The organism is Antricoccus suffuscus, assembly GCF_003003235.1.
Taxonomy (GTDB): domain Bacteria; phylum Actinomycetota; class Actinomycetes; order Mycobacteriales; family Antricoccaceae; genus Antricoccus; species Antricoccus suffuscus.
Genome location: NZ_PVUE01000002.1, coordinates 115344 through 230686, shown reverse-complemented (window position 1 = coordinate 230686; position 115343 = coordinate 115344). Strand labels below are relative to the sequence as shown.

The following is a 115343-nucleotide window of genomic DNA, read 5'->3' as shown; positions in this document are numbered from 1 at the left end:
GCTTCTCGCCAGTGGAGGCAAACATGATCGGCTGCCCGGTCACGTGCCGCACCGACAGTGCCGCACCACCGCGTGCGTCGCCGTCCAGCTTGGACAGTACGACGCCGGTGAAACCGACCCCGTCCCGGAATGCCTGGGCCGTGTTGATGGCGTCCTGGCCGATCATCGCGTCGATAACGAACAGGATCTCGTTGGGCTGCACGGCGTCGCGGATGCCGATCGCCTGCTGCATCATCTCTTGGTCGATGCCGGTGCGCCCGGCCGTGTCGACCACGACGACGTCATGCATCGCATGCTTAGCGTTTTCGATCGAGTTGAGCGCGACCGAGACCGGATCTCCGACGCCGTTACCGGGTTCGGGTGCATAGACCTCGACGCCGGCCTGCTCGCCGACCACCTGCAGCTGGGTGACCGCGTTGGGGCGCTGCAAGTCACAAGCGACGAGCATCGGCGAGTGTCCCTGAGCCTTGAGCCACTTACCGAGCTTGCCGGCAAGTGTCGTCTTACCCGCACCTTGCAGACCGGCGAGGAGGATCACGGTCGGCGGCGTCTTGGCGAATTGCAGCCGCCGGGTCTCACCGCCGAGGATATTGACCAGTTCCTCGTTGACTATCTTGATGACCTGCTGGGCCGGATTAAGCGCCTTGGAGACCTCGGCGCCCTTCGAACGTTCCTTGACCGATGCGATGAACGCCTTCACGACAGGCAGCGCCACATCGGCCTCGAGCAGCGCGATCCGGATCTCCCGCGCGGTCGCGTCGATGTCGGCGTCGGTCAGGCGGCCCTTGCTACGAAGACCGGAGAATACGTTCTCTAGCCGATCGGACAGCGTGTCAAACACGAGGCGAACTCCTTGGGGGTGTTGCGGTCAAACCTCGACGTACCCGTGCGCGGGCGTCGTACGGCACTGAACATACAGAGTAATGCGTCGACCCGACGACCGTACGGCGCTCACCGCCTGACCCTTGTCACGCCGAATTCACCTTGCGGCGATCTCAGTCGATCAGAAATCGGCACGACCCTTGCGCGATGCTCGACAAACGACGAGTGTGGGCAGCATGGGTCCGAAGGGTCCACCGCTCGATGCGGCTCCCGAAGTGACCGACCCCGCGCAACTGCGCAACGTTGTCCTGGTCGGGCCCAGCGGCGCGGGCAAGTCCGAACTGTTCGAACGCCTCATCGCGGCGACCACAGAGGGTTACCGCCGCAAAACCGTGGGCGAAAGCCGGTCGGTACAGCTCAACGTGGCCTCGGTGTCAAATGGGCAGACCGTCCTCAATGTGATTGATACGCCCGGGTACGCCGACTTCGCAGGAGAGTTGCGCGCCGGCTTACGCGCCGCCGACGCGGCACTGTTCGTTATTTCTGCCGCGGACGGCGTCGACGGACAAGCCGTCGCCCTATGGAAGGAATGCGCTGCGGTGAATATGCCGCGCGGCATCCTGATCACCAAGCTGGATGCCGCGCGCACCAGTTTCGCGGAGACTCTCGCGGTCTGTCAGGACGCATTCGGCGCCGGCGTCGTCGCCCTCTATCAGCCGTTACGCAACGAGGAAGGCGCCATAATCGGCAATTTCGAGCTCTTGTCTCGGCGGGTGCACGACTATCGCGATCGCGATCGCGAGCCGATCGTGCGTGCGGCAACCGACGCCGAATGCGAGATTATGGCCGGTCGGCGTACGGCACTGATCGAGACCGTCATCCAGGAGTCCGAGGATGACACGTTGCTTGAGCGCTATCTCGCGGGCAGCGAACCGGACGCTGCCGTGCTCATCGCCGATCTGCTGATCGCGATCGCGCATGGCACGTGCTTTCCGGTGGTGCCGTCGGCCAGCGAGCGCGTCGGCACACACGAAGTGCTCTTTCTGATGGAGTCGGGTTTCCCGCCACCGACTCTTCATGGCCCACCCAATGTGATCGGGCTCTACGGCTCGGCAGTCCCCCAGTTGCGCTGCGACCCTGATGGGCCACTGATCGCCGAGGTCATCCGCACGACGAGCGACCCGTTCGTCGGCAGGGTCAGCCTGATACGCGTCTTCAGCGGTACGCTGCGCCCCGATGTCCGGGTCCACGTCTCGGGCCACCTCGAACGCTTCACCGATCATCAGATCAACGGTCACCCCGATCACGACGACGATGAGCGCACGGGTGTTCTGTCCTCGCCGCTGGCCGAAACGCTGCGGACGAAGTCCGAAGCCATCTCCGGGGACATCTGTTTCGTTGCGAAGCTGCTTGGCGCTCAGACCGCAGACACCCTGAGCGACCCGGACGCACCGGCCCTCATCGAGCCATGGCAGCTGCCCGAGGCTCTTCTGCCGGTAGCGATCAGGGCGGTCAGTAAGTCAGACGACGACAAGCTTGGCAGCGCCCTACAGCGGCTGGCCACCGAAGATCCCACAATGCGTTTAGAGCGAAACACCGAGACCCACCAGCTGGTGGTGTGGACGTTGGGACAGGCGCACGTCGACCTCCTACTCGGCCGGTTGGAAGAGCGGTACGCCGTCCGAGTCGAACCCGAACCGGTGCGTGTGGCGCTGCGCGAGACGTTCGCGACCGCGACCAGCGGCACGGGCCGGCACGTCAAGCAAAGTGGTGGACACGGCCAGTTCGGCGTCTGCACGATCACTGTGGAACCTCTTCCGCGGGGCGCCGGCTTTGAGTTTGTCGACAAGATCGTCGGCGGCGCCGTACCGCGCAATCTCATACCCAGCGTCGAGAAGGGGGTGCGGGTGCAAATGCAGAAGGGGTGCCTGGCTGGCTATCCACTGGTTGACGTGCGAGTCACGCTGACCGACGGCAAGTCACATTCGGTCGACTCGAGCGACATGGCGTTTCAGCTCGCCGGCGCGCTCGCCCTCCGAGAAGCCGCCGCTCAGCCTGACGCGATCAGCCTTCTTGAGCCGGTCGACTCCGTCACGATCCGAATCGACGATGAATACGTCGGCGCCGTGATGACGGATCTGCAAACGCGCCGCGGGCGGGTACTCAGCACTGAACCCGAACCTCCCGGACACACCATCGTGCAGGCCGAGGTGCCGCAGACCGAGCTACTGCGCTATGTCATAGACCTGCGTTCGATCACACGCGGCACAGGCACCTTCACGCGTAATCCTCTCGGTTACGAGCCTTTGCCCAGTGACCTCGCTCAGCAGCAGATGTCGCGCGGATAGTTCGCATCGCGAACCACCCGCACGTATCTGACACGCAACCCGGGTTCGGCCGATAGGCTGCTCAAGACATGCAATCACCTCCTGACCCCCGCCTCAAGCGGCCGCCACTTGTCAATGTCGGCTGCGCTCTGGGAGTCATCGGGCTCGGTGCCCTCGCAATCGGGATGCTCGTCCGGTTGATCAGCGGGCACCCAAGTACGGCAACCAAGATCCTCGCCGGCGGCGGAGTGGTCCTCGCCTTACTCGCGTTATTCGGTATCGCGACCTACACCACCTTCAGATCCGCCGCCCAGTCGCGACGCATCAGCGGACGCTGGCCGATCGGTGACGCGCCCGCGGCAATAGCCGCGGTGCGGGACATCGAGTCAGTGTCAAACCCCGCGCGCGGCAAGCATCCAGAATTTCCGCGGGGCCTTGTCGTCAATGCCGTCATCGCGTTGCCGACCGGGCCACCGGGCGGCCAACTCCAACTAACGTCCGCCGGGTATGCGGTGACCAAGAGCAACCTGTGGACCAGGAACAGCCGGCTCAAAGCGCCTTCCTGGGGATACGTATGGATCAACCTCCCGCAGGCGCTGCCGACTCTGGTGCTGTCCGCTAACCTTCCTGGCGCCTCACCGGTCTCATCGGACGTCGACATCGAGAGCGGAGATTTCAACCGTCGGTTCCGGGTTACGGACTCGATGCCAGGCGCGCCTTCGACCGGTATCGATCACGCGCAATTCGCGCGCTACGCCACGGCGATCCTGCATCCTCGGGCCGTCGAAGCGGTGATGGCTACGCCAAACACCTGGATGATCGCAATCCATGGTCACCGTATCGGCGCGCAAGTATCCCCGCTCTTCGCCGGTGAGGACATCGAACGCCTCGCCTACTCACTCGGCGCGGTCGCGTCGCTCATTCCGCGCTTCGTATGGGACAGCAATGGCCGGCGGTCGCCGTACCCACCGCACCGCTGAGCGGGCTTTACTTCGCGGCCTTCGCGGCCGCGATCGCCGCGGTCAACTCGTCAAGAGTGCCCTGCTGCATCTGCTTGCCGTTGACCAGCACGGTCGGCGTGGAGTTGTAGCCATTCTTAGCAAACGCCTTCGTTGAGTTATCGATCCACGATGCTTGCTCAGACTTGTTGACGCACGTCGTGAGGGATGCCTCGTCCAAGCCGGCGGCGACGCCTATCTGAATCAGCTTCTTGTCGGTCAGCCCGGCGCTGTTCTCCTCCGGCTGGTAGGCGAACAACGCGTTTTGGAACGCCGTGAACTTGCCCTGCTGGGCGCCGCACACAACGGCGTTCCCGGCCCGACTCGAGTAGTTGGTCGACGACATCCGATTCAGGATCGCGGTCGGATGCACGTGGAGGATCACGTCTCCAGCCATGACATCCTTCTGAAGAGTGTCCTCGGCCTGCGCCTCGTATTGCTTGCACGCGGGGCACTGCATGTCGATCCACATGTCTACCGTGACCGGCGCAGCCTCATTGCCGATCACAATCGCGTCCGGGGTGACGGTGCTCTTGGGGAAGTCCGCCGGAATCGCCGCGGCGATCTTCTTCACACCGGCCTTCAGTTCGGCGACGGATTTCGCGTCGTTGGCAGCCGCGGTCTTGGCTTTATCGTTGCTCGCACGGTTGATAGCGATAATTCCGCCGATTATCACCGCTACCGCGATGACCGAAGCGACGATGATGAAGGTCGTCTGCTGGCTGCGGCGACCACCGGGCGCCGACTTACGAGCGTTGGAGACGACCCTCGTACTCGTCGGCTTCTTCGTGGTTTTCGCCATCCTTGCTTTCTCCTTCATCCTGGGTGATTTCGTTGAGGTCGTCGGAGTCGGTGCTTCTCCGGGCTAGCCAGCCGTCGATGGATAAGAATGTGCGCGGCCAGATCACCAGCCAGATCGTGGCGAGCAGCATCAGGCTGTCGCGGGCGATCTCCAACGGGTACGACGGGGCCTTGGTCATGATCAAAGTGCCGCCGAAACAGCCACACTGGGCGACGATTCCACGCGCCCAGAGCGAGCCGATCCCGATGATGAAGGCGACCAGCATCAGGGACAGCACAATGGCAGTGACACGGATGCCAATACCAAGCAGCAGGAGCACCGCAAGGGCGACCTCGAGGATCGGCAGCACGATTCCGACCACGGAGGCGACGTCGTTGGGTAGCAGTTCGTATGACTTGACGGACAGTTCGGCAATGGCCAGGTTCTCGAGCTTGGACACGCCGGCGATGAGGAACACCACGCCCATCACCACGCGCAGCAGAGTGCTGATACCCGGCTGGACGCGGCGCGACCAGACCTTTGTGTTCCTCACGTATCTATGGTCGCCCTTCAACCTGTGTAAGTTCCATGAGATCCGGTGCAGACCTCTGCGATGTGACGCGTTACCTTGTGTGTTCACCGTTATTGCAAAATAATGGCAACAAGCCGGAAGCCGCGGCCCCACCTTATGCGACAACGGCACCTTCGACCATGTAGCCCGGGCCGACCCGCCGTTACCGCTCACAGATCAACGTCCACAACCAACGCGAGGTACGCACCATGCATGTCCCCGACGGATTCATCAATGCGCCTGTATCCGTGGCGACCGGTGTCATCGCCGTCGCCGCCATCGCGGTCAGTGTCCGCGGTGCGCGACGCGAGCTCAACGAGCGTACGGCGCCGCTGGCCGGGGTCGTCGCGGCGTTCATCTTCGCGGCCCAGATGATCAACTTCCCGGTCGCGAACGGGACCAGCGGTCACTTGCTTGGCGGCGCCCTGGCCGCCGTGCTCGTCGGGCCGTATACGGGCGTGCTCTGTGTCTCCATCGTCCTACTGATGCAGGGCCTCGTGTACGCCGACGGCGGGCTGACCGCGTTGGGCACCAACATCACCGACATGGCCATCGTGACTGTCGTAGTCGGGTTCGCCGTCACCAAGTTGGTGTTGCGATTCTTACCGAAGAAGCCGCAATCGGTCGTACCTGCGGCGTTCGTCGGTGCGCTGATCTCGGTTCCGGCGGCCGCCGCCGTCTTCACCCTCATCTTCGCGATCGGCGGCGAGGTTGACATGTCTATCGGCGCCGTGTTTACCGCCATGGTTGGCGTGCACGTGCTGATCGGGATCGGTGAAGCCATCATTACCGCGCTGACCGTCGCCGCGATCGTGGCGGTGCGGCCGGACCTTGTGTACGCCGCCCGCGGGTTGAGTGCGCCGCTAGAAGTACGTCCTGCGGGTGATGCCAAATCCGCGGGGTTCAATTCCGCCGCCCGGACAGCAGCGAGCACGGAGGAGAAGAAATGATGGCGACGAAGAAGTCAGTACGCGGCGTACTCATCGGACTGTTCTTGGCGGCCATAGTCGTGGCCGGCGGCCTGAGCTACTACGCTTCCTCAAGTCCCGACGGTCTCGAGAAGGTGGCCGCCGACAAGGGCCTCAATGCCAAAGAACGCGCGCACAGCGTCGAGGACTCCCCACTAGCCGGCTACTCGGTCAAGGGCGTCGGCAGTGACCGCGCATCGGTCGGCATCGCTGGAGTCATCGGCGTCATCGCGGTCGGCGGCATAGGAGCCGGACTTTTCGTCCTCATCGGTCGTCGCCGGGCAGCGCCGGAGCGTCAAGCCACCGACATCGGCGCCTGAGCCGCCGTGGCCTCCGGACACGCGCACGCGGGATTCCTCGAACACCACTCTCGCCTGCACCAACTGGCCGCGCATCGCAAGATCGTGGCCACCGTTCTATTCGTGTTTGCGGTCGTATGCACGCCGCGGGCGATCTGGTGGCCGTACCCGATCTACGTCCTCATCCTCGCCCTAGTCGGGGTGCTCGGGTCGATTCCGTTCTGGTTCGTCGTACGACGGATGGTCATCGAAGTACCGTTCGTCATTTTTGCGTTCTTGTTGCCCGTCTTCGCCGGCGGCCCACGCGTCGACGTCCTCGGGATGTCGTTGTCCGAATCCGGCCTGGTCGCCGGCGCCGCCATTTTGCTCAAGGGCAGCATCGGCGTAATCGCGGCAATCGAGCTCGCTGCGACGACCCGACCCACGGAGCTGGTGACCGGGCTGCAGCGGCTGCGACTGCCGTCGATCATCGTCGAAATCATGTCGTTCATGCTGCGCTACGCCTCGGTGATCACCGACGACGTACGGCGAATGCGGATCGCCCGCGAGGCGCGATGCTTCGCCCCGCGCCACCTCGGTCATGCGCGCGCCGTGGCTGCCTCGGCCGGAACTCTGTTTGTGCGGACCTATGAGCGCGGCGAACGGGTGCACCTGGCGATGCTGGCGCGCGGGTACGCCGGCTCCTTGCCGACGTTCGCGGGCGACGAGCCTGCACATACTCGCCGCCGTCAATGGGCCGCGGCCCTTGCAATGCCGGCGGCGGCAATCGTTACCGTTGCGGTGTGCTGGATGACCACATGACCGACGGCGACGCGATCGCGTCCCTTCACGTGCGCGACCTCGCCTACCGATACCCGGACGGCAACCAGGCGCTGTTCGGCGTCAATCTGCGCGTCGAGCGCGGCGAACGGGTCGCGCTACTCGGGCCTAACGGCGCCGGCAAGACCACGCTGGTCATGCACCTCAACGGGATCCTGCGCGCCGGGCACGGGAGCGTCGAGATCACCGGTATGGCGGTCGCCGACGACAACCTCATGGAGATACGTCGTCGGGTAGGGATTGTGTTTCAGGATCCCGACGACCAGCTGTTCATGCCGACCGTGCGTCAGGACGTCGCATTCGGTCCGGCCAACCTCGGACTGCGTGGCGCCGTACTCGACGCACGCGTCGACGAGGCGCTCGACCTGGTAGGTATGCGCGAGTACGCCGAACGGCCGCCGCACCACCTGTCGTTCGGGCAACGGCGCCGAGTCGCGGTAGCGACGGTGCTGGCCATGCGGCCCGACATCCTCGTGCTCGACGAGCCGTCCAGCAACCTCGACCCCGCCGGCCGGCGCGAACTCGCCGAAATCGTCCGCTCGCTCGAGGTCACCATCCTCATGGTCACGCATGACCTGCCCTACGCGCTGGAACTGTGCCCCCGGGCGACGGTACTGTCCGGTGGCGTCATCGTCGCCGACGCGCCGACCCGCGAGTTGCTGGCCGACACAGAACTACTCGCCGCGCACCGGCTTGAACTACCGTTCGGCTTCGACCCCAGCCGTCTCTGACGCGCGATCCGTCACGAAAACGGACCATCCGTCACTCCGGTGCGTGCGATTTCGGTTTCGAGGCTAAACACGGGCAGCGGCACTCAAGGGTGACCTCCGCGTCCCCGACGTGCCACTCTTTGCAAATTCAGTGCATTGATCGTACATATGTGCCGATCGACAGCAAGGCTTCGTCCGCGGCGCTGCCGAACCATACATTTGTACGGAGGTGAGGACGAAGACAGACGAAGTCGCGAGTCGTGCGTTGGAACGCACGGCTCGCGGGCGCCGTACCTCTCCTTAACCGTTCGCGAGGAGACCCTCGACGAACTCGCGTGGATCGAACGGGGCGAGGTCGTCCTTGCCCTCGCCGAGTCCGACCAGTTTGACCGGTACGCCGAGCTCACGCTGCACGGAGATCACGATGCCGCCCTTGGCAGACCCGTCGAGCTTGGTCAGTACGACGCCGGTGATGTCAACGACCTCGGTGAACACCTTCGCCTGTACGACGCCGTTCTGCCCGGTCGTCGCGTCCAGCACAAGCAGCGTCTCTTCGATCGGCTTGTGTTTGGCGATCACACGGCCGACCTTGCCCAGCTCGTCCATGAGTCCGATCTTCGTGTGGAGCCGGCCGGCTGTGTCGATCAGCACGGTGTCGACGTTGCGGCTGATGCCTTCTTTGACCGCGTCGAACGCTACCGAGGCGGGGTCGGCTTGCTCCGGGCCGCGGATTACGTCGACTCCGACCCGCTCTCCCCAGGTCTGCAACTGGTCGGCGGCGGCGGCTCGGAAGGTGTCCGCCGCGCCCATCAGGACCGTGTTGCCATCGCCGACAAGTACTCGAGCGAGCTTGCCGCACGTCGTCGTCTTACCGGTGCCGTTGACGCCGACGACCATCACGATCGCGGGCTTCCCGTCGGTCGACTTGCTGCGGACGGTGCGATCCATCTCGGGGCTCAGCGCCTCGACGAGCTCGTCGGCGAGCAGATTGCGTAGCTGGTCCGGGGACGCCGTACCTAAGACCTTGGACTTCGTGCGCAGCTGTTCAACGATGTGCGTGGTCGCGGCGACGCCGACGTCCGCCTGCAGCAGGTTGTCCTCGAGATCTTCCCAGTCGTCCTCGTCGAGCTGTTCCTTGCTGATGACTGCGAGCAGTCCGCGTCCGAACGCGGAGTTGGACCGCGCGAGTCGGTCGCGCAGGCGGCCCATGCGCTTCTTCGTCGACGGCGGCTGTTCGAGCTCGACCAGCTCGGCGGGACTGTCCGGTACGACGATGTCCTCGACCGGTTCCGCCGATGTCGGGATTGCCGAAGAAGGTGGTGCGGTTGTGTCGGTGTCGGTGGGAGCGCTCGTCGTACCGTCGACCGTCGTATCACCAGAGGGCTTCTCGCCGGTCGGCGCATTCGCGGCGTCGTCCGCGGGCGGCGTCTCGACCGAAGGTTTCGGGAGCGTCGCAGTCGCCGTTGCCGATCTAGCGTTTGGTTCCGCCTCGTCGCTGCGTCCCTTAACCTTTGCCGGGCCGTCTTCGAGCCGGGCGATTTTCTTGCCCTTGTTGATTATGAACGTCGTCGCGGCCAGCACGAGCACCACGACGACAACGATCGAGATTATGAGCCATTCCATTGCTCAATTGTCCCAGACCCGTAGACCGACCTCCGCGGGGCCGCGGGGCCTTCGGCTTCAACTCCGCGGGCCGTAGCGGGACTTAACAATCCTGTTAAGATCGTCGACTGTCTGCCGGGCGCCTCGTAGGGTCTGACCAGCGGGGACACAGGTTGGCGGGTAGGTGGCCTGAGGAGCCGCCGCGGTCGCCAACTTCGGTGATCGTGGATTCGGCGTCCCCTGGTAGGAGAGTTCATGGCATCGAAGATCGCCTCCAGTTGTGCGCACCGGGCCCGCCGCGCGGCGGCTTTCGCCGCCACGGCCGCGTTGGCGGTCGGCTCGATCGCCGCGTTCGGGGCACCGGCTGCAGTGGCGGCGCCGGGCGAGTACTACGCCTCACCGGCCGGGTCCGGGGACTGCACCGACGTCAGCAGCCCGTGCTCGCTGGACACCGCACTCGCGATGACGGACGCGTCCGCGATCTATCTGGTCGCGGACGGCGGCACCGCCGCGACGTTCGCTACCTCGACCGGCTGGAACATCGACACGGATCTGACAATCCAACCCGCCGACGGTGTAACGGCCACCTTCGACGGGCAACATAGCGCTACCCACATCTTCTCGGTCGCCGCCGACACGTCGTTGACCATCAGCGGTGTAACCATCGAGAACACCAGCGTCACAGACACCAGCGGCGGCGGCATCTACAGCCTGAATGGAACCGTTGTCGTCGCCGATTCGACGTTCGCGAACAATACCGCGACGGACAGCGGATCCAACGTTGCCCTAGGTGGCGGCATCTCGAGTGTCGGACCACGCGCAAACCTCACCGTGCGTTCGTCGACATTCGTCGGAAACATCCGCACCAGCGACTCTGGCTTCAGCGGCGGCATTGTCATGGGCAATGGAAACGCGACTGTCGTGTCTTCCACCTTCGTCGGCAACACACTAGGCATTTCGGGCGTCAACAGCCCGCCGCTGACCGGGAATCTGTTCGCCGCCAACGAATACAGCTGTACAGGCTTCTTGACCGACAGCGGGTACAACGTCGCCGACGACGACACCTGCGGGTTCACCCCTGGCGGAACAAGCCAGACGGTGAGCCTGGAGAGCCTGAAATTGCCGGATCTATCGAGCAACTACGGGTTGGCCGACAATGGCGGTCTCACCCAGACCGTGCTCCCGGGAGCGGGTAGCAGCGCAAGCGGGGTGATTCCGGCCGGCACCGCAATGTCCGGCGTGATTATCAATGGTCAGGGCGTATACCTGTGCGGCGACCCCACGCACCCGGTGGTCGACCAGCGCGGTGTTCCGCGCCCGATCGTGACCGACCAGGCCTGCACCGCGGGTGCGGTCGAGATCGAGCCCGCGCCAGTCTCGACGCCCACCACCATCACGGTGACGCCGACGAATAACCCGTCCACTTTCGGCGGCACTACCTTCACCGTCGAAGTGACTACCACGACGGACAACCAGCCCGTGCCTACCGGCGAGGTCACCCTGGATGCCCTCGGGAATGGCTGTGTTCCGCCGTACACCCCGCTGCCGCAGAACGGCGACGGCACCGTGACCAAGACCTATTTGCTCGGTGCCGGCGACCATCAGATCGTCGCGTGCTATCGGGATTCCGGCGGCGCCTACGCGCCATCGGAGTCCGTGCAATTCACGCAGCACGTCAACAGGGCTCCGACGAGCACCACGCTCATGTCGTCGGCCAACCCGTCGAACACCGGCGCATCTGTCACCTACACCGTCGGCGTTGAGGGGTACGTCGCCGGCGACATGTGGAACGCCACCGTCGACTTCGTGGACGTTACCGACGCGCAGAACCCGGTCGTGGTCTGTTCGGGAGTGACGTTCGACCGTCCTGACGACCCGGGCCTGGAACCGAAGGCGACCTGCACCGACCAACCGACCGCGGGCGGGCACACCGTCGAGGCCACCTACAACGGCACCACTAACTACGCACCGAGTAGCGCGACTCTGACCCAAACCGTCGACAGTCCCGTCCCCCCGGCGCCTGTGATCACTGCACCCGCTGACGGATCGACCACCGACGACACAACTCCAGCCATCACCGGCACGGGCGTGGTCGGCAACACTGTCACGGTGGCGGTCGACGGCCATGCGATCGGCACGACTCAGATCGTCGCCGCTGCCCAGAAAAACCCGGGGGTAGGCCTTACGGCTGCGCTGACTGCCGGCGACGCCGGAACTTGGTCGTTGACGGCGCCGCAGCTGTCGGACGGAACGCACACCGTCGTCGCCTTCCAAACCGATCCTGCGGGCAATGACTCGGCTGATGCCACGACGACGTTCCTCGTCCTCTCGGCCAGTGGCCAACCGACTGCGCCCTCGGACAGTTCTGCGCCGTCGGGCACTTCATCGTCGGCCAGCGCTGTCCCGCCTACAGGCGAGACGACACCGACAGACGGTGGGAGTGGTTCGGACGCCGTACTGGCTTCGACCGGCACCACGGGGTTGTCGGGTCTGCTCGCAATAGCACTGGGGGCGATTCTCGCCGGAGTCGCACTGCAGTGGCGCCTACGTCGTCGACCAGGCCGTCACGCATAGGCATCAACAGCGGGCGGGCACACCGGACGGTGCCTCGGTCATAGTGGCTGCAGCGCCCCGGCCCGGCCGAAGACCTCGGCAAGACCCTCAATCGAACGTAGGTAGTCATCTTTAGTGCGCTGCCGCGGCTCGGCCAAGATGTGCGTGATGCCGAGCTCGCGCAGCTTGTCAATCCAGCCGAGCATCTCGTCGTGGTCGTCTTCCAGCCCGTCCCAGGGCACTCTCACTGATAAGACGTAATCGCTTTCGGGCCGCTCCTCGCGGACCTTCGACACCTGCGCCACAAGATCGCCGAACTCGGCTCCACGTGGCGCGGCGAGGATCCCGTGCCATCCGTCGCCAAGCCGGGTCGCACGACGCAATGCCGGTCCGCTGTGTCCGCCGATCCAGATCGGGATACGTCTACCGGGTTGCGGTTTCGCGCGCATCTGGTCGAACGTCACGCCATGGACCGGGTAGTCCCCCGTAATCGGGTCCTCGGTCCACATCGCGCGCATGATGTCGATAGCCTCGTCGGTGCGCGGACCGCGTTCGTCCATCGGTACGCCGAGAGTCGCGAACTCGGGCACAACGTAACCGCCCGCACCGCCGACGATAAGCCGGCCATTACTGAGAATGTCCAGCGATGACAGCATCTTGGCCATGATCACCGGGCGGCGCATCGGCAAAACGAGCACGGTCGTACCGAGTTCGATGACACTCGTAGCGGCCGCAGCCCACGTGAGCGACACAATCGGTTCATAGATATACGCCGATGGCGGGTACACCGAGCCTTTTTGTACGACGACGTGATCACTGACCCACGCCGCGGCAAATCCCAGCTGCTCGGCAAGGACGGCGGCCTCCCGCAGGCTGTCGGCGTTCGCGGCGGATCCGGCTTGCGGCAGATGGACCCGGCCGTCAGCGCCGTACCGGCGGATGCAAGATGTCTGCTTATCGTCACTTTTCCTCGTAGACCGTCTGGATTTTTTCGACGCCGTGCCATTCACCCGGGTCGTGGCACACGTGCACGCTGGCACCGGTGTCGCGCAGGCCGGCCAGCCGTTTGACACTCTCCACGGCGACGTCCCGATCCCAGGTGATGGCGGGCGGTTCGCCGGTGTCAAGCTGGCCGGCGTTGTAAACCGCGTCGCCGGACAGGATGTGCTGAGCGCCAGAGGGAAACGTGATCTTCAGACACTGATGGCCCGGTGTATGGCCGGGTGTCGACACCAGCGTGAGTACGCCGTTACCCAGCAGGTCACACTCCGACTCGTAGTCGAAGAACTCCGGCAGCGCGCTGTCGTCATAGAAGTCGTTGCGCACGAAACCGCTGGAGTTGTCGTCCATCACGGTGATCGCGTGGTCCCACTCACGCTGGCGCACAAGGACTCTGCTGTCCGGGAAGTAGCGGTTCATCCCGGCATGGTCGTTGTGCAGGTGCGAGTTGAGCACAAGCGTCACGTCCTTCGGGGCGATGCCCGCGGCCTCGAGACGGCTCACCACATCGGCGTCATCCGGCAGCACCGGCACGAGGTGCCGCCGCGCGATCCCACCCCAGTAACCGACAGCGTCCTCGCGCACGTGTGGATGCATGCCGGTGTCGAAAAGGACGGTCTCGCCAGCGGTCTGAATAACGAACGCCATGACCGGGTTGGGCGCCGTACCTTCCATCTCCGGCATCTTGCTCGTCACGTGCCCCGCGGGGACGGCCAGTAGTTTCACGCGTTGACTCCATCCGTAGTGGTCGTCGTACTCGATCCGGCGTCGCGACGCTTCGCGACCTGTCCCAGCAACTCGATGATCTGCTCGGTCGTCATCCCCGTCGGGTAGACGCACGGGACGGTGACACCCTGCTCGTAGTAGCTCGAGAGCGTGTCAACAACCGCCGCGGCGTCGTACCGCATGCACGTGCCGGCGACGACTGCTTCTACGTCGGCGAGACCTTGGCTCGCGAAATGCTTGCGATAGTTGGGCAAGTTGTCGTTGTACGACGCGGCATCGGCCCGCACGCTCTCCGGCGATCCAACGCGGATGAACAACGCCGACATCACGCCACTCTTGCCGGCTGCAGTGGCGGCCGCCGCGATCTGCGCGGCCGTCGTACCGGCTGTCTGTGGCGTCAGCCAGTTGAGGATGACGCCGTCGGACTCGGAGGCAGCCAGGTCGATCATCTTCGGCCCGAGCGCGCCAACAACGACCGGGAACCCTCCCCCGAAGCCGATGTCACCTGCGGAAGCCGCCTTGACCTCGCGCACGTACGTCGTGAGCTGGCCCAGCGGTGAAGCCGGATAGGGCAAACCGAGCGCCTCAATGGTCGGGCGATGCGATACGCCTACACCCATAATGAACCGGCCGTCAGACTCTTCGTTGATCGTGGCCGCGAGCAGGCTGGCAATCCGACTTGGCCGCACCGTTGACGCCGCGATCCCGGGCCCGACATGCATCCTTGTCGTCGCGCGCAATGCCGCGGCGGACGTAATGAACGGGTCGCGGCCAGTCACATTGGACGCGGACAGCAGACCAGTTTCGGGTAGGTAAAGGTGCGTGATGCCAGCGTCTTCAGCCGCCGCGGCGATAGTCGTCACGTCGGACGCAGATACCGCCTTGAGCACAAGTCCAAGAGGGGTCGTCATAGCACCCTTTCGTAGGCGTTGAGTTGCACAGTCATGGACAACGAGTCGTCATCGACGCGGCGGCCGATGTCGAGTATCCCTTGCTGGACGCTAGCGTCGACGGGACGGCTGAGCAAGCATCGACGTACGACCGGCCATGTCTGCAATCTTGTCTCCGCGCCGCGGAACGGCGTAACGTCGGCGACATTCCCTACCTGGAGGCACAATGCGGCAGTTCCTGACACGAGACGACGGCACGCGACTTGCTTACGAGATCCACAATCCGGACGCCACCGGCACGCCGATGATCATTACGCACGGCTTCTCCGCGACGGCGGCGATGTGGGAACCCAACATCGAAGCGCTGTCGAAAGACCGACCGCTGCTGACCTACGACCAGCGCGGTCACGGGCAGAGCGGGGATCCTGGCAAGACCGAGGGTTACAGCGAGGCGATCAACGTCGCGGACATCGACGCGCTGATCGACCTGCTCGACGCACCCAAAGTCATCGTCGGCGGCATGTCGCTTGGCGGTTATCTCACGCTCGCCTACCACTTGGCGCATCCCCAACGAATCGCCGCACTTCTGTTGCAGGACACGGGCCCGGGCTACAAGAGCGATTCAGCGCGCACGGGGTGGAACGAGTACGCCGAGAAGGTCGCGGTCCAAAAAGGAAGTGCGGACCAGGGCCAGGCAAAGTCGGCCGAAGTCGCCGGCGCCGTGCACGACAATCCGCAAGCGCTGATGCACGTGGCCCGCGGCGTACTTGCGCAGCAGGACGCGCGGGTAATCAACTCATTGCCCACGATCGACGTACCGACCCTCATCGTGGTCGGCGCCAACGACACGAACTACCTCGCGGCGACCGACTACATGACCAGCAAGATCCCGGGCGCGCGCAAGGTCGTCATTCCGGACGCCGGACACGCTGCAAACATGGACCAGCCGGAGTTGTTCAACGCTGCCGTCGCCGAATTCCTCAACGGTCTCTAGGACTGTCTTACAGTGCGGCAAGCAGCTCGCTCGTAGAGGTCACCGTCGCGAAGCCGCCGCCATGCAGATTGGTGGCCGTCGTACGCATGAGTTCGTCGGCCGAGGTCGTCGTGCCGTCGGGACCTTTGAGGTCGAACGTCCGCGTCGCGTCGATCGGTACGACGACCTGATAGCCGAGGTTGCCACCCATACGTGCGGTCGTCTCGACACACATGTTGGTCTGGATACCGCACACGACGAACTGCGAGATCCCTTGCGCCCCAAGCCATTCTTGGAGGTCCGGCGTACCGTAGAACACCGAGTTGACCGACTTACCGATCTTGAGCGCCGGGTCCAACGCGGCCACGAAGTCTTTGAGCATGTTGCCCTCGGTGCCCGGAGCCAGCGGCGAACCTTCTTTGGGCGAATCGTGTCGTACAACGACGATCGGCCGATCGGACTTTTCCCAAGCCTCAGCCAGTTTCTCGACGTTGGCCTCACACTGCGGGTTGGTGCTTGGGCCCCAGGCCGACGAATCAAACCCGTGCTGTACATCGATGATGAGGAGAGCCGCGTTTGGCTCGATGTTTTCCATACTGATATTCAACGCCACCCTGAGTCCATCGGCGCACTGAGCCTGTCGAACGGCGCCGCCCGGCTACTTCGATGGCGGAAGGTTCGGATCGACCAGTTCGGGTTTCGCCGTCAACACCGCTATCGGATACGCCACCGCCGGTGAGGTGATATCCGCGAGCGTCCCGCCGACTGCCTGAGTGCCGTCAAACCCGGTCCACGTCACCGAATACACCACATGCACAGTCATCGGCCAGGTCCCGCCGTAGGTTTGTGCGGCGAATGCGACCGAACACGTCGGGGACGGCTGGCTCATTGGGACACCCTCACCGATTGGCGTACCCGGACCGCTGCACGTCTTCGTCGGAGTCGTTCCGTCGTTCGGCTCGATCACCAGCGACACCGGAGTGATCGTTGCCTCGACCCACACCGGTCCAGCATCGATCCGCGGCGTGACCGCGCTCCAGGACGCTACGTCGACCCAGAACCAGGTGTACGCGTTCTTCATCGTTGCGCGGCGCCCGTCGGGTGTGACGAGGTAAGGGTTGATGTTCAGGGCAGGAGTCGTGACGGCGGTAGTGCTACGCAGGTCGACCGCCAACTGCTGCGGATCGGCCAACACCGGCGCTGCGGGAGCACCCGGCACACCCGGCGTCCCGTTCCTGACCCAGGTGTAAGTCGGCGCCGCGCCCGGACAGTAGGAGCCGACCCAGTAGCCCGACTCGTATGTCTCGCCGGCGGGCGGAGGTCGGCCTTGGTCGTATGTCTTCGTCCCCGTATCTGGAGCCTGCCCGGTATACGGATTTGAAGGCGTGGCGGCGTACGACGCGTAGCTGCAAGGGTCCGGCGCCGACGACGTCCCCGCCGTAGCTGCCGGCACCGTCGACTCATTTCCGCCCGGGATGCCTTGGTTAGGGGTCGGTGCGGTCGGTTCTAACAGTACGCATTCGTCACTCGACCCTTGGATTGTCGCCTGATTTGTGGACGTTTCGGCATTCGCACTCGCGGAGCAGGCGTGTGCTTGTCGGGGAGCGACGAGGCACACTGATACAACAGCAATGAGTAAGAAAACGCCCCGAATAATCTGCGTCAACACTCGTCGGCCTTAGCGGTGAGCTGGGTTATTCGCCATTTCCCATCCTCGTTGAGGTCGAAGAAGGACTTGAACCGCGCGATTGCTGCACCCTCGGATACAACCGTTCCGTCAACAGCCGAGATCAAGGTCTCGCTAGTCATGTTCCGGCACTCGACCATCGTGGCCGACTTATCGGTAACCGCCGGTTCGAGGACTCCATACGTGATCGTTCCGCCCGCACGTTGACCCTTCTCGGCGATTGCGGCCATCCCTTTGTACGCAACCTCGACGACGGCTGGGTAGGCGTACTTGGTCAACTCATCGAAGACCACCTGTTTTGGCGCGCCGACGAGTTGGACGAAATTGTTGAAGTAAGCCTTGTACTGGCTGACGATCGCCTTCTGGTCTGTGGTGAGCTTCGGCGTCGACGAAGTCGAAGCGCTGCCGGAGTTAGACACTGAGGGTAGTTCGGTGGGTTTCGTGCCATCGGACGTCGTACAGCCGGACACGACGATCAACACACACGTCGCTATCGCGACCCCGAGCCGCTGTCTCCGTCCGTGCACGCGTCCACCTCACCGGATAACCCGTTACCTGACGCTCGACATTACCTAACACTCAGCACATGCCCAAGAAATTGTCCACAGGCATTCGCAGGTCAGCGGCACCGGAATGCCGCCGACGGCATTATCCGCGGGACGGATTTGGTCGCGACTACGCGACCAAATCCGCCCCTGGGAGCCACGCGTGGTCGCGCGCCGCGATGGTCATAAGGACGTGGCATCCTGTGTGACATGACTGCATACGTCGCGTTGATGCGCGGAATCAACGTCGGTACGGCGAAACAAATCAAGATGCCAGCACTTAAGGACGTGTTCACGGAGCTTGGCCTCGACGATCCGCAAACCCTGTTGCGTAGCGGCAACGTCGTCTTCCGTAGCAGCCAGACGCTTGATGCCGCGTACGCCGATCACATCGAGGCCGCCGTACTCGAGGCCACCGGTGTGCAGTCGTCGGTTGTGTTGTTTGACGAGTCTGAGTTCACGCGGATTGCGAGCGAGGACCCGCTGCAACAGATCGCGACCGATCCGGCTCGGCATGTCATTGGGTTCAGCTCAGTGCCGATCGAGAATCCCGACTCGATCTCGATGCCGTCCGCGAAGGACATCGCGCCCGAACTGATCGTCGTTGGTCGGCAGGCTATCTACCAGTGGTGCCCGGACGGAATTTCAAAGTCGAAAGTGAAGCCGGGATTCTGGAAGCAGTTCGACGGGGTCATCACGACGCGCAATCGGCGTACCGTCGACAAGCTCCTCGCGATGATCGGATGAGACGCCCGCGTACGACGGCCATGGTGTACGCCGCCGTGAGCGCACTCGACGCGCTACTCGCGTCAGCGGAATCCCCTGGTGTCAAGCGAATCCGACGGATCACAAAACCAGCCCTTATGCCGCTGCTCGCCTTGGATGCTCATAGTCACAGCCAACCGCTACGTGAGGTCGATGTCGCACTGGCCGCGAGCTGGGTCGGCGACGTCGGGTTGCTCAATTCATCGGACGCGGGTTTTCTCGTCGGAGTCGGCGGATTCGCCGCCGCGCACGCGAGCTATCTGAAGGCGTTGACCGCACCAGTCCCTGATTCAGGCACTAAGCGCGCCACCATCAATACCGCTGCAGGAGCGTTCTCCACCGCAGCCATTTCCGCAGGAACCCTTCTGTGGAAGCGATTGTCACAGACCGATCCCCTGCTGCGGGTGCCGGTGGCGGCGTACGCCGGTCTCGTCAGCACCATGGGGTTCGCCGCGGTCCGCCGTGGGCTTCTCACTGGTGGTGGGCCGGGGCGGTGCCTCATTGCCGGCGGAATATTGTTCACCGTGTCCGACGGGCTCGTTGCCCTGACAAAGTTCGGCCCGCGCCGGTACGCCGGTCTCGACACCCTCGTAATGGCGACGTATACCAGCGCACAGGCACTTCTCGTGGCAGGACTGCGCGACGCAACGTCCGACCGATGACTGCGCGGTACGAGGTGACGGATCGTGGGGCATTTTGTGACGGATCGTGGGGCATTTTGTGACGGATCGCGCTAGCTGGCGGCGGAGACCTCGCGTAGGCGTTGCGAGATCACCTGGGTGATGCCGTCGCCGCGCATAGTGACGCCATAGAGCGCGTCGGCGATCTCCATCGTGCGCTTTTGGTGGGTGATGATGATCAGCTGGCTGGTATCCCGCAGCTGCTCGAACAGGCTGATGAGCCGGCCCAAGTTGACATCATCGAGCGCCGCCTCGACCTCGTCCATCACGTAAAACGGGCTGGGCCGAGCACGGAAGATCGCGACCAGCAATGCAACCGCCGTCAGTGAACGTTCACCACCGGACAGCAGCGACAACCGTTTGATCTTCTTGCCCGGCGGCCGCGCCTCGACCTCGATCCCGGTCGTCAGCATGTTGTCCGGGTCGGTCAGCACGAGGCGCCCGTCGCCGCCCGGGAATAGTGTCTTAAACACGATCTCGAACTCGCGGGCTACGTCTTCGTACGCCGAGGAGAACACCTCGAGGATGCGGGCATCGACGTCGGCGACAACGGTGAGCAGATCACGGCGGGTGTTCTTGAGGTCTTCGAGCTGGTCGGTCAGGAACTGGTGCCGTTCCTCAAGCGCCGCGAACTCTTCGAGCGCCAGCGGATTGACCTTGCCGAGCTGGGCGAGGTCGCGTTCGGCCTTGGCGGCCCGTTTTTCCAGTACGCCGCGGTCGAACGGCTCTGGTTCGGGGATCGGCTTCTCCTTGGTCTCCGCCTCGGCGACCATCCCGGCCGTCGGCGGCACGAGTAGCTGCGGGCCGTACTCTTCGACCAGATGCTCGACCGTGACGCCGTACTCCTCGGTCGACTTCTCCTCAAGCTGGGTGATCCGCAGTCGCTGCTCAGCGCGCGCGACTTCGTCCCGGTGTACGGCGTCGGTCAGCCGGTCGAGGTCGGCGCCCAATTCGCGCAGCTTCGCCCGTACTGCCTTCAGCTCGCCCTCGCGCTCCACGCGGCTGGCGGCAATCGCGTCGCGCTCAGATTCAGCGCGCTTGACCGATACGGCCAGCCGGGTGAGGACATGCTCGGCAGCAGCCCGTACGTCGGCCGCTATCTGCGCTCCGCGGGCGCGGGCGGCGCGCTGCTTCTCCAAACGGGCGCGGGCGGCGCGTTCGTTGCTAGCGTTGCGCCGCAGGGATTCGACGCGACCGGTGAGGGCACGAACCCGCTCCTCTGCGGTGCGTACGCCGAGGCGTACGTCGACCTCTTGCTGGCGCAGTGTGCCGACGACGACGGCCAGCCGGTCACGTTCTTCGGTCGACGGCTCTTCGTCCGCCGGTGCTTCCTCGGCTAGGCGCAGCCGTTCTTCAAGCTCGGCCAGACCGCTGAGGTCACGGTCGCGGGCCTCCTCTGCCGCGGCCTGCGACTTGGTCAGCCGGTCCGCCTCCGAGGTGGCGTTGCGCGCAGCAGAGCCGAGCTGGCCGAGTTCTTCGGCAACGGCCGACATTCGGGCGTCGGACTCGTTGAGCGCCGCGATCGCTTCCTCGACGTCGGCCCCGAGACGCTGCTGTTCCTGTTGCGCAGACTCGAGGGCGCCCGTGAGTCGCTCGGCTTCCATAGCAGCCGCCGCCCGCTTCGACTCGGCTTCGTCGACGGCGGCGTGGATCTCGATCATGCTGGGCGCCGTACCCGAGCCGCCACGCGCGCAGTCACCGCCGATGACGTCTCCGTCTTTGGTGACGGCCCGAACTTCCGGGTGCGCCGAAGCCAGGTCCTGAGCGGCCTGGATGTCCTCAACGACCGCGATCCCAGCGAGCACGTGCGCCAGTACGCCGGCGATGTTGGCCGGCGCGTCAACGACGTCCGCGGCCCACTTCGCACCCGACGGCAGGCTGAGGGCTGCGTACCGGTCGGCCTCACCGCTGAACGACGAGACGAGCATCGAGGCCTGACCGGCATCCTTGTCCTTGAGCAGTTCGATCGCGCGGCCAGCGTCCTTCGGGCTGGCCACGACGGTGGCATCGGCGAGCGCACCGAGCGCCGCGGCGAGCGCGGCCTCATACCCCGCGTGCACGTTGAGCATGGTCGCCAGCGCACCAAGTACGCCGGGAAGCTCGTCCTTCGCGGCCAGGATCGTGGCGCTGCCGTCTTTACGTTTAAGCCCCACGGCCAGCGCGTCGCGGCGTACCGTCCACGACTTGACGTCTTGCTCGGCCTCGCGCAGTGCATTCTTGACCTCGCGGGTCTTCGCGACGGCACCTTCATGCGCGGCCACGGCGGCCTCATGGCGTTCGTCAAGGCCGTGCTCACCGTCGTCGAGCTCACCGACCGAGGACTGCAGTTGTTCGAACTTCGCGGTCGAGTCCTGCGCCCGCGCCGTCGCCTCGGTCAGCGCAGACTCCAGCCGAGCGAGCTCGTCGACGGCGGCGGCCGCTCGGGCCCGCAGCGCGTTAACCTGACCGGTGAGCCGGGCGAGGCCTTCTCTGCGGTCGGCGATCGCGCGTACGGCGGCGACGAGTTGCTCCTCGGCGGTCTTGAGCTCGGCTTCGCTGGCGCGCTTCGAGTCACCGATCTCCTGCAGCTTCGCCTGGTCGGCTTCGAGCTCTCCGCGCAACTTTTCCAGCTCTGCGGCGAAGATTGCAGCCTGGCGGTCCAGCTCGTCTGGGTCGCGCGCCGTCTGGGGATCCTCAAGGGGTTCGCTGAGGTTGCGGTGTCGTTCGGTAGCCAGCTGTGCCGTGCCCCGCAACCGTTCACCCAACGCCGACAGCCCATAAAACGCCTCTTGCGCCGCGGCAAGCGCCGGCGCATCAGTGGCGAGCGCGTCGTCGAGCTCCGCCTCGCGGCTGGTCAGGGTCGCGAGGCCGGCCTCGACCTCGGTACGCCGCTGTCGCATCGCGGTCTCGTCGGCGACCTCTTTGTCGAGGGTCGAGCGCATGGTCACGATGTCGTCGGCCAATAGCCGCAGCCGCGAGTCACGCACGTCGGCCTGGATGGCGGCGGCTCGGCGCGCTACGTCGGCCTGCCGACCCAACGGTTTGAGTTGTCGACGCAGCTCGTCAGTCAGGTCGGTCACTCGAGTCAAGTTAGCCATCATCGCGTCGAGCTTGCGGATGGCTTTTTCCTTGCGTTTGCGGTGCTTCAGTACGCCGGCGGCCTCTTCGATGAAGCCACGACGATCTTCGGGCCGCGCCTGCAGGACACCGTCGAGCTGGCCCTGTCCCACGATCACGTGCATCTCGCGGCCAATGCCCGAGTCCGAAAGCAATTCCTGGATGTCCAGCAGCCGGCAGGAGTCGCCGTTGATCTCGTACTCGCTCTCGCCGGAGCGGAACATCCGGCGCGTGACCGAGACTTCGGCGTAGTCGATCGGCAGCGCGTTATCGCTGTTGTCGATGGTGAGAGTCACCTCGGCGCGTCCGAGCGGCGCACGCCCCGCCGTACCGGCGAAAATGACATCTTCCATCTTGCCGCCGCGCAGCGCCTTTGCGCCTTGCTCGCCGAGCACCCACGAGATCGCGTCGACGACGTTGGACTTGCCCGAGCCATTGGGGCCGACCACGCAAGTCACGCCGGGCTCGAAACGCAAAGTCGTCGCTGACGCGAAGGACTTGAAGCCCTTCACCGTGAGGCTCTTCAGATGCACGTACGAACTCCATTACTGCGGCAATACGGTGCGTCTACGACGCGGGCGCTTACTGGCTTCGGAACTACTCGACGATACCTTGGCGCGCGGTCGAAACCAGGGACCCACGGGCTTGCGGGCGCACTCCCCGATGACACGTGCACTGTCGCCACGACCGCGAATGTCACTCGCTTCTCATCAGTCCCACAAGCCTCACGGGGCACGGCCCCGCGAACGAAAGCACCCGCGCAAGCGGACTTGCACGGGTGGTTTCGACGAGAGCTGCCGCCCAAGCGGACGTCGTCAGGAGCTCGATCGCGTCGTAACGCGCTGAGACTCTGATGCTTTCGGGGCCGCGAGGTGGGTGGCTACTTCGGCGGCGACTTCGGGACCGTACGCGCCGCCCAGGCGTTGGCAGAATTCGGCGGAGGTGAAGTCGTATTCCTGGGTGCCGACGGTTTCGACCACGTACGCCGCCAGGGTGCAGCCGACCTGAGCGGCGCTCTCCAACTGCAGTCCCCAGCTGAGCGCCGCGAGGAAGCCGGCGCGGAAGGCATCACCGACGCCGGTCGGGTCGGCACGGGTCAGTTCCGGCGTGGCACCGACCTCGACCGATGTCTTGTCTGCGATGCTCACCCGGACGCCGTCCTTGCCGAGGGTGGTGACCTGCATCCCGACCCGCTTGAGGATCTCTTCAGCGCTCCAACCGGTCTTCTTCTCGATGATGTGTGACTCGTACTCGTTGGAGATCAGGATGGCCGCACCGTCGATCAGATCGCGGATCAGTTCCCCGTCGCCGAAGGCCAGCTGCTGCGAACAGTCAGCGATGAACGGGAACCCGCGTTCCCGACACTCGTGGGTGTGCCGGCGCATCGCCTCGGGGTCATCTGCGCCGATCAAGACGTACGACGGCGCTCCGACGCGGCTGACGATCGGGCCCAACTCGATCTGCCGGGCCTCCGACATGGCCCCGGCATAGAAGGTCGCGAACTGCGCCATATCGGCGTCGGTCGTCCCGATGAATCGGGCGGTGTGTAGTGACTCGGAGACGTGCACCGACTGGCAGTCGACATTGTGCCGTTCCAGCCAGGAGCGGTATTCGTCGAAGTCCTCGCCGACAGCGCCGACGAGCACCGGCCGCAGTCCGAGGCGTCCGAGTCCGAAGCACACGTTGGCGGCAACCCCGCCGCGCCGGATCTCCAGGTCGTCGACCAGGAACGAGACCGATAGCTTGTCGAGTTGATCGACCACCAGCGAATCGGCGAACTTGCCACTGAATGTCAACAAATGGTCGGTCGCGATCGAGCCAGCGATCAATAAGGTTCCAGAAGTCATGTCAGGGCACGTTACTCACCAACGGCCAACCGTCCCACACCTGCCCCCTTCAGCGATCCCGTCCCACGCGATGCAGTTGGCGGCGGGAGGGCGAGGTCGGATTGCTGGCCAGTAGGCGATGCCGACGGGGTTCGTGGCGTGAGCCGGACTAGAAGCGGCCGTTTCGGGGTCGCGGCTGGCATTTCGGGCAGGAGTACGACGAGCGGTTCATAAACGACTCGCGACGGATCGGCGTACCGCATCGTGCGCACGGCACGTCACGTTGACCGTAGGCGTGCAGCGAGCGGTCGAAGTAGCCGCTCGCCCCGTTGACGTTGACGTACAGCGCATCGAACGACGTGCCACCTTGGCCGAGCGCCTGCGCCATCACCTCGCGGGCGGCATCCAGTGCCCGGATGATCTGCGGTTTGGTGAGCTTCTCGGTCGGTCGCGCGCCGTGCAGCTGGGCCGCCCAGAGCGCCTCGTCAGCGTAGATGTTGCCGATTCCGGACACGACGCTCTGGTCCAGCAGCGCGCGTTTGAGCCCGGTGCGCCGTTTCTTGATCCGGGCGGCGACCGCGGCCACGTCGTACTCCGCGTCGAACGGGTCCCGCGCGATGTGCGCGATGACGCTGGGCAGCGCCGCTCCCCCGGCATCGAACATCAGGTGCCCAAACGTGCGCTGGTCAACGAAGCTCAGATCCGGGCCGTCGTCGGCGAAGCGAAACCGGACGCGCTCGTGCGTCGATGGAGCGAGCCCGGACGGTACGACGAGCATCTGACCGCTCATCCCGAGGTGGACCAGCAGCGCGTCCTCGTGGTCGAGTACCAGCCAGAGATACTTACCGCGGCGGGCGGTGCCGGTGATCGTCGCCCCCGTAAGGCGCTGTTCGAGGTCTGCGGGTCCGGCGATGTGCCGGCGTACCGCTCGCGGGTGTTGTACGGCGACATTCGCGACGATGCGGCCGACGACGTGATCGTGCAGGCCGCGCCTGACGACCTCAACCTCGGGAAGCTCAGGCACCGGCGTACCGGCTAATCGGTGCTCGCCCCGCCGGAATCGATCGTCTCGACCGTGAGTCGAGCGGCAATCTGCTCGGCCTCCTTCTTCGTCCGGCCGCTGCCGGACCCATACGCCGCCTCGCCGAGGACGACGGTTGCAGAGAAGACTCGCGCGTGGTCGGGGCCGGTGTGCTGTAGCCGGTAGGTCGGCACGCCGAGTCCCCGGGTCGCGGTGAGCTCCTGCAAATGGGTCTTCCAGTCGAGCCCGGCACCGCTAGATGCCGCCGCCTCGATAAGTGGGTCGAACAGCTTGCGTACGACGGTCTTCGCGGCGTCGGGGCCGGTGCCCAGATGCACCGCCCCGAGTATCGCCTCCAGCGCATCGGCGAGGATCGAGTCCTTGTCGGCGCCGCCGGTCACGGTCTCACCGCGGCCGAGCTTGATGTATTCGCCCAACCCGTTGGGCCCAAGAGTGCGCGCCACGCTCGCCAGCGCTCGCATGTTGACGACGGACGCGCGCAGCTTGGCGAGCCGCCCCTCGGGCAGGTCCGGGAAGTTGCGATACAGCGCCTCGGTCACGTGCAGCGACAGCACCGAGTCGCCCAGGAACTCGAGTCGCTCGTTGGTCGGCAGCCCACCGTTTTCGTACGCGTACGAGCGGTGCATCAGCGCCAGCTCGAGGAAGTCTTGCGGAATTTCGGCGCCGATCGATACACAAAGATGAGCGAATCGTTCTTCTTGTGATTCGCTCATCGTTGTCGGCGCCCCGTCATAACCGGTGTGCCGGAAGGTCAGACCTCGAGGACCTGACGTCCGTCGTACTGGCCACATGCGCCGCACGCGGTGTGCGGGCGGACGGGCGCGCCGCACGCACGGTTAGTGCAGGTGGTCAGCGCGGTGGGCGTCGTCTTCCACTGCGAACGACGTGCCCGGGTGTTCGAGCGCGACTTCTTCCGCTTGGGGACGGCCATTAGATTCTCCTCAGTTATGCCGCACAGTGCGTGCGGTATCTCGGTGCTGCGTTTCTGGTAAAGCTTCGGTGATGCTCAATCGACGCTCATCAAAGACCGACGAATGATCTTACTTGCTGCTCGATCACGAACAGCAACCTGATCGAGTTATTCCGCTCTCACGAGTCGTCGTGATCGTCGCCGCCGGGTTCGGCGCCACTGAACTTCTCGCGCAACGCGGCCCAGCGCGGGTCGATCAGCTCGTGCGCGTGATCCTCCGGCAGATCCTCGAGCCGTTCGCCGCATCCGGCGCATAATCCTTGACAGTCTGGTTTGCACAGCGGTGTCAGCGGCAGTTCGGTGACGATCTCATTGCGGATCACTGCCTCGAGGTCGGCCCGGTCATCGACCAGTCGGTTGACCTCGTCCTCTTCGGTGGTCTCGTCGGTCTTGGTGCCCGGGTAGGCAAAAAGCTCGGTGAGATTCACCTGCACATCTTCAGTTGTCGCGGTCAGACAACGACCGCATTCGGCCACCGCCGTGCCGCGCACGGTGCCGGTGACCAGCACTCCCTCAGCGACCGACTCGACCCGCAGATCGAGCTCGAGCGTCGAGTCCTGCGGGATCTTGATCAACTCAAGGCCGAGGTCCGCCGGCGCCGGAACCTGCGTGACGACATCTCGCCCGGCACCCGGCTGCCGGCCCAGGTCTCTGATATCGATGACCAGCGGTCCGGACGGCGGGTACTTGTGACTGTGCCTCGCGGGGGCACCTGCGGCACGTCCGGGCGCGGACGAGCCGTGGTGTTCTCTGCGATTAGTAGTCATATCACCGATGCGTTGGGCAAAATTATCCTCGCGAACGGCCTGCTCAGCGAGTGGCCCAGTTGCCCGGGCCGACCGTTAAGACTACCTGCTCGAGAGGCCGTACCGCTAGTATCCGCGTACTCGAGGCGACGTCGCGTGGCTCACCATTCGCCGACCGCGCCGCTCAGCCGTTCTGGTCGAATACCGCTTCGTAACCGGTGTCGCTACCGCGGCGCTCGCGGAGCGCTTCGCGGCCATGATCGACGGTCTTGCCAAGCTTTTGCAGTGTGGTGGCAAGCGAGGTCAGGCTGTCGTCGACGTACTTGTCGGCGTCGGCGCGCAGCGCGCGCGCCCGGTCGTTGGCGGTGGCCTCAATCTGCTCTGCGCTGCGCAGCGCAGAGGCGTGCACCTCGTGTTCGCTGACGAGCCTCTCGTGCTCAGCGTGACTGTTCGCGATCGCGCGATCGGCGTCGGCGTTAGCCTTCTCCGTCAACGCGGTGGCCTCGGCGTGCGCCGCGTTGACGACTCGGTCAGCCTCGTTGTTGGCGGTGGCGACCGAATGATCGGCATGCTGCCTGGCCTCGTTGACGACGCGGTCGGCCTCCGACGTACTCACCTCGTGAACGCGCTCGGCCTCTTGACGCGCCGACTCGATGATGTCGTCGCGCTGCTCAAGAATCTCGCGCGCGTCCTCGACGGCGGTCGGGAACGCGTCCCGCAGGTCGTCGAGCAAGTCAAGCAGTGCCGGCCTGTTCAAGATCGCCGACGAGGACATGGGCACGCCTTTGGCGGCCTCCACCGCCTCAATGATTTCGTCGAGGATCTCAAATACGCGGTTCATCCTAAGGTTCCTTCGTGTACGTCGGGCCAGTTATCGGCCCTGCCGCGCGACCGCGCTATGGTGCGGACTGCTCGGCAAGGCGAGTCATCAGTGCGGCGTACGCCGGCGCGGGGAGCATGTCCTTCACGTCTCCGCCGTACTTCGCAACTTCCTTTATCAGACTCGAGGATAGGTAACTATGCTGCGGATTTGCCGCTAGAAACAGCGTTTCGACGCCGGCAATTTTGTGATTCATCTGCGCCATCTGAATTTCGTAGTCGAAATCGGTGGCGACGCGCAGCCCCTTACAGATGGCCTTGATGTCGTTGGCGCGGCAGTAGTCGACCAGCAGGCTGGAGATGGAGTCAACTCGGACGTTGGGCAGATGCGCGGTCGACTCCTGGATGAGCTTCATCCGCTCCTCAAGGCTGAACATCGTCTTCTTCGACGGGTTGACCGTGACCAACGCGTAGACCTCGTCGAAGACCTCGCTAGCGCGCGTGAAGATGTCGAGATGCCCGTTTGTCAGCGGATCGAACGAGCCCGGACACGCGACCCGTCGCGTGATGTTGGTGACGGTGATGGGGTTCTGTTGGGTGCTCACAATGCGAGACCGTACCAAAGGTGCGCGGCGCCGTACCGCCGGTCGCGCAGCGGCTCAACCCCACCCGGCCATTCCCACCGGTCGCGGTGCGCGCGCTCGACGACAACCAGGGCGTCCGGGCGACACAGTCCTTCGTCGAGCAGGGTCCGCAGCAGATCCGCCAGCTCGGGGGTCCGCACGTCGTACGGCGGGTCAATGAAGACGGTCTGCGCGTCGACGGCACCCGCCTGACACGCTCGGTCGGCCGGTTGCTGGAGGACGGTGCAGCGGTCCTGCGCGCGCAGCGTCGCGACGTTGGCGCGGATGACCGCGGCCGCCTGCGGATGGCGTTCGACGAAGTACGCCGTCGGCGCACCGCGCGAGATCGCCTCCAGCCCGATGGCGCCGCTGCCGGCGTACAGGTCGATAAACGGCCCGTCGGTCAACTCGTGCGTCGCCTCGATGGAGGCGAACAGCGCCTCGCGAGTCCGGTCGGAGGTGGGCCGGGTGGTGGCGCCGGTGGGAGCCTTGAGCAGCCGGCCGCCGTACTCGCCGGCGACGATTCTCGTCACCGCTAACCCATCTCGAGGTATTCCGAGCGGGCCTCGGCTTCGAGCGCCTCAAGCTCGCTGCGGAGTACGACGTGCCGCGCCAGAGTCGGGTCGGCGTGTAACACCCTGTCGCAGTAGTCGCGCGCCTTCTCGATCACGTCCTCATCGTCGACGAGCGACAACAGTTTGAGGTGGTTGCGGGTGCCGGACTGGGCGACACCGAGCACATCACCCTCGCGGCGCTGTTTGAGATCGAGCCGCGCCAGCTCAAATCCGTCGTTGCTCTTCTCCAGCGCCTTCAACCGCTCGACCGACGGCGAGTGCGGCGAGACCTGCGTGATGAGCAGGCATAGACCCGCATCCTTGCCGCGGCCGACCCGACCGCGTAACTGGTGCAGGGTCGAGAGGCCGAAGCGCTCCGCGTCCATGATCACCATCACCGTCGCATTAGGTACGTCGACGCCGACCTCGATGACGGTCGTCGCGACAAGTACATCGATCTCGCCGTCCGCGAATCGCCTCATGACGCGGTCCTTGACGTCCGGGGCCAACTTGCCGTGCAGTACCTCTACCCGCAGCCCTTCCAGTTCTCCCTCACTGAGCAACTTGGCCAGTTCGAGTGCAGCTATGGGCCGGCGCTTCTTGTCGTCAGCGGCGGGATCTTCTTCGAGCGCGTCCTTGTCGTCCACGTCATCGGCGTCGTCCAGGCCGATCCGCGGACATACGACGTAGGCCTGGTGCCCGTTCGCGACCTCCTCACGCACGCGCTCCCACGCCCGCTGCACCCACGCCGGACGCGCTCCGGCCGGGACGAGGGTCGTGGCGATCGGCGAACGGCCCGGCGGCATATCGCGCATGGTCGACACACCGAGCTCGCCGAACATCGTGATCGCAACGGTGCGCGGAATCGGGGTCGCGGTCATCACCAGGGTGTGCGGTATCGAACCGTCAGATCCCTTACGTCGCAAGGCATCGCGCTGTTCGACGCCAAATCTATGTTGCTCATCGATCACCACCATCCCAAGATCCGCGAACTGCACTTTGGGTTCGAGAAGGGCATGGGTGCCGACGACGATGTCAGCCTCGCCGGAGGCGATCTGTGCCATGGCCTCCTTACGGCGCGCCGTGCTAAGGCCCGCAGTGAGCGTCACGATCTTGACCGCGTCGGGCACGCTGTCGAGCTCGCCGGCCGACCCAAGGGGACCTAGAGACTCCCGGATCGAGCGAGCGTGTTGGAAGGCGAGGACCTCGGTGGGCGCGAGCAGCGCGGCTTGCCCGCCACGGTCGATGACTTGCAGCATTGCGCGCAGCGCAACCAGTGTCTTACCGGAACCAACATCCCCCTGCAGTAGTCGGTGCATCGGATGCGACTGCGACAGGTCGTCCGCGATCTCCTCACCGACTTCGATCTGCCCCGCGGTGCGCTCGAACGGCAACTCCTTGTCGAATGCGGCACCGGCGCCGTTGGCGCTTCTCGGCCGCGGGATCGCCGGCGCGCTCGCAGCCTCGATCCGCCGCTTTGCCAGCAGCAGCTGGATCGACAGGGCCTCTTGAAACTTCAGCCGCTCGTCGGCGGCCAGCCACTGCTTCTCGGTGATCGGCAGGTGTTTGTGGCGCAGCGCCGTATCCAGATCGACGTAGCCGAGTTCCTTGAGCTCGGCGTTGGCGATTGGGTCCTCGATCGGGGCGAGGCCGTCGACCACCAACTCGACCGACTGGCGGATTGCCCCACTGGTGAACTTGGGTTTCGCCGGGTAGATAGGCATCATGCGGTCTTGCCAGCGCTGCGGATCAGTGACCGACACGCCTTCGGTGTTGGCGAGCCCTACCGATGAAAAGATCTCGATCTCGGGCGAGCTCAGCTGCAGCTTGCCGTTAAAGGACGTCACGACCCCGGCGAACAACCCCGTCGTACCCGGCTCGAGCTGCTTGACCCGCCACGGCTGGTTCCAGAAGATGGCATCGATGGTCCCCGTGGGAACATCCAGCGAGATGATGGCGCGGCCCTTCGGACCCTTGCCGCCGCGCGCCTGTGCGCCCCGAGGGCCGATCCATTGCACCGCGACGACCTCGGTGTAGAAGGTGACGTGCTCACCGACCTCGAGCCCGCCCGAATCGCGCGGGTCGCCACGTTTGTAGTAGCGGCGCGGATAGTGGTGCAGCAGGTCGTTGACGGTCACGAACCCGAATTTCGCCTCGAATGCCTTGGCAGGCTTTAGCCCTAGAACGTCCAGGAGTGAGGTGTCCAGCGTGATCACGAGCTACTCCACCCCCAGTAGAAGTAAGTGGTCCGGATGTCCCCCTGCCAAGATGCTGACCTCGACCTCCGGATGCCGAGTCGCGATGTCGCGGCTGAGGTCATCGGCGAGTTCGTCCGGCGCCGACGGGCTCACGGCGACCGTCACGAGCTCTCCCCCGGTCGCGAGGAAGCGGTCGAGCAGGTCAAGGGCGACCTCCAGCACCGATGAGCCGATCTTCACCACGTCGTTTTCGATCGAGCCGATGACATCCCCGGGGTGACAGTGTCCGGCCATGGTGAGCGCTTCGCGCGCGGCGACCGCGATATCGGCGAAGCGAGTCGCCGCCGCCGCCTCGGCCATCGCGATCACATCTTCGTTGAATCGGCGCTCGGCATCGTGTACGGCGACCGCTGCCAGCCCCTGCATCACCGACTTGGTCGGCACAACGGCGACGTCGTGCCCAAAGGTGCGCGCCTCGCTCGCGGCCGCGTCGGCCACCGCGGTGCAGTCGCCGTCATTGGGAAGTACGACGACGTGGGCGGCATGGGTATCTTCGATCGCCGCGAGCACCTCGGCGGTCGATGGGCGGCGCGCGGGGCCGCTGTCGACGACCGTGACACCTTCTCCGAGGAACGCCGAACGAAGCGCGTCTCCGGGGGCGATGGCCACGACCGCGACACCACGCAGCGGAGTCAGTCCGCCGTCGCGGTGATCCTCGAACCTGGTGACCTCGATCTGATGCGGCCGGCCGGCTTGGATGCCAGCCTCGATCGCGGCTCCCACGTCGTTGACGTGCACGTGGATCCGCCAGGTCAGCGTGTTTGCGTCGGCCTCAGTCGCGCTGCCTTCGGCGATCACCACGCTGTCACCCAAAGACCGCAGTGATTCTTCGAGCGTGGCGACTGCGGTCCGCCCGGCATCGAGCAGATAGATGACTTCATAGGCGAACCCGTCGGAACCGTGGCGGCCGGCGTAAGGCTCGTCGAAGTCGCTCGGCGTGGTTGGAGCCTTGCGCGCCCATGCGGGGCCGCCAGAAGGCTGGCCACCAGTGACCGCCGCGAGCGCGTCGAAGATGATCGACAGTCCGCGACCGCCTGCATCGACGACCTTGGCTCTCGTGAGCGCCGGTAGCTGAAACTGGGTCTGAGTCACCGCTGCCGAAGCCGCCGCCGCAGCGGCCGTAGCGACGTCCGCGATCCCCGCCATGTCCAAAGTTGCGCGTGCCGCTGCGTCACGGGCGCCTTCGGCGGCACGGTCGGCGACCGTCAGGATGGTGCCTTCGACCGGGTCGGACACGGCCTTGCGGGCAAGTTGGGCACCCCGCGAGAGAGACTCGGCGAGCAATGAGGTCGGTCGCGTGCGAATCGCGTCTTCGTCGAGTTCACCGAGGACCTCCGACATTCCGCGCACGAACTGGCTCAGAATCACTCCCGAGTTGCCGCGCGCGCCGAGGAGTGCGCCGCGAGCGATCACGGCCGCCGCCGAACCGACGTCAGTAGGCCGTTCACGACGTAGGGCCTCGGTCATCGCGCGCAGCGTGAGCAGCATATTGGTGCCGGTATCGCCGTCGGGAACCGGAAAGACGTTGAGCAGGTCGATCTCGTCGCGGTGCGCGCCGAGCGCGTCGACAGCCGCCGAACACCAGCGTCGTACCGTCGCGGCATCCATCCGCAGGTCGGGATCCTGAGGTGCCGAGGTCGCGTCGTCAGACAATGCAACCTCCCTCACCATTCGATACCGCTGCCGATCGTTTACCTTATGTGTTGAGTACGACGTACCGAATGTGGCGCACCCGACCCGGACCCGACTTTACGTACGGAGTCGGCACCGGTTACTCTAGATAGGTTGCCCATTTGGACAGGTTCCATGCACGTTCAGATTCACCGAACGTCGCGCGCTCGTCCAAACCGAGCAGCCGACTAATTTTTCATTACACGATATTCCAGGAGTTTCCCGTGGCTAGCGTTTGCGACGTCTGTGGTAAGAAGCCGAGTTTCGGCAAGTCGGTCTCGCACTCTCATCGCCGGACCAGCCGTCGCTGGAATCCGAATGTGCAGCGGGTACACGCCGTTGTCGCCGGTGGCACCCACAAGACGCTCAACGCATGCACGACCTGCATCAAGAGCGGCAAGGTCGTCAAGGGCTAACAGCCCGCACGGCACTACCGGCTACACGCAACAAAAGCCGCCCCATTGGGGCGGCTTTTCGCGTTCCGATCAATCCCCTGGTCACGGCTTTCTCTTTCGTAGTCCCGCACGAAAAGGCGTGATGAGGAGGAGAAACGTGTAACAAGGACGCGGACGGTCTGCCTAGTCGGCGGGACGGATCCCGCGGGCTTTGGCCGCGTGCACGATCATGTCGGTGACGTCTTCGGTCGGAAACGCCGTCGCGTCAATGACGAGTTGGTAGTTGCGGGCATCGTTGAGATCGCACTTGTAGAACGAGTGCGCATAGGCCTTGCGCGCACGGTCGGTGGACTCCACCTGCTTGTGCGCCTCTTCGAGATCGAGATCCTTGAGCTTGGCCAACAACGCCACCCGCTTGTCGAGCGGACCATCCAACCGCACGTGAAGCGCATCCGGCTGGTCGCGGAGCACGAGGACCGCACAGCGTCCGAGGATCACGCCGCCGGGCCCATCGGCGACCTGATGAAGCACCTGCTCGGTCTTCTCTTTGAATAGGCGCTCGTCGGCGACCTTGTTGTAGACCAGGTGCTCGCCGCCGGTCAGGTCCGGAACCATCGCGATCGAACTGATCAGCCGCCACATACCGGTCGCGGCCTTGCCGTCCTGTTCCTCGGCGTCCGACAGCGGTACGCCGAGCGCACGCGCAACGGCTTGCGGTATTGCGCGGTCCACAAACGGTAGATGCAGGGCCCGCGCAACCGCTGGACCGACCTGCGCACTGGATGTGCCGTACGACGCCGAGATAGTGACGATGCCCATGGCACGATCATGGCATCTCAACGCCGAAAACGTCGACACAAACGACGACCCGCTAAATCTCGATACCGATCCGTGTCCCACGACCGCGATCGGTCACGATTGGCCCGTGATCCGTCACTCGCGCACCTTGATGGTACAAGTGTGCTGGTTGACAGCACGATCTCGCCGACGGCGCTGCGGAACCATACATTTGTACGCGGCGGCGAGTTACGAAGCGGCGGACCGACGCTAGAAGTGGTTCCAGCCGGCCATGGTCGGCGCCTCACCGTCGATCGTGACCGGCGGGGCGTCGTCTCGATCCGCGGCGCGAAGCGTCGTACCGACGACCTGCCAGCCGTCTGGTACCGAACCGCTCGAAGGGAACGTCGCGACCAGTGCGTGGTCGTCGCCTCCACCGAGCACCCAGCCGAGCGGGTCTTGGCCGAGCGCCGAACCGATCTCGACCATCCGCGACGGGACGTCGAACGCGGCGCGCTGCAGATCGATCTGCACACCACTCGCCGCGGCGATATGCCCGAGGTCTTGAATCAGTCCGTCGCTGACGTCGCACATCGAGGTCGCACCGGCGAGCGCTGCCGACTTCCCCTCGGCGTACGGCGGTTCGGGGCGTCGATAGGCGTCGATGAAGGCCTTGCCGGCTCTGAACCCACGCGACAGTATGGCGAGTCCGGCCGCCGCGTATCCGGTCCGGCCGCACAGCGCGACCACGTCCCCGACGCCCGCGCCGCCACGCAGCACCGGTGCGCGTTCCTCCAGGTCGCCGAAGGCGGTCACGGAGATGAATATCGCGTCGCTACGCGAAATGTCGCCACCGATCACGGAAGCGCCAACCAGCGCGCACTCGTCCCGCAGTCCGTCCGAAAATGCCTCTACCCAGGCGATCTCGAGCTCTGCCGGGCAGGCAAGTCCGACGACGATTCCGGTCGGTACGGCGCCCATCGCGACGATGTCGGCAAGGTTGGCCGCGGCGGCGCGGCGGCCGGTGTCCTCGCCACTTCCCCAGTCCCGCCGGAAATGTCGTCCCTCGACCAGTACGTCGGTCGTCACGACGACCCTGCCGTCCGGCGCAGACATCACAGCGCAGTCATCACCTGGCCCGACCAACACACGGTCGTTGGGTGCAGCGGTACGGCGTACTACGCGGTCGATGAGCCCGAACTCGCCGATGTCGCGTACCGTCCGCGCCGTACTCGGGTCGTCTGGTCGTCGTTCTTCCCTAGCGATTGCTCGCCCCTTTCGATAAGTACGGCGCCACACCGCGTGCGCTCCATCATGCCGGGTGCGGCCGACGCCGCCGCGACAGGCGGCCCGAATCTGCGGTACTTTTGGGTGCCGGGCCGTACATGTAGGAGGGCAACCCAATGGTAGAGGCATACATTCTCATCCAGACCGAGGTCGGTCGAGCCGCTGATGTCGCCGCTGAGGTCCGCGACATGCCGGGAGTCAAGGTTGCCGACGACGTGACCGGGCCGTACGACGTCATCGTGCGGGCTGAGGCACGCAATGTCGACGAGCTGGGCAAGCTGGTCGTTGCGCGGGTACAGGGCATCGACGGCATCACTCGCACACTCACTTGTCCTGTCGTCAATCTCTAAGTCAACTCACAGTCAACCCGCCGACCGTCCAACCAGTCAGTCAACCTCTAACGGAGGCTCGAGCTTCTCACCGTGTCCGTATCACCTGCCCGGCTTGCCACGTACATCGCGATTCCCACCGCCCTCGTTGCCGCCGGTATCACCGCCACAATCATTGCCAACAACCTCAGCGGCGTTGGGGACGCCAGTAAGAACAACTCCAGCACACTGAGCGACGTCACGGTGCCTGAAGTCGATGGCACCCAGGACATCTGCGCGAACCTCGTAGACGGCCTGCCAACGGAGATCGACGGCCGCACGCAGCGCTCGGTGAAGGGCCACCCGGGCTCGATGGCGTGGGGCCAGCCACCGGTCGTGCTGATCTGCGGTGTCGCCAAGCCGGCGGGCTACAAGGCCACCGCACAGTTGACCGTCGTCAACGACGTCACGTGGTTCGTCAAGACCCAGACCGACACGTCGGCGTACGGCGTACCCGGCGACAACACGCTGTGGACCGCGATGGATCGAGAGGTCTACATCTCGGTCGCGGTTCCCAACGAGGTCGCGGGAAGCACCGCGATCGCGCCGATCTCGACGGTCGTCAAGCAGCGCTTGAAGTCGATCGAGAAGTAGCCTGCGCTCGGTCTCAGGCCAGCGATTCAGGTTTCGTCGCGCGCCCCATCAGCGCCCCCACCTCATCGCGTGCCCGGCGTCCTTCGTGGCAGATCGCGACGACCGCAGCGGTGATGGGCATTTCCACGCCGTTCTTCGTGGCGAGGTCGAGGATCGAACGGCACGACTTGACTCCTTCGGCGACTTGTTTGGTACGCCGCAACGCCTGTTCGAGGCTCTCACCGATCCCGAGTCGCTCGCCGAACGTCCGGTTGCGCGACAGCGGTGAGGTGCATGTCGCGGCAAGGTCACCGAGGCCCGCAAGACCGGAGAAGGTCCCGCGCTGCGCGCCAAGCGCGACTCCCAGCCGCGAAGTCTCGGCCAACCCGCGGGTCATCAACGTTGCCTTCGTGTTGTCGCCGAACCCCATGCCTTCGGCGATCCCGCACGCGAGCGCGATGACGTTCTTGACGGCACCGCCGAGCTCGCAGCCGACGACGTCGGTGTGCGTATAGGGCCGGAAGTAAGCCGTCTGGCTGGCCTGCTGCAGTTCGACCGCGCGGTCGTGGTCGGCGCAGGCGATCACCGTCGCGGCCGGCTGTTCCCCCGCGATCTCGCGGGCCAGGTTGGGACCGGTGACGACCGCGATGCGTTCGTCACCGACGCCGCCGACTTCCGCGATCACCTGTGACATGCGCATCGTCGTACCAAGCTCGATCCCTTTCATCAAGCTGACGAGAGTCGCGTCCGGGCCAATAAAGTCACGCCAATCGGCGAGATTCTCCCGCAGCGTCTGCGACGGTATCGCCAGTACGACGATCCGCGCGCCGTCGAGAGCCTGCCGATAGTCCGCTGTTGCCTTCAACGTGATCGGCAGCGTGACACCCGGCAAGTAGTCCGGGTTCTCCTGATAGCGGTTCACCGACGTCGCAACCTCGGGACGCCGCGCCCACAGCAGCACCTCGGAGCCCGCGTCGGCTAGGACCTTTGCGTACGCCGTACCCCAGGATCCTGAACCGAGAACGGCGACCTTCGTCATGAGGCATCACTCTTGCCGTCAGCGAACAGGTCCGGCGGTGGCGTCTCGCCGCGGAGTTCGCCAACCCCGGCAGCAATGTCGTTCATCATGCGGTCGGTCATCCGTCGGTACGACTCGGAATTCGGCAAGGCACGTTCGGCGGTCAGGTCCAACTCACCGTGCGCCACGATGGTCACCTTCTTGCGCGGGAAAATGGATTTCTTACGCGTGTGGTAGTTCCAGGTGTCCTGCGCGCCCCACTGCGACAGCGTGATCACCGGCGCATCAGGTGCGGCACGGGCGATCCGTGCGACACCAGTCTTGGAGCGCATCGGCCAGAAGCTGTCGTTGCGGGTGACGGTGCCCTCGGGATAGACGACCACAACGCCGCCTTCTTGGAGTATCGAGACCGCGTCGTCGATGGATTTCAGCGCGTTTGCCGATCCGCGGGCGACCTCGATCTGCTTGCAGTGGCGCATCGCGGCGCCGACGACGGGAGCCTTGAACACACCGTCTTTGATCATGAAGCGCGGCAGACGACCGGCCGACCAGACGTAACTGGCAACGGCGAGTGGATCGACAACCGAAACATGGTTAAGGACCAGGAGCGCGGGGCCGGTCGCCGGGATCAACTCGCGGTTGCGGAATTTCTCTTTGAACAGCAACCGCGACGCGTTGCGGACGAGCGGCGCCACGAACCTCAGCGTCAGCGAGAGCTCCCGGCCGCCGGGACGCTTCCGTTTGGGCTTCTTATCTGCCGAGGTGCTCACCGGTTGATCTCCTGTCGCGTTGTTGCGTAATTCGCTACCACCGGCGTCGTTCGATGACGCCGCACGGGCCTAATTTGCATGCTCAATGGTCTGCTCACCTTAGCGACTTGCAATGATGTCTTTAATGCATGACACAGAGCGAGATTCCACAGCCTCAGCACGGTACGCCGGAAACGCTCCGGGCGACCCGGCCGATGCCGCGCGGCTCTGGTCGCTCGTCATACCGGTCAAGGCGACTCAGCGGGCCAAGACGCGGGTCGTCACCGAGCCCGAAGGGCTCATCGACAACGCGGCCCTCGCCGCGGCCTTCGCCTACGACACCGTCGAAGCGGCACTCTCCAGCGAACAGGTCCAGGCGGTGTACGTCGTCACCGAGGACCTCCAGATCGCGGCTGGCGTGCGGGAGCTCGGCGCCATCGTCGTAGTCGAGCAGTCGAAGCTGCCCATTGAGTCACCAGGGTTCGCGCGCCTCAACGATGCCATCCACAGCGGTGAACTCGCCGCCCGCGACGCCGGCGCTAAGTACGTCGCCGCGCTCACCGCAGACCTCCCGACTCTGACGCCCGCTGAACTGTCCGCCGTACTGGTCGACGCGGCGCGTTTTGCGCGGTCGTACGTCGCGGACTCCAGCAGAATCGGGACCTCGCTGTTGGCAGCCGGACCAGAAACCGCACTCGACCCCCAGTTCGGCTACGACTCCGCCGCCGCGCACGCCGCCACGGGCGCCGTGTCGATCGACGTATCGGCACCTACCGTGCGCACCGACGTCGACACCCTGGATGAGCTCAGCGAAGCGGCAGACCTGGGCCTTGGACCGCGTACAGCGGCACTATTCGCCGAGTACGAGCAACGCGCGGCCAACGAGTCCACCCGGTGAACTCCCGGCAAACTTACGACGTACGCCGCCCTATCGGTTGAACCTGGCTTTACCCAATCGCGCAACATAGGCGACGATGTATGTCATGAGCTCATCTACCGCAGAATCGGCCGGGACTGACGCGCTATCGCTGCCCAACGACAGGTATCTCAACCGCGAGATCTCCTGGGTCGACTTCAACGCGCGGGTGCTAGCGGCAGGCGAAGACCCAACCACTCCGCTGCTCGAGCGAGTGAAGTTCCTGGCCATCTTTGCCAGCAACCTGGACGAGTTCTACATGGTGCGCGTAGCCGGCCTGAAGCGCCGTCAGAGCACGGGATTGTCGGTGCGGTCCCCCGATGGCTTATCAGCTCGGGAGCAACTGGAGAAGATCTCTGAGAAGACGCAAGCGCTTGTCGCGCGTCATTCCAAGTGCTTCAACGAAGAGATCATGCCGGCGCTCAACGCGAATGGCATCGAGATCCTCAAGTGGGCCGAGCTCACCGGCGAGGAGCAGGCCCGGCTCGGTGAGTTCTTCCACTCGCAGATCTTCCCGGTGCTCACGCCGTTGGCGGTCGATCCGGCGCACCCGTTCCCTTACATATCGGGCCTCTCCCTCAACCTCGCGGTCGTCGTTCGCGACCCTGGGCAAGACGTCGAGCGGTTCGCTCGCGTGAAGGTGCCCAACAACGTCGACCGCTTCATCAAGCTCGGCAAGGACCGGTTCGTGCCGTTGGAAGAGCTGATCGCGGCCAACATCGGGCAGTTGTTCCCCGGCATGGAGGTCATCGACCACCACCCGTTCCGCGTGACACGCAACGCCGACCTCGACGTCGAGGAAGATCGCGACGAGGACCTGCTTCAGGCACTGGAGCGCGAACTCGCGCGCCGGCGGTTCGGGCCAGCCGTCCGGATCGAGGTCACCGACAACATGGACCCTCACGTGCTCGACCTGCTGTCCCGTGAGCTGGACGTCGATGAAGACGACATCATCGTCGTACCGGGCCTGTTGGACCTGTCATCGCTCTTCGCGATCGTCGACGTGGACCGACCGGACCTGAAGGACGAGCCATTTGTCCCGGCCACCCATCCGCGGTTAACCGAGGGCAAGTCGATCTTCTCGACGCTGCGTGAGGGCGACGTACTCGTGCATCACCCGTACGACTCGTTTGCAACCAGCACACAGCGGTTCATCGAACAGGCCGCCGCGGACCCGAAGGTCCTCGCCATCAAGCAAACCCTCTACCGCACCTCAGGCGACTCCCCGATCGTGCATGCGCTGGTGGAAGCGGCCGAGGCAGGCAAACAAGTCGTCGTTCTGGTGGAGATCCAGGCTCGATTCGACGAGGAAGCCAACATCAGCTGGGCCCGCGCACTCGAGCGCGCCGGCTGCCATGTCGTCTACGGCCTGGTCGGACTCAAGACCCACTGCAAGACGGCCCTCGTCGTGCGCCAAGAAGGTGGCCAGATTCGCCGCTACTGCCATATCGGCACCGGCAACTACAACCCCAAGACCGCGCGCATGTATGAGGATCTGGGCCTGCTCACCGCCGACCCTGAGATCGGCGCGGACCTGACGGACTTGTTCAACGTGCTTACCGGCTACTCACGGCAGACCGAATACCGCAAGCTCCTGGTCGCGCCGCACGGCGTACGCAAAGGACTCATTGAGCGGCTGGACCGCGAGGCCGAGAATGCCCGCGCCGGCAAACCGGCCCGAGTCGTCATCAAGACCAACCACATCGTCGACGAGGACAGCATCGATGCTCTGTATCGCGCCTCCATGGCCGGCGTACAGGTAGATCTGATCGTGCGCACGAACTGCGCGGTTCGGCCCGGCGTGGAAGGGATGTCTGACAACGTCCGGGTACGTTCGATCATCGGACGATTCCTCGAGCACTCTCGGGTTTCGTACTTCCACAACGACGGTGATCCCGAAATCTTCATCGGTAGTGCGGATCTGATGCACCGCAACCTTGACCGCCGCGTTGAGGTGCTCACCAGGGTGACCGATACGATCGCGCGCGGCCGGATCAAGGCCATGATCGACCGGATCCTTGACGTCGACATCATCGCCTGGGACCTGCAACCGGACGGCACCTGGATCAGCAGCACCGAGGGCTCGACCGTTCCGATGTCCGACTATCAAAGTGAACTCATCGCGGGTATCGCGGCTAGCACCAAACCAGCCAATTGAGTAGGACGATGAGCGAACCGGATCCTGTGGCGATCGGCGACGACGCGGCCAAGCTGACCGCTGCCGGCGGCGTGCTGTGGCGAGACACGAACGGCACGGTCGAGGTTTTGCTCGTTCACCGCCCGTCGTACGACGACTGGTCGCTGCCTAAGGGTAAACCGGACGCCTCCGAAAATCCCATCCAGACGGCGGTCCGGGAGGTCACGGAGGAGACCGGGTTACCGTTCACGCTCGGCGTATTCCTCTCCACGGTGCACTACCGTGTCGGGTCGCACGCGAAATCGGTGAGCTACTGGGCCATGCGACTCACGGACGGCTGCGCTGACGCGCCGGCCTCGGTGGATGTCGAGGAGATCGACGACTTCACGTGGGTGCCGCTTGCCAAGGCATCTGGGGTTCTCACCTATCCAACCGACCGCGCCGTGTTGGATCGCTTCGCGCAGATCGGTACAACGCCGATTGCCCTGTTACTAGTGCGCCACGGCCGCGCCGGCGAGCGCAACAAGTGGACCGGTGACGACTACGACCGGCCACTGGACAAGAAGGGGCGCCGGCAGGCGACGGCGATCGCGCAGACACTGCCGGCGTTCGCGCCGATCAGCGTCTACACCGCCGATCCCGTGCGTTGCCGTCAAACCGTCCAGCCCCTCGCGGAAGCGCTGCAGATCAAGGTCAAGGACGCGCCAAATCTCGGCGACATCGAGTTCGCCGAAGACGACGAGCGCGGATTTGGCGAGGTGCACAAGCTCCTGACCGCGCCGGGTCCGGTCGTTCTGAGCACTCAGGGCGGCGTCGTTGACGCACTGACCTCGGCTTTTCGCGTCGACCACAATCCCGCTCAGGTCGGCAGCAAGAAGGGGGGCGTCTGGGCGTTCGGTGGTGTGGGCGACCAAATCGTCACTGCGGACTACTACCGCACGCTCCAACCTGGGGATGAGTAGGCGCGATCGTTCGCCCGCACAGACCTTCGGCCGCACAGCACTTCGCCGGGACAGCGCATCGCCGCCAAAACAGAAAGTGGGGCGCGGCACGACCTTCGTCGTACTGCGCCCCACTTCTTACCTGAGCGATGCGTGCTTGCGCGAGCTAGCGCTTGGCAGGTGCCTTCCGAGCGGTCGTCTTCTTTGCGGCCTTCTTGGCTGGCGCCTTTGCAGCGGCCTTCTTGGCAGGGGCCTTGGCAGCGGCCTTCTTGGCAGGTGCCTTCGTCGCCTTGGCAGCCGTGGTCTTCTTTGCAGCCGTGGACTTCGCCGCGGCTGCGGCGGTCTTCGTTGCGGCCTTCTTGGCTGGCTTCGGCGCGGCGCCGAGCTTCACCTTGCCCGCAACGACGTTCTTGAATTGCGTGCCCGGACGGAACGCCGGCACGTTGGTCTTCTTGAGCTTGATGCTCTCGCCGGTCGCAGGGTTACGAGCGGTGCGAGCGGCGCGAGCGCGCTTCTCGAACACGCCGAAGCCGGCAATCGATACCTTTTCACCCTTGACGACCGAGCGCAGGACGAGGTCGACAATTTCGTCGACTGCCTTGGCGGCGGTCTTCTTGTCTCCTTCGAGGCGCGCGGCGAGGGCCTCAACCAATTCGGACTTGTTCACAGTTGTCCCTCCCAGGACTGACAGTTACGTCGTTTGTGCCGATCATCTTGGATGATTCGACGCCTCACGGTCGTCTCTAATGAGATGACATACGCGTAACGGTAAGGAAAAATAGCGCTCGGTTCAATCACCTTGCGCTATTTTTCCTTCTGTGTCAGGCGATTCGCGTCACCCTAAATCGCCCTATTTTCAGACCGTAACGGGCTTCCAAACCGGCCGCTTGGCCTCGAAATCGGCGATGTCACCCTCGTTGCGCAGGGTGAGCCCGATATCGTCCAGACCCTCCATCAGACGCCAGCGACTGTAGTCATCGATGTCAAAGGAGACCGTCTTTGCGGCGGAATCCCCTGCTATAGAGGCATTCTGGGGGACATAGCGAATTTCGCGCTTGTCGAGATCGACAGTCACCTCGGCCGTCGGCGACTGCTCGCCGAGGGCCATGAGCGCCTCAACATCCGCTTCCGGAAGCACGACGGTGAGCAGGCCGTCCTTGAGCGAGTTGCCGCGGAAGATGTCCGCGAAACGCGAAGAAATAACTACCGAAAATCCGCCATCCCGAAGTGCCCATACGGCGTGTTCGCGAGACGATCCGGTCCCGAAGTCCGGTCCGGCAACCAAAATCGAGGCGCCGGCGTACTCCGGCTTGTTGAGCACGAAGTCCGGTTCGTTCGCCTTCCAAGCCGAGAACAGGCCGTCCTCGAAGCCGGTCTTGGTGACTCGCTTGAGATAGACGGCGGGAATGATCTGATCGGTATCGACATTGCTGCGGCGCAACGGCGCGATCGTTCCGGTGTGGGTCAAAAACTTCTGCATGAGTCCGTGCCTTACTTGTCTAGATCGCTGGGAGAGGACAGCGTGCCGCGGATCGCGGTCGCGGCGGCCACGAGCGGTGACACCAGATGGGTGCGGCCGCCTTTGCCTTGCCTGCCTTCGAAGTTGCGGTTGGACGTCGACGCCGACCGCTCACCGGGCGCCAGCTGGTCGGGGTTCATTCCCAAGCACATCGAGCAACCCGCCGAACGCCACTCAGCCCCGGCCTCGGTGAAGACCTTGTCCAGGCCTTCACTCTCGGCCTGCAGCTTGACTTTCATCGAGCCAGGAACAATCAACATCCGGACGCTGCCGGCGACCTTGTGGCCCTTGACCACGGCCGCGGCCGCGCGCAAGTCCTCGATCCGGCCATTGGTGCACGAGCCAACGAACACGGTGTCGACCGAGATCTGGCGGAGCGGCGTACCGGCCTGCAAGTCCATGTACTTCAACGCATTAGCGGCCGACGTACGTGCGCTCGGGTCGTCGTACGACTCCGGGTCCGGCACCGACGATGACAGCGGGGCGCCCTGACCCGGGTTCGTGCCCCACGTAACGAATGGTGTCAGCGCGCCGGTCTCGAGGATCACCTTGGCGTCGTACGTCGCATCGTCATCCGTGCGCAGCGTCTTCCAGTACTCCACTGCGGCATCCCAGTCGGCCCCCTTGGGCGCGCGTTCGCGGCCCTTGAGGAACTCGAACGTCGTCTCGTCCGGTGCGATCATGCCCGCGCGTGCACCGGCCTCGATCGACATGTTGCAGATGGTCATGCGCGACTCCATCGACAGCGCCTCAATCGCGGTGCCGCGATATTCGATGACGTAACCCTGCCCACCGCCGGTGCCGATCTGGGCGATGACGGCGAGAATGACGTCCTTCGCCGTGACATCCTCGCCGAGCGACCCGTTGACGGTGACGGACATCGTCTTGAAAGGACGCAGCGGAAGAGTCTGGGTAGCCAGCACCTGCTCGACCTCGCTGGTGCCGATGCCGAACGCCAGCGCGCCGAATGCGCCGTGCGTGGAGGTGTGGCTGTCGCCGCACACGACCGTCGTACCCGGCTGAGTCAGTCCGAGCTGGGGACCGATGACGTGCACGATGCCCTGGTTCTCATCGCCCATGGGATAGATCGGTACGCCGAACTCCTTGCAGTTGGCGCGAAGTGTGTCGACCTGAAGCCTGGACACAGGATCCGCGATCGGCTTGTCGACATCGGTGGTGGGTACGTTGTGGTCTTCGGTGGCGACCGTCAGATCGGTCCGGCGTACCGGACGACCGGCGGCGCGGAGCCCGTCGAAGGCCTGCGGGCTCGTGACTTCGTGCACGAGATGAAGATCGATATACAGAAGGTCTGGTTCACCTTCTACGCGACGCACCAAGTGGTCGTCCCATATCTTCTCTGCCAGGGTCTTACCCATTTGTCGAGCCTCCAACTAGCTGCGCTCTAAATCCCATTGCAAGGGGAGCCGAATCTGGTTACGTTAGTGCCGAATCCCAAAGTATGAGAGTCCTGTCCGGCCAATAGGAATCGTACGCGCGAGCAACTCGCTCTCCCAACGCGTCCCACAATACGAGACGGTAGTATCACCATATGGAAAAGACGACGACCGGCATCGGCGTACTGGACAAAGCCGTCAGCATCATCGAGGCGTGTGCGGCGCAGCCCCGGTCGCTGGCCGAGCTCGTCGACGAGCTCAGGCTCCCTCGCGCCACTGCCCATCGTCTTGCCTCCGCCTTGGAAACACACCGCATCCTTCGCCGGGATCAGCAGAGTCGGTGGGTCATCGGCCCATCCGTCGCCGAATTGGCGGCCTTTGCGCGCGACCCACTCGTCGACGTATCAACCGTCGTACTACGCAAACTGCGCGACGCAACCGGCGAGAGCGCACAGGTATTCGTCCGAGAAGAAGAGGTACGCGTCTGTATCGCGGCGGCAGAGCGCGCAAGCGGCTTGCGCGATACCGTGCCGATCGGCGCCCGGCTCGCCATGAACGCGGGCTCGGCGGCGCACGTACTGATCGCCTGGAGCGACGAGAGCGACGTGCGGAAAATCATGCAGGACTCGGCGTTCACCGCGCGCACGGTCGCCGGCGTACGCCGTCGCGGGTGGTCAGCCTCGATCGCCGAACGCGAGCCTGGGGTCGCTTCCGTCTCCGCCCCGGTGCGCAATCGTCGCGGCGAAGTCGTTGCGGCTATTTCCGTCTCGGGTCCGGCCGAACGCATCGGTCGCTCCCCCGGCACTCGACTGTCCCAGCCACTATTGCGCGCCGCCGCCGAACTTGAGACCCACCTCTAACGCAGACCACTGAGCAACACCAATTTTACTTTGGCTAGCCTAAGCAAATGAATTTGACTGATTTGCGTCGTTTGGTGGCGCCTTTAATAGCACTCGTCCTTCTCGTGGGCGGCTGCGCGTCCGACACAGACCGCAGCGAAGACGTCGGTGACAGGGCGGTAGCGACCGGCGGGCCGCAGTTCAGCACCGCTGATGAAGAAACCGCAAAGCTCGGCACCACGGCCAAAGCAGGCGAGTTTCCGCGGACAATCACTCATGCCCTCGGCGAGACGACCATCAAGACCAAGCCGAAGCGCGTCGTCGTACTGGACAGCGGAGAGCTAGATCATGTCCTCGCGCTCGGCATCAAACCGGTCGGGCTGGCCAGCGCCGACGCCACCGGCGGCCTTCCGTCGTACCTCGAAGACAAGATCGCCGGGGTCGACGTGATCGGCACCCACACCGAGATCAACCTCGAGGCACTCGCCGCGCTCAAGCCCGACTTGATCTTGGGCAGCAAACTTCGGGTAGCAAAGCTTTACGACCAACTCTCCGCCATCGCACCCACCGTATTCAGCATCCGGCCAGGCTTTCCCTGGAAGGAGAACTTCCTGCTCGCCGCGGACGCGTTGGGCAAGGAGGAGAAGGCTGTCGACGTACTCAACGAGTATCAAGCCAAGGCCGATGAAGTGGGAAATTCCATCAAGGGCGATCCGACCGTTTCCATCGTTCGCTTCATGAGTGGAAAGACCAGGCTCTACGCCAACCTGTCGTTCATCGGCGTCATCTTGAACGACATCGGTCTCAAACGCCCCGCGGTTGAAGATGTCGACGACCTGGCCGTCGAGGTCAGCGCAGAGAACATCAAAGAGGTCACCGGAGACTGGGTCTTCTATTCCAACTATGGCGCCGAGGAAGAGCAGAAGACGGTGCTCGGCGGTCAGCTGTGGTCAGAGATCCCGGCGGTCGCCAACGGTCAGTCAAAGGCCGTGAACGACGACACCTGGTTCCTCGGCCTCGGTCCCGTCGGCGCGATGAGCGTCCTTGACGACCTTGAAAAGATCTTCACTTAGACACCCTGCCGAAACGGAAAAGCCGCAGGTGACCCTGCGGCTTCTTCGTGGTACCCCCGATCGGGTTCGAACCGACGTTACCGCCGTGAGAGGGCGGCGTCCTAGACCACTAGACGACGGGGGCAATGCACGTGCTCAGCCATGACCGGCATTGCCGACCAAGACTGTGTTGCTCCAAGAAGCGGTGCTTCCTTCAGCGCTGGGGTACCAGGACTCGAACCTAGACTGACGGATCCAGAAACCGTAGGGCTGCCAATTACCCCATACCCCATTGGCAGGCGAAGCGCTAAAACTGACTAATCAGTGTTGGCGCGGCGCCGACGGAATATGTTACCCGAAGCCTCGGCCTGGTTTCCACCCGGTCGGGCTGTGAGCCACATCCCGCTGCGAAATGCCTACAAAGTGGCCCGTAACCGGGCGATTCTCGCCAAGGATGACTCCTTGCCGAGGATCTCCATCGACTCGAAAAGCGGCGGCGAGACCCGCCGGCCCGACAGCGCCACCCGCAGCGGGCCGAATGCAAACTTCGGCTTGATGCCGAGCCCGTCGACCAGCGCCACGCGCAGAGCCTCCTGAATAGCCGCTGCGGTCCAGTCCGTGACTTCCGGCAGCACACGGAGTGCCTCATCCAATACGGCCCCGCTGTCGTCCCGCAGCGTCTTTCTAGCGTCATCGGCTACCGTGATCGCCTCATCGGCGGTGTAAAAGAAGCCGAGCTGTTCCGGCGCCGCGCCGAGCGTGACCAACCGTTCCTGCACCAACGGCACGGCCTGCTTGAGCACGTCGACCTGTCGGTCCGTCGGTTCGGCCGGCAGTATGCCGGCCGCGAGCAGGACCGCTCCGAGCCGCCCGACAAGATCGGCGGGCTCCAGCAACCGCACGTGCGCGGCGTTAATCGCTTCGGCCTTCTTCAAATCGAAGCGTGCCGGGCTGCTGTTGACGTCGTGAATGTCGAAGGCCCCCACGAATTCATCGGGAGTGAAGATGTCGCGGTCCGGCGCGATTGACCAGCCCAGAAGCGCAAGGAAATTGAGGACGCCCTCGGGAATGAACCCGCGCTCGATGTACAGGTCGAAGTTGGCCTCCGCGTCACGCTTCGAGAGCTTCTTGTTGCCCTGCCCCATCACGTACGGCAGGTGGCCGAACTCCGGAATCCGGTCGGCGACACCGATGTCGATCAGCGCGCGATAGAGCGCGATCTGGCGCGGCGTCGACGGCAGCAGATCCTCGCCGCGCAGCACGTGGGTAATTCTCATCAGCGCGTCGTCGACCGGGTTGACGAATGGGTAAAGCGGCTTGCCGTTGGCGCGCACGATGACGAAGTCCGGCACCGAGCCGGCCTCGAACTTCACCTCACCCCGGACGATGTCGGTCCAAACGATGTCCTCGTCGGGCATGCGCACCCGCAGCACCGGCTCGCGGCCCTCAGCACGGAACGCGGCCTTCTGCTCATCAGTCAGGTCGCGGTCATAGTTGTCATAGCCCTGGCGAGGGTCCCGGCCGGCCGCCTTGTGCCGCTCGGCCGCCTCCTCGCCGGTAGAAAACGACTCGTAGACCCAGTCGGTCGCCTTGAGCTTCTCGATGACCTCGGCGTAGATGTCGGAGCGCTCGGACTGCCGGTACGGCGCGTGCGGCCCGCCGATGCCCGGGCCTTCGTCCCAGTCCAGGCCCAGCCACCGTAGCGACGCGACGAGCGACTCGTAGCTGTCCTCGCTGTCGCGGGCGGCGTCGGTGTCCTCGACCCGAAAGACCATCGAGCCGCCAAGGTGGCGCGCGTAGGCCCAGTTGAACAGCGCCGTACGCATGAGTCCAACATGCGGGAACCCGGTAGGCGATGGGCAGAATCGGACGCGGACAGGCGCAGAGTTATCAGTCATGGTGACCTAAGGATATTCGGTGCCTGTGAGCCCGTCCGACGATGGGCGCAGTCGCTATTCGTCGACGATGACCGGGTTCGTCAGATCCCCGACGCCCTCGATGCTGATCGTGCAGGTGTTGCCGCCCTCGAGCCGGCCCACGCCCTCCGGTGTGCCGGTCATGATCACATCGCCCGGCAGCAGCGTCATCACGTGCGAGATGTAGGAAATCAGCGTCGGTACGTCGTGGATCAGATCTTTGGTGCGACCGTCTTGACGCACTTCGCCATCGACCGTGCACGCCACCCTAATATCGGCGTACGGCGCGCCAGTCTCGATCCATGGCCCGATCGGGCAGAACGAGTCGAAGCCCTTAGCGCGGCCCCACTGTCCGTCGGACTTCTGCAGGTCGCGGGCGGAGACGTCGTTGCCGGCGGTGATCCCGAAGATCGTGCGGTGAGCGTCATCGCGGCTGACCTTGCGCGCCCCTGTCGCGCCAATGACGATGGCGAGCTCCGCCTCGTGCTCGACATGCTTGGACGCGGCCGGCAGCCGAATCGCGTCTCCCGGGCCGATCACGGAGGTCGACGGCTTGAGGAACATCATCGGCTCCTTCGGCACCTCGTTGCCTAGCTCCGCGGCGTGCGCTGCGTAGTTGCGCCCTATGCACACGACCTTGCTTGGCAGGATCGGTGACAGCAGTCGCACATCGTCGAGTGCCCAGCGGTTGCCGGTGCGATTGATCTCGCCGAACGGGTGCCCGTCGATCGCTTCGACCGTCCAGCTCGACCGGTCGCCCTGACCGTCGATGACACCGAACGACATCCCCTGGGGGCTCACGAACCGGGCAATACGCATGAAGTCCTCCGCACAAATCTAATGGCGAGTCCTGGTCGCTCACCGCAGTCGAACCTATACGCATTACGGTGATAGATCATGTCTGCCCCCGTCCTGCACGCCGAAACCGCCCGCTCGGAAACGGTTGTCTTGTCCCGCGACGAGTGGTTGGCGCGGCAACAGGAGTACGCCGCCCGCGTCGAGCCGCTGCTCGCGCCGTACGAGTCCCGTCGCGCCGCCGGGCAGACACACCCGATCGAGGACTTCCTTTTCATCTACTACGTCTATCGTCCGGGCCAGTTACGACGCTGGCATCCGGGCGCCGGCGTACGCCTGCGCGACGCTGCAGATGCCCCTCACCGCGAATGGCCGCTATACCGATCCGAGCGTGATGAAGTGTCGGTGGATGCTGCGAGCTTTGTCGAGCGCCGCAGCGGCATCATGCAGTTCGTACGCCGCCTCATGCGCTCAACCCTCGACCGGGCCGGTTCCTTTGGCTGTTTCGGGATGCACGAGTGGGCGATGGTCTACCGCCAGTCTGAAGATGAGGTCCGGCACAACAGTTGGCCACTGCGCCTCGATCCGGGACAGATCGCCGCTGCAGTGGACGAGCGCGATCTGTCCTGCACGCACTTCGACGCGTTCCGGTTTTTCACCGACGCGGCGCGACCCCTCAACCGGCGGATTCTCGAGCGCGACGACCAACTGACGTTTGAGCAGCCGGGCTGTCTCCACGCGGGCATGGACCTCTACAAATGGGCCTACAAACTCGTCCCGCTCATCTCCAGCGATCTGGTGCTCGACTGTTTCGAGCTGGCGCAGCGGATTCGGTACGTCGATATGCAGGCCAGCCCCTACGACTTCACGTCGCTGGGCGTCACTCCGATCGAGGTCGACACTGCGGCGGGACGTACGGCGTACGCGAAGATGCAGCGCGAGTTCACCGAGGCCGCCGCTCCCCTTCGTGCTCGACTGCTGGAGTCGGTCGACGTCATCGGTTAATTGAATACACACCAAGGACCTGTTTGCATTCAGCCGCTAGCGTGACCGAGATGGAGGTTCCACTCAGGAGGCTGACGCGTGCAGGATGAACTCCGACTCAAGCTGAAGCAGACAGTTGAGCAATCCGGCCCGGTTTGAAGGCTCTGGGCTATCGAAAATTCGGGTTGGTCTTCAACCGTCAAGCCGAGGACGGAATCGTCCAGGTCCTTTCTTTAAAAACGACGACAATCGGCAGGCAGTTGCATGTCGTCGCAGGCGTATGGGTGACGCTGGATGTGATGTAACGAAACGGTAATTGCAGACATCTAGGGTCTTGACGACGAATTTGTCCAGTCGACAGTCGTGACGAGGAGCATCTATGACTCAGAGTTTCCAAGCAGTAGTCGAACTTCATGGCAAGACTGCCACGGGCTTCGAGGTTCCTGCCGAAGTTGTGTCCGCGCTCGGCACGACCAAGAAGCCACCTGTAGTCGTCACAGTCGGTGGGCACACCTATCGCAGCACAGTCGCGGTGTACGGCGGAGTCTTTATGCTTCCGCTCAGCGCAGAAAACCGAACCGCGGCAGGGCTCAAGGCCGGCGATCGCGTGCAAGTCGAGCTCCAGCTCGATACAGCCGAGCGGACGATAGAAGTACCCGCCACCTTGGCCGCGGCGCTCGACTCGCGATCTGGCGCTCGTGCCGCCTTCGACGCGCTGTCCTACAGCAACCAGCGACAACGAGTGCTCTCCGTCGAGTCCGCCAAGCGCGAGGAAACGCGTGATGCACGCATCGCCAAGATCGTCGACGAACTCACGCCCGAATAGCCCCTACCGGCGAATTCTTGTCGTACTCGGTTGAAATGGTGAGAACTCCCGGACCAAGACCGCGATGGCAGCGGCACTCCCCCTCGACGGTCGCGGGCAATCGCCGACGAGATCGATTTCGTGAAGCGGTCGGGTGACCTGCTCGGTGATTCGATCGAGTCGCTGGTCTTAATCGGGTCCGAAGACGACCAGGGATTCCGCGACGACGCCGCGGAATTCTGCCGTGCTGCCGTCGAGCAGACCGGGCGCGATGCGGCACGACTTGAGATAATCGACGGCATTGGCCACGCGATCGCTGACGAGCCAGGACTCGCCGCGGCGCCGCAGACCGCTCATGCTCGCAAGGTGGATGCGGTCGTTACCGCGGGGCTAAAAGATCGTTTGGTGGCCTAGCGGGCGGCGAGCCGGATGTCCTTGGCCTAGGTCCCTGTCCACAGGACGTTTGCGCAAATTGATCGTGTCGTACACCAGTGCTAGACTAGACACATGTTCGAACACGGGAGTACGGCGCAGGCAGGCACCGGCGAGGACGGTGCGTGCCTCGGCGAGGATGAGGACGTGCTCACCCCACTCGGTCCCGCCTCGTCAGGCCCCGCACCCGACCTGACCGCGTTACAGACGTTCCGCGAGTCCCTGGCGGCATCCGTCGACGGGCTCGATGACGCAGCCCGGATCGACCAGATCCGGGCTCTCGAGGAACTCAAAGCCGCGGCCGCGGCGCGCCAAGCACGATTGTCTGTCGAGTTCGATGCGTCGCAACGTGAGGAGCAGGCCACCGCCGGTGTCCCCCGTAAACGCCTCGGGCGCGGGGTCGGGGAACAAATCTCCGCCGCCCGGCGGGACGCGCCTCGTAAAGGCGGACAACACCTCGGCCTCGCGCACGCGTTGATTCGCGTGCTGCCGCACACGATGCGCGGACTGGAACTTGGGCGGATCACCGAACGCCGCGCCAGTCTGATCCTGCGCGAGATCGCCTGCCTATCCGAACAGGACCAGCGGGAGATCGACCGGCGGCTCGCCGCCGACACCGATGCCGTCGAGGGCTGGGGTGACCGGCGGTTCAGCGGTGAGGCACACAAACACGCCCTCGAGCTAGATAACGCGGCTCTGGCCGAGAGGCGCCGCCGTGCCGTCGGTGGGCGGCGAGTCACCGTCCGTCCCGCACCCGATGGCATGGGTTACCTGACCGGGCTGCTACCCCTCGCCCAGGGTGTCGCGGTCTACGCGACCCTGTTTAAGCACGCGACCAGTCTCATCGCCACTGGTGATGAACGGACCCCAGGTCAGATCATGGCCGACACTCTCATCGAACGCGTCACAGGCGCACCGGCCGCGGCACCCGTGCCGGTCGAGATACGGCTGGTGGTCACCGACCGAACCCTCCTCGCGGGCGGGAACGAGCCGGCATACCTGCCCGGCTACGGATCAATTCCCGCCGAAGCTGCGCGGGACATGGTCCGCGACGCGATCCGCTACCAGACGCACACCGGTACCGCCGCCGGGGCCAGCCAACGAGCGGGGCCTCCCGCCGCACGCGGCAGCCGATCGCCGGACGAGCAAAACCAACGCGAGCAGAAGAAGGCCTATGCGTGGCTGCGCGCGGTTTACACCCACCCCTCGACCGGCGCGCTGATCGCGATGAGCTCAAAGCGGCGTACCGCACCGGCCGGGCTCGCGGACCTTATCGACACGCGGGATCAGACCTGCCGCACCCCCTGGTGCGACGCACCCATCCGCCACCATGACCACATCACCCCGGCAGCGGCCGGCGGACCCACCCACGGCGAGCAGATGCAAGGCCTCTGCGAAGCCTGCAACTACACCAAAGAAACCTACGGCTGGAACGCCAGACGCGTCCCCGGTCCGCGGCACACCGTCACCACCACCACACCCACCGGGCACCGATACACCTCCCGCGCGCCACGACTGCCCGGTGCACCACCCGAACCGGCGCTCGCTGATTACTCCTACGTCGAAAACCAACTCATCGAAGTCCTCATCGCCGCGTAGCGCGTAAACCCGAACCCGGTAAATGTGAACCGAAAACACTCTGCGTGCATCGATATAGCATGAAGACTTGCCCTACCCTGTCCAGTCGCAGAGGATCTCATGCCTGCAGTGCTTAGCCCGTCGACGATCGCGACCACCTTCGTCAGTATCGATGAAGGGGCCGATGCGGACATCGTCGTACGTCGGGATCGAGGTGAGTTCCTCAGACGGTGGGCATTCAATTTAGTCTGCATCGCGCTGCTGGTAGCGATCTTGCCAATGTTTGTGGTGATCTGGCGCCGCGAACCGGCGTACTTCACCAACGGCGTCGTGATCACCATGCTCATTCTGGCCGTCGCCATACTTGTCCTCGGCGTGCTCGGCGCATATCTCTGGAGCAAGTCGAAGGCCGGTCGGCAGCGCTTCGACGTACCGTTCCTGCACCTCAACGCCGAGGGCCTGACCGTGCGGGTCGACGAGTCCGAGCAGACGGTGCCGTGGAACCGGGTCATCGCGATGCGCCTTGTCGGCGCAGACGACCGGTCACTCGCCATCACGGCGGACGCGCCGGCTACGGCTGCAACCAGCGACGACTCCGTGACCGACGCCGACCCGGAACCGCCCGCGACGCCCGTCGAGGACTACTCCGACTACACGCCACCCGACGTCGACTGGCAACCAAGTCGAGCGGATTTCGACGCGATAGGCTCCGACTCGGACGCGGGTGGCGACATCGAAGTCTCGGGGCAGGAAACTGACGATGCGCCGACAAAACGGGAGCCTCGAGCCGATCGATGGCGCCAAGCGCTCTATGGCACGCCGTACGTCGTGCAGATGCGTGGGTGCAAGCCTCCGCTGTCGGAGATCCGGCCGATCGTGCACAACCTGAGCCGCGGACGGGTCAGTATCCCGGAGGTCAGCGACGGCGTACTGACCAAAAGATGGCGCGCAATCCGCGCCAAGCGGACTCCGAAAAGTTAGCGCGCACCCTCGCTAGCCGGTTGCACCTTGAAGCGCATAGACCAGTGCGTCCACTAGCGCCTTCCAGGATGCTTCGACAACGTTGGGGTGTACGCCGACGGTCGTCCAGTCGCGCTCACCGTTGGTCGTTCCGATCAGGACTCTCGTCGTGGCATCGGTGCCGTGCCGACCTTCGAGTATGCGCACCTTGTAGTCCGACAGCTCGACCGACGCCAGCTGCGGGTACTGCCCGATGACCGCGTCCCGGAGCGCCTGGTCCAGCGCGTTGACCGGACCGTTGCCTTCTGCCGTAGCGATAACTCGTCGGTCACCAAGACGTATCTTGACCGTCGCCTCACTGACTACTTCACCGTCACCTCGGTGCTCGACAATGACCCGATACGACTCGAGGTCGAAGACAGTCGGCCGGTCCGGCTCGAGTTCGGCACGCATCAACAGCTCGAACGACGCGTCGGCGGCCTCATAGGACCACCCCTGCGCTTCGCGCTCCTTGACCGTCGCGACGATCCGACCGATCGCGTCCGGATTGCCGGTAAGGTCGACGCCGAGCTCTTTGCCCTTCAGCTCGACACTGGCCCGGCCGGCCATCTCGGTAACGAGGATGCGCATATCGTTGCCGACCTCGGCGGGGTCCATGTGGTTGTACAACTCGGGGGCGACCTTGATCGCGCTGGCATGTAGACCGGCCTTGTGGGCAAACGAACTCGCTCCCACGTACGGCTGGTGGGTATCGGGCGAGAGGTTGGCGATGTCGGCAAGCGCATGCGATATCCGCTGCATGTCGGCGAGTTTGCCATCGGGCAGCACCGCCATGTCGAGCTTGGCGGCGAGCCCGCCGATCACTGCGAACAGATCGGCGTTGCCGGTCCGTTCGCCGTACCCGTTCGCTGTCATCTGCACGTGCGTGACGCCGGCCGCGACGGCGGTGATCGAGTTGGCGACCGCGCAGCCGGTGTCGTCTTGGCAGTGGATCCCCAGGCGTCCGGGCACCTTGGCCTTCACCGCAGAAACGACCTCGTGAATGCCGAGTGGCAACATCCCGCCGTTGGTGTCGCACATGACGACGACGTCCGCACCGGCCGTGAATGCCGTCTGTAGCACCGCGACGGCGTAGTCCGCGTCGTACTTGTAGCCGTCGAAGAAGTGCTCGCAGTCGACAAACACCCTGCGTCCCAGGGACACCAGGTAGGACACCGTGTCACGGACCATCTCGAGGTTTTCTTCGCGGGTCGTTCGCAAAGCCCGCTCGACGTGCCGCACGTCAGATTTGGCGACCAGACAGATGACCGGCGCTCGCGAGTCAACGAGTGCCCTGACCTGCGGATCCTCTGCGGCCACGGCCCCGGCCTTGCGAGTGGATCCGAACGCCACGAGTTGCGCACTCACGAGGTCAAGCTCGGCCGCGGCACGCTCGAAGAACTCCGTGTCCTTCGGTAGCGCACCGGGCCAACCGCCCTCGATGAAGCCGACGCCCAGCTCGTCCAGAAGCCGCGCCACGGCGAGCTTGTCCGCGACGGAATACGTAATGCCCTCACGCTGCGCCCCGTCACGAAGCGTCGTGTCGTAAATGTGGAAGGAATCTCCCAAGGGCGACTCGACGCGTTGACCGGCTACGGCGCTCTGGCTCATATTGTTGTGCTCCAGTTGGGTAGGTCTAGCTGTTGGCGACGAGCTTCGCGATCCGGTCGCCGATTGCCGACGTCGAACCGGGATTCGCGCGATCGCGCGAGGCGAGGTCCGCGGTCACGGCATCCTCAATCCGGGCGGCGAGTACGTCGTCGCCCAGGTGGGTCAGCAGCATGCCGGCGGACAAGATCGCCGCGGTCGGGTCCGCGATGCCCTTGCCCGCGATGTCGGGCGCCGAGCCGTGGACGGGCTCGAACATCGACGGGTTGTTGCGCGATGCGTCGATGTTCCCGGACGCTGCCAGGCCGATTCCCCCGCTGACTGCCGCGGCTAGGTCAGTGATGATGTCACCGAAGAGGTTGTCGGTGACGATCACGTCGAAACGCTCCGGGTCCTGCACCATGTAAATCGTGCAGGCATCGACATGGCTGTACGCCGTTGTCACGTCGGGGTAGCCCTTCGCGACGTCGTCGAACGTGCGCTGCCAGAGGCCGCCGGCGTGCACCATCACGTTTGTCTTATGGACCAACGTAATGTGCTTGCGCGGGCGTCTCTGCGCGGTCTGGAATGCGGCCTCGATCACCCGTCGTGCACCGAATGCCGTGTTGATCGATACCTCGGTCGCAATCTCGTTGGGGGTACCGGTGCGGATCGTTCCGCCGTTGCCGACGTACGGCCCCTCGGTCCCCTCACGGAACACGATGAAGTCGATGTTGCGGTCACCGGCAAGCACCGACTCGGTGTTGGGATAGAGCTTCGCGGGACGCAGGTTGACGTAGTGCTCAAAAGCAAACCGCAATTTGAGCAACATGCCACGCTCGAGAATCCCCGGTGGCACGCTCGGGTCGCCGATTGCGCCGAGCAGTATCGCGTCGTGCCCGCGAAGCTCCTCCAACACCGTGTCTGGCAGCAATTCACCGGTCCGGTGCCAGTACGCCGCACCAAGGTCGTACGACGTCTGGTCGCTCTTGACGCCGGCCGCGTCGAGCACCTTGAGTGCCTCGGCGGTGACCTCGATACCGATACCGTCGCCGGGAATTACTGCCAGTTTCATCTTTCGTGTTCCTTCGCTGTGCTTACTGTGAACTTAAATGGCGGGACTTGTACGGCGGACTTAGCGCTGCGCCGTGCCGGCGTAGTCGTCCTCCGCGTTGACCCAGCTCATGAGCTTGCGCAGCTCGGCACCGGTGGCCTCGATGGGGTGCTTCTCCTGCTGCGCGCGCTGCGCCTTGAAGTCCGGAGCGCCTGCGTCCTGGTCAGCGATGAAGCCCGCTGCCCACGAACCGTCCTTGATGGCGGCAAGCACGGACTTCATGTTGTCCTTCACGTGCTCGTCGATGACCTTCGGGCCGGAGGTGTAGTCGCCGTACTCAGCGGTGTCAGAGATCGACCAGCGCTGCTTGGCGATGCCGCCTTCGTTCATGAGGTCAACGATGAGCTTGAGCTCGTGCAAGCACTCGAAGTAGGCGATCTCCGGCTGGTAGCCGGCCTCGGTGAGCACCTCGAAGCCCTGCTGCACGAGGCGGGACATGCCGCCACAAAGGACGGCCTGCTCACCGAACAGGTCCGTCTCGGTCTCCTCGGTGAAGGTGGTCTCGATGACGCCTGCGCGGGTGCCGCCGATGGCCTTGGCGTAGGCCAACGCAAGCTGCAGCGTGCCGCCGGCCGGATCCTGCTCAACCGCGACCAGGCACGGAACACCCTTGCCATCCGCGAACTCGCGGCGTACCAGGTGGCCCGGACCCTTCGGGGCGACCATTGCAACGGCGACGTTGGCCGGTGGCTTGATATAGCCGAAGCGGATGTTGAAGCCGTGCCCGAAGAAGATCGCGTCGCCTTCTTCCAGGTTGGGCTCGATCGACTCTGCGTAAACGTGGCGCTGCACGTGATCGGGAGTGAGGATCATGATCAGATCCGCTTCCTTGGCCGCCTCGGCCGGCGTGACGACCCGAAGGCCCTCATCTTCGGCCTTCTTGCGGCTCTTCGAATCTTCCTTGAGGCCGACGCGCACATCGACGCCCGAGTCACGCAGGCACAGTGCGTGCGCCTGACCCTGGCTGCCATAGCCGATGACAGCGACCTTGCGGCCCTGCACCAACGTCAGATCGGCATCGTCGTCGTAGAACATTTTTGCTGCCATATCGGCGGTTTTCCTTTCGATTCGGCCTTCCAGGCCATGCGAGGTTCACACGGTCTGGCCGGCCAGATTTCTCTTTGTACGTCGGATGGACTTCTGTGGTTGCGCTACGCAGTGCGCTCGGCGTTGCGCTGCGACGAGGTGGTGATCGACCGGGGCCCGCGCCCGATCGCCACGACGCCGGATTGCACCAGCTCTTTGACCCCGAATGGCTCGAGGGCAGCGATCAGGGCTTGCAACTTCGGCTGCGTACCGGTTGCCTCGATTGTCACCGAGTCGGTGTTGACGTCGACTACCTTCGCGCGGAACAGCTGTGCGGTCTCGAGCACCGGCCCGCGATGATGCGCGTCGACGCGGACCTTGACCAAAATCAATTCACGCTGGACCGACGTCTCGGGGCCGAGCTCGACAATCTTGAGCACGTGGATCAGCTTGTTGAGCTGCTTGGTGACCTGCTCGAGCAGTGAGTCGGCAACCTCGACCACGATCGTGATGCGCGAGATCGTCGGCTGCTCGGTCTCCCCGACCGCGAGGGACTTGATATTGAATCCGCGGCGACTGAACAACCCGGCGACTCGCGCGAGGACGCCTGGCTTGTTTTCGACCAAGACGGAAAGTGTGTGTCCACTCATCTCGCTGTTCCTTGCTCCTGTCTCAGACATCGTCTTCGTCAAACTTGGGTCGGAGGTCCTGCGCGGCAAGGATTTCGTCGTTGCTCATGCCAGCTGCAACCATTGGCCACACCTGTGCGTCCGCGCCGACGGTGAAGTCGACTACCACTGGCCGGTCTTTGATCTCCATGGCCTGCTTGATGATGCCATCGACATCGTCCTTGGACTCACAACGCAACCCCACACAGCCGAGCGCCTCGGCAAGTCCGACGAAATCGGGGATGCGGTGCTTGTGCGTGCCGAGGTCGGTCTGCGAGTAACGGCCGTCGTAGAAGAGAGTCTGCCACTGACGGACCATGCCGAGATTGCCGTTGTTGATGACGGCGACCTTGATCGGGATGCCTTCAATTGCGCAGGTCGCGAGCTCCTGGTTCGTCATCTGGAAGCAGCCGTCGCCGTCGATCGCCCAGACTGTGCGGTCCGGCTGGCCGACCTTCGCGCCCATCGCAGCAGGTACGGCGTATCCCATCGTTCCGGCGCCGCCGGAGTTAAGCCAGGTGCGTGGCTTGTCGTAGGTGACGAACTGCGCCGCCCACATTTGATGCTGTCCGACCCCTGATACCCAGATCGTGTCGTCGTCGGAGATTGCGTTAAGGCGCTCGATCACGTACTGCGGCGACAGGGTGCCATCAGAGGGCCAGTCGTAACCGAGTGGGTAGTTCTTGCGCCAGCGATCGAGCTGAACCCACCAAGCGGTCATGTCGGCCGGCGCAGACTCCTCGCGGAGCGCTTTGAGCGTCGGGATCAGCTCGGTGATCGTCTCCTTGCAGTCCCCCACGATCGGTACGTCGGCGATTCGGTTCTTCGAGATTTCTGCCGGATCGATATCCGCGTGCACGACCTTCGCGTTGGGCGCGAACGAGTCGAGGTTTCCGGTCACCCGGTCGTCGAACCTCGTGCCCAGCGCGATGAGTAGGTCGGCCTTCTGCAATGCCGTCACCGCAGGCACCGAACCGTGCATGCCGGGCATGCCCAAGTGCTGTTTGTGACTGTCCGGGAAGGCACCGCGGGCCATCAACGTGGTCACGACCGGAATTCCCGTGAGTTCGGCCAGCTCGAGCAGTTCGGCCGATGCCTCGGCCTTGATGACGCCGCCACCGATGTAGAAGACCGGCCGGGACGCTGCGTTGATCAGCTTGGCTGCCTCGCGGATCTGCTTGAGATGCGGTCGAGTGACCGGCCGGTAGCCGGGCAGCGCCAGTTGCGGTGGCCAGTTGAATGTCGTCTCGGCAACGAGGACGTCTTTGGGAATGTCGATCAGCACGGGTCCGGGACGGCCGGTGCTGGCGATGTAGAACGCCTCGGCCACCGCGCGCGGGATGTCCTCCGGCTTAGTGACAAGCACGTTGTGCTTAGTGATCGGGATCGTGATGCCGCAGATATCAGCTTCCTGAAACCCGTCCGTACCCAGCAGAGCTTGAGAGACCTGGCCGGTGATCGCGACGATCGGCACCGAGTCCATATGCGCATCGGCAATAGCAGTGACCAGGTTGGTCGCCCCCGGCCCGGAGGTCGCGATACACACGCCCACACGCCCGGTGGCCTGCGCGTATCCCTCTGCGGCGTGACCGGCGCCCTGCTCATGGCGCACCAAGATGTGGCGCAGACTCGAGTCGTACAACGGGTCATAGACCGGAAGGACCGCCCCGCCGGGGAGTCCGAACAGTACGTCCGCGCCGATGCATTCAAGCGACCGCACGAGCGCCTTCGCGCCGGTAGATGGCTCGCTGATCGCGCCGTTAGTCGTGTTCGAGTTGACGGCACTGAGCAATGGATCGGCACCGTTTGGCGCCTTTGGCGTGGCTGTGGATGGGCTAGCCATGAAAATTCCTTCCTCGGATCACGAAGTTGGTTGACGCGTCGTCCTCTTGGGCTTTCGCGGTTTTGCGGATGAATTTGTAGTCGTCGACCAGTCAGGGCATTAAAAAACCCCCTGTGCCGTGGGCACATCGGGGGTTAGCGCGTCAGCAAGAGCCGACGCGCTAGTGAATTACTACGAGATTCTGACGAGGTGTCACAAGAGCAGATTGCACCCTCACGCGCCGATGGTCAAATGCTGTCCACATTCTGGGACGAACAATCCGAAAAATGGGAAGCTGGAAGTTGCCAAGTGCCGGACTTCGGGTAGGAACAGATGCCAGCTAGCCGCAGACGGCGCCTTCGGTCGCGCTCCCGACCAGTTTCGCGTATTTCGCGAGCACTCCGCGGGTGTATTTCGGCGCCGGCGGAGTCCAATTGGCCTTACGCCTGGCCAGTTCAGCCTCGTCAACCACCAGATCCAGCGTGCCCGCCGCAATGTCCAGCCGGATCGTGTCGCCCTCTTCAACGAGCGCGATCGGACCACAGTCGAGCGCTTCGGGAGCGACATGACCGATGCACAGCCCCGTCGTACCGCCAGAAAACCGGCCATCCGTGAGCAGGAGCACGTCCCGGCCGATGCCGGCGCCCTTGATCGCGCCGGTGACCGCAAGCATCTCACGCATTCCGGGGCCGCCCTTCGGACCTTCGTTACGAATCACGATGACGTCGCCTTTGGCAAGAGTGTCGTTCTCCACTGCGTCCATCGCCGCACGCTCGCCGTCGAAGACCCGCGCCGGGCCCTCGAAAATGTCGGTATCGAACCCGGCGGTCTTGGCGACGGCGCCGCCCGGCGACAGTGTGCCGCGCAAGATGGTGAGCCCGCCCGTCTTGTGGATCGGCTCACTAATGGCGCGCAGGACCTTCCCATCCGGGTCGGGCGGCGCGATATCAGCAAGGTTCTCGGCCATCGTTTTGCCGGTAACCGTCAGGCAGTCGCCGTGCAGTAGCCCGGCGTCCAACAGCAGCCGCATCACGACCGGGATTCCACCCACATGGTCGATGTCGGTCATGACGTACTGCCCGAAGGGCTTTACGTCGGCGAGGTGTGGCACCTTCGCGCCGACCCGGACAAAGTCATCGATTGTCAGGTCGACATCGGCTTCATACGCGATGGCGAGCAGGTGGAGTACGGCGTTGGTCGAGCCACCGAACGCCATGGTGACGGCGATCGCGTTCTCAAACGCCTCTTTCGTCATGATGTCGCGCGCAGTGATCCCGCGTCGGAGCAGCTCGACTACGGCGGCGCCCGATTTGTGTGCGAACCCATCTCGACGCCGGTCGGTGGCCGGCGGCGCGGCCGATCCCGGAAGGCTCATCCCGAGCGCTTCCGCGGCACTTGCCATCGTGTTGGCGGTGTACATGCCGCCGCAGGCACCCTCGCCGGGACAGATAGCACGCTCGATCGCGTCAACATCCGAACGCGGGATCAGACCCCGGGCGCAGGCACCGACAGCCTCGAACGCGTCGATGATCGTCACCTGTTTCTCGGTACCGTCGTGCAGCTTTGCGATACCCGGCAGGATTGAGCCGGCGTAAAGGAAGACCGACGACAGGTCGAGCCGTGCGGCGGCCATGAGCATGCCCGGCAAGGATTTGTCGCATCCGGCAAGCAGGACTGAGCCGTCCAGTCGCTCAGCCTGCATAACGGTCTCGACGCTGTCCGCGATTACCTCGCGGGATACCAACGAATAGTGCATGCCTTCGTGGCCCATCGAGATACCGTCCGACACCGAGATCGTGCCGAACTCCAGCGGATAGCCGCCGGCGCCATGAACCCCTTCTTTGACGGCCTTGGCCAGCCGGTCGAGGGAAAGGTTGCAGGGCGTGATCTCGTTCCATGAGCTCGCCACGCCGATCTGTGGCTTCAGGAAGTCCTCGTCGCCCATGCCGACTGCACGAAGCATTCCCCTGGCAGCGGCCTTTTCCAGGCCGTCGGTGACGTCGCGGCTGCGCGGCTTGATGTCGGGACCGTCCTCGTGTGCAGAAGTCGCCGCAGCTTCAGGGTTAACGGTGCTGGTCACGATGAATCTCCTCTGTCAGTCTCACAACAAGGCGGTCTCATAACAATTGTTCGTGAGCCTATTCCTCAAAGAGACCCAGGGCTAACCAGGGTGATTCCGCCTGGGCAGCAACGGTCATCCGGTGGACGGTGGCAACGATGCTTGTACTCGGACGGCACTGGTCGCCGGGTGGCCGAAGGCAGGCGGTAACCGTTTGGGACCATTGGACGCGTGACCGCCCCCGACAATCCACGCCCGACGCCCCCACCGCTACCGGCCGGACAGACGATCCGCGTGCGTTACACACGAACCAGTCTGCTGGCCCTCGGTGTCGCCGCCATTTGCGCGTTGCCGGCTGTCGGCACGTTCTGGCCGTGGAGCATGGTGGTCTATCTGATACTCGCGGTCTTCACCTACTGCGTCCTCCGAGTCGGCGCCAACATCACCGCCGATGTTGTCTCGATTCGCGGACCGTTCTATTCGCGACGAATTGCCCGACGGCAGGTCGCTGGGTTGTCCGTATCCAAAGGTGGCGGCGTATTTCTGTTGCGCACCAATGGATCACGGATCCTCATACCAACCGCCCGACCTCGCGACCTGCCTCGGCTACGGGCTTTCCTGTTCAATGAATCGGCGAAAGCTGAGCCCAGTCCCGACCTTCCATAGCGGCGCCGACTTTGACATACTCGGCCTAGGTCTTCGGGCCGACCAAGTCAACTGACCAGGTTGACCTTGCACCTGAGTGAAAGAAGACCAGCCGTGGCGCGCATGCCTCTCGAAGAACGGCGAACCCTGCTTCTCGAGGCAGCGTGGAGAGTGCTATCCACGCAGGGCGTGCATGCCGCGACTACCCGCGCGATCTGCGCGGAGGCGCAGATGCCGCAAAGCGCATTTCACTACTGCTTCCGCAGCCGACAGGAGCTCTTGCGCGAGGTCGTAGTCGGGCTGCTGCCCCAGCAGATGGAGGCATCACTGTCGGTCGTTGATCGCCGCGGGTCGCTACAGACCGTGCTGCGCAAGGCCCTAGTGTCCTACTGGGACCACGTCGAGTCAGAACCGCTGCTGCACAACGTCTTGTACGACATCACGACCACGGCTTTGCGCGACCCGGACCTCGTGGACCTGGCGCACATGCAATACGCCCGGTTTCAAGAGACAGCCAGTGAGGTGCTCAAAGCCGTCGCCGAGATACGCAATGTGAGCTGGACACTGCCGCTGCCAGTTCTCGCTCGGATGCTCGTCAATGTGCTCGATGGCATGACACTCAACTACATTGTCGACCGTGATCGTAAGGCCGCTCGCGCAGTACTCGATTCCTTCGCCCCGATCCTGGCCGGACTCGCGAAAAGCAATAAGGCGAAGTAGTGTGCCCGCCCGAGCGGCAACCTTTCCACGGCGTTTGACCATGTCAGCGCACTGGTCGGCGTACTTCGGCGAAGGGCGACTATTTCTATGACAACGTGGCGTAACTGGGGCCGCAGTGCTTCGTGCGTTCCCGCCGAGGTCGTCGCGCCCGTCGACGAGGCGGACCTGGTCGAGACCATTCAGACGACCGCCAAACATGGACAATCGATCCGACCGGTTGGTGCCGGCCACTCGTTTACCTCGATCGCTGCCACGGATGGCATCCAGCTAAGGCTGGACCACTTTAGCGGCATCGTGACCGCAGACCGCAGAAGTGGGCTGGTCACGCTGTTGGCCGGCACCCGACTTCGCGATCTGCCGCCCCTTCTGGGCGCGCATGGACTGGCGATGGAGAACCTCGGAGATGTCGACCCGCAGACTATCGCCGGCGCCATCTCTACCGGCACACACGGCACCGGGCTGCGCTTCACCGGTATAGCCGGACAAGTCCGAGGACTGCGAATCGCGCTGGCCGACGGACGGGTCGTCGACTGTTCGGCAACCGAACGCTCGGACATCTTCCACGCGGCGCGGTTGGGGCTCGGCGCAATCGGCGTACTCGTGCACGTCACGTTGCAGTGTGTCCCGGCGTTCGCGCTCGCTGCGCAAGAACATCCGGAGAGCCTTGAGGAGGTAATCGACGGGTTCGCCGAACGGGCCGCGCACGCCGACCACGTCGAGTTCTACTGGTTTCCGCACACCGACCGAGCCTTGGTCAAGACCAACACCAGGCTGCCCGGCGATGCACCACTCGCACCGGTGCCGAAATGGAGACGCCTGCTCGACGACGAGATCCTCACGAACGGCGTATTCGCCGTCACGTGCGCAACGGGCCGCGTCGTACCCGCGGTCATTCCGTCGATCAACCGAATAGCCAACCGGCTCGTATCGAGTCGCGCGTACACCGACCACTCCGCCGACGTTTTCGTCTCGCCGCGCCGGGTGCGCTTTCGCGAGATGGAGTATGCGATCGACCTGGACGTGCTGCCGGATACGCTGCGCGCCATCAAATCACTCCTCGACGACCGCGGCTGGCGAATCTCGTTCCCACTCGAGGTTCGATGCGCAGTCGCCGATGATGTCTGGCTGTCTACGGCGTACGGACGTACGTCGGCCTACATTGCCGTGCATCGCTACTATCGTGAGTCGTTCCGCGAGTACTTCGATGCCGTGGAACAGATTCTCGTCGCGGCAGGCGGCCGCCCACACTGGGGCAAGCTGCACACCCGCTCCGCCGCGGACTTCGAGGCGGCGTACCCGAAGTACGGCGAATTTCTCCGGGTACGTGCGGCCCTCGACCCCGGCGGGCTCTTCACTAACGACTATCTGCGCCGAGTGCTAGGGCCAGTCAGTCGCTAGGGACGCCGGAATCGGTACGGCGTCGCGCCGCAACAAGGCAGGCCACCAACACAACTAACGCCAGCACGCACGCCACGATCACCGCATCTCGAGACGGCGCACGCGAAGGGTCGTCGAGTATCAATGCGACTACAAACGTCACGATTACGACCGCTCCGGTGAGGGCCAGCCGTCCACCCCATCGGCGCATCGTGCCGGTGGCCAGCTGGCCGAGCGACGGCACCGATCCGGCCATCGTCAAGGCCCCGTGCCACGCGGCGAAGCCGAGCGCGGCGACGAGTACGGCAAACGACAGCGAGCGCGGTGCCCACAGCAGCCACACGACTAGATAGCCCAGCAAGTAGGCGATCGACACGTAGCGATGCGCCACGATAACGCTCGCGCCGGCGAGCACGACGGCACCAAGCACGATGTACCACGGCAGGTCGCTGGTGGCGACGAACAGCCCTACCAGGGTGAGTACGACGCCGGCTGCCGCTCCGAATAGCAGCCCGGTCTGCTGCCGACTGAGCACAAGGTTGAGGTACGGCGACCTGCGAACGTTTGTAATCTTCTTCGTCAGGCCACTCATCGACGCATCACCCGTGCCGCCGACTGCAGATGCCCGATGACCCGTTCGAGCGTGCCAAGCGTGCCGGGACCTTCCCACGGCAGGATCGGGAGCCCTTCGTGCTCGATTTGACTGATCTCCCGCGCGCGCTCCAGAGCACGGACCCGCCAATGCAGACTCTGCGTCGGGTCCACCCCGGCTCCGAGGCCGACTGAGGGCAACGTGTCGATGACGACGACGTGCGCGCCACGACGCTGATAGGTCGCGGCCTGCGTGAGCGCTCCCGCGCCGGCCATCGGCGACAACATCAGCAGCAGCGTGCCTGGCGGGACGCCCTGCGCACGGTCGTCGGTGCGACCGCGGCGGTTGAGCGTCGTCTCCACCTGAGCGAGCCGCTCTGCGATTCTGCGGTAGTGCGCCTTGCCGGTGCCAATCCGGACGGTGTTGTTAAACGGGCCCTGCCCGACGATCCGTACGCCGACCCGGTCGCCTCGGCGGAGGTAGAACTCGGCGATCGCGCTGGCCGCACGTACGGTCGTGTCGAGACTGCTTGGCGCGCCGTCGATCCCGCCACTGATGCCGAGGTCGGCCGCCGCGTCGAGCACCAGGATGACTTGGCCGTCTTGCTCAGACCAATGGGAGATCACCTGCAGGTCGCGACTGCGCAGCGACGCCGGCCAGTGGATGTCTTTCATCCGGTCACCGGGCCTAAATGCGCGGATTCCTGCAAACTCACTGCCCTGCCCAGGCTTCACCGCGCGGTTGGCTCCGATGAGACCGCTGGCGGCAAGGGCCGGCACACTCGAGAGCGCTACGTCGGTGCGTGGCACCGCCAGCACTCGCGCCCCGAGCTGATGGTGTTGCTGCAACACCGAAGCACCCCACGCATCGGAGGCCATGACGTACGCCGCCGAAATCTCGCGGATTCCCCAACGCGTGGGCGTCATGGTCATCGGCAGGGCGACCTCGCCTATGGACGCACACCCGCCCTGCATGATCCCGGGTGTCGGGTCGCACCGAAACCAGAAGTCGCGGCGTACGCCGATGCTCACGTGCTCCATGCCGGCCACCGATCGAACCGTTATCGGCAGCACAAACGACTCGCCCTCGGTAACCTGCGCCGTCGGTACCGTCACCGTCGTGGTCGGCGCCGCCGTGGGGCGATTCAACGCCGCGGCCAGCGCGAAAACCAAGAAGGGTACGGCGATGACCAGCAACTCCGGGCGACCGAAAAGTACTGCTGCGAGGGCGAAAACGGCCCCGCCCACGATCGACCTATAGAAGCTGACGGTGCTTCGCCACACGCCGGCCCGCTCGTCCATCGTGTTACGCCGTCGGCGAATCGGCGGCCCGCGCGCCGACGGCCGCCGGCGTGGGCACCGACCCCAGTACGGAGGAGACGACCGTCGACCCGGTGACGTCGCGCATCCAGTTCTCCGGTTTGACAAGGATCCGGTGCGCCAGCACCGGGACCGCGACCGCCTTGACATCTTCGGGAGTCACGTAGTCGCGGCCATCAATCACTGCATACGCCCGAGCAACCTGCATCAGCGCCAGCGAGCCGCGCGGCGACGCACCGACCGCGACATCGGCGTGCGAGCGCGTGGCCTCGGTCAATGCCACGCAGTAGTGCAGCACGCTCGGATCGATCTCGATGGTCTCGATCGCTTGTTGTAGAGCCAAAAGCCCGGCAGCGTCGATGACTTGATGCAGCTCGATTGACTCCTGCTGGCGGCTCATCCGCCGTTGCAGGACCTCGAACTCCTCATCGTGATCGGGGTAGCCGAACTGGATCCGCAACAGAAACCGGTCCAGCTGCGCTTCGGGTAGTGGATAGGTGCCTTCGTACTCGACCGGGTTGGCCGTCGCGAGGACGTGGAAGGGCCGCGGCAGCACAAAGGTGTTGCCCTCGACCGTGATCTGCGCTTCCTGCATCGCCTCGAGCAGCGCCGCCTGCGTCTTGGGCGGCGTCCGGTTGATCTCGTCGGCCAGCAGGAATCCGGCGAATAGCGGCCCCCGCCGAAACTCGAAGTCCGCGATCTGCTGGTTGTAGATGAACGAGCCGGTCAGGTCGGCCGGCAGCAGGTCGGGAGTGAACTGGGCACGTTTGAACTCCAGTCCGAGACACTGCGCGAACGACCGTGCGGCCAGCGTCTTGCCCAGTCCTGGGAAGTCTTCAAGAAGCACATGTCCGCCCGCGAGCACGCCGCACAGTATGAGCGCGAGCGCGGGCCGTTTGCCGACAACAGCGCGCTCGACCTCGTCGAGGATGCTCTTCGCCTGGTCGCTGAGCTCGGCGAGCTGGTCCTGGTTCATTCGGTGCCCTGTCCTTGGTTGGGTGCGGTGTGTTCGGAGGACTGCAAGTAGGTTCTTTCGGTGCCGGTGCGCTCGATCTCGGTGACCAGTCGCTCGACGTAAGACGTCTTTACCAGGCGGCGTACCGGGTCCTCGTCAAACCGAAACTCGTGGACTCGGGGCGGCATCGCCGCACGCGCCCGCTCGGGGTTGGTCGCCGGGTCGAATCCGTACGCCGAGCGCACCTTGTCATCGATGATTGTCTTGAGCGTTGCTGACAGTCGTCGACGGGAGGACTCGTCGGGCGCGATGTACGGCGCGACGCCAGGCGTATCCAGGGATCGGTCGGAGGTACGTCGCCGCATTGCCAGGTCATCCCACCGCGGCTCGTCCGGGGGGCGCATCGTGGCCAGCAGGATTCCGATGCCCAGCAGGACGACCGCGGCGGCGGCGAACAACACCGGCTCGGGGGTGATCTGGAAACCGTTCCCAATCGTGTAGCCGAGGGCGCCGACGATCCCGGCGGAGACGATCCCGGCCACCCACCGGAACGCCGCGCGTTTCATCTGCGTCCCCCGTCCGCCGGCACCGGCACGCCGCGCCGGCGCAGTTCGGACAGTTCGGCGTGCAGCCGCTCGATCGCGCTGAGCGCCAACAACCGTGATGCTTCAGGGATGTCGTGCGCCGAGAAACGCGCCTCCCGGTAGGCGGCCGCGAGGCGCTCTATCGAGGTCCGCTCTACGGGGTACGTCGATAGGACCCGCTGCACCAACTCCGTAGAGGTTTCCGCCTTATCAGGCTTCAAGCCGACTCGTTGCATGGTCGACTCGAGGCTTAGCCAGCATCCGATGATCGCCTCGCGCGGCGAGCCAAGTCGCAGCGCCGCTAGGTGTGCGCTCGCGTCCTCGGCGACCGCATCAAGCAGTCGATCGTCGTGGTCCTCGACCCGCATTCGGACCGCGCGCCGCCGTCCTCCGACCATCTTGCGCAGATTCAGCAGCAAAGCCAGAAGCCCGACGATGACGAACCCGCCGAGCAGTACGAGCCCGGTCCAGAAGCCGGTCATGCTCTGATCCGTGGCGTTCGGCTGGACGGACCCGGCCGGCGGTCCGGCCATGCTCGACTGTGCGGCGGCCGCAGTCGTATGCGCGGGCGCGTGGACCAGGTCGATTTGTCCGCCGGTAGAGACCATCACCAGTACGACGAGTACCGCCGCGGCCAGGCCGATGGCGACGGCCCGCACCACTGAGGTGGAGTTTCTCGGCATGCTTGTACCTGACCGCTGGGGATGTTGTGTCTGGTGAGCCTATTGCATCGATTGAGGCAGCGTCGCGGCCGTCCACAGTCGCGAAATCGTCGCGCCAGACATCTGCGCTGTTGTATCGGCTAGAAAATCCGGACCCAACGGATCCGGAACGGGTGTTTGAGAAGTCATACCCGATAGCACGATCTCACTTGCGCTGGATCCCGTCGGCGCTAACCGACCCGGCATATGGTGGACCACAACCAAAATGCAGAGCTTGATGCGGACTCGGCACGATCAGAACCGAAGGGCACGAAGACATTTGATGCGGCGTACGACGCACTCACGGCGCCCGGTTGCCGTGTGTCTGTCCATCCTTTGCCTGCTCGGCGCGTCGGCATGCGCGAGCGCGGACAGTTACCTCGGCAGCGGCAACTGGTCGCCGCAGGCGGTCCCCCAGAATCCTGGTGGTCAGAGCCCCGATACCGGTCAGCCGCCGACGAACCCGTCGACGCCGAGCACTCCTGGTCAACCGGGAGAAAATCAGGACAGTGCGGTGCGTGCTACCGGTCTCGATCAGCCCTGGGGTATCGCACCCCTGCCGGACGGCACGGCCCTAGTAGGCGAGCGCGCGACCGGCAAGATCATCAAGGTCAACGGACAACCCGGCGTGCCCCAGCAAGACCTGTTCACAATTCCCGGCATAGACGCGTCTGGCGACGGCGGCCTGCTCGGCTTGGCCACCTCGCCCGCGTACAGCGAGGACGGGCTCGTGTTTGCCTACATCACGACGGCGACCGACAATCGGGTCGTCAGCTTCAACAGTGCCGGGACCGTCGTACCTGTCATCACCGGGATCCCGAAGGGCGCGGTCCACAACGGGGGCGCGCTCGCTGCCGGCGCCGACGGCAATCTTTATATCGGCACCGGAGATACCGGCAATCCGGCGCTGGCCACGGATCCGGCTAGCCTCGCCGGGAAGATACTGCGGATCGACAACTTCGGCGCTCCTGCCGCCGATAATCCGACGGCCGGCTCGGCGGTATTCGCCAGCGGGCTCGCCGACGCGACGGGCATCTGCCTGTCGACGAACGGCGGCTATGCGGTCGACCTCGGCGGCGGCACTCCCACGGCCGTCACCGGAAACGAGCTTGAGACCTTGGAACCGGGCGCCAACTACGCAGGTACCGATCCGACGGTCGCCTACTCCGGCAAGTCGCTCGGCGGCGCCGCCTGCGCCGCGGTCACCACGACCGCGATCGTCACCGGGCTCGACTCGAAATCGCTGATGACCAGCATCATGAACAAGAAGGGCGCGCCGGTCGACGATCCGCAGCTATCGCTGACCGACAAGTACGGTCGGCTGCGCGCGATCGCGATCGACCCGGCGTCCGGCGCCATGTGGGTCGGCACCTACAACAGGGACGGCATCGGTACGCCGGCCGCGGACGACGACAAGATCATCATGGTGCCGCCCCCGCAGGGTGGCGGCGGCGGCATCAGCTAGTCGGCGGCTACTGCTTGTCGATCTTGAGCTTGAGTGCGACATCCGCGGCCTTGTTCACGTTGGCGCTCGGATCGCCACCGTCGGTGAAGGCGGTTTCGACGATCCGCACGGTCTGGCCGTCGATCGATGATGCGTACTCCGCGTTGTCAAAGACTTTGGTCGACGGGTACCCCTTGGGGATCACGCCATCGCGCAAGAGGTCGTTGACGTTGCCGGTGCCGTCCGAGTCCACCTTCGACTTCAGTTTCGCGGCATCACCGTCGGATTTCAGCTTGACGTCGGCGACGCTGACGACAACCTGTTTTCCGTCCACATCGGTCAGATAGAGAGCTCTCGTCAGTCCACTGCAGCCGATCTGAGTCAGGAGCGACTTGATCTCGCCGTACGAGAACGTCGCACACTTCGCGGTCTGGTCGTAGGCGCCTTGCTGGAAGGCGAGGCCGTCGATCTGCTGCGCGGCAGGCGTCGTCGTGCCTGCAGCCCCATCGCTCGCGCCTGCGCCTTGCGACGTATTCGATCCACTACCGCCGTTACCCGCGGACTTGTCCGAACTACCGGAGAACAGCCACTGGGCTCCGAATACAACCGCTGCGATGAGCACCGCGAGGGCGGCGAGACCGGCCAGCCACCGAAACGGGCTGCGATGGATGTCATCCTCTTCAGGAGCGTCGAGCAGGCTATCGGCGGCGGCGGGCTCGGACACCGCGAGCGGCGCGGACGCTTGCAACGGTACGGCTGCCACCCGCGGATTGGGCCGGGTGTGCTCGGTCGGCGCGTCGGCCGCACTACCGTGGCCCATGAGTCGGGCCTGCGCGTGTTCCGGGACCGCGGCGACCGGTGAGTCCTCGGTCGAGGTCGGCCGCAGCACGTAGGGCGAGTACGGGAATCCTTCATTAGTCAGCGCCTCGACCGGTACCTGACTTCCGTCGTACCCGAGGATTCGCAGCGCCGCGAGTACGTCGGCACTGGTCCACAACTGCTTGAGGCCACCAGTTGTTTGGGAGGTTGCGCGGACGATTCCGTCGGCGATGTCGTCCTGGTGCGTCCGGACGACGACGACACCGCTGGAGCGTTCGGTCTCCGGCTGCGCGACCCCGGAGATGTCACCATCGACCACGATCAACGACTGCATGTAACCCGGGTCGATTCCACGTTTGCGCAGTACCGCTGCGACGTTCTTTACGGCCGTGTCCGTTTCATGGACGGGGTTGCTGCCACCACGACCGAGGTGGATCAACCGGCCACCGACGGTCCAGGCGCCGCGGGCCGGAGCGAACAGGTAGCCCGACGCGTCTGGAATCTCTTGGACTCCGATGACCGCGATGCCTTCGGCTGTCAGCGCGACTCCGCTGATCGGCCCGAACCGTGTGAAGCCGTCGCCGAGCACGATGAGCCCGGGAAAGTTGCGTCGCCCGGGCCCGTACTGCCGAATCGTCTCGAAAAACCTCTTTTGAGCCGCGTCGTCAGGAGAGCCATGCGTCAGAACGAGCACACTTCCTCCTTGTCGATTGTCGCGACCGTGGCGCTCACGGTGTTTGGCCGAGCCGTTCGAGGATAAGGGCGCGCACCGCCTGCGCGTCCGCTTGACCCTTCGTGGACTTCATCACTGCCCCGACGAGCGCCCCTGCCGCGGCTACCTTGCCGGCACGAATCTTGCCCGCGACGTCGCCGTTTGCGGCGATCGCCTCATCGACGGCCGCGCCGAGCGTGTCTGTGTCGGAGACCACAACGAGCCCGCGAGACTTCATGACGGCCTCCGGATTGCCTTCACCGGCCAGCACGCCGTCGACCACGGAGCGCGCAAGCTTGTCGTTGAGACGCCCGGACGTGACCAGGCCGATGATCTCGGCGACCTGCTGCGGTGTGATGGCCAGCTCGCTGGCCTCGATCCCGGCCTCGTTGGCGCGGCGGGCGAGCTCACCGGTCCACCACTTGCGGGCGTCCGCCGCGCTTGCCCCGGCCGCAACCGTCTGCGACATGAGATCGAGCGCACCGGTGCTGACCAGGGCGCCCATGTCCTTGTCAGAGAGCCCCCACTCGCTCTTGAGGCGGCTCTGTCGGGCCGCCGGGAGCTCGGGGAGCTCGGCCTTGAGGCGTCGTACCCACTCCGGGTCCGGCGCCATCGGCACCAGATCCGGCTCCGGGAAGTAGCGGTAGTCGGTGGCTTCTTCCTTGCTGCGGCCCGAGGTCGTCTGGCCGCTGTCCTCGTGGAAATGCCGAGTCTCCTGGTAGATCCGCTCACCGGCATCGAGAAACGGCTTCTGCCGGATGATCTCACCGCGAACGGCGCGCTCGACGGACCGCAACGAGTTGACATTCTTGGTCTCGGTCCGGATACCCAGGCCCTCACCCGGCTTGTTGAGCGAGACGTTGACGTCGCACCGCATCGAGCCTTGCTCCATGCGGACGTCCGAAACGCCAAGCGCACGGCAGATCTCGCGCAGTTCCGAGACATACGCGCGGGCCACCGCCGGCGTCTTTGCGCCCGCTCCCGCGAACGGCTTGGTGACGACCTCAACCAGCGGAATGCCGGCCCGGTTGAAGTCCACCAAAGAATGAGTCGCGCCCTGAATCCGACCTGTGGCTCCGCCGACGTGCAACGACTTACCGGTGTCCTCTTCGAGGTGCACGCGCTCGATCTCGACGCGGAACGTCTCGCCGTCGACAACGACGTCAAGGTAGCCGTCGATGCACAGCGGTTCGTCGAACTGGCTGGTCTGGAAGTTTTTGGGCATGTCCGGATAGAAGTAGTTCTTGCGGGCGAATCGGCACCAGGTAGCGATCGTGCAGTTCAGCGCGAGCCCGATCCGGATCGTGCCCTCGATCCCCTTCTCGTTAGGTACCGGCAACGCGCCGGGTAGGCCGAGACAGACCGGGCAGATCTGTGTATTGGGCTCCGCACCGAACTCGGTAGCGCAGCCGCAGAACATCTTCGACTCGGTGCCGAGCTCGACGTGCGTCTCCAGGCCGACGACCGGCTCGTACGTCTCGAGCGCGGCCAGCAGCTCGGCGTCGCCCGCGCGTGCTTGCATGCTCATAGGGTCTTCTCCTGGTTGGTCTCGGCCGCTTCGCGATCGGCCCGTAGCTTGGCCAGTTTTGGTTTGAGCACGACTCGGTCGTAGAAGATCACGTTAACAACGGTCAGTAAGCCAAGGATGATGAACAACAGGAAGATCTTCTCGCCCGTCGTGACCATCATGATGACGCCGACCACGATCACGAAGATCGCCAGCGACCACGCGGCAATGTTGATCTTCTTGTTGCGACCGCTCAGCTCCAGCTCGTTCATCGGATCGCCAACTCGGCAAGGAACGGCGCACCGCGGGAGGCATCGAGCGCGCCTTCGAGTGCTGCGCCGACCCGGTAGCAGCGGTCATCGGCCATCGTCGGCGCCATGATCTGCAGGCCCACCGGCAGCGGCGTACCCCCGCTGTCAGCAGGATCCTCGGCCAACCCGACCGGCAGCGACATCGCCGGTACGCCGACGAGACTGGCCGGCAGCGTGCACAGGTCGCCTTGGTACATCGCGAGTGGATCGTTGACCTTCGCGCCAATCGGGTAGGCCACCGTCGGTGTCGTCGGTGACACCAGCACGTCGACCTGCTCGAAGGCGGCGGTGAAGTCGCGCGCCAGCAGGGTGCGCACCTTCTGCGCCTGGCCGTAGTAGGCGTCGTAGTAGCCACTGGACAGCGCGTACGCGCCCAGAATGATGCGACGCTTGACCTCTGCGCCGAAGCCGGCCTCTCGGGTCATCGACATGACTTCCTCGAGGCTGGCCTCGCCGTCGTCGCCGACCCGTAGCCCGTAGCGGACGGAGTCGAACCTGGCCAGGTTGGACGAGGCCTCGCTGGGCGCGATCAGGTAGTACGCCGGAAGGCTGTAGGAGAAGTGCGGGCAGCTGACTTCGGTCACCGTCGCACCAAGGTCGCGCAGCGTCTGTACGCCGGCCTCGAACGCGCTCATCACGCCGGTCTCATAACCGTCACCGCCGAGCTCGCGTACGACGCCCACGCGCACACCCGTGAGATCGCCGTTGGCGCCCTTGCGCGCCGCCGCGACCACTCCGGGCACCGGTGCATCGATCGACGTCGAATCGCACGGGTCATAGCCGGAGATCGCCTCATGCAGTAGCGCGGTGTCCATAACGGTGCGGCCGAACGGACCAGGAGTGTCGAGGCTCGAGGAGAAGGCGATGACGCCGTACCGCGAGTTACTGCCGTACGTCGGCTTCATCCCGACCAGACCGCACATCGCCGCTGGCTGCCGGACCGAGCCACCGGTATCGGTACCGAGCGAGAGCGGCGTTTCAAAGCTGGCGACCGCGGACGCCGAGCCGCCGGAGGAGCCGCCGGGGATCCGGTCGTGATTCCACGGGTTACGGACCGGCTTGTACGCCGAGTTTTCGTTGGTCGAGCCCATCGCGAACTCGTCCATGTTGGTCTTGCCGAGTACGACGAGCCCGGCCGCCAGCGCGCGGGCGCTCACCGTGCTCTCATACGGCGGGGTCCAGCCCTCGAGGATCTTCGAGCCGGCGGTGGTCGGCGTACCCCGGGTGACGAAGACGTCCTTCAGGCCGATCGGCACGCCGGCGAGCGGGCCGAGAGCCTTGCCGGCGGCGCGGTCTTCGTCGACCGTCGCGGCCTGTGCGAGCGCCTTGGCGCCATCGACGTGCAGAAATGACCCGATCGTGTCGTCGACCGCGGAGATCTGGTCGAGATGAGCCTGCGTCACCTCGACGGACGTGACGTCGCCGGCGGCGAGCCTGGCCGCGAGGTCGGCAGCGGACAGATGAATCAGTTCGCTCGGCGCCATGCTTACGCCTCCTCGTCAAGGATGCGCGGTACCCGGAACCGGTTTTCCTGTGCGGCCGGCGCCGCCCGCAGTACCTCGTCACGATCCAGCGACGGGGTGATCACGTCCGGTCGGGTCACGTTGGTCATCGGCACGTTGTGCGACATCGGCGGAATCTCGTCAGCGGCGACCTCACCCACCTTCGCGACGTACTCCAGGATGCGTTCGAGCTGCGGGGCGAAGGTATCAATCTCGGATTCGGTGACCGACAACCTGGACAAATGCGCCAGATGGGCCACTTCATCGCGGCTGATCTTTGATTCAGACATGTGTGGTGAAGACATTCCTGTCGACGTTGGGTGCCTGTCCAAGCGTTCGTTCACTTGAACAAGGTCGTGCCAAATCGTTTATTCTACTGGCCGCTATCGAAGCGGAGGGCACCTGCTGACCCGTTGTGTCGGTTACGCGAAGATGTCCTGGTGAAAAATCGCAGCCAGGCATCCCTCTGGGTAGCCGGCGCCCGCCCCCGCACTCTGCCGCTGTCTGTCGTACCCGTTGCCGTGGGCACCGCCGTCGCCGCCGAGTACGCCCCATCCGGCACCGGTTGGTACGGCGAAATCAGCTGGTGGCGGGTCGTGCTCGCGCTCGTCGTCGGGCTGGCGCTGCAGATCGGCGTGAACTACGCCAACGACTACAGCGACGGGATCCGCGGCGCCGACGCCGACCGAGTGGGCCCGCTGCGGCTCACCGCTTCGGGAGTCGTCCCGGCGAAGCAGGTCAAGTACGCCGCGTTCGGCTGTTTCGCACTGGCCGCGCTCTGTGGGCTCGGCCTGGCCGTCAGTACGTCGTACTGGCTAGTGCTCGTTGGCGCCGTGGCGATCGTCGGCGCGTGGTTCTACACCGGCGGCTCCTCGCCGTACGGCTATCGCGGGCTCGGCGACGTGTCCGTCTTCGTGTTCTTCGGGCTCGTCGCCGTGATCGGCACGGCCTACGTCGCGGGCTCGCACCCGCGGCTGAGCTGGCTCGCGCTGTGGACCGCGATCCCGGTGGGCCTGCTCGCGGTCGCCGTACTTGTCGCCAACAACCTGCGCGACCTGCCCAAGGACGCGCTGGTCGGGAAACGCACGTCCGCGGTGCGGCTCGGTGACCGCGGCACCCGCATCATGTATGCGCTGTGCGTCGGTCTGGCGATAGTCGTGGGCGCGCTGGTGGTGCCGGTGATCTGTCTGCCACTCATCGCAATCGCTGCCATAGTCGGCTTCTTTCCGGTACGCACCGTGCTACGCGGCGCGAAAGGTATGGACCTGATCAGTGTTCTCGTAGCCACCGGTCAGCTCCAGATTGTCTACGGCGCGGCGCTCGTGATTGGTCTTCTGGTCGGCGCGGACTGGTAGCCTCGCCACCGGTTTCCGCGACGTAACGTCGTGTTGCGGTGCGGTATCGGCTCGGCACAAGTCATCGCCCGCGGCGTACCTGTCGTGATTAGGTGGTAGATGTTTAACCCGGACAACCTGGAAAAATGCCCCCATCTGCGAAACGAAGTGACATGTCTTATCTGCTGCGCGTGATCTTGCCCGACCACCCCGGTTCGCTAGGTCTCGTCGCCACAGCGATCGGTTCGGCCGGTGGCGACATCATCAGTGTCGACATCGTCGACAAGGCCGACAATCACGCCGTCGATGACATCGTGATCGATATCGGTCCCGGCAAGCTTCCCGACGAGATCATGAGCGCGGCCCAGTCGATCGACGGCGTGCAGGTTGAGTCCATCCGCCCCTTCGACGGCGCGCTGGCGACGCATCGTGAGCTTGCGCTGATCGAGGCCATGTCGGCCGATCCGCTCGGCGCCGGACAACTGCTGCTCGATGACATTCCGTGGCTGTTCCGGTCCGGCTGGGGCGTGCTGGTCGACCACGAGGGCGAAGTGCTCCTGCGCAGCAAGGGCGCGCCGGACGCGGGCAAGGTGGCCCCGTGGGCCCAGCTGGAGCGCGCCCGGCTGATCGAGCCCAGCCGCGATCCCGTGCCCGAAACGTGGACGACCCTCGACACCTCGCTGATGGGCGCTCCGGCCGGTGAGTTCTTCTGCGTCGTCGCCGGTCGGCCCGGCGGTCCAGACTTCCGGCCAAGCGAGATCGCCCGCCTCGCACACATCGTCGGAATCGCGCGCACGATCTTCCTACGCTTCGAAGAGACTCGCGAAAAGTAGCCGAACTCTCAACTACCGAAATTCTCAGGGCCGTGCTCGAGAAGTTTCTTGAAGCCGTCGTTGTCGAGAATCTGTAGGCCCAGCGTCTCGGCCTTCTGTGCCTTGGTACCGGGCGAGTCACCGACGACGACGTACGCCGTCTTCTTGCTCACCGAGTTGACGGCCTTCCCACCGCGCGCCACGATCGCCTCCGACGCCTCGTCCCGGCTGAAGTCGGTCAGTGTCCCGGTCACCACAATCGATAGCCCCTCGAGCGTCTGCGGTAGATCCGATCCCTCTGGCTCGTCGTCCTCCATCCGCACGCCCGCCGCCCGCCATTTGTCGACAACAGTGCGGTGCCAGTCGACCGCGAACCAGTTCTTCACCGACTCGGCGATAATGCCACCGACGCCGTCGACAGCCGCGAGGTCTTCCTCGGGCGCAGCCACGATCGCATCCAGAGAACGAAAGTGCGCGGCGAGGGCCTGCGCTGCGGTAGGCCCCACGTGCCGGATAGACAGCGAGACGAGCACCCGCCATAGTGGCTGCGTCTTGGCGATTTGCAGTGACTCCAGCAGCTTTCGCGCGTTCTCGGTCAGTGACTCCTTGGTCTTGAGCCGGAAGAACGGTATGCCGATGAGCTGTTCCTCAGTCAGCGCGAAGACGTCTCCCTCGTTGAGGAACCCGTCGGACTCGGCCAGCGCGCCGGCAGCCTTCCAGCCAAGCGCATCTATGTCGAGCCCGGAACGTGACCCAAGGTAGGTCAACCGTTCGTGCAGCTGGGCTGGGCACGCTTCGGCGTTGGGGCAGCGGATGTCGGCGTCACCCTCCTTCATCTCGCGCAACGGCGTCCCGCATGACGGACAGTCCGTGGGCATAACGAAGGCGCGCTCGCTGCCATCTCGCAGAGCGGCGACGGGCCCAAGAATCTCCGGGATCACATCGCCGGCCTTACGCAAGACGACAGTGTCGCCGATAAGTACGCCCTTACGCTTTACTTCGTGCGCGTTGTGCAGGGTTGCCATCTCAACGGTGGATCCGGCGACCTGGACCGGCTCCATCACGCCATACGGTGTCACCCGGCCGGTGCGCCCGACGTTGACCCGGATGTCCAGCAGTTTGGTGTTGACCTCTTCGGGTGGGTATTTATAGGCGATCGCCCAGCGCGGCGCGCGACTCGTCGTACCCAGCCGGCGTTGTAGTGCAATCTCGTCAATCTTGACGACGACGCCATCGATCTCGTGCTCGACGCTGTGCCGATTCTCGGCGTAGTAGTCGATGAACTCGCGCACTTCCTTGAGCCCGTCGACCACCCGGACGCGATCCGAGGTCGGCAACCCGTAGCCGCGCAGAATCTCGTAGGCTTCGGACTGGCTCTTCCAGCTCACGCCCTCGGCCAGCCCGATGCCGTGTACGACGAGGCGCAGGTCGCGTTTGGCGGTGTTGGCTGCATCTTTTTGACGCAACGACCCCGCAGCGGTGTTGCGCGGGTTGGCATATGGCGGCTTACCTTGTTCGACCAACGACTCGTTGAGCGCGAGGAACTCGGCCGTCGGAAAGTAGACCTCTCCCCTAACTTCCATCCGGGTCGGGAAGTCCTTGCCTTTCAGCCGCGACGGGATGTTTTTGACGGTCTTGGCATTTGCGGTGATGTCCTCCCCGACCTGCCCGTCACCGCGGGTCGCGCCGCGAGTCAGCTTCCCGTTTTCGTACACCAGGGCGATCGCCAGTCCGTCGATCTTAAGCTCGCAGATATATTTGGGATCTTTGACGCCGTCGCGGGCGATCCGGTCCGCCCAGGTGTCCAGCTCCTCGAAGTTGAACGCGTTGTCGAGGCTGTACATCCGGCGCAGGTGAGTGACCGACTCGAAGGATGACTGTCCATAGCTTGCGACCCGCTGCGACGGCGAGTCTGGGCCGACCAAGTCGGGGAACTCCGACTCTAAATCAAGCAGTTCACGAAACAGTACGTCGTATTCGGCATCGCTGACCGTCGGTGCGTCATCGCCGTAATATCGGTCGGAATGCTCGGTCAGCTCAGCGGCCAACTGCGCATGCCTGGCCAGCGCAACGTCGGCGGCATCGGTTGTCTGCTCCTGATCGGCCACGGGCTTGCCCACGCCTTGAGACTTGCGCTTGCTCTCGGAATTGCGCTTGCTCTCGGGCTTGCGCCCGCTGTCAGATTTGCTCACTCGGCCATTGTCTCCGATCAGGGCGACAATTTTTGAAAGGGCGTGGTCGCGGCGTCGTGTAGCCGGCTCGACTCGTGCCCAACAACGCTGAACCCGCGCTCGGCGTACGGGAACTCGGCAAGCTCACTGCTCTGGTCGAGGTTGCGGTGGTAGGAGCGGATCTCGGCGATCTTGTTATTGTCGAACACGTACCACTCCGTGCCGCGGGTGACGATTCGTCGTGGCGCGCCAGCGGGCTGGTTGTACATCGACCATTCGATGATCGCCTCGTCACCTTGCTCGATAATGCTCTCCACGACCCACCGAGCCTGCAGCATCCGGGCCACTTTGCGCCAGTAGCGAGCGAGGTGTTGTGCGCCGCTGACGGCAGTCGAGCCGACATTGGGCCGCAGGAAGTAATGCGTGACGTCGGCGGTGAAGAACGCTTCGAGTCGTTCGGCGTCGGCGGCCGTGCACGCGTCGTAGTAGTCGATGATCAACGGCAGCCGGGAGCTCGGAGGCTGGGCACCGAGGTCGTCCTTGGCCGACGACTCGCGATCGACGCCGCTGTACTTCCTGTCTGTGTATGGGAAGCCGTCAAGGTCGCACGGCTCGTCGAGCACCTGATGGTAAGAGCGAACCTCGGCGATGAGCCCGTCACTGACCTCGAACCACTCGCAGCCGCGGGTCACGATCGGCGCGTCAACCCCGGCGGGCGTCCACGTCATGGCCCACTCGATCGCCGCCCGGCTGCCCTGCTCGATGAGCCGGTCGACCTGCCAGCGAGCGCCCAGCTTCTCGGCGCTCTTGTGCACTTTCCGAGCTAGGTGCTCCGCGCTGCGCACCGGCCGCGATCCGACGTTGGGCGCGAGGTAAAAGTGCGTGATGTCGGGCTGCAACGTAGATCGGACCGCATCTTCGTCGCCGCGCCCGCACGCGTCGTAGTACTTCTCGATCAAGGCGAGCGTCGTACTCATCGTTCCTCGTCCTCCTCGGGATTGTCCTGGAGCTGGGCAGCCAGCGTGTTGAGGGCTTGGAGCCTTTCGATGGCGCGCTCCATAGGCATCCCGGTGAGGCCGCACGCGGTCGACAGGCCGAGTTGGGTGCGCACCCCTTCGCCAGACATCCCTATGTGCCGAGCAAGTCTGCGAATTCGTTGCGCGGTCCGGTCGATCGTCTTCGGACCGACCTCCGCCACACCGAAGACGCCACCATAGAGGACGAAGTCGCCGTCGAGCGCTTCGCCGAGCTCGTCGTACTGCGCCTCAGTGACCAGCGCGAGGTCGATCGCCACACCCGTCGCGCCGGCACGCTTCAGCATCACCAGTGGCGGTTTGGGCGCGCAGGAGTGCACCAGGACAGGTACGCCGATGGTCGAGATCGTGCGCGCCAGGCCTTGTTCGAGCGTCGGTTCGTCAATCGGGTCGAGCCGGCCAAATCCGCTGGCCGTCGGCAGGTCACCGGCGAGGACGGCCGGCAAGCTGGGCTCGTCGAGCTGGACGATCAACTGTGCCTGAGGGCAGCGGGCGGCGACCTCCGTCACCAGACCGGCTATCCCCTCACTGAGCGACTCGTGCACATCACGCAGCGCGCCGTGATCGGTCTGGATCCGGTGACCACTGGCCAGCTCGACGCTCGCCGTCAGCGTCCATGGCCCGGCGACCTGGATCTTCAGCGGGCCGTCGTACCCGTCGGCGGCCACCTGCAGTGCATCGAGATCGCGCGCCCACAAGTCCTTGGTACGCCGCCAGTCCAGGCCGGCCCGCGGGACTATCCGCCATCCGGACACTGTGCGATCGACGTACAGGTCAACCAGTACGCCGCTCGCACGGCCGATTATGTCCGCGCCAGGACCGCGGGCAGGAAGCTCCGCCATGAAGGCGATATCGAGGTTTTCACCAAACGCAACCCGCATGGCCTCGGACGGATCGGTGCCTGGCAGCGAACCGATCCCGGTCGTTCCTGCTGGAAGCGTCGTCACGCCGCGACTGTGTGACAAATAGTGGCCGACCCGACGACGTTGTCGCTGTCGTAGAGCACGATGGCCTGCCCCGCGGAAATCCCCTTGACCGGTTCGGTCAACCCGACGACCAGTCGCCCGTCCGCATCAATTTCGACCACGGCGCCGGCCATGCCGCCATGTGCACGCATCTGCACCGTGCCGCTCCACGGCAGCGCCGGGACCTCGCCGGTCGTCCACACCGGGCGCTCGGCGACCACGGTGGCGATATCGAGCTGGTCGGCGGTCCCGACGGTCACCCGGTTATCGACTGGAGAGATATCCAAGACGTAGCGCGGCTTGCCGTCGCTGACCGGATTGCCAAGGCGCAGACCCTTGCGCTGCCCGATCGTGAAGGAGTACGAGCCATTATGCGATCCGAGGACCTCGCCAGAGGTCGAGTCCACAATCTCCCCGGGCTGCTCACCGAGGTGTTGGGTGAGGAATCCGGCGGTGTCGCCGTTAGCGATGAAGCAGATATCGTGGCTGTCGGGCTTGTCTGCGACCGACAGTCCGCGGCGAGCAGCCTCGGCGCGTACGTCGTCCTTGGTCGTATCGCCGAGCGGGAACATCGCGAATCGCAGCTGGTCCGGGGTAAGTACGGCGAGGACATAAGACTGGTCTTTGCCCATATCGACCGAACGTGCCAGGTGCGGCGTACCAGCATCGTCGAGCTCGAGCTTGGCATGGTGTCCGGTCACCACGGCGTCGAAGCCGAGGGCGCGGGCCCGGTCAAGTACGGCGGTGAACTTGATTTTCTCGTTGCACCGCAGGCAAGGGTTGGGCGTGCGGCCGGCCGCGTACTCTGCCACGAAGTCGTCGATGACGTCCTCGCGGAACTGCTCGGCGAGATCCCAGATATAGAACGGGATTCCTAGTACGTCGGCGGCGCGACGAGCGTCACGCGAGTCTTCTACCGTGCAGCATCCACGAGCACCAGCGCGAACGGCTTCGGGGGCACGCGACAAAGCAAGATGGACGCCGGTCACATCGTGACCTGCATCGACGGCACGGGCGGTGGCAACGGCGGAGTCGACTCCACCGGACATTGCAGCAAGAATCTTCACGGTTGCAAGAGTCTACCCGGCTCAGCGCACCCCGGCCGCGGCGCGGGCGCGCAGCACGGCCTCGGGAAACGCTTCGACCAACGCGTCGAGATCGGCCTCGGTCGTCGTACGTCCCATCGAGATGCGCAGCGTCGACCGAGCCCGTTCCTCGGAGCCGCCCATGGCCAGTACGACGTGCGACGGTTCGGCGACGCCCGCGGTACATGCCGAACCGGTCGACACCGAGATGCCGTTGGTATCGAGGACCATCAGCAGCGCATCCCCACTGCATCCAGGAATTGACACGCTGAGGATCCCCGGCAGGGTGCGCCCGGGATCGTTTTCGGGTACGCCGTTGACGTCAAGGTCCGGCACAACGGTGCGTAGCCGAGCGATAAGGCGCTCGCGCAGCACACCGACACGCTCCCGGTGGTTCCGCATTTCCGCGGTGGCCGCGGCAATCGCCACCCCGAACCCGACCGCGCCGGCGACGTCCAAAGTGCCGGAGCGGATCTGCCGTTCCTGACCGCCGCCGTGCAGTAACGGGGTTGGTTTGAACGAGCGCCGCGCGACCAGCGCGCCCACGCCCTGTGGCCCGCCCACCTTGTGCGCGGTGATCGCCATGGTTTCCAGTCCAGACGCCGCGAAGTCAATCGGCAGCACGCCGACAGCCTGCACCGCGTCGCTGTGCATCGGCACGCCCTCTACCGCCGCCATCGCGGCCAGCGCCGGAATGTCCGAGATCGCGCCCACCTCGTTGTTGGCCCACATCACCGCTACCGCGGTGGCCGTGTCCCCCGCCGTCGCGATCGCGGCGCGCAAACTGTCGCTGGTGACGGCGCCGTATCGATCGACCTCGGCCCACGCCAGGTCGGCGCCCTCGTCAGACTGCAGCCAGCGCGCCGTATCCAACACAGCATGGTGTTCGGCCGGCGACACTATCAGCGTCTTACGCCTGGGATTCTCCTTGTGTCGCAGACGATGTAGGCCTTTGACGGCCAAGTTGTCTGCCTCGGTGGCACCGCTGGTGAGGATGATCTCGATCGGGTGAGCACCGACGGCCTCGGCGATCGACTCGCGTGCTTCCTCGACGTACCGGCGGGCCCGTCGCCCCGTCGCGTGCAGGGATGAGGCATTACCGACATCGCGCATCACCCGCGACATGGCCTCGATGGCCTCTTCGCGCACGACGGTGGTGGCGGCATGGTCGAGGTAAACCTCGGTGCCGTTCACTTTATTCGGCGTCCGCGCCGATCGGCTCGAGGAGAAACACCGGAATCACTCGAGTCGTCTTCTTCTGGTAGTCGGCGTAGTCGGGGTACGCCGCGACGCAGCGCTCCCACCAGATGTCTTTTTCCGCGCCGGTGATTTCCCGCGCGCGCATGTCTTGCTTGACAGTTGCATCCTGCACTTCGACGTGCGGATTGGTTTTGAGGTTGTAGTACCAGACCGGATGCTTAGGAGCCCCACCGAGCGATGCCACGGCGGCGTACGTGCCCTCGTGTTCGACCCTCATCAACGGGTTCTTGCGTAGTTTCCCGGTCTTCGCGCCGACCGACGTCACGACGATGACCGGCCGCCCGCCCACAGTCGTCGACTTCGTCCCGCCCGACGCTTCGATTCTCTCGGCCTGGTCGGCCGCCCAGCCCAACTGTCCGCGTTCGTATTCCCCTTTAAGTGGCATGCCTCCATTCAACACCCACCGTCCGCGACTTTGTCCCCGCCATCCGCGGGAAGCAATCGCTGCCGGCCGTGCCCCGCTTCGTCGTAACCATCGCACAAATGTATGGTTTGGCAGCGCCGATCTCGAAATCTTGCTGTCGAACAGCACATTTGTACGATCCAGACCGAGTCGTCGGGCCAGCCGCTTGTCATGCGAAAGTCCCCCTTGTCACACCTTTATGGGCGTGACAAGGGGGACTTTCGCATCGACTAGGAGCCCGAGCGCGGTGGTCCGGGCGTTAGGTCCCTAGCCCTTGTGCTTCTTCACTTCTTCGGTTGCCTGCGGTACGACGTTGAACAGGTCGCCGACAACACCAAAGTCGGACAGCTCGAAGATCGGGGCCTCCGCGTCTTTGTTGATCGCGACGATCGTCTTCGAGGTCTGCATGCCCGCGCGGTGCTGGATCGCGCCGGAGATGCCGGCCGCGACGTAGAGCTGCGGCGAAACCGTCTTGCCGGTCTGGCCGACCTGGAACTGGTGCGGGTAGAAACCAGAGTCGACGGCGGCACGCGAAGCACCGACCGCGGCACCGATCGAGTCGGCGAACGCCTCGATGACGGCGAAATTGTCCGCGCTGCCAACGCCGCGACCACCGGAGACGATCTTGCCGGCCTCGGTGAGCTCGGGACGCGAACCGCCGGACTCGGTCACCCGGTCGACGATCTGGGCCTTCTTAGCGTTGTCCGAGACGGTCACCGCGATGTCTTCGCGGGCACCGGCACCGGCCTGCGTGCTGACCGTGATCGAGTTGGGCCGGAGGGTGACGATGGACAGACCCGTCTTGACCTTGGACTTGACGCTGACGCCGCCGGCGAAGATCGACTGGGTTGCGACACCTTCGCCGTCGAGGTCCACTGCGTCGGTCAGCAGCCCGTTGCCGGTCTTGACCGCGAGGCGGCCCGCGATCTCTTTGCCCTCGGTCGTCGAGCCGATGAGTACGGCGGCCGGCGACTTCTCGGACACGAGCTGGGCGAGAGCCTCGACCTTGGGCGCAACCGAGTAGTTGACTACGTCATCGGACTCAACTGCGTAGATCTTCTCGGCGCCGTTCTCGGTGAGAGCCGCGGCAAGGGCGTCGGTCGTACCGGCGGCGCCGATGACGACCGCGCTTGGCTCACCGAGTCCGCGAGCGGCGGTAAGCAGCTCGAGGGTCGCCTTCTTCAGGGCACCATCGGCAGCTTCTACGAGTACAAGTACTTCACTCATTGATATCTCTTCCCTGTCCTCTGCCTAGATAAGTTTCTGGCCCACGAGGTACTCGACGAGCTTCACGCCGCCGTCGCCCTCGTCGGTGATCGCCTGGCCGGCCTGACGCGGCGGACGTGGCGCCCACTCGATGACCTCGGACCAGGAGTTCTCGAGTCCGACCTCGCCGGCGTCGACGCCGGTGTCGGCGAGCGCGAGGGTGTCGATCGGCTTCTTCTTGGCCTGCATGATGCCCTTGAACGACGGGTAGCGCGGCTCATTGATGGTGTCCCAGACGCTGATAACAGCAGGCAACTGGCCCTTGACCACTTCGTAACCGCCATCGACCTGACGCTCGGCGGTAACCTCGGTGCCCTCGAACGTGAGCTTCCGTGCGCTGGTCAGCTGGGTCGCGCCGGTGATCTCGGCAAGCATTGCCGGGATCACGGTGACACGGCCGTCGGTCGACTCGGCGCCGCTGATCACGATGTCCCACTCGAGCTTGCCGAGCGCGCCCGCGATGACCTTGGCCGTCGCGATGGCGTCAGAGCCGTGAATCGCGGGGTCGGTCACGTGCACACCCTTGTCGGCACCCATTTGCAGTGCCTTGCGGATCGTGTCGGTCGCCGACTCGGGGCCCACCGAAAGAACGGTAACTTCACCGTCGCCTTGGTTTTCCTTTATTAGGAGAGCTTCCTCGATGGCGTATTCGTCCATCTCGTTAAGGACGAGATCGGCGTTTTCGCGATCAACTGTGTTGTCACTGTCTTTGAGTGTGCGCGGGTTGCCTGAATCAGGAACCTGCTTCACAAGTACGACGATGTTCATCGTCAGACGAACCTCCTGTGGGCGGGATGAACCGCAATGGTTTCATGCCGATACGGATGTGAAAATGCATGGCAGCGGTTTTCGCGCCGACACCAGACGTTATCTGATGAACGCGTGCTAATCGCAGCCGCGGACCCATGTTACTCGGCAGTAGGACGACGGCGTTCACCGATTGAGCCGCGCAACCGGCCGAGATTGCCTACCACACAAGAGATTTAGGCGACCCTCACCCGGTCGCGTCGGCTCGCGCATCGGGACGGGGTGACTAATTGCATATCCTCGATGCCGCAGCCAGGGCCGATTCGCGTCCCCGGTTCCTCACGCCGCCCCACCATCCGCAGCGACGTAGCATGACAACCGACCAAGGACATCCCACAACAGACGATCCGAGGACCCGCGTGGAAAAAGGCGAACGACTCACTGGCCGCTGGCGCGCAATTGCGACCGTAGTGAGTTTGTGCTGGATCGTCACGGCGGTCCTCATGGTGCTGCTGACGGCGAGCGGCGCGGCGCACAAGCTGACCGGGATCGCCCTAATCGTCGCGATGTTGGCCGGGTTGCCGGTTCTTACGCTCTTGAAGAATCTCGCCAATCGGCTCGCCGAGGGTGCGATCCAGCCGCAAGATGACAGCAAGGAGCGCACCCTCACGGGCGTAACTGTGCTCATGCTGGTCGCGGCATGGGCGCTACACCTGTTCTCGTAGCGCGCCAGCCGCGAGCGCGTACCACCGGCGTTAGCGGCCGGTGAATTTCGCCTTACCGGGACCGTTGTCGATGAACGACTGCATACCGTTCTTCTGGTCCTCGGTGGCGAACAGGGCCGCGAACAGCTGGCTTTCCAGCTTCAGCCCAGAGGCGAGGTCGCCGTTGAGCCCGCCGTCCACGGCCGCCTTCACGGCGCGCAGCGCCATCGACGCACCGCCGACGAACTGACCAGCCCACTTCTTCGCCTCGTCGTACACCGATGCGGCCGGCACGACCTTGTCGGCGAGCCCGATCCGAAGTGCTTCGTCGGCGTCGACGAAACGCCCGGTGTAGCAGATGTCTTTGGCCTTGGCCGGGCCGACGAGCCGGGACAGTCGCTGGGTGCCACCGGCGCCGGGGATGATGCCGAGCAGGATCTCCGGCTGGCCGAGCTTCGCATTGTCGGCGACGATGCGAATATCGCAGCACATCGACAGTTCGAGACCGCCACCAAGCGCGTAGCCGGTAATCGCGGCAACGGTCGGCTTCGGTAAGTCGGCGAGTGCGGTGAACGACGATGACAGCGCATCTGCGCGTGCCGACATGTCTCTGAAGCTCATCGGCTGCATCTCTTTGATGTCCGCGCCCGCGGCGAACACTTTCTCCCCGCCGTACACGATGACGGCCTTGATGTCATCGTTGGCGCCGGCTTCGTGTGCGGCGGACCGAATGTCTTCCTGGACGTTCTTGTCCAAGGCGTTCATCGGGGGACGGTTGAGCCGGATCGTACCGACCCCGTCTTCGACCTCAAGTGTCACGAACTCGCCCATGGTGGTCCTTTCAGCTGTGATTAATTGGTGGTTATTGCGCTAAATCCTGAGCTGCTTTGCATCCTGACCTGCTTTTGCGACCGGGTTACCTGGGCTAGGCCACCGAGGCAAAGAACCGGCCGCGACGCTTGGAGAGATACACCTCGACGCCGAACGTGTCGAAGATCGCTTGCTCGCTCATCTGGTCATCGAGCAGACCTTCCCGTACGACGCTGCCATCGCGCAGCATCATGACGTTGGTGAATGCGCGCGGAATCTCTTCGACGTGGTGGGTGACCAGCACCATCGCCGGAGCGTCCGCGTCCGCGGCGAACTCGCTGAGCCGCGCGAGCAGGTCTTCGCGGCCGGTCAGGTCGAGGCCGGCGGCCGGTTCATCGAGCAGCAGCAGCTCCGGATCGGTCATCAGCGCACGACAGATCTGGACCCGCTTGCGCTCTCCTTCGCTGAGGGTGCCGAACTGACGATCGGCCAGCCGCTCCACGCCCCACTGCCGCAGCAACGTACGGGCCCGGTCGTGGTCGATGTCGTCGTACGCCTCGCGCCAACGGCCCATGACCGAGTAGCCGGCTGACACGACGATGTCCGAGACGTGCTCTGCCGGGGGGATCCGCGATGCGAGTGCGGCCGACGCGAGCCCAATCCGGGGCCGAAGGTCAAACACGTCGACCTTGCCTAACCGGTCGCCAAGCAGCGTGACCGTGCCCGATGACGGATGCATCTGCGCGGAGGCCAGTTTGAGGAGAGTCGTCTTGCCGGCACCGTTCTTACCGAGGATCACCCAGCGCTCGTCGAGCTCCACGCGCCAGTTGATCTGGTCGAGAAGAACGTTGGTGCCGCGTCGTACCGAGACGTCTTGCATGTCGATGACCAGATCAGAATCCATTGCCTCGTCAATCATCGGAATTAATGGCGGCAGGACCATCAAACCGTACGACGGCCCGCCGCACGCACCCACCCCGGCTGCAGCGGGCACACCCGAGTGCCCGACCACGAAACGTGTGATGGGATGGCACCGACCGCACAATTACCAAGGGAGAGCCCGATGAGCACGCAAGCTAACGACCAGGTGGGTGCCCGCATCGCCATCGTCTCCTCGCAGTGGCACAACGAGATTGTCGACGAGGGCGTCCGGGGCTTCCGCGAATCGCTCACCCAACTGCGTGACTGCACCGTCGAGGAGTACGCCGTCCCCGGCGCCTTCGAGATCCCGCTGCACGCGCTGCGCTTGGCACAGACCGGGAGGTACGCCGCGATCGCGACCTGCGGCCTGATCGTCGACGGCGGGATTTACCGTCACGAGTTCGTCTCCACCGCGGTCATCGACGGTCTGATGCGGGTGCAGCTCGATACCGGCGTACCGGTGTTCTCCGCCGTCCTGACGCCGCACCATTTCCATGAGCATGCCGACCATGCGGGCTTCTTCAAGGCACATTTTCGGACCAAGGGCACCGAGCTCGCGCGCGCCTGCCATACGACGCTGCTGAGTCTGGACGCCCTGCGCTGAGATGCCAAACGAACGCGGTTCAACGACTCGACCGTTAGAGTCGTAGTTCTATAGGAGGTCATGTGATGGTTCAACCTGGGCCCGCCGACGGTTTCGGCTCACCCGACAGCTCGCAACCGGCCGCCGACGGTGCGCTCCCCACGCCGGTACCGACGACGTATATCGCTGACTTCCGGATCACCAAGAGGCTCGGTCACGGTGGCTCGTTTATGCTCGCCACGCCGCCAGAGCGGCTCGGTGATGTCGGCGGGCAGATTGTCCTCAAAGTATTTCCTACCGAGATCGCCGCCAACGACGAGTCCGCCGTCACCGCCCTCACCGAAGCGCTCCGCGCGATTGCCGCTGTGCACTCGGACTACCTCGTGCAGATGATCGAAGCCGGACGCAACCAAGGCGTCTTCTACTGCGCGATGGAATACCTCGCCGGTGGCAGCCTCGCGGAACCATCGATCCCGTTGACCATGGGCGAAGCGGTCCGGGCGGTGGCCAACGCGGCGCGCGGCGCCCACGCCCTGCACGATGCCGGCATCCCCCATCGCAACATCCACCCGGCAGGGATCATCCTGCACGCCGACGGCGCCAAGCTCGCCGACCCAGGACTCGCGTCGTACCTCAATCCAGGCATGACACTGACCGGACGCCTCGGCGTACCCGAAGTCGACTTCATCTCGCCGGAAATTATCCGCGGCCTGCCGGCATCTCGCGCCACGGACGTATGGTCCCTCGGCGCCACCCTTCATTACGTCGCCTCGGGTAAGTCGATCTTCCCCAACCTGGACCGTTCCAACCCGGTGGCCTCACTGAGCGCCGTACTCAACACGCCACCGACGATCGCCGAGGGGTTGCCACAACCGGTCGACCAGATCGTCCGTCAGTGCATCGATCCCCACCATCCAGACCGTCCCTCCTCCGCCGGCGATCTCGCCGACCGCCTCGACGAACTTTGGAAACGCTCATGAGCCAGCGATACGAAATCACTCCCGGCCCCGGGCTCGTCGCCCGCCACAGCGACTCCATCTTGTGGGTCGGATCTGATCTCGCTCCCGAAGCCTGGGACGCACTCGGCGCCGTGCTCGACGTTGTGCCAGGCACCGACCCCTCCGGCGCAGAGACGGCCGCCTCGCTGGAATCCTTAGCCGCGGTTCTGCGCGAGCATCCGGCGACAACCTTCGCCGCCCTCATCATCTCCGAGGGGCATGCCCAAGGCATCCTGCGTGGCCCGGTCACGGTCTGCAACACCACGGCGGTTGCTCCGGCGACCGGCTACGAGCAGTTCGGCGTCACGGTGCCTTTCGAGATGTCCGAAGCCGTGTACGTCGGCACGGCCGAGGCAACCGGTAACCATCCCTCGATCGCGCAGCTGTTCGACCTTGACGCGGGCGTCGTACCCGGTGGTGGCGCGTGGGTCCATCCCATCACCTCCGGCCACCGTTACGCATCGGGCGCGAGTGGTACGCATTCCGCCATCGACACCGGCACGCACCAAGCGTCCGCGGACACGCCCGCACAGCCAGCCGAGGCACCGCCCGCCGGTGCCGCACTGGCCGGTGCTGCCGTGGCTGCGGGCGGGGTAGCCGCCGGGCTCGGCGCGGTCGCCGCTGACGATCAAGACTCCGATCCGGCACCATCGAGCGACGCACCGACGTCGATACCGAACGACCCTGACGCTACGCAGATGTACACCCGTGACGACCACGAGGACGCGGGTGATGCCGAGTGGGCGCCGACACCGGACAGCCCACCGGCAGCCGAGGAACCTGCCGGTGTCGCAGACTCTGCCGGTGTCGCAGACCCTGCCGGTGTCGCAGACTCTGCCGGTGTCGAAGACCCTGCCGCAGCGGAACCGCCCGTTGCCTCTGACCAATCGCCGGCCGACCTTCCGTCACTGTCTGCCCCGCCCTCTCCGTGGGCGATGCCCAACGTTGCAGCGGGCAGTGAGGCCACCGCCGGCGCGTTCACCCCGTCCGAGGACCATCTGCAGATCGACCTACGCGCCGTCGAGCCCAAGTCGACCGTGCAGCCGCTGCCGCTCATCCCGACCGCTGCGTCCGGTGCTCAGTCTTCGACGCACCGCTCCAGCGTGCTGGTCTTCGACGACGGAAGCACCTTCGCGCTCGACCACGACTACGTGATCGGCCGGCGGCCCGAGCGCCATGAGCTCGTGCAGTCCGGTCAAGCGCGACCGCTGACAGTCGTGGATCCGGACACGGTCCTATCTGGCGCGCATGCCGCATTGCGGCTGCATGGCAACGACGTCTACCTCGAAGACCTCGGTTCGCTGAACGGCTCGCACATCGCGCGGCCCGGGGCCGCGGACTGGACCCGGGTCGAGCCGTTCACGCCCGAACGTCTCGAGCCGGGCACCCGACTGCTGTTTGGCTGGACCGTGGCGACGTATTCAGGCGGTCGAGACCAAGCCTAGATCGGCCGAGGACGCGAGTGCGGCGTTCTGCGGCAGGATCCGGACCGTGTAGCCGAATGCGCCCTGCCGGTCAAGTACGACGTCCGCGGCGTACCAATGGTCATCACCGTCGCCCCCGACAGGTTGCATCTGGGCGTACGCCGGAACGCGCAGCTCATTATCGTCGTCCGGCTTGCCGTAGACGACCTGCACCAGCACGTCGTCCGGGCTCAGGCCGGCCAGGTGAACTTCGGCGCGCACATTCAGATGGCTGCCTAGACCGTGATCGGCGTCGTCACTAGACGACTCGGCGAACGCGACCCTGACCGTCGGCCACGCGGCCCGTACCTTGTTGCACCAGGCAGCAAGCGCCTTGGCTTGGGCAAAGTCGTCGCGCTCGGCCGCCCGTGCGGCAAGCGCAGACGGTGCGTAAAGAGCACGAACATAGTCATTGAGCATCCGAGTCGCGATGACCTTCGGCCCAAGCGATGCGATTGTGTGCCGCACCATGTCGACCCACCCGGTCGGCACCGCATCATCACCGGCAGCGTAGAACAACGGCGCGACCTCTCGCTCAAGCAAATCGTAGAGAGCGGTCGCCTCAAGATCGTCACGCCGGTCGGGATCCTCGACGCCATCAGCAGTGGGGATCTCCCAGCCGTTGCGCCCGTCGTACATCTCATCCCACCAGCCGTCCCGAATCGACAGGTTGAGGCCGCCGTTCAGGGCCGACTTCATCCCAGACGTCCCGCACGCCTCCAGCGGCCGCAGCGGGTTGTTCAACCACACATCACAGCCGGCGTACAGCTCGCGAGCCATCTCGATGTCATAGTCCGGCAGGAACACGATGCGGTGTCGGATTTCCGGGTCATCCGCGAAGCGCACCATCTGTCGGATCAGCTCCTTGCCACCGCCGTCGTCGGGGTGGCTCTTACCCGCCAGCACAATCTGCACCGGGTGGTCCGGGTGCAGCAGCAGCGCGCGCAGCCGTTCGGGGTCGCGCAGCATGAGGGTGAGCCGCTTGTACGACGGCACCCTGCGGGCAAACCCGATCGTCAGGACATTCGGGTCGAACACGGAGCTCGTCCATCCCAACTCGGCCGCGGTCATTCCCCGCTGCAGGGACGAGGCGAAAACCCGGCGGCGTACGTCGGAGACCAACCCATCGCGCAGATCGTTGCGCAGTTCCCACAGCTCGCGAGCCGGGACCTGCTCGATCAGGTCAAAGCCGACGGGCCTGTCCCCCGCCGTCCGCCGAGCCAGGTCGAAGACCTGTGGCGCTACCCACGTCGCGGCGTGCACGCCGTTGGTGACCGAGCCGATCGGAACCTCGCCGCGGTCGAATCCGGGCCATAGGGAGTTGAACATGTCCCGGCTGACGTCGCCGTGCAGTTGGCTGACGCCGTTTGCCCGTGCGGCAAGGCCGAATCCCATGTGCGCCATGTTGAACACCGCGGGGTCGGCTTCGTCACCGAGCGCCACGATCTGGTCGATCGGCACCCCCGGTAGCGCGCGATCATCGCGCAGCACGTCGATCAGCAACGACTTCTCGAAACGGTCGATCCCGGCCGGCACCGGTGTATGAGTGGTGAACACGGTACTCGTCCGGACTGCTTGAAGAGCCTCGTCGAAACGGAGCCCGCGGCCGGTCATCAACTCACGGATCCGTTCCAGGCCTTGAAATCCGGCGTGCCCTTCATTGGTGTGGTAAACCTCCGGCGCGGCGGTCCCCGTAACGGCGCAATAGGCGCGGATCGCGCGCACACCACCTACACCAAGCAGCAGTTCCTGGACGATCCGGTGATCCTTGCCGCCGCCGTACAGTCGGTCCGTGACCGTGCGCAGCGCGGCCGAGTTGGCCTCGATGTCCGAATCGAGCAGCAGCAGCGGAACCCGTCCAACCTGAGCGCGCCACACCTGAGCGTGCAGGACTTGATCTTCGGGCAGGTCGATCGAAATCAGCACGGGGTCGCCCGCGGCATCGATCATCTTGGTCAGCGGCATCCCGTCGGGATCGTGATGCGGATAGGTCTCGCGCTGACCGCCATCCGCGGAGAGCGACTGCGCGAAGTAGCCGGCTCCATACAACAGGCCGACCCCGATGATCGGCACCCCCAAGTCGCTGGCGGCCTTGAGATGATCGCCCGCCAGAATGCCCAACCCGCCGGAGTACTGCGGTAGTACCTCGGTAATGCCGAACTCTGGGGAGAAGTAGGCGATTTGCCGCGGCAATGGCGTACCGGCATCGGTGGCTTTGTCGTTGGCCGCGCCGTACCAGCCGCGATCGTCGAGGTAGTCACGAAGGTCGGCGGCGGAACCGTCGACCATGCGCTTGAAATGTTCGTCGGCGGCCAAAGCGGTCAGTCGGTCGGCGGACACTTCGCCGAGCAGCCTGATCGGATTGTGCCCGCAGGCCCGCCAGAGTTGGGGGTCAATCGACTCAAACAGCGCGCGAGCCGGCTCGTGCCACACCCATCGCAGGTTCATGATCACGTCGTTGAGCGCTGAGATCTCGGGCGGTAGGGATATTCGGACCGTCAAACGGCGGATTGCCTTCACCACGCAAGGTTAACGATCCGCTGTTTCGGGCTGATGACCAGACGACGGCGACCGCGTTACTACCGCCGTACAAGCAGGTGGATATGGCGCGATCAACTGTCGTGTGGTGCCCAAAACAGCATCCGCCTGACAGGATAGGCGCATGACTGCTTCGGGTACTCAGAAGGCAACCGCGGCGATGCGAGACGCCGCCGCGACGGGCCGGATCGCTATCGAGTCGGTCCATCCGACGGTCGAGGACGGGCGATTCAGCGCGCGCGCCGTCGTCGGACAGCGCGTGCGGTTCGCTGCGATCGCCTTCCGCGAAGGCCACGACAAGATCGGCGTCAACCTGCTCCTGACGCCGCCGAAAGTCAAGGGGGGCGGCCGCAAGAACAACGCGCCCATCCTGGTGCCCATGGCACCAGGGGCGCCCGGCACCGACGAATGGCTGGCTCGGGCCAGCGCCGACCGACCAGGTGCCTGGACTTTCTGTATCGAGGCCTGGAGCGACCCGATCGCTACGTGGCGGCACGCGGTCAGCGTCAAATTGGCCGCTGGCCAGGACGCCGCAGAGCTCGCTAACGACCTTGCGCACGGCGTACGGCTGTTACGTACCGCGGCCGAGCAGGTCCCGTCCACCCAACGCAAGATTGTCGCCCGAGCAGAAAAGGCGCTGGCCGACTCCACGACTGCCCTCGCGGCGCGGATCGACGCAGCCCTGGCGTCCGATGTCACCGCCGTCCTGGATCGGTATCCAGTGCGCGAGCTCTTGACTCGCAGCGAGACTTATCCCTTGTGGGTCGACCGGCCTCGTGCGGCGGTCGGTGCGTGGTACGAGTTCTTCCCGCGCTCGACAGGAGGGGTGGACTCCAGCGGGCACCCCGTGCACGGCACGTTTAGCACCGCGATCGACGCGCTGCCGCGGATCTCCGAGATGGGCTTCGACGTCGTCTACCTACCGCCGATCCATCCGATTGGCGAGATCAACCGAAAGGGACCGAACAATACCCTCGACGCCGCTGCCGATGACGTAGGTTCGCCCTGGGCGATCGGCTCTGCCGCAGGCGGTCACGACGCCGTGCATCCGGACCTCGGGACCTTTGACGACTTCGACCGCTTCGTCGACGCGGCAGCGGATCTCGGACTCGAGGTCGCGCTTGACCTCGCGCTGCAGTGCGCGCCGGACCATCCCTGGGTGGCTGCGCATCCGGAGTGGTTCACGACCCTTGATGACGGGACGATCGCCTATGCGGAAAATCCGCCCAAGAAGTACCAGGACATCTACCCGCTCAACTTCGACAACGACGCGGCCGGTCTGTACGCCGAGGTCCTGCGCGTCGTACTGCACTGGGTGAAGCATGGCGTGAAGATTTTCCGCGTCGACAACCCCCACACCAAGCCGATGAACTTCTGGCACTGGCTGATCGCAGAGGTCAAGAAGGCCGACCCCGACGTCGTGTTCCTCGCCGAAGCCTTTACCCGTCCGGCCGTGATGGATGGCTTGGGCAAACGAGGCTTCTCGCAGTCCTACACCTATTTCACCTGGCGTACGACGCGCGAGGAGCTTGAGGAGTTCGGCCGTGATCTCGGCGCGACGGCGCCGTACTTCAACCCCAACCTCTTCGTCAACACGCCGGACATCCTGCACGAGACCTTGCAGTACGGCGGACCGCCGATGTTCAAGATCCGCGCGGTGCTTGCCTCTATGATGGCCAGTTCGTGGGGCATCTACAGCGGCTATGAGATCTTCGAGCACGTCGCGGTCCGGCCCGGCAGCGAGGAGTATCTCGACAGTGAGAAGTATCAGCTGCGCCCACGCGACTACTTACTGGCGCAAGAGCAGGGGCGCAGCCTTGAGAGCTACATCGCCAACCTCAATAGGATCCGGCATGCCTACCCCGCACTCGCAACCGACCCGACCGACATCTACTTCCACCGCAGCGACAACGACCAGCTCCTAGTCTTCTCGCGGCATGACCCGCGCAGTGGGGACGCCGTACTCGTAGTCTGTTCCCTCGATTCGGTCAACACCCAGCGCGCGACCATCGACGTCTCGATGCCGGCGCTCGGCCTCGAATGGACCGACCGTTTCGACGCATACGACGAGATCAGCGGCGCAAGCTGGGACTGGGGGCAGTTCAACTACGTAGAACTGTCACCTTTCAGCGAGCCAGCGCATATCGTGAGTGTCCGGCCACGCCGCGCCGTACCGCCCGTCGATGGGAGCACCACGTGAGCGAGTCCCCAGACAATCCCCGCGACCCTGCTGCGGCCGCCGGCGCGACCAGCAGCTCGAGCTCGGCACGTAGCGCGGACGACGCGGCATCAATCAGCCGGCTGTTGACGCACACGCTGCACGACCCGCACGGCTACCTGGGCGCACATCCAGCCGGCGTCGACCGGTTCGTCGTACGGACGTTCCGGCCCGACGCAATGAGCGTGATTGTGATCGCCGGCGACGAACGCGTTAAGGCCGAAAAAATAGACCCCGCTGGCGTTTTCGCTGCGACGCTTCCTGGATCGGTGCGTGACTACCACCTCGAAGTCACCTATAGGGACACCACCACCAACAACCTCGACACGCATCTGGTCGATGACCCTTACCGGTGGCTACCGACGCTGGGCGAGCTGGACCAACACCTGATCTCCGAGGGCCGTCACGAACGACTCTGGGACGTGCTCGGCGCACACGTACGCGACTACGAAAGCCTGTCCGGCACGGTCTCCGGAGTCTCCTTCGCGGTCTGGGCACCCAATGCGCAAGGCGTCACGGTCACCGGCGACTTCGACTTTTGGTCCGGACTGACCTACCCGATGCGAGCCCTCGGCTCGACTGGTGTTTGGGAGCTATATATCCCCAACGTCAGCGCAGGCGTGCACTACAAGTTTCTGGTGACCGGCCCGGACGGTACGACCGTGGAGAAGGCCGACCCGATGGCGTTCGCGACCGACGCGCCCCCTGAATGGGCCTCGGTAGTGGTCGATTCGTCGTACGCGTGGAACGACCAGACCTGGATGACGTCGCGCGCCGAGACCCCGTGGCACGCCCGCCCGGTCAGCACCTATGAGGTGCACATCGGATCGTGGCGCGCAGGTGCAAACTACCGCGAACTGGCCGATCAGCTGGCCGATTACCTCGACCAGACGGGGTTCACTCACGTCGAACTGATGCCCGTGGCCGAACACCCCTTCGGCGGCTCATGGGGCTACCAGGTTTCGTCGTACTACGCCCCGTCCGCACGGTTCGGTGGACCGGACGATTTCCGCTACCTCGTTGACACGCTGCATCAACGCGGGTACGGCGTCATCATCGACTGGGTCCCGGCGCATTTCCCTAAGGACGCCTGGGCTCTGGGTCGCTTCGACGGAACACCTCTCTACGAGCACGCCGATCCACAGCGCGGCGAACAACCTGACTGGGGCACCTACGTTTTCGACTTCGGGCGGCACGAAGTGCGCAACTTCCTTGTCGCCAATGCGTTGTTCTGGCTTCAGGAGTTCCACATCGACGGCCTGCGGGTCGACGCGGTAGCCTCCATGCTCTACTTGGACTACTCGCGCGAAGAGGGCCAATGGACGCCCAACATTCATGGCGGCCGCGAAAATCTCGAAGCGGTCGCATTGATACAAGAAGTCAACGGCACCGCCTACAAATCCTGTCCGGGGATCATGATGATCGCCGAGGAGTCGACATCGTGGGCAGGCGTCACTCGACCGGTGCACCTGGGCGGCCTCGGGTTCGGCTTCAAATGGGACATGGGCTGGATGCACGACACCCTCGACTACATCGCCCACGATCCGGTCCATCGCGGCTATCACCACCAGCAGATGACCTTCTCGATGATGTACGCGTACTCCGAGAATTTCGTACTGCCTATTAGCCATGACGAGGTCGTGCACGGCAAGGGCTCCTTGTTACGCAAAATGCCCGGTGACCGCTGGCAACAGCTCGCCAACGTCCGCGCGCTACTCGCCTACATGTGGGCGCATCCGGGCAAACAACTGCTATTCATGGGAAGCGAGTTCGCGCAAGACGCCGAATGGTCGGAGTCACGCGGTCTTGACTGGTGGTTGCTGGACGACCCGGCGCACGCCGGCGTACAACGAATGGTCGGCGACATCAACCGCGCCTACCGCGACAGCCCAGCACTGTGGAGCATGGACACCGACCCGGGTGGATTCGCCTGGATCGACGCCAACGACAACCAAAACAATGTGCTGTCCTTCCTGCGGTTCGGCAACGATGGCAGTGCACTCGCCTGTATCGCAAACTTCTCCGGCGTACCGCACCTGGGCTACCGAATCGGGCTGCCTTCTGCAGGCATCTGGGAGGAGCTGATCAACACCGACGCCGATACCTACGGCGGTTCCGGCGTCGGCAATCTCGGCTCAGTCTCCGCAGATGACAGCGGCTTCCACGGCCAGCCGCACTCGGCGACCCTCGCCGTACCGCCGCTGGGCACGGTATGGCTGCGTAAGACACCCGACGCAGTGAATGACTTAGCCGGGCCTGTCACATAGATTGGGGCTTCCGAATACTGATCCCTAAGGAACTGCTCAATGCCATCATCCACATCACGCCGCTCTGTGCGCGCCGCGCTCGTCGCACTGATCGGCGTCGTCGTGCTCGCCGTAGGGGCCGCCTGCACGACGACCGTGGTCGGCCAGGCCAGCTACGCGAACGGGATCAAGAAGACAGCGCCTCAGTCCAACCTCGAGATCAAAGGCTCCGACGGCGGCAAGATTGACAAACTGGTCGCGAACTCGCTGAGCGATATCTTTGCCTACTGGAAAGGGAAGTTCGAGAAGGACTTCGGCAAGAAGTGGAAGCCGATCTCGGGCGGCATCTACAGCTATACCCCCGATCAGAGCGAGAAGATCCCGTGCATCGGCAGCGCCAAGTCGGGCGCGGACAATGCGTACTACTGCCCGTCCGGTGACCTCATCGCCTACGACCGCGACTTCCTGAAGAAGCTCGCAGACCAGTATGGCGACTTCATCGTGCCGCTTATCCTCGCGCATGAATACGGTCACGCGATCCAAGACGAGATCGGCGACACCGGCAACAAAAGCATCGTCGTCGAGACCCAAGCAGACTGCTACGCCGGTGTTTTCGTCAACGCCGCGACCAAGGGCACACCACACTTTTCGGTGACCACCAAGGATCTCGACTCCGTGCTCGCTGGCTACCTACTGTTCCGCGACGAACCGGGCGGCTCCGCGTCACAAGCAGGTTCGCACGGATCCGGTTTCGACCGGGTCAGCGCGTTCCAGGAAGGGTACGTCGACGGCACGCAGGCATGCCTCAAGAACTTCAACGATAAGCGGACATTCACCGAGACGCCGTACACCAGCCCCAACGACGCCGCGAATAAGGGCAATGCGCCGTACAGCAGCATCGGTGGAATCGGCACCGACGAGTTCAACCTCTACTTCGACGAAGTGTTGTCGAAGAAGAACAAGAAATGGAACGAGATCAAGTCCAAACAGTTCGACGGCAACTCGGCATCGTGCGACGGCAAGAAACAGAAACAACTGATATTTCTCTGCACTTCGGATGACACCGTCTATTACGCGGGCACGGACCTCGCCAAAAAGGCGTACGAGAACTTCGGCGACTACGCCGTCGTACAGCTGATGGGCATCGAGTACGCAGATGCCGCACTCAATGTCCTCGGCAATAAGGCCAAGGGGAAAGACCGGCTCACGAAGCAGATCTGCCTGACCGGCACTTATGCCGGCGACGCGTTCCGGCGTACCGCTGAGGGCCAGGCGACACTCGCCGGCAACACGCTGTCCGCCGGCGACCTCGACGAAGCCGTCGCCGTACTGCTCGGTATCGGCTCGTCCAACGTCGTGCTCGACACCCACGAAATGACGGCCTTCGACCGCATCAACGCCTTCCGCAAAGGCGTGCTGTCATCGATCAACACCGGGCCCGACATCGACAGCTGCCTCAAGTAATCCTGCCCGCACCCCACGATCCGTCACGTATGGCTGGCGATCCGTCACTAATGTCCCGCCGTCCGTCACGAATGTCCCGCCGTCCGGCGGTCTCGACGACGCGCTCAACGCCTACCTCGAGACGGCGACTCCCGCGGTCCTGTCCGGGCTCGGACCCCAAGACGCGCTGAAGGCGATCTGCAACCGCATCCTCAACACCAACGGCGTGCCACTATTCCTGGGACGGGCGAGGCGGCTCGCGTCCGCGAGTGGCGGCACGGCCGACCGACCGACCTGAACAAACTGACCCTATTGTGCGGATATCACCACGCCCGTTTCCAGCTACGCGGCTGGAAAAGCCACAGTTACACCACCGCGTCGGACTCCGCGCACACCAACGACAATGAACCACCGACGACAATGACGTGGCGGTGACACGTCTCCCCCTCATCGGGTTACGACTGCATTATCCAGCGGACCTCTCGTGACTATGCTCGATCGCGAATTTCGGTAGGCATACGAGAGTGACAGCGATGGCGCCGATCCACAGCGCGGCGCCAACCACGCCAGCAACCTGGATCCCCGATATGAAAGCAATGCGATGCCCTGGGCTGCCGGTGATCGCTCCGTAGACGGCCGTGCCAAGCGCGCCCGCTGCCTGGCGTGCGGTGTTATTGACGCTGCTGCCGAGCCCCGGCCGTTCTGGCGGTGCAGCGTTCATCGCGGCGGCCACGACCGCGGCCGTGAGCAGCCCCATACCGCAGCCAAGTCCCAGCAACGCCGGAAGCAGAACGGCGTAGCCGCTGTTTGGCGCGAGCGACAGAAGCGACGCAGAGCCCACCGCCCCGATACCGAGGCCGAAGACTATCGGAAGATTTGGCCCGCGCCGCGCCGTCAGCGATCCCGTCAGCGGCGACATCACCGCCAGCGGAACAAACAATGGCAGCATCGCGACTCCACCGACCAACGGCGACAGTCCGCGAGCGTCCTGCAGGTACAAAGTGAGAACGAAGATCGTACCTATACCGACAAAGTTCATCGCGCCAGCGACGGCGTTCGCACCAACAAACGCGCGCGACTTCCACAGCTGCATTGGAAACACCGGCGTATCTGCCCGCCGCTCAACCGCCAGGAATGCGAACACTCCGAGCCCTCCGATCACAGCCGCGGCGACCGTCCCTGCGCTCGCGCCCGTCCGGCCGGCATTGATAACCGCGAAGACAATCGCCGCAAGGCTGACGCCGCCGGTGAGCATTCCGGCTATGTCGAGACGCCCGCCGACGACCCGCAACTTCGGTACCCATTTGACAGTCAGCGCGATGGCGACCGCGACCAGCGGGAGGTTGATCCAGAACACCGCACGCCAACCGGCGCCCGCGACAAGCGCGCCACCTAGCACCGGCCCCGCGGGTAGCGCGAGCGACGAGACCCCAGCCCAGATGCCGATCGCTCGCGCCTGCTCGCGGCGCTTAGGAAATGCACGAGTGATGATCGCAAGTGTGGCCGGAAGCAGCAGTGCACCTCCGATCCCCTGCAGTGCCCGCGCCACGATCAGCACGTCGGTCGCCCACGCCAGCCCGCAGAGTCCAGACCCGATCCCAAAGACCACCAGCCCGCTCAGGACCATCCTGCGGTGCCCGTGTATGTCTCCGAGCGCACCACCGGACAGCAGAAGTGCCGCAAAGGTGATCGTGTAGGCAGTCACGATCCACTGCAACTGTGCGATACCGGCACCCAGGCCGGTCGACATCGCCGGGAGGGCCACGTTGATGACCGTGACGTCCAAGAGGACCAAGAACATGCCGACGCACATAACTACGAGCACTCGATGCGGGCGGGAGATAGTCACGCGCACCATCCTCACCCGCTAACACTTCCACCGCCCTGGAACTGTCGGCGGCCTACGATAGGTATGTGACCACGTCAATCGCTCCCCTTGGCGATGCCGATATCGCTTCTGTAGCGGCATTGTTCGGCGAACCGTCGCGAGCTCGCATCCTTATGGCGCTCGCCGACGGCCGGTCGTTGCCCGCGTCCGTGCTCGCAGCAGAAGCGGGCTTGTCCGCTCCGGCGACAAGCACGCAGCTCACCAAGCTCAGAGAGGCGGGTCTGGTGTACGTCGAGCCGTCCGGTCGGCATCGTTACTACCGGCTCGCCGGACACGAGGTCGCCGCCGTCCTCGAGGCCATGGCTCAGATCGCTCCAGCGAAGCCAATTCGGTCGCTACGCGAGGGGACCCGCGCCAATGCGTTGCGGACCGCGCGTACGTGTTACGACCACCTTGCGGGGCGGCTCGGCGTCTCGATCATGACCTACCTGCTCGGACAACATGCCCTCCAGGCCACCGACGGCGCCGCCGAACCGCGACGACGAACCGGTGATCGCCTGTCCGCGCCTGTCGCACATCACCCTTATCAGCTCGGAAGTAATGCGCCGAGCGTGCTCGAACGTTTCGGCGTCGATCTAGCCGGGCTGCAAAACGACGAAACGACCCGCCGTCCGCTAATGAAGTTCTGCATGGATTGGACCGAGCAACAGCATCATGTGGCGGGTCGGCTTGGCGCGGCCATACGTACGTCGTTCGCGTCCCGCGGCTGGACCACGCAGCGAAGCGGCCAACGCGTCGTGCGGCTGACCGACACCGGGCGGGCGGCCCTCGGTGCTCTTTTCGAGCTATCCGACGGCATATCCGACGTCGGTTGAGCCCTCGATCGAAGCGCCCACCCGATACAGCAACAGATCCTGATCATGCGGCGCCATAATCTGCAGTCCGACAGGCATTCCCGTCTGGTCACTGCGTCCGTGCGGCACCGACATCGCGGGGATACCTGTCAGATTGGCCAAGACGGTCCACCAGTCGGTCTGCGGCGCAGCCATAGGGTCGTCCGAGCCGCGGCCAAGTTTCGGCGCCACCACAGGCATTGTCGGTGAGATGAGCACGGCACACGACTCAAATGCCGCGGCGACCTCCTGCCGCAGGACCTGCACAAGCGCCCACGAGTCTTCGATCTGGCCGCGTGTGCCGAGTACTTGCACACCCTTCCCCCACCGGACCATCGATTCCTCGCCAAGCTTGCCCGCCTCAGCGAGCGGCCCAAGCAGCGAGACGGCCTCCGCCGACGAGATCGCATAGTAAAGACTCAGCCCGTCGCGCGCGCTCGGGATCGAGACTTCCACGATCTCGGCCCCCTGAGCGCACAACTCTTCGACCGATCGTTCAAACGCGCGCAGGATGGTCGGGTAGTTTTCGCGACCCGCCATCTGCGACACGACACCTATCCGGAAGCCGGCCAGCGACTCTTCCCCACCGCGTCGCGCAGCGGCCAGGTAGTTGCCGCCGCCGGCCATCAAACTATGCAGCAGCGCAGTGTCGGCGACTGTTCCGGCCATCGGTCCCGCCTGGTCCAGGCTCGGCGCGAACGGCACGATGCCATGATCGGGAATCGACCCGTACGTCGGCTTGACCCCGACGATCCCGCACTGCGCGGCCGGCTCTCGTATTGATCCGCCGGTGTCGCTGCCGACCGCCCACGGGACCTGTCCGGCCGCTACCGACGCGGCGCTTCCGCCACTTGAGCCGCCCGGCGTACGGGAAAGGTCATGCGGGTTGTGCGTAGACCCGAACGCCGACGACTCCGTCGTCGCACCCATCGCGAACTCGTCCAGGTTTGCCTTGCCCACAAGGATTGCGCCGGCCGCGCGCAGGCGGCGAACGAGCTCGGCGTCGCGATTCGCCGGTGTTGAGCCGAACGCACGCGAACCGGCCGTCGTCACCATGCCGGCGACGTCGATGTTGTCCTTGATCACGATCGGTACGCCGCCGGCCGGGCCGGTCGGATGCCCGCGGCGATGACGCTCATCGTGCTCGGTGGCCGCCGCACGCGCACCATCCTGGTCCACGTACAGCAATGCGTGCACGTCAGATTCGGTGAGCGCGATACGGTCCAGCGATTGTTCGACTACCTGTGTCGCGGAGAGCTCGCCGGTCGAGATCCGCGCCGCCATCCCGACGGCGTCGCGGGCGTCTTCGAGGATGGCCCGGCGGACGGTAGCGGAGGGCGTCGTCATAAGGAAAATGATGCCATCTGAATCGACGCTCCCGCGCGTCAGGCCGTGGCGAACCGGCCTAGAACGCGGCTTGCTCGTACGCCGTCGAGGTGCGCGGCGAAGATCCGCTGGTAGCCGAGTTCCTCACGACTGCGCGCCGGTGGTAGACCGGCAACCCTGGCGGTGCGCCAATCCGCGTCGGGTGCGAGGTCGGCCGCGCGTTGAGTCATGACGTCGGCCGTTCCGCTGCCGTCGCCGAACTGTTCCTTCCGCCGCCACAGAATCTCGTCGGGAATCCAGCCGGCGAATGCCTCGCGCAGGATGGCCTTCTCCTGACCTTGCTCGCCGGGAAGCTTCCACTCGATCGGGACCTTTTGTGCGACCTCGATCAGGTCGAGGTCGAGGAACGGGACACGCGCCTCGAGTCCGTGCGCCATCGTCACGCGGTCACAGCGTTGGAGGTTGAGGTTGTGCAGCCCGCGAACGCTGCGGATGAGCTCGGCTTGCAACTCGTCAGCGTCGGCAATCTCGCGAAGGTGGTCGTAGCCGGCGAACAGCTCGTCTGCGCCTTCGCCCGTCAATACGACCTTCACCGTCTTGGCGGCGACCTCGGCGAGCAGATAGTTGGGTACTGCGCTGCGCACGAGCGACGGCTCGAAGGACTCGATGGACTCCACCACGGTGGGCAGTACGTCGATAACCTCGTCCGCGGTGTAGATCCGTTCGTGGTGCACCAGTCCGAGATGGTCGGCAACGATCCTGGCCGCCGCCAGGTCGGAGCTGTTGGCGGTGCCGGCGGCAAACGAATGAACCTCGCGCCCCTCTGCCTCACGCGCGAGAATGGCCGCGACGAGACTCGAGTCGAGGCCGCCGGATAGGAACACTCCGAGTGGTACGTCGGACATCATCCGGCGCCGTACACCGGTAATGACTGCCTCGCGAATGGCCTCGTGCGCCTCCTCACGAGTGGCGTACTGACGGGTGACCGACTCGATCTCGCCGTACTGCACCAGCCCGTCCTGCGGAGTCCACATGTACCCGGGCGGGAACGCCTCGACGTGCGGCCGCCAATGCGGGTCGAACGCCTGGAGCTCAGATGCGAACGCGACGAGGCCGTCGTACTTGGCCCAATAGAGCGGCTTGATGCCGAGCCGGTCGCGCGCTGCGACGATACTGCCATCTTCACCGGCCACGCAGAACGCAAACATCCCATGTAAATCGGCGATCGCGGTCGCGCCATCGGTCGCCGCGTGCAGCGCTGCCTCGCTGTCCGATCGCGTCCCGTAGGTCACCGAGGACTGGTCGCGTAGGTCTTCGTGGTTGTAGATTTCCCCATTGCAGACAACCCAGTGGGACTCGTCGGTTTTCCCGATCGGCTGGTCGCCGCCTTTGAGGTCGACGATCGACAGTCTCGCGTGGCCGAGCCACGAGCGACCGACGGCACGCATACCGGTCCCGTCAGGCCCTCGATGCTCGAGCCGGGTCAGCATGCGCATGCCAGTCTCAGCAAGTATTCCGGGACGATTTTCGGTGGTCAGGTCGTGAACTACGGCGATGCCGCACACAGGATTACCTCTCGGTGGAATCCTCCTAGTCTACGCGCCCAGGCAGCGAATTATGTCAGCCTAATCGTTGGACCGGCCACAGTCCGTAAAACGACAGCGATGCCACTCGACGATTAGAACAATGCCGAAGCCAGGTTTTGTCGGGCCGTTCGCACCGCCGGCTCGGCGTCGCCAACGATCGCGAACAGTTCGATTAGCCGGCCGCGCGCGCGGTCCTTCGTGTCGTCGTCGCCGGTGCGTACGACGTGCAACAGCCGGTTAAACGCCGCCTCGTAGACTCCGTTCGCGACCTCGAGATCGGCGGCCGTGCACTGCAGCTCGACATCGCCGGGCGCACCGTCGGCAGCGGCCACCGCCTTGTCGAAGTCCGTCCCGCCGGACTGCTCCACGCGCTGCATCAGGTTGACCTGGCGCAGAGCATCGGCGGCAAACGGGTGCTTGGGATCCTCGGCGAGCAGTTGCTCATAGATCGTCTTCGCGCCGTCGAAGTCACCGGCCGCGACGGCATCTTCAGCCTGTGCAAGTCGCGGGTCCTCGGGTGGTTCGGCACCGGCCGGAAGGGCTCCCCCGGCGGCCTCGACGATCGCCTTGAGGAACTCGCGCACTTTGTCCTCGGGCTGTACGCCGTTGAACTCGGCGATCATCTGACCCTGGAAGATCGCCTTGATTGCGGGGATTCCTTGTACGCCGAGGCCCTGCGCTATCCGTTGGTTCTGGTCGACGTCCACCTTGGCAAGAATCCAGGACCCCTCGCCTTCAACTGCGAGCCGCTCGAGGATCGGGCTGAGCTGCTTGCACGGTTCACACCAGGTCGCCCATAGGTCGAGCACGACCGGGGCCTGCATCGACCGCTCGACGACATCGGCCTGAAACGTCTCCTCGGTAACGTCGATGATGTACGGCGAGGCGTTGGCCGCCGCCGGCGCCGCAGCTTCACGCGGGCCAGCCGGCTGCTGACCGTCTGGCGTTGCCGGCGCGTTGCGAGAGGCATCGGCGCGTGCCTTCAACGCACTGAGGTCGACTGCTCCGGACAGGGCCGCCGACAGGGCTGCTTGAGATGTGTTCTGTGGTCTAGTCACGCGTCGATTGTTTCACTGGAGCGCGATTCGTGCACGACCCCGCCTCGCGCCTAAGGAGTCAGCCGCGCGCTGAGGAACTCCTCGGCGAGTTTGCCGTCCCCTTGGATGCGCCATTTTGCATCACGGTCGATCCGCTCCCACAGGCCCAGCGCGAGATCGGCTACGTCGGCTGTGACGGTCACTGCGGCGCCGTTAATGGTTCCGACCTGTACGTCGAACCGGTCCGAATCGGCGCTCAGCAGCCACTTCTGCCCACTGTCTGCGGCCGCGAAGGCGATTGGCGCGGACAGCTGATCGGCCGGCTCACGGCGCATCCGCGGCAGCATCACGTCAAACACCTCAGAGACGTTGTCCGCCGCGAGGACCGGCGAAAATGGCTGCGGCTCACCGATTGCATCCTGCGCGTCATACAGATGCACCGCACTTTCGTGGGCCTGCCGCCGAATCCAGAAGCCCACCGAGCGGGACTGGTCGAGCGTCCAGGACGCCTGCTCGGGGTCGGTGTCAGTGAGCACCTGATGTACGGCGCCGGCCATCTGGGTGAACCACTGATCGAGAGACTGCCCCTCGATCGGAACCTCCCGGTCGACCTTGGGTCCCGCGCCCTCGACGATCTGGCGGCTCCAGCTGTATACACCACCAAGATGTACGCCGAGGTCGCGCAGCGTCCAGTCGCCACAACTACGCACGGGGAGGTCCAGGTCGGCCGATCCGAGGATTTCCGCAAACTCGCCCTGCATTCGAGCGAGTTCTGAAAGATAGCCCTCGGTGCTCAACATCGTCTCTATAGTCGCCATGTCCGCAACTAAAGCACACTGGATCGACGCATGAAACCACAGGACGCCATGCACTCAGGCGGCCATAGAGCAGCCAGCTCGAATGACGTCCCGCGGTGGAGTCTTAGAAGCGGGCCGGCTCCCGGTAGATCCCCCACTCGTCGCGCAGCGCGTTGCAGATCTCGCCCAGCGTCGCCTCGGCGCGTACCGCGTCGAGCATGGCCGGGATCATGTTGCCGTCGGACCGGCCGACCTCGACCATCGCGGCGATACGGGACTTAACCAGCCCGTCGTCGCGCGCCGCCTTGCGCTCGGCCAGCACCCGGCGCTGTTCGACCTCGACTTCATGGCTGACCCGAAGGATCTCCAGTTCGTCGGTCTCGCCGTTGTCTGTCAGTACATTGACGCCCACAACGCGCTTCTCGCCCTTTTCCAGCGCGTTTTGGTAGATGAAGGCCGCGTCGGCGATTTCGGACATAAACCAGCCGTCCTCGATACCGCGCAAGATCCCTGAGGTCATCGGACCGACCTTGTGGTCGGCCTTCTCACCACCGCCGAGTTCGATGATGTGCGCGAAGATCTTCTCCGCCTCGGCCTCGATTTCGTCGGTGAGCGCCTCGACGTACCACGAGCCACCCAGTGGGTCGGCCACGTTGATCACGCCGGTCTCTTCCATGATGACCTGCTGAGTGCGCAGCGCAATTTGCGCGGCCTTGTCGCTCGGCAGTGCTAGGACCTCGTCTAGCGCGTTAGTGTGCAGCGAGTTGGTGCCACCGAGTACGGCGGACAGCGCCTCGATCGCAGTACGCACGATGTTGTTGTCCGGCTGCTGCGCCGTGAGCGAGACGCCCGCGGTCTGCGTGTGGAACCGCAGCCACTGTGCACGATCGGTCTTTGCGCCGTACTTGTCACGCAGCCAGCGCGCCCAAATCCGCCGGGCCGCACGGAACTTCGCGATCTCCTCGAAGAAGTCCAGATGCGCATCGAAGAAGAACGACAGGCCCGGCGCAAAGGTCTCGATGTCGAGTCCCCTCGAGAGGCCGAGCTCTACGTAACCGAATCCGTCCGCAAGCGTGTAAGCCAGCTCCTGAGCGGCCGTCGATCCGGCTTCCCGGATGTGGTAGCCGGAAACGGAAAGCGGCTTGTACGCGGGGATCTCGTTGACGCAGTACTCCATGAGGTCGCCGATCAGCCGCAGATGTGGCTCCGGCTCGAACAGCCATTCCTTCTGTGCGATGTACTCCTTGAAGATGTCCGTCTGCAAGGTGCCATCGAGCTTGCTGATATCGACGCCCTGGCGTTCGGCAGCGACAAGGTACATGCAGAACACCGGTACGGCGGGGCCCGAGATCGTCATCGAGGTGGTGACGTCGTCGAGCTTGATGTCGTCGAAGAGCACTTCCATGTCGGCGGCGCTATCAATGGCGACACCGCAGTGCCCGACCTCACCGAGCGACAAGTCTTCATCGGAGTCACGGCCCATCAGGGTTGGCATATCGAAGGCCACCGACAGGCCACCGCCGCCCGCGCCGAGAATCATCTTGTAGCGCTCGTTGGTCTGCTGGGCGTTGCCGAATCCGGCGAACTGACGGATCGTCCACGGCTTGCCGCGGTAGCCGGTCGCGTGCAGGCCGCGGGTGAATGGAAACTCTCCCGGCCAACCGATCCGCTCGAAGTCCGGCACGCTGCTCTCGTCGGCCGGCCCATAGACCGGATCCACCTCGACGCCGGACAATGTCGTGTAGTCACGCTCGGTGACGCGCCCCTTGTCGACGGCGCTGTCAAACCGTGCCTGCCAGCGATCGCGACCAGACGGCGTACCGGCGGCTGGCGTGATGGCATCGGCTGCGGCGGGGGTGGATTCACTCGTCATGACTGTGTCCGTCCAATCGGATCGTCTCGCGATCTTGCAGGGCGCGATCGAGATGTGGCGACGTAATATCGGGTCTGCCCCTAATAGTAGGACGTCCTAGTAACTGTTGCACAGACCACCAGACCTGTAGCTTTCGTAATCCCGCTCACTCGGAGTCGGAACCCCGGAAGTCTCCGTTGGCCGCCCGAAGGTCCGTCAGCACCGCACTCACCTGGTCGACCTGGTCGTCAGTGAGGTCAAGTAGGGCGAAGTCGATCGCGGTCAGCGCCGCGGCCGCGTTTTCAACGACCTCCCGGCCACGGTCGGTGATCACCGCGAGTACGCCGCGACCGTCACGCGGATTCTTGCGGCGATCGACCAGGCCGGCGGCGGCGAGGCGGTCCACGGTATTGGTCACGCTGGTGGCGTGCACCTGGAGCCGATCTCCGATAATCTTCATCGGCAGTGCTCCGGTGCTGGAGAACTTCAGCAGCACGAGCGCTTCGAATCGGGCGAAGGTCAGTCCGTACTCACGCAAGACCTCGTCGTACCGAGCGATGAGGATCTGCTGAGCGCGCATCACAGACGTCGCCAGGCGCATACGGCGAGCGTCCCCCCAGGACTTGGTCCATAGCAATGCGGCCCGTTCGATCGGATCAAACGGAAGGGCGGTGGGTTCGGTCACTCGCCTAGCCTACGAGGTGGATTTATTATCCTCGAGATGCAACCCAACGCCGTACCACGAACGTCGTATCGCGCAGATCAGAAAATCGACGCCCATCTCGGGTCGGACAACAAGAAAGTGGACCTCCCATGAAGAAGGCCGTTGCAGCAATGTCGGCGATAGCGGTGGCGGTCATCGTTCTCGCCAGCGGATGTACGACGGTGATCAAGGACGCGACCGCTACCCCGCCCAAAGTCGAGAAGCTAACGCAGGCATCGATCAACGAGCGGGTACCGAAGGCCAATTTCTTCGGCAGTAACACCACCGAACCAGACGATTTCCAGACAAAGTGGATGTACTTCTGTTCCGGTGAGAAGTATCCGGCAACGGACTCGATCAAGGGCGTCGAGCCGTACGCCAAGGGCTACACCGCTAAAGGATCCTTACCGTTCAACGCCGAGCGCGGCGACTTCGGTGTCAACGTCTACGCGCTCCCGGACAAGAAGGCGGCAACGTCCCTCGCCGATAACGCAATATCGGACATGAAGAACTGCAAGGACACCGATAACTCGGACGGCGGTTCCGGCGACACCGCGTACACGATCAAGTCGAAGAACAAGGAACAGGACTATTCACACGGCGCTTGGCAGGGCTACGCAATTCACACCGAGTCCGTGTACACCCCGAGCAATGGCGGCGACAAAGAAGACTCGACCATCCTCGCCGTCGTCGCCTACCGCGCTAACGTCGTCGCGCTACTGAACATCTACGCCTACAAGCCCGACAGCAACAAAACGGCGCTCGACAAGTCGACGACACTCGTCGACAAGTTTCTCGACGCTCTCGACAACAAGAAGTAGCCGGACGGGACGCTAGTGGCCCATCTCCTTGACGATCGTGTCGGCCGCTACGTACGGATCGGTGTCGCCCGAGACGACGTCCGAGGCTAGCTGGCTGAGCGAGGCGACTCCGTGCACGTCGCCCATCCGCTCACGGAGGCTAGCGACCGCAATTGCCTCGATCTCATCAAGAGCGCGGTCCTTGCGGCGTGTCTGAAGGACCCCCTTCGACTCCATCCATGCGCGATGCTTATCGATCTCCTCGATGAGCTCGTCGACCCCTTGCTCCTTCGCGGCAACGGTCTTGACGATCGACGGCCTCCAGGCACCAGCGTCCGAGTGCCTGCCGCCCAGGCCGAGCATGTTGCGCAGATCCCGGACGGTGGTGTCCGCGCCGTCTCGGTCTGCTTTGTTGACGACGAAGATGTCCGCTATCTCTAGGATCCCGGCCTTGGCCGCCTGGATGCCGTCACCCATTCCGGGTGCCAGCAAGACAAGCGTCGTGTCTGCCGCGGAGGCGACTTTCACTTCGGCCTGACCGACACCGACCGTCTCGACGAGGATGACGTCGAAGCCGGCGCCATCGAGGACGCGTAGCGCCTGTGGAGTCGCCCACGACAGTCCGCCAAGGTGACCTCGCGAAGACATCGACCGGATGAAGACGCCCGCATCGGTCGCGTGATCCTGCATCCGCACCCGGTCGCCCAGCAGGGCACCGCCCGAGAACGGCGAGGACGGATCGACGGCGAGCACCGCGACGCGCTTGCCGCGGGCCCGATATGCACGGACCAGCGCCGATGTGGAGGTCGACTTGCCCACGCCGGGCGAACCGGTGAGTCCAATGATTTGGGCGTGCCCGACGTGCGGCGCGAGTGCCGCGGCGACTTCGCGAAGTCTTGGACTCGCGTCCTCAACCAGCGAGATCAGCCTGGCGACGGCGCGCGCTTGCCCGTCCCTGGCGCGGGCAACCAGATCACCGACGTCCGCACCACGGCCTTTGCCAACTGCCACGCCTGCTACTTAGCAGCGGGAACGGAGACGAGCAGCGCATCGCCCTGACCGCCGCCGCCACACAGCGCCGCCGCGCCCAGGCCGCCGCCACGGCTGCGCAGTGCGAAGATCAAGTGGAGTACGAGCCGGGCGCCGGACATCCCGATCGGGTGACCGAGGGCGATCGCGCCGCCGTCGACGTTGACGTTGGTCGCGTCGACACCGAGATCGCGCATTGACTGCACGCCTACCGCCGCAAAGGCCTCGTTGATCTCGATCAGGTCAAGGTCCCCAACCGACTTGCCGGCCTTTTTGAGTGCGTGGTTGATCGCGTTGGCGGGCTGCGACTGGAGCGAGTTGTCTGGGCCGGCGACATTGCCGTGCGCGCCGATCTCGGCGAGTACCTCGATGCCAAGCTCCTCGGCCTTAGCGCGGCTCATCACAACGACGGCGCACGCCCCGTCGGAGATCTGCGAAGCCGTGCCCGCAGTGATGGTGCCGTCTTTCGTGAACGCCGGGCGCAACTTGCCCAAGGACTCGGTCGTGGTCTCACCGCGGATGCCTTCGTCGGTGGTGAACTCGATCGGGTCGCCTTTGCGCTGCGGGATGAACACCGGCGTGATTTCGTCGGCGAACCGGCCTTCCTCGGTCGCCGTCGCGGCGCGCTGATGGGACCGGGCCGCTAGCTCGTCCTGCTCCTCGCGGGTGATGTTGAGCCCGGAGTTGTGGTGCTCGGTTGACTCGCCCATCGAGATCTGGTCGAAGGCGTCGGTAAGCCCGTCGTACGCCATGGCATCGACCATCTCAATCGCGCCGTACTTGAAACCGCTGCGCGACTTGGGAAGCAGGTGCGGAGCGTTCGTCATCGACTCCATGCCGCCGGCAACGACGATGTCGAACTCGCCTGCGCGGATCAACTGGTCGGCAAGCGCAATCGCGTCCAGACCCGACAGACACACCTTGTTGATCGTGAGCGACGGGACATCCATCGGAATGCCTGCGGCGACGGATGCCTGACGAGACGGGATCTGGCCCGCGCCGGCCTGCAGGACCTGGCCCATGATGACGTAGTCGACCTGGTCACCGGTGATGCCTGCGCGCTCAAGAGCCGCCTTGATCGCCACGCCGCCGAGCTGCGCGCCGGAGAAGTCCTTGAGCGACCCGAGTAGGCGGCCCATCGGGGTGCGGGCGCCGCTGACGATGACGGACCCGGGTGCGGTTGACTGAGTAGCCACGATGAACATCCTCCTTGGGCTGTCGCGATACGCGACATGCGCCCTGATTGTTTGCCTGTTGGTGATTTTGGCTGCTGGTGATTCTGCGGTTGGTTATGTGATTGGCGCGGGGTTACCTTGACTAGGCGGTGGCGCCGATCTAATTGGCGGCGTCCCTAAGCTCTAAGTACCTTAGGGACTAAGTATCTTAAGGATAAACCTGGGATCGGCCTCTGGCATTCCGCCGCCGGTCCTCCACGCGATAACCCACCAAGGAGTCACCCTCGTGTTCACCCAAATCGACCATGTCGGAATCGCCGTCGCAGACCTTGACGAAGCGATCGAGTTCTACCGCAAGGCCTTCGACATGGAGGTCGTCCATGAGGAGACCAACGAAGAGCAGGGCGTTCGCGAGGCGATGCTCGCGGTCGGCGGCTCCGGCTCGTGCCTGCAGCTGCTCGCGCCACTCAACGAGTCGTCCACGATCGCGAAGTTCTTGGAGAAGTCCGGACCCGGACTGCAGCAGCTCGCCTACACCGTCACCGACGTCGATGCGGTCAGCGAAACGTTGCGCGAGCGGGGACTGCGGCTGCTCTATCCCGAAGCCCGTCGGGGAACCGCTAACTCCCGGATTAACTTCGTGCACCCTAAGGATGCCGGCGGCGTACTCGTCGAGCTAGTCGAGAAGGCCAAGGACACCGACCACTAGAACATCGGCGCCACCAGCCACTAGGCGTTCACGCCGCCGGCCACCAGGGCATTTACGCCGCGGCAGGTGTCCCGCGACGTACCCGCCAGTAACATCGCTCTCTCCACAAAGTAGGATTTCCTCGGTCCCTTCACCGCTGAAATGGCGTGCCGGATGACTACCGAGCCGATAGCACCGCGCGATCCTGCGGGCTGGCGGATCCCTCGACTCAGCGACCCACCACCCAGGGCTCGCCGACGGACCAGGCGCAACCCCAAACCGGTCTCGTCGCACCCTGCCTTTTCCACAGACGTACTTCTTCGTCCTGAGCCTTCGGAGCGAGCATGAAACAGATACTCGACGCAATCTT

Annotated in this window: 106 protein-coding genes and 2 tRNA genes (2 of these 108 cut by a window edge); 40 read left to right on the top strand and 68 right to left on the bottom strand. The window is 64.5% G+C overall.

Annotation, left to right across the window (positions count from 1 at the left end; translation table 11 throughout):
* On the bottom strand, positions 1-841 hold the 5' portion of the coding sequence (gene ffh / locus CLV47_RS03895) for a signal recognition particle protein (RefSeq protein WP_106347685.1). Its footprint begins 683 nt before the window's first position; only the first 841 of its 1524 coding nucleotides appear in the window; its start codon is at positions 839-841; its stop codon lies beyond the left edge, outside the window.
* A 217-nt stretch (positions 842-1058) separates the two neighbouring features.
* Here ffh and CLV47_RS03890 point away from each other — a divergent pair, with 217 nt between their 5' ends.
* Both CLV47_RS03890 and CLV47_RS03885 read left to right on the top strand, forming a co-directional pair.
* Complete coding sequence (locus CLV47_RS03890; RefSeq protein WP_106347684.1) at positions 1059-3170, top strand: elongation factor G-like protein EF-G2; 2112 nt, start codon at positions 1059-1061, stop codon at positions 3168-3170.
* 68 nt (positions 3171-3238) lie between these two features.
* Positions 3239-4129, top strand: coding sequence for a hypothetical protein (locus CLV47_RS03885; RefSeq protein ID WP_106347683.1), 891 nt, complete (start codon positions 3239-3241; stop codon positions 4127-4129).
* Positions 4130-4136: 7 nt separating this feature from the next.
* Here CLV47_RS03885 and CLV47_RS03880 read toward each other — a convergent pair whose 3' ends face one another.
* Both CLV47_RS03880 and CLV47_RS03875 read right to left on the bottom strand, forming a co-directional pair.
* Positions 4137-4949, bottom strand: a complete 813-nt coding sequence (locus CLV47_RS03880) for a DsbA family protein (RefSeq protein ID WP_170110947.1) — start codon at positions 4947-4949, stop codon at positions 4137-4139.
* The gene (locus CLV47_RS03875; RefSeq protein WP_106347681.1) at positions 4894-5481 is read right to left on the bottom strand and encodes a MauE/DoxX family redox-associated membrane protein; all 588 of its coding nucleotides are present in this window, start codon (positions 5479-5481) and stop codon (positions 4894-4896) included. Before CLV47_RS03875 ends, CLV47_RS03880 begins: the two co-directional genes overlap by 56 nt.
* A gap of 227 nt (positions 5482-5708) precedes the next feature.
* Between CLV47_RS03875 and CLV47_RS03870 the strand changes: the two genes are divergently transcribed.
* From CLV47_RS03870 to CLV47_RS03860, 4 genes are read left to right on the top strand one after another with little or no spacing between them, the layout of a single operon-like run.
* Positions 5709-6449, top strand: coding sequence for an energy-coupling factor ABC transporter permease (locus CLV47_RS03870; protein ID WP_202862370.1), 741 nt, complete (start codon positions 5709-5711; stop codon positions 6447-6449).
* Positions 6446-6787, top strand: a complete 342-nt coding sequence (locus CLV47_RS22300; protein WP_202862369.1) for a PDGLE domain-containing protein — start codon at positions 6446-6448, stop codon at positions 6785-6787. The genes CLV47_RS03870 and CLV47_RS22300 overlap by 4 nt, the downstream gene beginning before the upstream one ends.
* Before the next feature lie 6 nt (positions 6788-6793).
* Positions 6794-7567 carry a cobalt ECF transporter T component CbiQ gene (gene cbiQ / locus CLV47_RS03865; RefSeq protein ID WP_106347680.1) on the top strand — a complete coding sequence of 258 codons (774 nt, stop codon included), beginning with the start codon at positions 6794-6796 and terminating at the stop codon, positions 7565-7567.
* The gene (locus CLV47_RS03860) at positions 7549-8316 is read left to right on the top strand and encodes an energy-coupling factor ABC transporter ATP-binding protein (protein WP_238145209.1); all 768 of its coding nucleotides are present in this window, start codon (positions 7549-7551) and stop codon (positions 8314-8316) included. Before cbiQ ends, CLV47_RS03860 begins: the two co-directional genes overlap by 19 nt.
* 279 nt (positions 8317-8595) lie before the next feature.
* Here CLV47_RS03860 and ftsY read toward each other — a convergent pair whose 3' ends face one another.
* Entirely contained in the window at positions 8596-9918 is a 1323-nt protein-coding gene (gene ftsY, locus CLV47_RS03855) for a signal recognition particle-docking protein FtsY (protein ID WP_106347678.1), read from the bottom strand.
* Positions 9919-10152: 234 nt separating this feature from the next.
* On the opposite strand from ftsY, the gene CLV47_RS03850 reads away from it, so the two are divergent.
* Positions 10153-12471 carry a right-handed parallel beta-helix repeat-containing protein gene (locus tag CLV47_RS03850; protein WP_106347677.1) on the top strand — a complete coding sequence of 773 codons (2319 nt, stop codon included), beginning with the start codon at positions 10153-10155 and terminating at the stop codon, positions 12469-12471.
* A 38-nt stretch (positions 12472-12509) separates the two neighbouring features.
* Here the strand turns inward: CLV47_RS03850 and CLV47_RS03845 are convergent, their stop codons facing one another.
* Genes CLV47_RS03845 through CLV47_RS03835 form a run of 3 tightly spaced genes read right to left on the bottom strand, consistent with a single transcriptional unit; the run spans position 12510 to position 15086 of the window.
* Positions 12510-13460, bottom strand: a complete 951-nt coding sequence (locus CLV47_RS03845; RefSeq protein WP_170110946.1) for a TIGR03619 family F420-dependent LLM class oxidoreductase — start codon at positions 13458-13460, stop codon at positions 12510-12512.
* On the bottom strand, positions 13411-14175 hold the full coding sequence (locus tag CLV47_RS03840) for an N-acyl homoserine lactonase family protein (RefSeq protein WP_106347675.1): 765 nt from the start codon (positions 14173-14175) through the stop codon (positions 13411-13413). Before CLV47_RS03840 ends, CLV47_RS03845 begins: the two co-directional genes overlap by 50 nt.
* Complete coding sequence (locus tag CLV47_RS03835) at positions 14172-15086, bottom strand: LLM class flavin-dependent oxidoreductase (RefSeq protein WP_106347674.1); 915 nt, start codon at positions 15084-15086, stop codon at positions 14172-14174. Before CLV47_RS03835 ends, CLV47_RS03840 begins: the two co-directional genes overlap by 4 nt.
* A gap of 205 nt (positions 15087-15291) precedes the next feature.
* Here CLV47_RS03835 and CLV47_RS03825 point away from each other — a divergent pair, with 205 nt between their 5' ends.
* Positions 15292-16059 (top strand): alpha/beta fold hydrolase, encoded by a 768-nt coding sequence (locus CLV47_RS03825; RefSeq protein ID WP_106347672.1) that lies wholly within the window; start codon positions 15292-15294, stop codon positions 16057-16059.
* Between the two features lie 7 nt (positions 16060-16066).
* Here the strand turns inward: CLV47_RS03825 and CLV47_RS03820 are convergent, their stop codons facing one another.
* From CLV47_RS03820 to CLV47_RS03810, 3 genes are all read right to left on the bottom strand, one after another.
* On the bottom strand, positions 16067-16633 hold the full coding sequence (locus CLV47_RS03820; RefSeq protein WP_106347671.1) for a cysteine hydrolase family protein: 567 nt from the start codon (positions 16631-16633) through the stop codon (positions 16067-16069).
* Positions 16634-16696: 63 nt separating this feature from the next.
* Positions 16697-17491: a hypothetical protein gene (locus tag CLV47_RS03815; RefSeq protein WP_146135270.1), complete on the bottom strand. Its 795-nt coding sequence runs from the start codon at positions 17489-17491 to the stop codon at positions 16697-16699.
* A gap of 209 nt (positions 17492-17700) precedes the next feature.
* Entirely contained in the window at positions 17701-18252 is a 552-nt protein-coding gene (locus CLV47_RS03810; protein WP_146135269.1) for a hypothetical protein, read from the bottom strand.
* Between the two features lie 228 nt (positions 18253-18480).
* Between CLV47_RS03810 and CLV47_RS03805 the strand changes: the two genes are divergently transcribed.
* Together CLV47_RS03805 and CLV47_RS03800 are read left to right on the top strand one after the other, a co-directional pair.
* Positions 18481-19017, top strand: a complete 537-nt coding sequence (locus CLV47_RS03805) for a DUF1697 domain-containing protein (RefSeq protein WP_106347668.1) — start codon at positions 18481-18483, stop codon at positions 19015-19017.
* Entirely contained in the window at positions 19014-19697 is a 684-nt protein-coding gene (locus CLV47_RS03800) for a lysoplasmalogenase (protein WP_106347667.1), read from the top strand. Before CLV47_RS03805 ends, CLV47_RS03800 begins: the two co-directional genes overlap by 4 nt.
* Positions 19698-19768: 71 nt before the next feature.
* Here the strand turns inward: CLV47_RS03800 and smc are convergent, their stop codons facing one another.
* From smc to CLV47_RS03745, 11 genes are all read right to left on the bottom strand, one after another.
* Positions 19769-23344 carry a chromosome segregation protein SMC gene (smc, locus tag CLV47_RS03795; RefSeq protein ID WP_106347666.1) on the bottom strand — a complete coding sequence of 1192 codons (3576 nt, stop codon included), beginning with the start codon at positions 23342-23344 and terminating at the stop codon, positions 19769-19771.
* A 282-nt stretch (positions 23345-23626) separates the two neighbouring features.
* Positions 23627-24658, bottom strand: coding sequence for a carbohydrate kinase family protein (locus CLV47_RS03790; protein WP_106347665.1), 1032 nt, complete (start codon positions 24656-24658; stop codon positions 23627-23629).
* A gap of 148 nt (positions 24659-24806) precedes the next feature.
* Complete coding sequence (gene mutM / locus CLV47_RS03785; protein ID WP_106347664.1) at positions 24807-25661, bottom strand: bifunctional DNA-formamidopyrimidine glycosylase/DNA-(apurinic or apyrimidinic site) lyase; 855 nt, start codon at positions 25659-25661, stop codon at positions 24807-24809.
* 11 nt (positions 25662-25672) lie between these two features.
* A complete protein-coding gene (gene rnc / locus CLV47_RS03780; RefSeq protein WP_106347663.1) occupies positions 25673-26392 on the bottom strand; it encodes a ribonuclease III in 720 nt (239 codons plus the stop codon).
* 38 nt (positions 26393-26430) lie between these two features.
* Complete coding sequence (gene rpmF / locus CLV47_RS03775; RefSeq protein ID WP_106347662.1) at positions 26431-26610, bottom strand: 50S ribosomal protein L32; 180 nt, start codon at positions 26608-26610, stop codon at positions 26431-26433.
* Between the two features lie 158 nt (positions 26611-26768).
* The gene (locus CLV47_RS03770) at positions 26769-27416 is read right to left on the bottom strand and encodes a YceD family protein (protein WP_106347661.1); all 648 of its coding nucleotides are present in this window, start codon (positions 27414-27416) and stop codon (positions 26769-26771) included.
* A 163-nt stretch (positions 27417-27579) separates the two neighbouring features.
* The gene (locus CLV47_RS03765; RefSeq protein ID WP_106347660.1) at positions 27580-28236 is read right to left on the bottom strand and encodes a hypothetical protein; all 657 of its coding nucleotides are present in this window, start codon (positions 28234-28236) and stop codon (positions 27580-27582) included.
* Positions 28237-28291: 55 nt separating this feature from the next.
* Complete coding sequence (coaD, locus tag CLV47_RS03760; protein WP_238145208.1) at positions 28292-28819, bottom strand: pantetheine-phosphate adenylyltransferase; 528 nt, start codon at positions 28817-28819, stop codon at positions 28292-28294.
* The gene (gene rsmD, locus CLV47_RS03755; protein ID WP_106347659.1) at positions 28816-29370 is read right to left on the bottom strand and encodes a 16S rRNA (guanine(966)-N(2))-methyltransferase RsmD; all 555 of its coding nucleotides are present in this window, start codon (positions 29368-29370) and stop codon (positions 28816-28818) included. The genes coaD and rsmD overlap by 4 nt, the downstream gene beginning before the upstream one ends.
* Before the next feature lie 2 nt (positions 29371-29372).
* Positions 29373-31607 (bottom strand): ATP-dependent DNA helicase RecG, encoded by a 2235-nt coding sequence (locus CLV47_RS03750; protein ID WP_106347658.1) that lies wholly within the window; start codon positions 31605-31607, stop codon positions 29373-29375.
* Positions 31608-31610: 3 nt separating this feature from the next.
* Positions 31611-33302 carry a DAK2 domain-containing protein gene (locus CLV47_RS03745; RefSeq protein WP_238145206.1) on the bottom strand — a complete coding sequence of 564 codons (1692 nt, stop codon included), beginning with the start codon at positions 33300-33302 and terminating at the stop codon, positions 31611-31613.
* A gap of 242 nt (positions 33303-33544) precedes the next feature.
* Here CLV47_RS03745 and rpmB point away from each other — a divergent pair, with 242 nt between their 5' ends.
* The gene (gene rpmB, locus CLV47_RS03740; RefSeq protein WP_106347657.1) at positions 33545-33736 is read left to right on the top strand and encodes a 50S ribosomal protein L28; all 192 of its coding nucleotides are present in this window, start codon (positions 33545-33547) and stop codon (positions 33734-33736) included.
* 162 nt (positions 33737-33898) lie between these two features.
* Here rpmB and CLV47_RS03735 read toward each other — a convergent pair whose 3' ends face one another.
* A complete protein-coding gene (locus CLV47_RS03735; RefSeq protein WP_106347656.1) occupies positions 33899-34534 on the bottom strand; it encodes a cytidylate kinase-like family protein in 636 nt (211 codons plus the stop codon).
* A 228-nt stretch (positions 34535-34762) separates the two neighbouring features.
* A complete protein-coding gene (locus CLV47_RS03725) occupies positions 34763-35791 on the bottom strand; it encodes a thiamine-phosphate kinase (protein WP_238145204.1) in 1029 nt (342 codons plus the stop codon).
* 104 nt (positions 35792-35895) lie between these two features.
* On the opposite strand from CLV47_RS03725, the gene CLV47_RS03720 reads away from it, so the two are divergent.
* Both CLV47_RS03720 and CLV47_RS03715 read left to right on the top strand, forming a co-directional pair.
* Complete coding sequence (locus CLV47_RS03720) at positions 35896-36129, top strand: Lrp/AsnC family transcriptional regulator (RefSeq protein ID WP_106347653.1); 234 nt, start codon at positions 35896-35898, stop codon at positions 36127-36129.
* 72 nt (positions 36130-36201) lie between these two features.
* Positions 36202-36741, top strand: coding sequence for a DUF3515 domain-containing protein (locus CLV47_RS03715; protein WP_106347652.1), 540 nt, complete (start codon positions 36202-36204; stop codon positions 36739-36741).
* Positions 36742-36754: 13 nt separating this feature from the next.
* Here CLV47_RS03715 and CLV47_RS03710 read toward each other — a convergent pair whose 3' ends face one another.
* Both CLV47_RS03710 and CLV47_RS03705 read right to left on the bottom strand, forming a co-directional pair.
* Entirely contained in the window at positions 36755-37759 is a 1005-nt protein-coding gene (locus CLV47_RS03710) for an NAD(P)H-dependent glycerol-3-phosphate dehydrogenase (protein ID WP_106347651.1), read from the bottom strand.
* On the bottom strand, positions 37756-38508 hold the full coding sequence (locus CLV47_RS03705; protein WP_106347650.1) for a lysophospholipid acyltransferase family protein: 753 nt from the start codon (positions 38506-38508) through the stop codon (positions 37756-37758). Before CLV47_RS03705 ends, CLV47_RS03710 begins: the two co-directional genes overlap by 4 nt.
* 124 nt (positions 38509-38632) lie before the next feature.
* Here CLV47_RS03705 and cofC point away from each other — a divergent pair, with 124 nt between their 5' ends.
* The 3 genes from cofC to CLV47_RS03690 all read left to right on the top strand — a co-directional run bounded on the left by cofC (position 38633) and on the right by CLV47_RS03690 (position 42502).
* Positions 38633-39385: a 2-phospho-L-lactate guanylyltransferase gene (gene cofC / locus CLV47_RS03700; RefSeq protein ID WP_106347649.1), complete on the top strand. Its 753-nt coding sequence runs from the start codon at positions 38633-38635 to the stop codon at positions 39383-39385.
* Between the two features lie 85 nt (positions 39386-39470).
* Complete coding sequence (locus tag CLV47_RS03695) at positions 39471-41561, top strand: RNA degradosome polyphosphate kinase (protein ID WP_238145202.1); 2091 nt, start codon at positions 39471-39473, stop codon at positions 41559-41561.
* Between the two features lie 8 nt (positions 41562-41569).
* Entirely contained in the window at positions 41570-42502 is a 933-nt protein-coding gene (locus tag CLV47_RS03690) for an NUDIX hydrolase (RefSeq protein WP_106347647.1), read from the top strand.
* A gap of 145 nt (positions 42503-42647) precedes the next feature.
* Here the strand turns inward: CLV47_RS03690 and CLV47_RS22730 are convergent, their stop codons facing one another.
* The 3 genes from CLV47_RS22730 to leuC form a co-directional block, all read right to left on the bottom strand.
* Entirely contained in the window at positions 42648-43148 is a 501-nt protein-coding gene (locus CLV47_RS22730) for an HU family DNA-binding protein (RefSeq protein WP_106347646.1), read from the bottom strand.
* Positions 43149-43337: 189 nt separating this feature from the next.
* Positions 43338-43961 carry a 3-isopropylmalate dehydratase small subunit gene (gene leuD / locus CLV47_RS03680; protein WP_106347645.1) on the bottom strand — a complete coding sequence of 208 codons (624 nt, stop codon included), beginning with the start codon at positions 43959-43961 and terminating at the stop codon, positions 43338-43340.
* An 11-nt stretch (positions 43962-43972) separates the two neighbouring features.
* Positions 43973-45376, bottom strand: a complete 1404-nt coding sequence (gene leuC / locus CLV47_RS03675) for a 3-isopropylmalate dehydratase large subunit (RefSeq protein ID WP_106347644.1) — start codon at positions 45374-45376, stop codon at positions 43973-43975.
* Between the two features lie 173 nt (positions 45377-45549).
* Between leuC and CLV47_RS03670 the strand changes: the two genes are divergently transcribed.
* Together CLV47_RS03670 and CLV47_RS03665 are read left to right on the top strand one after the other, a co-directional pair.
* A complete protein-coding gene (locus tag CLV47_RS03670) occupies positions 45550-46254 on the top strand; it encodes an IclR family transcriptional regulator (RefSeq protein WP_106347643.1) in 705 nt (234 codons plus the stop codon).
* 47 nt (positions 46255-46301) lie between these two features.
* Complete coding sequence (locus tag CLV47_RS03665) at positions 46302-47306, top strand: ABC transporter substrate-binding protein (protein WP_106347642.1); 1005 nt, start codon at positions 46302-46304, stop codon at positions 47304-47306.
* A 48-nt stretch (positions 47307-47354) separates the two neighbouring features.
* Here CLV47_RS03665 and CLV47_RS03660 read toward each other — a convergent pair.
* From CLV47_RS03660 to CLV47_RS03645, 4 genes are all read right to left on the bottom strand, one after another.
* A tRNA-Glu gene (locus tag CLV47_RS03660) sits at positions 47355-47430 on the bottom strand.
* Positions 47431-47505: 75 nt separating this feature from the next.
* Positions 47506-47577 (bottom strand) — tRNA-Gln (locus tag CLV47_RS03655).
* Positions 47578-47701: 124 nt separating this feature from the next.
* Positions 47702-49183, bottom strand: a complete 1482-nt coding sequence (gene gltX, locus CLV47_RS03650; protein ID WP_106347641.1) for a glutamate--tRNA ligase — start codon at positions 49181-49183, stop codon at positions 47702-47704.
* Positions 49184-49237: 54 nt separating this feature from the next.
* Positions 49238-50020, bottom strand: coding sequence for a fumarylacetoacetate hydrolase family protein (locus CLV47_RS03645; protein ID WP_106347640.1), 783 nt, complete (start codon positions 50018-50020; stop codon positions 49238-49240).
* Positions 50021-50098: 78 nt separating this feature from the next.
* Here CLV47_RS03645 and CLV47_RS03640 point away from each other — a divergent pair, with 78 nt between their 5' ends.
* From CLV47_RS03640 to CLV47_RS03620, 5 genes are all read left to right on the top strand, one after another.
* Positions 50099-51001, top strand: a complete 903-nt coding sequence (locus CLV47_RS03640) for a 3-methyladenine DNA glycosylase (RefSeq protein WP_202862368.1) — start codon at positions 50099-50101, stop codon at positions 50999-51001.
* A gap of 358 nt (positions 51002-51359) precedes the next feature.
* On the top strand, positions 51360-51806 hold the full coding sequence (locus CLV47_RS03635; protein WP_106347639.1) for a YdeI/OmpD-associated family protein: 447 nt from the start codon (positions 51360-51362) through the stop codon (positions 51804-51806).
* A 120-nt stretch (positions 51807-51926) separates the two neighbouring features.
* On the top strand, positions 51927-52199 hold the full coding sequence (locus tag CLV47_RS03630; protein WP_106347638.1) for a hypothetical protein: 273 nt from the start codon (positions 51927-51929) through the stop codon (positions 52197-52199).
* Positions 52200-52292: 93 nt separating this feature from the next.
* On the top strand, positions 52293-53816 hold the full coding sequence (locus tag CLV47_RS03625; RefSeq protein WP_106347637.1) for an HNH endonuclease signature motif containing protein: 1524 nt from the start codon (positions 52293-52295) through the stop codon (positions 53814-53816).
* Between the two features lie 99 nt (positions 53817-53915).
* On the top strand, positions 53916-54776 hold the full coding sequence (locus CLV47_RS03620; RefSeq protein ID WP_106347636.1) for a hypothetical protein: 861 nt from the start codon (positions 53916-53918) through the stop codon (positions 54774-54776).
* Between the two features lie 12 nt (positions 54777-54788).
* On the opposite strand, the gene cimA is transcribed toward CLV47_RS03620, so the two are convergent.
* From cimA to ilvD, 6 genes are all read right to left on the bottom strand, one after another.
* Complete coding sequence (cimA, locus tag CLV47_RS03615) at positions 54789-56405, bottom strand: citramalate synthase (RefSeq protein ID WP_106347635.1); 1617 nt, start codon at positions 56403-56405, stop codon at positions 54789-54791.
* Between the two features lie 25 nt (positions 56406-56430).
* A complete protein-coding gene (locus CLV47_RS03610) occupies positions 56431-57456 on the bottom strand; it encodes a 3-isopropylmalate dehydrogenase (protein WP_106347634.1) in 1026 nt (341 codons plus the stop codon).
* Between the two features lie 60 nt (positions 57457-57516).
* The gene (gene ilvC / locus CLV47_RS03605) at positions 57517-58563 is read right to left on the bottom strand and encodes a ketol-acid reductoisomerase (protein ID WP_474862664.1); all 1047 of its coding nucleotides are present in this window, start codon (positions 58561-58563) and stop codon (positions 57517-57519) included.
* 83 nt (positions 58564-58646) lie between these two features.
* Positions 58647-59171, bottom strand: a complete 525-nt coding sequence (gene ilvN, locus CLV47_RS03600) for an acetolactate synthase small subunit (protein ID WP_106347632.1) — start codon at positions 59169-59171, stop codon at positions 58647-58649.
* A gap of 22 nt (positions 59172-59193) precedes the next feature.
* A complete protein-coding gene (locus CLV47_RS03595) occupies positions 59194-61032 on the bottom strand; it encodes an acetolactate synthase large subunit (RefSeq protein WP_106347631.1) in 1839 nt (612 codons plus the stop codon).
* Positions 61033-61351: 319 nt separating this feature from the next.
* On the bottom strand, positions 61352-63091 hold the full coding sequence (gene ilvD / locus CLV47_RS03590; RefSeq protein WP_106347630.1) for a dihydroxy-acid dehydratase: 1740 nt from the start codon (positions 63089-63091) through the stop codon (positions 61352-61354).
* A 210-nt stretch (positions 63092-63301) separates the two neighbouring features.
* On the opposite strand from ilvD, the gene CLV47_RS03585 reads away from it, so the two are divergent.
* The 3 genes from CLV47_RS03585 (at position 63302) to CLV47_RS03575 (ending at position 65833) form a co-directional block, all read left to right on the top strand.
* Positions 63302-63736 carry a hypothetical protein gene (locus CLV47_RS03585; RefSeq protein WP_106347629.1) on the top strand — a complete coding sequence of 145 codons (435 nt, stop codon included), beginning with the start codon at positions 63302-63304 and terminating at the stop codon, positions 63734-63736.
* A gap of 102 nt (positions 63737-63838) precedes the next feature.
* Positions 63839-64435: a TetR/AcrR family transcriptional regulator gene (locus CLV47_RS03580; protein ID WP_238145240.1), complete on the top strand. Its 597-nt coding sequence runs from the start codon at positions 63839-63841 to the stop codon at positions 64433-64435.
* A gap of 87 nt (positions 64436-64522) precedes the next feature.
* Positions 64523-65833 carry a D-arabinono-1,4-lactone oxidase gene (locus CLV47_RS03575; protein ID WP_106347627.1) on the top strand — a complete coding sequence of 437 codons (1311 nt, stop codon included), beginning with the start codon at positions 64523-64525 and terminating at the stop codon, positions 65831-65833.
* On the opposite strand, the gene CLV47_RS03570 is transcribed toward CLV47_RS03575, so the two are convergent.
* From CLV47_RS03570 to CLV47_RS03550, 5 genes are read right to left on the bottom strand one after another with little or no spacing between them, the layout of a single operon-like run.
* Positions 65823-66404, bottom strand: coding sequence for a hypothetical protein (locus tag CLV47_RS03570; RefSeq protein ID WP_106347626.1), 582 nt, complete (start codon positions 66402-66404; stop codon positions 65823-65825). The two genes, CLV47_RS03575 and CLV47_RS03570, sit on opposite strands and share 11 nt — an antisense overlap.
* Positions 66401-67705 carry a DUF58 domain-containing protein gene (locus tag CLV47_RS03565; protein ID WP_106347625.1) on the bottom strand — a complete coding sequence of 435 codons (1305 nt, stop codon included), beginning with the start codon at positions 67703-67705 and terminating at the stop codon, positions 66401-66403. The genes CLV47_RS03570 and CLV47_RS03565 overlap by 4 nt, the downstream gene beginning before the upstream one ends.
* A 4-nt stretch (positions 67706-67709) precedes the next feature.
* On the bottom strand, positions 67710-68699 hold the full coding sequence (locus CLV47_RS03560) for an AAA family ATPase (RefSeq protein ID WP_106347624.1): 990 nt from the start codon (positions 68697-68699) through the stop codon (positions 67710-67712).
* Positions 68696-69244 carry a hypothetical protein gene (locus CLV47_RS03555; RefSeq protein ID WP_106347623.1) on the bottom strand — a complete coding sequence of 183 codons (549 nt, stop codon included), beginning with the start codon at positions 69242-69244 and terminating at the stop codon, positions 68696-68698. Before CLV47_RS03555 ends, CLV47_RS03560 begins: the two co-directional genes overlap by 4 nt.
* Positions 69241-69945, bottom strand: coding sequence for a DUF4129 domain-containing protein (locus tag CLV47_RS03550; RefSeq protein ID WP_106347622.1), 705 nt, complete (start codon positions 69943-69945; stop codon positions 69241-69243). Before CLV47_RS03550 ends, CLV47_RS03555 begins: the two co-directional genes overlap by 4 nt.
* Before the next feature lie 337 nt (positions 69946-70282).
* Here CLV47_RS03550 and CLV47_RS03545 point away from each other — a divergent pair, with 337 nt between their 5' ends.
* Positions 70283-71428 carry a PQQ-dependent sugar dehydrogenase gene (locus tag CLV47_RS03545; protein WP_170110944.1) on the top strand — a complete coding sequence of 382 codons (1146 nt, stop codon included), beginning with the start codon at positions 70283-70285 and terminating at the stop codon, positions 71426-71428.
* Positions 71429-71435: 7 nt separating this feature from the next.
* On the opposite strand, the gene CLV47_RS03540 is transcribed toward CLV47_RS03545, so the two are convergent.
* Genes CLV47_RS03540 through gatC form a run of 5 tightly spaced genes read right to left on the bottom strand, consistent with a single transcriptional unit; the run spans position 71436 to position 76548 of the window.
* Entirely contained in the window at positions 71436-72920 is a 1485-nt protein-coding gene (locus tag CLV47_RS03540) for a hypothetical protein (protein ID WP_106347620.1), read from the bottom strand.
* Positions 72921-72954: 34 nt separating this feature from the next.
* A complete protein-coding gene (gatB, locus tag CLV47_RS03535; protein ID WP_106347619.1) occupies positions 72955-74466 on the bottom strand; it encodes an Asp-tRNA(Asn)/Glu-tRNA(Gln) amidotransferase subunit GatB in 1512 nt (503 codons plus the stop codon).
* Entirely contained in the window at positions 74463-74717 is a 255-nt protein-coding gene (locus CLV47_RS03530) for a hypothetical protein (RefSeq protein ID WP_106347618.1), read from the bottom strand. The genes gatB and CLV47_RS03530 overlap by 4 nt, the downstream gene beginning before the upstream one ends.
* Positions 74714-76240, bottom strand: coding sequence for an Asp-tRNA(Asn)/Glu-tRNA(Gln) amidotransferase subunit GatA (gatA, locus tag CLV47_RS03525; protein ID WP_106347617.1), 1527 nt, complete (start codon positions 76238-76240; stop codon positions 74714-74716). The genes CLV47_RS03530 and gatA overlap by 4 nt, the downstream gene beginning before the upstream one ends.
* Positions 76241-76242: 2 nt before the next feature.
* Positions 76243-76548: an Asp-tRNA(Asn)/Glu-tRNA(Gln) amidotransferase subunit GatC gene (gatC, locus tag CLV47_RS03520; protein ID WP_106347616.1), complete on the bottom strand. Its 306-nt coding sequence runs from the start codon at positions 76546-76548 to the stop codon at positions 76243-76245.
* A gap of 150 nt (positions 76549-76698) precedes the next feature.
* Here gatC and CLV47_RS03515 point away from each other — a divergent pair, with 150 nt between their 5' ends.
* On the top strand, positions 76699-77613 hold the full coding sequence (locus CLV47_RS03515) for a 1,4-dihydroxy-2-naphthoate polyprenyltransferase (RefSeq protein WP_106347905.1): 915 nt from the start codon (positions 76699-76701) through the stop codon (positions 77611-77613).
* 125 nt (positions 77614-77738) lie between these two features.
* Positions 77739-78425 (top strand): ACT domain-containing protein, encoded by a 687-nt coding sequence (locus tag CLV47_RS03510; RefSeq protein WP_202862367.1) that lies wholly within the window; start codon positions 77739-77741, stop codon positions 78423-78425.
* Positions 78426-78433: 8 nt separating this feature from the next.
* Here the strand turns inward: CLV47_RS03510 and ligA are convergent, their stop codons facing one another.
* The 8 genes from ligA to CLV47_RS03470 all read right to left on the bottom strand — a co-directional run bounded on the left by ligA (position 78434) and on the right by CLV47_RS03470 (position 87356).
* Positions 78434-80596: an NAD-dependent DNA ligase LigA gene (gene ligA, locus CLV47_RS03505; protein WP_238145200.1), complete on the bottom strand. Its 2163-nt coding sequence runs from the start codon at positions 80594-80596 to the stop codon at positions 78434-78436.
* Positions 80597-80613: 17 nt separating this feature from the next.
* Complete coding sequence (locus tag CLV47_RS03500; RefSeq protein ID WP_106347614.1) at positions 80614-81552, bottom strand: nuclear transport factor 2 family protein; 939 nt, start codon at positions 81550-81552, stop codon at positions 80614-80616.
* Entirely contained in the window at positions 81549-82556 is a 1008-nt protein-coding gene (locus CLV47_RS03495) for a uroporphyrinogen decarboxylase/cobalamine-independent methonine synthase family protein (protein ID WP_106347613.1), read from the bottom strand. Before CLV47_RS03495 ends, CLV47_RS03500 begins: the two co-directional genes overlap by 4 nt.
* The gene (mnmA, locus tag CLV47_RS03490) at positions 82553-83641 is read right to left on the bottom strand and encodes a tRNA 2-thiouridine(34) synthase MnmA (RefSeq protein WP_238145199.1); all 1089 of its coding nucleotides are present in this window, start codon (positions 83639-83641) and stop codon (positions 82553-82555) included. Before mnmA ends, CLV47_RS03495 begins: the two co-directional genes overlap by 4 nt.
* A gap of 21 nt (positions 83642-83662) precedes the next feature.
* Positions 83663-84853 carry a cysteine desulfurase family protein gene (locus CLV47_RS03485; RefSeq protein ID WP_106347611.1) on the bottom strand — a complete coding sequence of 397 codons (1191 nt, stop codon included), beginning with the start codon at positions 84851-84853 and terminating at the stop codon, positions 83663-83665.
* Position 84854: 1 nt separating this feature from the next.
* The gene (locus CLV47_RS03480) at positions 84855-85304 is read right to left on the bottom strand and encodes a nitroreductase family deazaflavin-dependent oxidoreductase (protein ID WP_106347610.1); all 450 of its coding nucleotides are present in this window, start codon (positions 85302-85304) and stop codon (positions 84855-84857) included.
* A gap of 285 nt (positions 85305-85589) precedes the next feature.
* Positions 85590-86549: an electron transfer flavoprotein subunit alpha/FixB family protein gene (locus CLV47_RS03475; protein ID WP_106347609.1), complete on the bottom strand. Its 960-nt coding sequence runs from the start codon at positions 86547-86549 to the stop codon at positions 85590-85592.
* 24 nt (positions 86550-86573) lie between these two features.
* Positions 86574-87356 carry an electron transfer flavoprotein subunit beta/FixA family protein gene (locus CLV47_RS03470; protein ID WP_106347608.1) on the bottom strand — a complete coding sequence of 261 codons (783 nt, stop codon included), beginning with the start codon at positions 87354-87356 and terminating at the stop codon, positions 86574-86576.
* Between the two features lie 350 nt (positions 87357-87706).
* On the opposite strand from CLV47_RS03470, the gene CLV47_RS03465 reads away from it, so the two are divergent.
* Positions 87707-88060 (top strand): hypothetical protein, encoded by a 354-nt coding sequence (locus CLV47_RS03465; protein ID WP_146135268.1) that lies wholly within the window; start codon positions 87707-87709, stop codon positions 88058-88060.
* A gap of 30 nt (positions 88061-88090) precedes the next feature.
* Here the strand turns inward: CLV47_RS03465 and CLV47_RS03460 are convergent, their stop codons facing one another.
* Positions 88091-88870, bottom strand: a complete 780-nt coding sequence (locus CLV47_RS03460; protein WP_106347606.1) for an enoyl-CoA hydratase/isomerase family protein — start codon at positions 88868-88870, stop codon at positions 88091-88093.
* 94 nt (positions 88871-88964) lie between these two features.
* A complete protein-coding gene (locus tag CLV47_RS03455; protein WP_177557477.1) occupies positions 88965-89753 on the bottom strand; it encodes an ABC transporter ATP-binding protein in 789 nt (262 codons plus the stop codon).
* A gap of 159 nt (positions 89754-89912) precedes the next feature.
* On the opposite strand from CLV47_RS03455, the gene CLV47_RS03450 reads away from it, so the two are divergent.
* From CLV47_RS03450 to CLV47_RS21960, 3 genes are all read left to right on the top strand, one after another.
* Complete coding sequence (locus tag CLV47_RS03450) at positions 89913-90374, top strand: 6,7-dimethyl-8-ribityllumazine synthase (protein ID WP_170110943.1); 462 nt, start codon at positions 89913-89915, stop codon at positions 90372-90374.
* A gap of 65 nt (positions 90375-90439) precedes the next feature.
* A complete protein-coding gene (locus CLV47_RS03445) occupies positions 90440-91333 on the top strand; it encodes a protein kinase domain-containing protein (RefSeq protein ID WP_106347603.1) in 894 nt (297 codons plus the stop codon).
* Positions 91330-92796: an FHA domain-containing protein gene (locus CLV47_RS21960; protein WP_170110942.1), complete on the top strand. Its 1467-nt coding sequence runs from the start codon at positions 91330-91332 to the stop codon at positions 92794-92796. The genes CLV47_RS03445 and CLV47_RS21960 overlap by 4 nt, the downstream gene beginning before the upstream one ends.
* Here CLV47_RS21960 and glgP read toward each other — a convergent pair.
* A complete protein-coding gene (gene glgP, locus CLV47_RS03430) occupies positions 92773-95334 on the bottom strand; it encodes an alpha-glucan family phosphorylase (RefSeq protein ID WP_106347600.1) in 2562 nt (853 codons plus the stop codon). The genes CLV47_RS21960 and glgP overlap by 24 nt on opposite strands.
* Positions 95335-95476: 142 nt before the next feature.
* Between glgP and CLV47_RS03425 the strand changes: the two genes are divergently transcribed.
* From CLV47_RS03425 to CLV47_RS03415, 3 genes are read left to right on the top strand one after another with little or no spacing between them, the layout of a single operon-like run.
* Positions 95477-97552 (top strand): alpha-1,4-glucan--maltose-1-phosphate maltosyltransferase, encoded by a 2076-nt coding sequence (locus tag CLV47_RS03425; protein WP_238145198.1) that lies wholly within the window; start codon positions 95477-95479, stop codon positions 97550-97552.
* Positions 97549-99837 (top strand): 1,4-alpha-glucan branching protein GlgB, encoded by a 2289-nt coding sequence (glgB, locus tag CLV47_RS03420; RefSeq protein ID WP_177557475.1) that lies wholly within the window; start codon positions 97549-97551, stop codon positions 99835-99837. The genes CLV47_RS03425 and glgB overlap by 4 nt, the downstream gene beginning before the upstream one ends.
* A 39-nt stretch (positions 99838-99876) precedes the next feature.
* Entirely contained in the window at positions 99877-101280 is a 1404-nt protein-coding gene (locus CLV47_RS03415; RefSeq protein ID WP_106347599.1) for a neutral zinc metallopeptidase, read from the top strand.
* 445 nt (positions 101281-101725) lie between these two features.
* On the opposite strand, the gene CLV47_RS03410 is transcribed toward CLV47_RS03415, so the two are convergent.
* A complete protein-coding gene (locus CLV47_RS03410) occupies positions 101726-103108 on the bottom strand; it encodes an MFS transporter (protein WP_202862366.1) in 1383 nt (460 codons plus the stop codon).
* A 65-nt stretch (positions 103109-103173) separates the two neighbouring features.
* Between CLV47_RS03410 and CLV47_RS03405 the strand changes: the two genes are divergently transcribed.
* Complete coding sequence (locus CLV47_RS03405; RefSeq protein WP_202862365.1) at positions 103174-103962, top strand: ArsR/SmtB family transcription factor; 789 nt, start codon at positions 103174-103176, stop codon at positions 103960-103962.
* On the opposite strand, the gene CLV47_RS03400 is transcribed toward CLV47_RS03405, so the two are convergent.
* The 6 genes from CLV47_RS03400 to CLV47_RS03375 form a co-directional block, all read right to left on the bottom strand.
* Positions 103933-105327 (bottom strand): amidase, encoded by a 1395-nt coding sequence (locus tag CLV47_RS03400; RefSeq protein ID WP_106347597.1) that lies wholly within the window; start codon positions 105325-105327, stop codon positions 103933-103935. The two genes, CLV47_RS03405 and CLV47_RS03400, sit on opposite strands and share 30 nt — an antisense overlap.
* Positions 105328-105365: 38 nt before the next feature.
* Entirely contained in the window at positions 105366-106871 is a 1506-nt protein-coding gene (gene asnB, locus CLV47_RS03395) for an asparagine synthase B (protein ID WP_202862364.1), read from the bottom strand.
* A gap of 113 nt (positions 106872-106984) precedes the next feature.
* Positions 106985-107950: a tetratricopeptide repeat protein gene (locus tag CLV47_RS03390; RefSeq protein WP_238145197.1), complete on the bottom strand. Its 966-nt coding sequence runs from the start codon at positions 107948-107950 to the stop codon at positions 106985-106987.
* Positions 107951-108000: 50 nt separating this feature from the next.
* Positions 108001-108747, bottom strand: a complete 747-nt coding sequence (locus CLV47_RS03385) for a maleylpyruvate isomerase family mycothiol-dependent enzyme (RefSeq protein WP_106347596.1) — start codon at positions 108745-108747, stop codon at positions 108001-108003.
* Between the two features lie 103 nt (positions 108748-108850).
* Entirely contained in the window at positions 108851-110599 is a 1749-nt protein-coding gene (locus tag CLV47_RS03380; protein ID WP_106347595.1) for a coenzyme B12-dependent isobutyryl-CoA mutase large subunit, read from the bottom strand.
* A gap of 145 nt (positions 110600-110744) precedes the next feature.
* Positions 110745-111263, bottom strand: a complete 519-nt coding sequence (locus CLV47_RS03375) for a MarR family winged helix-turn-helix transcriptional regulator (RefSeq protein WP_106347594.1) — start codon at positions 111261-111263, stop codon at positions 110745-110747.
* A 128-nt stretch (positions 111264-111391) separates the two neighbouring features.
* On the opposite strand from CLV47_RS03375, the gene CLV47_RS03370 reads away from it, so the two are divergent.
* Complete coding sequence (locus tag CLV47_RS03370; RefSeq protein ID WP_106347593.1) at positions 111392-112102, top strand: hypothetical protein; 711 nt, start codon at positions 111392-111394, stop codon at positions 112100-112102.
* Positions 112103-112114: 12 nt separating this feature from the next.
* Here the strand turns inward: CLV47_RS03370 and meaB are convergent, their stop codons facing one another.
* On the bottom strand, positions 112115-113092 hold the full coding sequence (meaB, locus tag CLV47_RS03365; protein ID WP_106347592.1) for a methylmalonyl Co-A mutase-associated GTPase MeaB: 978 nt from the start codon (positions 113090-113092) through the stop codon (positions 112115-112117).
* 5 nt (positions 113093-113097) lie between these two features.
* The gene (locus CLV47_RS03360; protein WP_238145196.1) at positions 113098-114306 is read right to left on the bottom strand and encodes an acetyl-CoA C-acetyltransferase; all 1209 of its coding nucleotides are present in this window, start codon (positions 114304-114306) and stop codon (positions 113098-113100) included.
* Between the two features lie 265 nt (positions 114307-114571).
* On the opposite strand from CLV47_RS03360, the gene mce reads away from it, so the two are divergent.
* Together mce and ccrA are read left to right on the top strand one after the other, a co-directional pair.
* On the top strand, positions 114572-114994 hold the full coding sequence (gene mce / locus CLV47_RS03355) for a methylmalonyl-CoA epimerase (RefSeq protein WP_202862363.1): 423 nt from the start codon (positions 114572-114574) through the stop codon (positions 114992-114994).
* A gap of 323 nt (positions 114995-115317) precedes the next feature.
* Positions 115318-115343, top strand: partial view of a crotonyl-CoA carboxylase/reductase gene (gene ccrA / locus CLV47_RS03350; protein WP_106347589.1) — the beginning only. 1306 nt of this gene lie beyond the right edge of the window; 26 of the gene's 1332 nt are visible here — the first part of the coding sequence; its start codon is at positions 115318-115320; its stop codon lies off the right edge, out of view.

Excerpts from the sequence above, each read along its gene's own strand:
- CLV47_RS03890 (WP_106347684.1), top strand. The coding sequence starts at position 1,059 with ATGGGTCCGAAGGGTCCACCGCTCGATGCGGCTCCCGAAGTGACCGAC.
- CLV47_RS03885 (WP_106347683.1), top strand. The coding sequence starts at position 3,239 with ATGCAATCACCTCCTGACCCCCGCCTCAAGCGGCCGCCACTTGTCAAT.
- CLV47_RS03880 (WP_170110947.1), bottom strand. The coding sequence starts at position 4,949 with ATGGCGAAAACCACGAAGAAGCCGACGAGTACGAGGGTCGTCTCCAAC.
- CLV47_RS03870 (WP_202862370.1), top strand. The coding sequence starts at position 5,709 with ATGCATGTCCCCGACGGATTCATCAATGCGCCTGTATCCGTGGCGACC.
- CLV47_RS22300 (WP_202862369.1), top strand. The coding sequence starts at position 6,446 with ATGATGGCGACGAAGAAGTCAGTACGCGGCGTACTCATCGGACTGTTC.
- ftsY (WP_106347678.1), bottom strand. The coding sequence starts at position 9,918 with ATGGAATGGCTCATAATCTCGATCGTTGTCGTCGTGGTGCTCGTGCTG.
- CLV47_RS03850 (WP_106347677.1), top strand. The coding sequence starts at position 10,153 with ATGGCATCGAAGATCGCCTCCAGTTGTGCGCACCGGGCCCGCCGCGCG.
- CLV47_RS03835 (WP_106347674.1), bottom strand. The coding sequence starts at position 15,086 with ATGACGACCCCTCTTGGACTTGTGCTCAAGGCGGTATCTGCGTCCGAC.
- CLV47_RS03825 (WP_106347672.1), top strand. The coding sequence starts at position 15,292 with ATGCGGCAGTTCCTGACACGAGACGACGGCACGCGACTTGCTTACGAG.
- CLV47_RS03820 (WP_106347671.1), bottom strand. The coding sequence starts at position 16,633 with ATGGAAAACATCGAGCCAAACGCGGCTCTCCTCATCATCGATGTACAG.
- CLV47_RS03805 (WP_106347668.1), top strand. The coding sequence starts at position 18,481 with ATGACTGCATACGTCGCGTTGATGCGCGGAATCAACGTCGGTACGGCG.
- CLV47_RS03800 (WP_106347667.1), top strand. The coding sequence starts at position 19,014 with ATGAGACGCCCGCGTACGACGGCCATGGTGTACGCCGCCGTGAGCGCA.
- CLV47_RS03790 (WP_106347665.1), bottom strand. The coding sequence starts at position 24,658 with ATGACTTCTGGAACCTTATTGATCGCTGGCTCGATCGCGACCGACCAT.
- rnc (WP_106347663.1), bottom strand. The coding sequence starts at position 26,392 with ATGAGCGAATCACAAGAAGAACGATTCGCTCATCTTTGTGTATCGATC.
- rpmF (WP_106347662.1), bottom strand. The coding sequence starts at position 26,610 with ATGGCCGTCCCCAAGCGGAAGAAGTCGCGCTCGAACACCCGGGCACGT.
- CLV47_RS03770 (WP_106347661.1), bottom strand. The coding sequence starts at position 27,416 with ATGACTACTAATCGCAGAGAACACCACGGCTCGTCCGCGCCCGGACGT.
- CLV47_RS03765 (WP_106347660.1), bottom strand. The coding sequence starts at position 28,236 with ATGAACCGCGTATTTGAGATCCTCGACGAAATCATTGAGGCGGTGGAG.
- CLV47_RS03735 (WP_106347656.1), bottom strand. The coding sequence starts at position 34,534 with ATGGGCATCGTCACTATCTCGGCGTCGTACGGCACATCCAGTGCGCAG.
- CLV47_RS03720 (WP_106347653.1), top strand. The coding sequence starts at position 35,896 with ATGGTAGAGGCATACATTCTCATCCAGACCGAGGTCGGTCGAGCCGCT.
- CLV47_RS03710 (WP_106347651.1), bottom strand. The coding sequence starts at position 37,759 with ATGACGAAGGTCGCCGTTCTCGGTTCAGGATCCTGGGGTACGGCGTAC.
- cofC (WP_106347649.1), top strand. The coding sequence starts at position 38,633 with ATGCATGACACAGAGCGAGATTCCACAGCCTCAGCACGGTACGCCGGA.
- CLV47_RS03695 (WP_238145202.1), top strand. The coding sequence starts at position 39,471 with ATGAGCTCATCTACCGCAGAATCGGCCGGGACTGACGCGCTATCGCTG.
- CLV47_RS03690 (WP_106347647.1), top strand. The coding sequence starts at position 41,570 with ATGAGCGAACCGGATCCTGTGGCGATCGGCGACGACGCGGCCAAGCTG.
- leuD (WP_106347645.1), bottom strand. The coding sequence starts at position 43,961 with ATGCAGAAGTTTTTGACCCACACCGGAACGATCGCGCCGTTGCGCCGC.
- leuC (WP_106347644.1), bottom strand. The coding sequence starts at position 45,376 with ATGGGTAAGACCCTGGCAGAGAAGATATGGGACGACCACTTGGTGCGT.
- CLV47_RS03670 (WP_106347643.1), top strand. The coding sequence starts at position 45,550 with ATGGAAAAGACGACGACCGGCATCGGCGTACTGGACAAAGCCGTCAGC.
- CLV47_RS03665 (WP_106347642.1), top strand. The coding sequence starts at position 46,302 with ATGAATTTGACTGATTTGCGTCGTTTGGTGGCGCCTTTAATAGCACTC.
- gltX (WP_106347641.1), bottom strand. The coding sequence starts at position 49,183 with ATGACTGATAACTCTGCGCCTGTCCGCGTCCGATTCTGCCCATCGCCT.
- CLV47_RS03645 (WP_106347640.1), bottom strand. The coding sequence starts at position 50,020 with ATGCGTATTGCCCGGTTCGTGAGCCCCCAGGGGATGTCGTTCGGTGTC.
- CLV47_RS03640 (WP_202862368.1), top strand. The coding sequence starts at position 50,099 with ATGTCTGCCCCCGTCCTGCACGCCGAAACCGCCCGCTCGGAAACGGTT.
- CLV47_RS03635 (WP_106347639.1), top strand. The coding sequence starts at position 51,360 with ATGACTCAGAGTTTCCAAGCAGTAGTCGAACTTCATGGCAAGACTGCC.
- CLV47_RS03625 (WP_106347637.1), top strand. The coding sequence starts at position 52,293 with ATGTTCGAACACGGGAGTACGGCGCAGGCAGGCACCGGCGAGGACGGT.
- CLV47_RS03620 (WP_106347636.1), top strand. The coding sequence starts at position 53,916 with ATGCCTGCAGTGCTTAGCCCGTCGACGATCGCGACCACCTTCGTCAGT.
- cimA (WP_106347635.1), bottom strand. The coding sequence starts at position 56,405 with ATGAGCCAGAGCGCCGTAGCCGGTCAACGCGTCGAGTCGCCCTTGGGA.
- CLV47_RS03610 (WP_106347634.1), bottom strand. The coding sequence starts at position 57,456 with ATGAAACTGGCAGTAATTCCCGGCGACGGTATCGGTATCGAGGTCACC.
- ilvN (WP_106347632.1), bottom strand. The coding sequence starts at position 59,171 with ATGAGTGGACACACACTTTCCGTCTTGGTCGAAAACAAGCCAGGCGTC.
- CLV47_RS03595 (WP_106347631.1), bottom strand. The coding sequence starts at position 61,032 with ATGGCTAGCCCATCCACAGCCACGCCAAAGGCGCCAAACGGTGCCGAT.
- CLV47_RS03580 (WP_238145240.1), top strand. The coding sequence starts at position 63,839 with ATGCCTCTCGAAGAACGGCGAACCCTGCTTCTCGAGGCAGCGTGGAGA.
- CLV47_RS03575 (WP_106347627.1), top strand. The coding sequence starts at position 64,523 with ATGACAACGTGGCGTAACTGGGGCCGCAGTGCTTCGTGCGTTCCCGCC.
- CLV47_RS03570 (WP_106347626.1), bottom strand. The coding sequence starts at position 66,404 with ATGAGTGGCCTGACGAAGAAGATTACAAACGTTCGCAGGTCGCCGTAC.
- CLV47_RS03565 (WP_106347625.1), bottom strand. The coding sequence starts at position 67,705 with ATGGACGAGCGGGCCGGCGTGTGGCGAAGCACCGTCAGCTTCTATAGG.
- CLV47_RS03560 (WP_106347624.1), bottom strand. The coding sequence starts at position 68,699 with ATGAACCAGGACCAGCTCGCCGAGCTCAGCGACCAGGCGAAGAGCATC.
- CLV47_RS03555 (WP_106347623.1), bottom strand. The coding sequence starts at position 69,244 with ATGAAACGCGCGGCGTTCCGGTGGGTGGCCGGGATCGTCTCCGCCGGG.
- CLV47_RS03550 (WP_106347622.1), bottom strand. The coding sequence starts at position 69,945 with ATGCCGAGAAACTCCACCTCAGTGGTGCGGGCCGTCGCCATCGGCCTG.
- gatB (WP_106347619.1), bottom strand. The coding sequence starts at position 74,466 with ATGAGCATGCAAGCACGCGCGGGCGACGCCGAGCTGCTGGCCGCGCTC.
- CLV47_RS03530 (WP_106347618.1), bottom strand. The coding sequence starts at position 74,717 with ATGAACGAGCTGGAGCTGAGCGGTCGCAACAAGAAGATCAACATTGCC.
- gatA (WP_106347617.1), bottom strand. The coding sequence starts at position 76,240 with ATGGCGCCGAGCGAACTGATTCATCTGTCCGCTGCCGACCTCGCGGCC.
- gatC (WP_106347616.1), bottom strand. The coding sequence starts at position 76,548 with ATGTCTGAATCAAAGATCAGCCGCGATGAAGTGGCCCATCTGGCGCAT.
- CLV47_RS03510 (WP_202862367.1), top strand. The coding sequence starts at position 77,739 with ATGCCCCCATCTGCGAAACGAAGTGACATGTCTTATCTGCTGCGCGTG.
- CLV47_RS03500 (WP_106347614.1), bottom strand. The coding sequence starts at position 81,552 with ATGAGTACGACGCTCGCCTTGATCGAGAAGTACTACGACGCGTGCGGG.
- CLV47_RS03480 (WP_106347610.1), bottom strand. The coding sequence starts at position 85,304 with ATGCCACTTAAAGGGGAATACGAACGCGGACAGTTGGGCTGGGCGGCC.
- CLV47_RS03475 (WP_106347609.1), bottom strand. The coding sequence starts at position 86,549 with ATGAGTGAAGTACTTGTACTCGTAGAAGCTGCCGATGGTGCCCTGAAG.
- CLV47_RS03470 (WP_106347608.1), bottom strand. The coding sequence starts at position 87,356 with ATGAACATCGTCGTACTTGTGAAGCAGGTTCCTGATTCAGGCAACCCG.
- CLV47_RS03465 (WP_146135268.1), top strand. The coding sequence starts at position 87,707 with ATGACAACCGACCAAGGACATCCCACAACAGACGATCCGAGGACCCGC.
- CLV47_RS03460 (WP_106347606.1), bottom strand. The coding sequence starts at position 88,870 with ATGGGCGAGTTCGTGACACTTGAGGTCGAAGACGGGGTCGGTACGATC.
- CLV47_RS03455 (WP_177557477.1), bottom strand. The coding sequence starts at position 89,753 with ATGGATTCTGATCTGGTCATCGACATGCAAGACGTCTCGGTACGACGC.
- CLV47_RS03450 (WP_170110943.1), top strand. The coding sequence starts at position 89,913 with ATGAGCACGCAAGCTAACGACCAGGTGGGTGCCCGCATCGCCATCGTC.
- CLV47_RS03445 (WP_106347603.1), top strand. The coding sequence starts at position 90,440 with ATGGTTCAACCTGGGCCCGCCGACGGTTTCGGCTCACCCGACAGCTCG.
- CLV47_RS21960 (WP_170110942.1), top strand. The coding sequence starts at position 91,330 with ATGAGCCAGCGATACGAAATCACTCCCGGCCCCGGGCTCGTCGCCCGC.
- CLV47_RS03425 (WP_238145198.1), top strand. The coding sequence starts at position 95,477 with ATGACTGCTTCGGGTACTCAGAAGGCAACCGCGGCGATGCGAGACGCC.
- CLV47_RS03415 (WP_106347599.1), top strand. The coding sequence starts at position 99,877 with ATGCCATCATCCACATCACGCCGCTCTGTGCGCGCCGCGCTCGTCGCA.
- CLV47_RS03400 (WP_106347597.1), bottom strand. The coding sequence starts at position 105,327 with ATGACGACGCCCTCCGCTACCGTCCGCCGGGCCATCCTCGAAGACGCC.
- CLV47_RS03385 (WP_106347596.1), bottom strand. The coding sequence starts at position 108,747 with ATGGCGACTATAGAGACGATGTTGAGCACCGAGGGCTATCTTTCAGAA.
- CLV47_RS03380 (WP_106347595.1), bottom strand. The coding sequence starts at position 110,599 with ATGACGAGTGAATCCACCCCCGCCGCAGCCGATGCCATCACGCCAGCC.
- CLV47_RS03370 (WP_106347593.1), top strand. The coding sequence starts at position 111,392 with ATGAAGAAGGCCGTTGCAGCAATGTCGGCGATAGCGGTGGCGGTCATC.